Annotated in this window: 88 protein-coding genes and 2 riboswitches; of the genes, 36 read left to right on the top strand and 52 right to left on the bottom strand. The window is 43.0% G+C overall.

The annotated features are described in order from the left end of the window. Window positions 1-117, top strand: a 117-nt coding sequence (locus tag GQA99_RS15220) for an IS3 family transposase (protein WP_133306622.1), incomplete at its 5' end; no start/stop codon positions are given. On the opposite strand, the gene GQA99_RS15215 is transcribed toward GQA99_RS15220, so the two are convergent. The 6 genes from GQA99_RS15215 to GQA99_RS15190 all read right to left on the bottom strand — a co-directional run bounded on the left by GQA99_RS15215 (window position 90) and on the right by GQA99_RS15190 (window position 5,531). Next, window positions 90-722 (bottom strand): hypothetical protein, encoded by a 633-nt coding sequence (locus tag GQA99_RS15215; protein ID WP_160055161.1) that lies wholly within the window; start codon window positions 720-722, stop codon window positions 90-92. The two genes, GQA99_RS15220 and GQA99_RS15215, sit on opposite strands and share 28 nt — an antisense overlap. Before the next feature lie 223 nt (window positions 723-945). Beyond that, entirely contained in the window at window positions 946-1,449 is a 504-nt protein-coding gene (locus tag GQA99_RS15210; protein WP_160055158.1) for a hypothetical protein, read from the bottom strand. Window positions 1,450-1,670: 221 nt separating this feature from the next. Further along, on the bottom strand, window positions 1,671-2,108 hold the full coding sequence (locus GQA99_RS15205) for a hypothetical protein (RefSeq protein ID WP_124729713.1): 438 nt from the start codon (window positions 2,106-2,108) through the stop codon (window positions 1,671-1,673). Window positions 2,109-2,262: 154 nt separating this feature from the next. Further along, entirely contained in the window at window positions 2,263-3,582 is a 1,320-nt protein-coding gene (locus tag GQA99_RS15200; protein ID WP_160055155.1) for a hypothetical protein, read from the bottom strand. A 53-nt stretch (window positions 3,583-3,635) separates the two neighbouring features. Further along, window positions 3,636-4,811 (bottom strand): hypothetical protein, encoded by a 1,176-nt coding sequence (locus GQA99_RS15195; RefSeq protein ID WP_160055152.1) that lies wholly within the window; start codon window positions 4,809-4,811, stop codon window positions 3,636-3,638. 39 nt (window positions 4,812-4,850) lie between these two features. Continuing rightward, entirely contained in the window at window positions 4,851-5,531 is a 681-nt protein-coding gene (locus tag GQA99_RS15190; RefSeq protein WP_160055149.1) for a hypothetical protein, read from the bottom strand. Window positions 5,532-5,813: 282 nt separating this feature from the next. On the opposite strand from GQA99_RS15190, the gene GQA99_RS15185 reads away from it, so the two are divergent. Further along, entirely contained in the window at window positions 5,814-7,253 is a 1,440-nt protein-coding gene (locus GQA99_RS15185; RefSeq protein ID WP_160055146.1) for an OmpA family protein, read from the top strand. Window positions 7,254-7,396: 143 nt separating this feature from the next. On the opposite strand, the gene GQA99_RS15180 is transcribed toward GQA99_RS15185, so the two are convergent. Then, on the bottom strand, window positions 7,397-7,852 hold the full coding sequence (locus tag GQA99_RS15180) for a DUF2057 family protein (protein ID WP_160055143.1): 456 nt from the start codon (window positions 7,850-7,852) through the stop codon (window positions 7,397-7,399). A 488-nt stretch (window positions 7,853-8,340) separates the two neighbouring features. Here GQA99_RS15180 and GQA99_RS15175 point away from each other — a divergent pair, with 488 nt between their 5' ends. Continuing rightward, the gene (locus GQA99_RS15175) at window positions 8,341-11,745 is read left to right on the top strand and encodes a PAS domain S-box protein (RefSeq protein WP_160055140.1); all 3,405 of its coding nucleotides are present in this window, start codon (window positions 8,341-8,343) and stop codon (window positions 11,743-11,745) included. Between the two features lie 79 nt (window positions 11,746-11,824). Here GQA99_RS15175 and pyrC read toward each other — a convergent pair whose 3' ends face one another. Then, window positions 11,825-12,862, bottom strand: coding sequence for a dihydroorotase (pyrC, locus tag GQA99_RS15170; protein WP_160055137.1), 1,038 nt, complete (start codon window positions 12,860-12,862; stop codon window positions 11,825-11,827). Between the two features lie 284 nt (window positions 12,863-13,146). On the opposite strand from pyrC, the gene GQA99_RS15165 reads away from it, so the two are divergent. The 3 genes from GQA99_RS15165 to GQA99_RS15150 all read left to right on the top strand — a co-directional run bounded on the left by GQA99_RS15165 (window position 13,147) and on the right by GQA99_RS15150 (window position 15,970). Then, window positions 13,147-13,449: a DUF134 domain-containing protein gene (locus GQA99_RS15165; RefSeq protein WP_338091742.1), complete on the top strand. Its 303-nt coding sequence runs from the start codon at window positions 13,147-13,149 to the stop codon at window positions 13,447-13,449. Window positions 13,450-13,844: 395 nt separating this feature from the next. Continuing rightward, window positions 13,845-14,192, top strand: a complete 348-nt coding sequence (locus tag GQA99_RS15155; protein WP_160055132.1) for a Fur family transcriptional regulator — start codon at window positions 13,845-13,847, stop codon at window positions 14,190-14,192. A gap of 68 nt (window positions 14,193-14,260) precedes the next feature. Then, window positions 14,261-15,970: an FAD-dependent oxidoreductase gene (locus GQA99_RS15150; RefSeq protein ID WP_160055130.1), complete on the top strand. Its 1,710-nt coding sequence runs from the start codon at window positions 14,261-14,263 to the stop codon at window positions 15,968-15,970. A 92-nt stretch (window positions 15,971-16,062) separates the two neighbouring features. Here the strand turns inward: GQA99_RS15150 and lysS are convergent, their stop codons facing one another. The 6 genes from lysS to ohrR all read right to left on the bottom strand — a co-directional run bounded on the left by lysS (window position 16,063) and on the right by ohrR (window position 23,556). Beyond that, the gene (gene lysS, locus GQA99_RS15145; RefSeq protein WP_160055127.1) at window positions 16,063-17,565 is read right to left on the bottom strand and encodes a lysine--tRNA ligase; all 1,503 of its coding nucleotides are present in this window, start codon (window positions 17,563-17,565) and stop codon (window positions 16,063-16,065) included. 63 nt (window positions 17,566-17,628) lie between these two features. After that, a protein-coding gene (gene prfB / locus GQA99_RS15140; protein ID WP_170293551.1) for a peptide chain release factor 2 occupies window positions 17,629-18,727 on the bottom strand; the annotation gives its coding sequence in 2 pieces (ribosomal slippage) (window positions 17,629-18,651 and window positions 18,653-18,727; 1,098 coding nt in all). Between the two features lie 214 nt (window positions 18,728-18,941). Then, window positions 18,942-20,606, bottom strand: a complete 1,665-nt coding sequence (locus tag GQA99_RS15135; RefSeq protein ID WP_160055121.1) for a methyl-accepting chemotaxis protein — start codon at window positions 20,604-20,606, stop codon at window positions 18,942-18,944. Window positions 20,607-20,724: 118 nt separating this feature from the next. Next, window positions 20,725-21,876 carry a chromate efflux transporter gene (gene chrA, locus GQA99_RS15130; protein ID WP_160055118.1) on the bottom strand — a complete coding sequence of 384 codons (1,152 nt, stop codon included), beginning with the start codon at window positions 21,874-21,876 and terminating at the stop codon, window positions 20,725-20,727. 77 nt (window positions 21,877-21,953) lie between these two features. Further along, window positions 21,954-23,087, bottom strand: a complete 1,134-nt coding sequence (rlmC, locus tag GQA99_RS15125; RefSeq protein WP_160055115.1) for a 23S rRNA (uracil(747)-C(5))-methyltransferase RlmC — start codon at window positions 23,085-23,087, stop codon at window positions 21,954-21,956. Further along, window positions 23,077-23,556, bottom strand: a complete 480-nt coding sequence (gene ohrR, locus GQA99_RS15120) for a transcriptional regulator OhrR (RefSeq protein WP_160055112.1) — start codon at window positions 23,554-23,556, stop codon at window positions 23,077-23,079. The genes rlmC and ohrR overlap by 11 nt, the downstream gene beginning before the upstream one ends. 205 nt (window positions 23,557-23,761) lie before the next feature. Here ohrR and GQA99_RS15115 point away from each other — a divergent pair, with 205 nt between their 5' ends. After that, window positions 23,762-23,953 carry a cytoplasmic protein gene (locus tag GQA99_RS15115; protein ID WP_160055110.1) on the top strand — a complete coding sequence of 64 codons (192 nt, stop codon included), beginning with the start codon at window positions 23,762-23,764 and terminating at the stop codon, window positions 23,951-23,953. 64 nt (window positions 23,954-24,017) lie between these two features. On the opposite strand, the gene GQA99_RS15110 is transcribed toward GQA99_RS15115, so the two are convergent. The 3 genes from GQA99_RS15110 to GQA99_RS15100 form a co-directional block, all read right to left on the bottom strand. After that, the gene (locus tag GQA99_RS15110) at window positions 24,018-24,398 is read right to left on the bottom strand and encodes a SpoIIAA family protein (protein ID WP_160055108.1); all 381 of its coding nucleotides are present in this window, start codon (window positions 24,396-24,398) and stop codon (window positions 24,018-24,020) included. A gap of 161 nt (window positions 24,399-24,559) precedes the next feature. Then, a complete protein-coding gene (mdtD, locus tag GQA99_RS15105; protein WP_206194582.1) occupies window positions 24,560-25,969 on the bottom strand; it encodes a multidrug transporter subunit MdtD in 1,410 nt (469 codons plus the stop codon). Window positions 25,970-26,065: 96 nt separating this feature from the next. After that, the gene (locus GQA99_RS15100; protein ID WP_160055106.1) at window positions 26,066-26,620 is read right to left on the bottom strand and encodes a TMEM165/GDT1 family protein; all 555 of its coding nucleotides are present in this window, start codon (window positions 26,618-26,620) and stop codon (window positions 26,066-26,068) included. 82 nt (window positions 26,621-26,702) lie between these two features. Further along, a riboswitch (yybP-ykoY riboswitch) is annotated at window positions 26,703-26,829 on the bottom strand. A 258-nt stretch (window positions 26,830-27,087) separates the two neighbouring features. Here GQA99_RS15100 and GQA99_RS15095 point away from each other — a divergent pair. After that, entirely contained in the window at window positions 27,088-28,290 is a 1,203-nt protein-coding gene (locus tag GQA99_RS15095; protein ID WP_160055103.1) for an aromatic amino acid transport family protein, read from the top strand. Window positions 28,291-28,422: 132 nt separating this feature from the next. After that, window positions 28,423-30,579, top strand: a complete 2,157-nt coding sequence (locus tag GQA99_RS15090) for a S46 family peptidase (protein WP_160055100.1) — start codon at window positions 28,423-28,425, stop codon at window positions 30,577-30,579. 8 nt (window positions 30,580-30,587) lie between these two features. On the opposite strand, the gene GQA99_RS15085 is transcribed toward GQA99_RS15090, so the two are convergent. The 3 genes from GQA99_RS15085 to GQA99_RS15075 form a co-directional block, all read right to left on the bottom strand. After that, window positions 30,588-31,319 carry a 23S rRNA pseudouridine(2604) synthase RluF gene (locus GQA99_RS15085; RefSeq protein ID WP_160055097.1) on the bottom strand — a complete coding sequence of 244 codons (732 nt, stop codon included), beginning with the start codon at window positions 31,317-31,319 and terminating at the stop codon, window positions 30,588-30,590. 27 nt (window positions 31,320-31,346) lie between these two features. Then, window positions 31,347-32,039, bottom strand: a complete 693-nt coding sequence (locus GQA99_RS15080; RefSeq protein WP_160055094.1) for a DUF998 domain-containing protein — start codon at window positions 32,037-32,039, stop codon at window positions 31,347-31,349. Window positions 32,040-32,176: 137 nt separating this feature from the next. Continuing rightward, a complete protein-coding gene (locus GQA99_RS15075; RefSeq protein WP_160055091.1) occupies window positions 32,177-33,520 on the bottom strand; it encodes a Na+/H+ antiporter NhaC family protein in 1,344 nt (447 codons plus the stop codon). A 367-nt stretch (window positions 33,521-33,887) separates the two neighbouring features. Between GQA99_RS15075 and GQA99_RS15070 the strand changes: the two genes are divergently transcribed. Further along, complete coding sequence (locus tag GQA99_RS15070; protein WP_160055088.1) at window positions 33,888-34,172, top strand: hypothetical protein; 285 nt, start codon at window positions 33,888-33,890, stop codon at window positions 34,170-34,172. 55 nt (window positions 34,173-34,227) lie between these two features. On the opposite strand, the gene putA is transcribed toward GQA99_RS15070, so the two are convergent. The 4 genes from putA to GQA99_RS15050 all read right to left on the bottom strand — a co-directional run bounded on the left by putA (window position 34,228) and on the right by GQA99_RS15050 (window position 40,499). Further along, window positions 34,228-37,422, bottom strand: a complete 3,195-nt coding sequence (putA, locus tag GQA99_RS15065; protein WP_189386232.1) for a bifunctional proline dehydrogenase/L-glutamate gamma-semialdehyde dehydrogenase PutA — start codon at window positions 37,420-37,422, stop codon at window positions 34,228-34,230. A 380-nt stretch (window positions 37,423-37,802) separates the two neighbouring features. Continuing rightward, window positions 37,803-38,384, bottom strand: coding sequence for a TIGR04211 family SH3 domain-containing protein (locus GQA99_RS15060; RefSeq protein ID WP_160055082.1), 582 nt, complete (start codon window positions 38,382-38,384; stop codon window positions 37,803-37,805). Between the two features lie 141 nt (window positions 38,385-38,525). Then, window positions 38,526-39,794, bottom strand: a complete 1,269-nt coding sequence (locus GQA99_RS15055; RefSeq protein WP_160055079.1) for an inorganic phosphate transporter — start codon at window positions 39,792-39,794, stop codon at window positions 38,526-38,528. Window positions 39,795-39,818: 24 nt separating this feature from the next. After that, window positions 39,819-40,499, bottom strand: coding sequence for a TIGR00153 family protein (locus tag GQA99_RS15050; protein WP_160055076.1), 681 nt, complete (start codon window positions 40,497-40,499; stop codon window positions 39,819-39,821). Between the two features lie 238 nt (window positions 40,500-40,737). On the opposite strand from GQA99_RS15050, the gene GQA99_RS15045 reads away from it, so the two are divergent. Next, window positions 40,738-41,715 (top strand): CYTH domain-containing protein, encoded by a 978-nt coding sequence (locus tag GQA99_RS15045; protein ID WP_160055073.1) that lies wholly within the window; start codon window positions 40,738-40,740, stop codon window positions 41,713-41,715. A 94-nt stretch (window positions 41,716-41,809) separates the two neighbouring features. On the opposite strand, the gene katB is transcribed toward GQA99_RS15045, so the two are convergent. From katB to GQA99_RS15020, 5 genes are all read right to left on the bottom strand, one after another. Beyond that, the gene (gene katB / locus GQA99_RS15040; RefSeq protein ID WP_160055070.1) at window positions 41,810-43,270 is read right to left on the bottom strand and encodes a catalase KatB; all 1,461 of its coding nucleotides are present in this window, start codon (window positions 43,268-43,270) and stop codon (window positions 41,810-41,812) included. Window positions 43,271-43,538: 268 nt separating this feature from the next. After that, window positions 43,539-43,781 carry a YgjV family protein gene (locus GQA99_RS15035; protein ID WP_160055067.1) on the bottom strand — a complete coding sequence of 81 codons (243 nt, stop codon included), beginning with the start codon at window positions 43,779-43,781 and terminating at the stop codon, window positions 43,539-43,541. A 186-nt stretch (window positions 43,782-43,967) separates the two neighbouring features. Beyond that, on the bottom strand, window positions 43,968-44,405 hold the full coding sequence (locus tag GQA99_RS15030) for a PaaI family thioesterase (RefSeq protein ID WP_160055064.1): 438 nt from the start codon (window positions 44,403-44,405) through the stop codon (window positions 43,968-43,970). A 186-nt stretch (window positions 44,406-44,591) separates the two neighbouring features. Continuing rightward, window positions 44,592-45,260, bottom strand: coding sequence for a helix-turn-helix transcriptional regulator (locus GQA99_RS15025; RefSeq protein WP_160055062.1), 669 nt, complete (start codon window positions 45,258-45,260; stop codon window positions 44,592-44,594). A gap of 408 nt (window positions 45,261-45,668) precedes the next feature. Further along, the gene (locus GQA99_RS15020; RefSeq protein WP_160055059.1) at window positions 45,669-46,274 is read right to left on the bottom strand and encodes a DUF2238 domain-containing protein; all 606 of its coding nucleotides are present in this window, start codon (window positions 46,272-46,274) and stop codon (window positions 45,669-45,671) included. Window positions 46,275-46,475: 201 nt separating this feature from the next. Between GQA99_RS15020 and serA the strand changes: the two genes are divergently transcribed. From serA to GQA99_RS14975, 9 genes are all read left to right on the top strand, one after another. Beyond that, complete coding sequence (serA, locus tag GQA99_RS15015) at window positions 46,476-47,705, top strand: phosphoglycerate dehydrogenase (protein WP_160055056.1); 1,230 nt, start codon at window positions 46,476-46,478, stop codon at window positions 47,703-47,705. Window positions 47,706-47,866: 161 nt separating this feature from the next. Further along, complete coding sequence (gene ygfZ / locus GQA99_RS15010) at window positions 47,867-48,829, top strand: tRNA-modifying protein YgfZ (RefSeq protein WP_160055053.1); 963 nt, start codon at window positions 47,867-47,869, stop codon at window positions 48,827-48,829. 169 nt (window positions 48,830-48,998) lie between these two features. Beyond that, window positions 48,999-49,703 (top strand): ABC transporter ATP-binding protein, encoded by a 705-nt coding sequence (locus GQA99_RS15005; protein WP_160055050.1) that lies wholly within the window; start codon window positions 48,999-49,001, stop codon window positions 49,701-49,703. A 4-nt stretch (window positions 49,704-49,707) separates the two neighbouring features. Beyond that, complete coding sequence (locus tag GQA99_RS15000; protein ID WP_160055047.1) at window positions 49,708-52,260, top strand: ABC transporter permease; 2,553 nt, start codon at window positions 49,708-49,710, stop codon at window positions 52,258-52,260. Continuing rightward, complete coding sequence (locus GQA99_RS14995; protein ID WP_160055044.1) at window positions 52,257-53,396, top strand: lipocalin-like domain-containing protein; 1,140 nt, start codon at window positions 52,257-52,259, stop codon at window positions 53,394-53,396. The genes GQA99_RS15000 and GQA99_RS14995 overlap by 4 nt, the downstream gene beginning before the upstream one ends. A 338-nt stretch (window positions 53,397-53,734) precedes the next feature. Then, on the top strand, window positions 53,735-56,218 hold the full coding sequence (gene napA, locus GQA99_RS14990; RefSeq protein WP_160055041.1) for a nitrate reductase catalytic subunit NapA: 2,484 nt from the start codon (window positions 53,735-53,737) through the stop codon (window positions 56,216-56,218). 34 nt (window positions 56,219-56,252) lie between these two features. Then, window positions 56,253-56,987, top strand: a complete 735-nt coding sequence (gene napG / locus GQA99_RS14985; RefSeq protein ID WP_160055038.1) for a ferredoxin-type protein NapG — start codon at window positions 56,253-56,255, stop codon at window positions 56,985-56,987. Continuing rightward, the gene (gene napH, locus GQA99_RS14980; RefSeq protein WP_160055035.1) at window positions 56,984-57,898 is read left to right on the top strand and encodes a quinol dehydrogenase ferredoxin subunit NapH; all 915 of its coding nucleotides are present in this window, start codon (window positions 56,984-56,986) and stop codon (window positions 57,896-57,898) included. Before napG ends, napH begins: the two co-directional genes overlap by 4 nt. Further along, window positions 57,895-58,320, top strand: a complete 426-nt coding sequence (locus tag GQA99_RS14975; RefSeq protein WP_160055032.1) for a nitrate reductase cytochrome c-type subunit — start codon at window positions 57,895-57,897, stop codon at window positions 58,318-58,320. Before napH ends, GQA99_RS14975 begins: the two co-directional genes overlap by 4 nt. A 102-nt stretch (window positions 58,321-58,422) precedes the next feature. Here GQA99_RS14975 and GQA99_RS20600 read toward each other — a convergent pair whose 3' ends face one another. Next, window positions 58,423-58,575 carry a hypothetical protein gene (locus GQA99_RS20600; RefSeq protein ID WP_170293550.1) on the bottom strand — a complete coding sequence of 51 codons (153 nt, stop codon included), beginning with the start codon at window positions 58,573-58,575 and terminating at the stop codon, window positions 58,423-58,425. Between the two features lie 94 nt (window positions 58,576-58,669). Between GQA99_RS20600 and GQA99_RS14970 the strand changes: the two genes are divergently transcribed. Continuing rightward, window positions 58,670-59,575, top strand: a complete 906-nt coding sequence (locus tag GQA99_RS14970) for a LysR family transcriptional regulator (RefSeq protein WP_160055030.1) — start codon at window positions 58,670-58,672, stop codon at window positions 59,573-59,575. A 68-nt stretch (window positions 59,576-59,643) separates the two neighbouring features. On the opposite strand, the gene fusA is transcribed toward GQA99_RS14970, so the two are convergent. The 3 genes from fusA to GQA99_RS14955 form a co-directional block, all read right to left on the bottom strand. Then, on the bottom strand, window positions 59,644-61,737 hold the full coding sequence (gene fusA / locus GQA99_RS14965; protein ID WP_160055027.1) for an elongation factor G: 2,094 nt from the start codon (window positions 61,735-61,737) through the stop codon (window positions 59,644-59,646). Window positions 61,738-62,258: 521 nt separating this feature from the next. After that, entirely contained in the window at window positions 62,259-63,638 is a 1,380-nt protein-coding gene (locus tag GQA99_RS14960; protein WP_229785915.1) for a diguanylate cyclase, read from the bottom strand. Window positions 63,639-63,837: 199 nt separating this feature from the next. Then, window positions 63,838-68,391: an ATP-binding protein gene (locus GQA99_RS14955; protein ID WP_160055024.1), complete on the bottom strand. Its 4,554-nt coding sequence runs from the start codon at window positions 68,389-68,391 to the stop codon at window positions 63,838-63,840. Between the two features lie 128 nt (window positions 68,392-68,519). Here GQA99_RS14955 and GQA99_RS14950 point away from each other — a divergent pair, with 128 nt between their 5' ends. After that, window positions 68,520-69,431 (top strand): LysR family transcriptional regulator, encoded by a 912-nt coding sequence (locus GQA99_RS14950; RefSeq protein WP_160055021.1) that lies wholly within the window; start codon window positions 68,520-68,522, stop codon window positions 69,429-69,431. Window positions 69,432-69,502: 71 nt separating this feature from the next. Here GQA99_RS14950 and GQA99_RS14945 read toward each other — a convergent pair whose 3' ends face one another. The 6 genes from GQA99_RS14945 to GQA99_RS14920 form a co-directional block, all read right to left on the bottom strand. Continuing rightward, a complete protein-coding gene (locus tag GQA99_RS14945; protein WP_206194581.1) occupies window positions 69,503-70,822 on the bottom strand; it encodes a transporter in 1,320 nt (439 codons plus the stop codon). A 29-nt stretch (window positions 70,823-70,851) separates the two neighbouring features. Then, window positions 70,852-71,565, bottom strand: coding sequence for a hypothetical protein (locus tag GQA99_RS14940; RefSeq protein ID WP_160055018.1), 714 nt, complete (start codon window positions 71,563-71,565; stop codon window positions 70,852-70,854). A 10-nt stretch (window positions 71,566-71,575) separates the two neighbouring features. Next, on the bottom strand, window positions 71,576-72,280 hold the full coding sequence (locus GQA99_RS14935) for a C39 family peptidase (protein ID WP_229785916.1): 705 nt from the start codon (window positions 72,278-72,280) through the stop codon (window positions 71,576-71,578). Window positions 72,281-72,334: 54 nt separating this feature from the next. Then, window positions 72,335-73,405, bottom strand: coding sequence for a FapB/FapC family functional amyloid domain-containing protein (locus GQA99_RS14930; protein WP_160055015.1), 1,071 nt, complete (start codon window positions 73,403-73,405; stop codon window positions 72,335-72,337). A 25-nt stretch (window positions 73,406-73,430) separates the two neighbouring features. Further along, the gene (locus GQA99_RS14925; RefSeq protein WP_160055013.1) at window positions 73,431-74,048 is read right to left on the bottom strand and encodes a FapB/FapC family functional amyloid domain-containing protein; all 618 of its coding nucleotides are present in this window, start codon (window positions 74,046-74,048) and stop codon (window positions 73,431-73,433) included. A 221-nt stretch (window positions 74,049-74,269) separates the two neighbouring features. Further along, window positions 74,270-75,595, bottom strand: coding sequence for a sigma-54 dependent transcriptional regulator (locus GQA99_RS14920; RefSeq protein ID WP_160055010.1), 1,326 nt, complete (start codon window positions 75,593-75,595; stop codon window positions 74,270-74,272). Between the two features lie 521 nt (window positions 75,596-76,116). Between GQA99_RS14920 and GQA99_RS14915 the strand changes: the two genes are divergently transcribed. The 10 genes from GQA99_RS14915 (at window position 76,117) to GQA99_RS14870 (ending at window position 86,620) form a co-directional block, all read left to right on the top strand. After that, on the top strand, window positions 76,117-77,301 hold the full coding sequence (locus tag GQA99_RS14915) for a PA0049 C-terminal domain-containing protein (RefSeq protein ID WP_160055007.1): 1,185 nt from the start codon (window positions 76,117-76,119) through the stop codon (window positions 77,299-77,301). A gap of 161 nt (window positions 77,302-77,462) precedes the next feature. Then, complete coding sequence (locus GQA99_RS14910; RefSeq protein ID WP_229785918.1) at window positions 77,463-77,987, top strand: SprT family zinc-dependent metalloprotease; 525 nt, start codon at window positions 77,463-77,465, stop codon at window positions 77,985-77,987. A 166-nt stretch (window positions 77,988-78,153) separates the two neighbouring features. Next, on the top strand, window positions 78,154-78,852 hold the full coding sequence (locus tag GQA99_RS14905; protein WP_189386233.1) for an endonuclease: 699 nt from the start codon (window positions 78,154-78,156) through the stop codon (window positions 78,850-78,852). Between the two features lie 50 nt (window positions 78,853-78,902). Next, entirely contained in the window at window positions 78,903-79,643 is a 741-nt protein-coding gene (gene rsmE, locus GQA99_RS14900; protein WP_160054998.1) for a 16S rRNA (uracil(1498)-N(3))-methyltransferase, read from the top strand. A gap of 42 nt (window positions 79,644-79,685) precedes the next feature. Further along, entirely contained in the window at window positions 79,686-80,633 is a 948-nt protein-coding gene (gene gshB, locus GQA99_RS14895; RefSeq protein WP_160054995.1) for a glutathione synthase, read from the top strand. Window positions 80,634-80,739: 106 nt separating this feature from the next. Continuing rightward, window positions 80,740-82,020 carry an alkaline phosphatase gene (locus GQA99_RS14890; RefSeq protein ID WP_229785919.1) on the top strand — a complete coding sequence of 427 codons (1,281 nt, stop codon included), beginning with the start codon at window positions 80,740-80,742 and terminating at the stop codon, window positions 82,018-82,020. Window positions 82,021-82,092: 72 nt separating this feature from the next. Then, window positions 82,093-83,130, top strand: a complete 1,038-nt coding sequence (locus GQA99_RS14885; RefSeq protein WP_160054989.1) for a methyltransferase — start codon at window positions 82,093-82,095, stop codon at window positions 83,128-83,130. A 145-nt stretch (window positions 83,131-83,275) separates the two neighbouring features. Beyond that, window positions 83,276-84,943 carry a flagellar assembly protein A gene (locus GQA99_RS14880; RefSeq protein WP_160054986.1) on the top strand — a complete coding sequence of 556 codons (1,668 nt, stop codon included), beginning with the start codon at window positions 83,276-83,278 and terminating at the stop codon, window positions 84,941-84,943. 34 nt (window positions 84,944-84,977) lie between these two features. Continuing rightward, window positions 84,978-85,352, top strand: coding sequence for a DUF4144 family protein (locus GQA99_RS14875; RefSeq protein ID WP_160054983.1), 375 nt, complete (start codon window positions 84,978-84,980; stop codon window positions 85,350-85,352). Window positions 85,353-85,441: 89 nt separating this feature from the next. Further along, complete coding sequence (locus GQA99_RS14870; protein ID WP_160054980.1) at window positions 85,442-86,620, top strand: site-2 protease family protein; 1,179 nt, start codon at window positions 85,442-85,444, stop codon at window positions 86,618-86,620. Between the two features lie 77 nt (window positions 86,621-86,697). Here GQA99_RS14870 and GQA99_RS14865 read toward each other — a convergent pair whose 3' ends face one another. From GQA99_RS14865 to GQA99_RS14855, 3 genes are all read right to left on the bottom strand, one after another. Beyond that, complete coding sequence (locus GQA99_RS14865; protein WP_373291443.1) at window positions 86,698-87,807, bottom strand: succinylglutamate desuccinylase/aspartoacylase family protein; 1,110 nt, start codon at window positions 87,805-87,807, stop codon at window positions 86,698-86,700. Window positions 87,808-87,810: 3 nt separating this feature from the next. Beyond that, a complete protein-coding gene (gene lysC, locus GQA99_RS14860; RefSeq protein ID WP_160054974.1) occupies window positions 87,811-89,190 on the bottom strand; it encodes a lysine-sensitive aspartokinase 3 in 1,380 nt (459 codons plus the stop codon). A 134-nt stretch (window positions 89,191-89,324) separates the two neighbouring features. Continuing rightward, window positions 89,325-89,500: riboswitch (Lysine riboswitch) on the bottom strand. A 296-nt stretch (window positions 89,501-89,796) separates the two neighbouring features. Next, complete coding sequence (locus GQA99_RS14855; protein ID WP_160054971.1) at window positions 89,797-90,237, bottom strand: DUF3293 domain-containing protein; 441 nt, start codon at window positions 90,235-90,237, stop codon at window positions 89,797-89,799. 682 nt (window positions 90,238-90,919) lie between these two features. On the opposite strand from GQA99_RS14855, the gene arcA reads away from it, so the two are divergent. Further along, window positions 90,920-91,636: a two-component system response regulator ArcA gene (gene arcA / locus GQA99_RS14850; protein ID WP_160054968.1), complete on the top strand. Its 717-nt coding sequence runs from the start codon at window positions 90,920-90,922 to the stop codon at window positions 91,634-91,636. Window positions 91,637-91,712: 76 nt separating this feature from the next. Here arcA and GQA99_RS14845 read toward each other — a convergent pair whose 3' ends face one another. Beyond that, a complete protein-coding gene (locus GQA99_RS14845; RefSeq protein WP_170293549.1) occupies window positions 91,713-94,007 on the bottom strand; it encodes a S9 family peptidase in 2,295 nt (764 codons plus the stop codon). A gap of 171 nt (window positions 94,008-94,178) precedes the next feature. On the opposite strand from GQA99_RS14845, the gene GQA99_RS14840 reads away from it, so the two are divergent. Both GQA99_RS14840 and GQA99_RS14835 read left to right on the top strand, forming a co-directional pair. Beyond that, window positions 94,179-95,171, top strand: coding sequence for a class 1 fructose-bisphosphatase (locus tag GQA99_RS14840; RefSeq protein ID WP_160054965.1), 993 nt, complete (start codon window positions 94,179-94,181; stop codon window positions 95,169-95,171). A 294-nt stretch (window positions 95,172-95,465) separates the two neighbouring features. Further along, window positions 95,466-96,653, top strand: a complete 1,188-nt coding sequence (locus GQA99_RS14835) for a tetratricopeptide repeat protein (RefSeq protein WP_160054962.1) — start codon at window positions 95,466-95,468, stop codon at window positions 96,651-96,653. Window positions 96,654-96,985: 332 nt separating this feature from the next. Here the strand turns inward: GQA99_RS14835 and GQA99_RS14830 are convergent, their stop codons facing one another. The 9 genes from GQA99_RS14830 to GQA99_RS14790 all read right to left on the bottom strand — a co-directional run bounded on the left by GQA99_RS14830 (window position 96,986) and on the right by GQA99_RS14790 (window position 110,561). Beyond that, window positions 96,986-98,245, bottom strand: a complete 1,260-nt coding sequence (locus GQA99_RS14830; protein ID WP_160054959.1) for a dicarboxylate/amino acid:cation symporter — start codon at window positions 98,243-98,245, stop codon at window positions 96,986-96,988. A gap of 364 nt (window positions 98,246-98,609) precedes the next feature. Then, the gene (locus GQA99_RS14825; protein WP_160054956.1) at window positions 98,610-99,566 is read right to left on the bottom strand and encodes a DUF7281 domain-containing protein; all 957 of its coding nucleotides are present in this window, start codon (window positions 99,564-99,566) and stop codon (window positions 98,610-98,612) included. Beyond that, entirely contained in the window at window positions 99,554-100,774 is a 1,221-nt protein-coding gene (locus tag GQA99_RS14820; protein WP_160054953.1) for a phosphoenolpyruvate carboxylase, read from the bottom strand. The genes GQA99_RS14825 and GQA99_RS14820 overlap by 13 nt, the downstream gene beginning before the upstream one ends. After that, the gene (locus tag GQA99_RS14815; RefSeq protein ID WP_160054951.1) at window positions 100,771-101,424 is read right to left on the bottom strand and encodes a condensin complex protein MksE; all 654 of its coding nucleotides are present in this window, start codon (window positions 101,422-101,424) and stop codon (window positions 100,771-100,773) included. Before GQA99_RS14815 ends, GQA99_RS14820 begins: the two co-directional genes overlap by 4 nt. Further along, entirely contained in the window at window positions 101,424-105,107 is a 3,684-nt protein-coding gene (locus tag GQA99_RS14810; RefSeq protein ID WP_160054949.1) for an ATP-binding protein, read from the bottom strand. Before GQA99_RS14810 ends, GQA99_RS14815 begins: the two co-directional genes overlap by 1 nt. Window positions 105,108-105,387: 280 nt before the next feature. Then, window positions 105,388-106,947 carry a methyl-accepting chemotaxis protein gene (locus GQA99_RS14805; RefSeq protein WP_229785920.1) on the bottom strand — a complete coding sequence of 520 codons (1,560 nt, stop codon included), beginning with the start codon at window positions 106,945-106,947 and terminating at the stop codon, window positions 105,388-105,390. Between the two features lie 414 nt (window positions 106,948-107,361). Then, window positions 107,362-108,927, bottom strand: coding sequence for an alkyl hydroperoxide reductase subunit F (gene ahpF, locus GQA99_RS14800; protein WP_160054944.1), 1,566 nt, complete (start codon window positions 108,925-108,927; stop codon window positions 107,362-107,364). Window positions 108,928-109,037: 110 nt separating this feature from the next. Further along, window positions 109,038-109,607: an alkyl hydroperoxide reductase subunit C gene (gene ahpC, locus GQA99_RS14795; protein ID WP_160054942.1), complete on the bottom strand. Its 570-nt coding sequence runs from the start codon at window positions 109,605-109,607 to the stop codon at window positions 109,038-109,040. A 210-nt stretch (window positions 109,608-109,817) separates the two neighbouring features. Next, entirely contained in the window at window positions 109,818-110,561 is a 744-nt protein-coding gene (locus GQA99_RS14790) for a spermidine synthase (RefSeq protein WP_160054940.1), read from the bottom strand. A gap of 148 nt (window positions 110,562-110,709) precedes the next feature. Between GQA99_RS14790 and GQA99_RS14785 the strand changes: the two genes are divergently transcribed. Then, window positions 110,710-111,249, top strand: coding sequence for a mechanosensitive ion channel domain-containing protein (locus tag GQA99_RS14785; protein WP_160054937.1), 540 nt, complete (start codon window positions 110,710-110,712; stop codon window positions 111,247-111,249). Window positions 111,250-111,409: the final 160 nt, after the last annotated feature.

Genomic DNA, 111,409 nt, shown 5'->3' with positions numbered 1-111,409 from the left:
CAAGATGTGACTGCTTACATGAAATATTACAACTTGGAGCGACTTCATTCAGCTAATGGTGATCTGTCACCGGTAGAGTTTGAAAATTCTCAACTAAAAGTGTCCAGTTTGGCTTGACCAGTACAAGCGTCACCTTTTAAATTTATTTCAGCAATAGCAACATAATAAGTACCTGGTGAAGTAAATATAATTGATGAAATGGCTCCAACTTGTCCGAGCGGCTCAGAATTATTTTTAATTTCAAAAATAGCAATACCATTTTCATCCAAAATACTCATGGTAGAGGTAAAGCTAAGATTGTCCATCAAGAGTAAAAATGTAATAGGAATATTTGCTGCTACTATCTCTTTAGTTACTTGAAACTTATATACATCACCGTCACCATTCTCTTCAATTACACCTTTAACTTTAAAAGGAATATTAGATGAAATTACGGTGGCTACACTAGGATTATCGTTAAAAGAGCTTTCGATAGTAGTAGAGTAACTTGATCGACTCGCGTCAAATGGATAGTCATCTTGTTCATCGACAACCCCATCGCCGTCTTCATCCTTGTTTTCCCAGGTGCCTACAAACTCGACAGGATCGGTTGGATCAACAGGATCAACCGGTGTGGGCACTACAACACCAACGCCTTCACCTTCCTCTAATTCACTATTACAACCACTCATTCCTACGCTAGCAGCTAGTAATATTGCTAACCAAAGTGCATTATATTTCATCGCATATATCCCTATTTAAATCCATTTTTCAATTTTTAATGATGCTATTCCATCCGCATCTTTACGTTAATAACTCTCTATTAGGTGCTTACGTCAGCATTGTCCTTTTTTTAACCTTGGTAAAACTACTTTCTCCAGTGATTTACTACCGTTGACAACAGGGTATTACAAACGAGCGATTCTGGCATAAAATACTAAGCAGAGGCATTGCCCAGTCAAACACTTAAGTCATCATAATTTGTGAGGTAAGCAACACTATATATAACAGAAACATCCCACCTAAAAATGTCAGTGGCATTGGATAACGATAACTGATTTTGGGAGAGTAACGCTGCTGTATGTATTCGACAATTTCAGGTAATGAGACGAGGTTTACCCGAGACAAATTAACAACTTCGCCATTGTTTAACACTAGATGTGCATGGGTATATATCTCGCCTCTTGCTGGCGAGTTAAAAATAGCGCCGGGTTTAACATAGCGATAAATATGATAAAAACGTTGGATACGAATTTCTTTAACCCGACTAAATGACACGTATCCCGTCGAATGCTGGCTAATCGGTAATTCTATGGCATCTTTTGTTAAGGTCGCTTTAAAACCTGTTTTAAAATGGATAATAAAATGGCTAACGAGAATGACGGCTAATGCAGTAAACGTCGCCTCCAACACATATTGATAATAATCCAATGCAAATAACCCCAATGGGATGCCCACTAAGCAAATCACAAATAGCGCCCAAGTGTAGTTAGATAAGGGCCACACAATTCTATTTAATGTTACAACGACCTTATGCTGTTCTGTTAATTTGTCTGATAAAGAGGAAGTATTGTTAAATTTTCGGAGCTTCTTTGCTAACCAAGGCATATAAAAATCGCTGTAATTTTGTATTTAAAAATATAAAAACGACTAACAAATGTTAGTCGTTTTAGTTTTTTATTACCTAAAGTCTAAATTGCGTTTAACATAAACCACTCATTTGACTCTTTTTCTAGACCAAATATACATTCATAGCTTACGGGTCGATCCTCTTTAGAAAACTTAACATGAGTTAGAATTGAGCGTTGCTCAACAATATTAAATCCCGCATGCTTGCTGTCGCTAGCTGGATTAGGTAGCTCGTTAGTGTCGACGACAGACACGCTATCAACAGCCCCTTTTTCTGCAATTCTTCTAGCGTGTTTGACTTGCCTTTTTTTATGAAAATCAACAAATTTAGGATTACTTCTGGTTTTAGGGTAATAATATTGCAATAACGAGTCTAGCTCCCCTGCTAACTTGTAGTTTACAATGTTAACGCACCTTTTCTGTAAATCTTCATCAAACTTAGCCTCTGCAACGCTGCTATTAAGTAATAAACATACCACTATAAAAAATAATTTATTCAACGTAATGTCCTTTTCATGTTAATCAATTACTGCTTGTATAATATTGCCAAATACTTGCTCGCTTGGCTTAATTTCTGATTGTGCATAACCTAATAACAATAATGCTCCTCATTTTTATCATCTCTAACGACAACTCGGGAAAGGTTGTGTTAATTTAGAATGCCTTAATAGTAACCTTATCCAGTTTCCAGCTGTTATTTTCGTAAACCCACTCAAGTTGTTGGCCACTGTCAACATCTTTTAACGTTAAGCGTTTTCCGTTAACTTCAGCTTTTCCTTTAAACTCATCTAACAACATGTTGTAAGCGGCAACATCTTTGTCGCTGCTTTTTATAGGTGAATAACGTATTGCTTTACTGTACTTTTTTATTGTAGCAGCAAGTATTTTTTGCTTTGAGTCGTCACGATTCAAAATATCTGTCATCACATCAGCCCTGAACTGAGCTGAAAACATGGCTAATTGCTCAGGCGTGCCAGACTCAATGGTGTGCAACAACCTAAACCAATTGGCGATCAACCTTGCGGTATCGTCAGGCTTAGGGTTGTTAATCTCGCCTTTTGATATTACTACGCGGTTTACCTGTTCAGATAACGATAATGCTTGAGTTAATGACTCATTAATCATGTTGATGAGTTTTTTGATATCGGCATCGGTGGTTGACAAAAACGGGGCGATTAGTGACTGTACTTCCCCTGTAAATAGCGTTTTATCCTTAAACCCTTTGGTGACATTTGTCAGTTGCTCGAAAAACGTCGGGTTAGTCTGTGAAATCTTACTTGTCATTGCCTCATTGTCAGCAAACGCGCCTTGTTGACGGGTTTTCTCCCCTAGAATATTTTTAAAACTTTTTTGCGGTGCCAATATTGCCAGCCATTGTTCAAGCACATCGCGGGTATGAGGTGGGTCTTGCTTAATAGCACCAATATTGGGAGGCGCTGTATATCCACCCTCAATAGCAGCCTTAACAATCGCCTTTGATCTTTCACCAAAAACAGCTCTAACATCGGCATAGCGAAGATAATCAAGATAGTCAGCCTGTTGCACAACCAGAGCGTTCAGCTCTTTATCCATCCCTTGCTGTTGGATTTGTTTCGCGACATAACGGTATTGCGGCAAGTCGCAGCCAGCGCAACTTCTAAACGTTAATGTATTGCTATTACTGAAAATAATACTGGATTGATTAGGGAACAAATGACTTTCAAATACGATATAACTGATACCCTCTTTAGTATAAGTAATCGTCATGTCGGCTTTATGCTTTTGAGGGCAGTCAGGCAGTTCAATATTGGTTTTGGTAAACGCGGCTAGATTGTTTAAATCCATCGTTTTACGTGAATGCAGAGTATTGTAGTAAGTCAATTGGTACTGCAATGAAGGCTCGAGTTCACCTTGTACTTCAAAATCAATATTACAACTTGCATATACATTGGCAGTGCTTAAGCCGCACAATGCCAGTAATCCTATCATTTTCATTTTTAGCTCATCCTTAAGTCATGTATTAAACATTCAAATATGTCGTTGGATAATTAAATAACCCGATAAAGTAGATAAAAACCCACTATCAGTGAAACGGTGCCGAGCACTAACAATGGCCACCAAATATAACGCCGCCACTTAAATGGCATTTCGTCGATTTGGGTCATGGTGACGTTATACTCAAACGCATACAAAGACTGCATTAAACGATTACTATCAAATGACACGGCACCAATACTAAATTGCTCGCCGTTATCTAACCCGATCTCGAAGGTAAAAATATGTGGCCGTTGTTTATGACCAGCATCGTTATAACCCGAACGTAATACCAACCAATTCCAACGAGCCTCAAAATGGTTGATGTGTTGTTTAGTAAATGTTTTTGCTTGCCTGTCTGCAAATAATGCCGCGGGAAAACGTACATATTCGTCATTAATCTCAACATCATAAAATGCCTGCCCTGGCACATGAAAATACTGCGTCGCCATCACCATATGAGTTATTACCGCTCCCGCTAGACCTATCGCTAAAACAGCCATCACAGCAGCCCAGGCTTGAGTAGATACGGCAATCAACACAGCGAAAGCGATACCGATATAAAGCGGTAATCTAACCTTGTGGGTAAACTGACTCGGTAATTGCAGCATCCATTTAGCCACTGAGAATGATTTTATTGCCGCAGAAGGAGAAAACAACCCATTGAGTGGTTCGCCAAATGTTGCAACCGAATCACTATCAAGCGCAATCTCCTTATTTTTACTCATCACTTTTTCGTCAATACCATTAAACTCACCTCTGGTATTAAGCCCTTGCTTGATAAAGTCGAGTCGTAACGTGTTGAGCTTTTTACCAAGATTGTTAACCCTAAGGTTAATCTGCATCTTGCTACCATCGCCGCGTCCGGGTTTAGGTACAACCTCAACCGTTTGCTTATTAAAAATGGTCTGAAATTTGATGGCTTCAATAGCATCATAACTAAGGGTTGCATCATCAAGCGTTAACAGTTTTAACCCAAATAACTGTAAACCATGGTAATAACCCACTTGCCGCTGATTTTTATCAAATAACAAACGGTGTTGGTAGGCAAAGGCAATGATAAAAATAATCACATTGGGGATAAGCTCAATAATGGCGTCAAGACTGTCTATTATTGTTATAATAAAGTGCAAAACGACCAAGCCTATAATCGGCCATTTTGCAGCTTCACTTTTTGAGGCTAAGTGCACAACTCTTACTCCTTGAGTTTAATCTTAAAGATAATAAGACTATAAAAAATAGTACTCGAACAGCATTCCTGTAACAACGACATTAGCTAAGACAGGAAATGATATTGCTATAATATTCGGTAAAAAAGCCCATGACCAATTACTGTGCTTCGTTGTAATTGGATAGTCGAAAAAACACAGCATGTAAACAATGTGTTTAAGCGGAAAATACATGGCATTAAGGGTAATGACTTCACCGCTTTTTAGCTTAATATCACACGCGGTAATATGATTGCGCACATGTAAACGATGCAATTGTGATTTATATTTTACCGTGATGCACTCAATGTCAGCGCGTTGTAACTTCAACGTTCCCACCGGTTTATTGATTATCGCATTCGCAGGAATGGCAATACGCTGCTGGCTCACATAGCAACGTAATGTTCCGGTAATACCGTAACGTCGCCTAACCAGCCAATAACGTCCTATTAAGTAGACAGGTAATAATCCAATGTTGATTAATACTAATGCACGAGCAAGCTCAGTATTAGGGAAATTAAGAGGTAAAACAGCTAAACCGACCATCAAAATAAGCAGTAACAGTGATATACCAAGCGATAATGGGTACCATAAATTTGCAACATATAAACTTACATCACTCTGCGCGCTAAAGTTGCGCATACCTTTTATGTGTAGGTTATAAAACCAAGATTTATCATCTAATGCTATTGTTTTGGCCATAATGATTATTAGTGAACAATATCCTTATTAATGTACGTAAATGTTACCACCATCAACAGGCTGCTCACCAATAAACACGTTATCTTCCCCGAATAAAATATTACTCACCTGCCAAACACATACTTATGGATGTACCTATAAAGAGGAAAGGCATCAAAAGTAATAAGCCCATGTTCATTCTATGAGTAATTGATTTACACCCAGATGATGTTTGAATATCTTATGAGCACTTAATGTTATTTTTTAATCGTACTGGATACTTTATTACAACAGGGAGTTGAAATGTTAAAACCTGCGCTAATGTCATTGACAATCATCATGACGATGATGCCAGCAATGAATGCTTTTTCTGCGACAACACAAGAATTATTTTCTGAGCCCAAAGAGGTAAAAGATACAAAGAATGAACTTAGACACTTCACGCCGGTGCAATTGATCACGGCAATTGATGGCAAAAATATTCTGTCAAAAGAAATGAAAGGTAAACTGATTAGAACCAACTATGAGCTGCCGCCGTCTTATACGCCGGCTCATTTACTCAATAACTATAAAAAACAGCTTAACGCGCTCAATGCTGAGATTATTTTTGAATGTGAGCAAGCCACTTGTGGTAATGAACGTAAGCTATCCTCATTTATATCGCCTTTGACAAATATTTCCAGTAGTTCGCCATCACTAATAACAGCACATATTACCCTGCCTAAAAAGCAGGTTTACGTATCGATATATGCGACTGGCTGGCAGAATGCGACCAATGTAGAATTGGATATTATAGAAATCATCGATGAACCATTAGATTTGGTGACGACAAATCAAGATTATTTATCTCAGGCTGTGAGTGAAATAACGGTTAAAGACAATAGCGATAAAGATACTAAAAGCTCAGTTGATCACCCGATGCTAAGCAGAGTCCCAGGAGCTTACATACAGGAATATATCACTCATGGCTTTAACCAAACCTTAGTACTTGCTGGAGATAACTTCAAAACGTTGGAACTGGAAGGGAAAGTTACCGATATTGTATACATATTGCCACGTACTTACTCAGAATTTGAGATTGATGCAAACTACCATAACGCATTAACCAAACTTGGTTTTACTGAAGTTTATACCTGTTTAGGGAAAGCATGCGGAGACGAAGATACATTAGAAACTAAGATAGAATTACATTCAGCAATTGGTCGCGAAGAAAACCAATTTTATCGACTCTATAAGCTAGAAAGAGCTGAAGGTGACGTTTACGCTATGGTATACGTCATTGGGTTTTCAGGGCGGTTATCTGCTGAAATCAGAATCATTGAAGAAACCACATTAAATAATAATCGAGTCGGAATTGATTTGCAGGGCTTAACCGACGAAATAGCCAAAAGCGGCCATGTGGCACTAGACGGTTTGCTGTTTAAGTATGATAGCGATGAACTACTGCCTGAGGCTTATCCGATTGTAGAAGTCGTCGCTCAATACCTTCAAACGCACCCTAAACAGCTTTTTTATGTGGTAGGACATTCAGACGACCAAGGTTCGCAAGCTTATAACCAAACCTTGTCAGAAAAACGTGCGACTGCAATTAAAACCCGTTTGATAAAACAGTTCTCCATTGCTGCACAGCAAGTGGAAGCCAAAGGGGTTGGTGAGTACTCGCCTATTGCCAATAACCTTGATGAAGCGGGCCAAAAGCTAAACCGCCGGGTTGAACTGGTCATTCGTTCAGACAGTAAATAAGCCTGTACGGCATAACACTGACTAAATAACCTGTCACAACATTCAAAATAGAAAGGTAGCCTAGGCTACCTTTCTATTTTTATGCTTACCTTTTTACTAACGAGCAACCGCTCATAAGCCTAATGCTGGATTAATCTTACCCGCTACTTAAGCATCAGTTGAGTCAATAACTGTGCTTGAGAGAGTAGCTCAACGTCATCATGATGCTGCCCGTTTACCGTTAATTTAACTTGTGGATTATCTAAGAATGCACGTGCATCTTCGGCGCTGTAAATTGTCGGGGTGATGATTTCATAGCGCTGGTTTTTAGCCACATTTAACGTGAGATAAAGTGGCTTTGAGCGAACCCAATAACCTGAGTCATCCGCATTGTCTTGAAACAAATCACGGTAATTTATCTCTACCAACTGTTGGCCGCGCTTAAGGCCGATGGTGCTGTCAAAGCTTACATTTTCGCCGTTAACGGTTTCGACAATGAGCGAATCTGGCACGGTTAAACTTGATGCCTGTACCTGAAATCCAAATAATAAACTCAAGCTGATAATAGCGGGGGTGATGATAGACTTAACTGCGTTCGTCTTGGTTGATAATAATTTCATGGGGTTGTCCTTTTAATGTATTGCTTGGCCACCAAGCAAGTTGTATTGATTTAAAAGACCCCAGCGTTGGCGATTTTCTTACAGATTTTATCACTGCCTTTGATTGTTGATTGTGAGTATTACGTTTATCTCACTGTATTAATTATTTAAACCTCCATAAAAAATAATATCAAAATAAAATCCCGATGCGTTATTTCACATTAATCAAAACAATATTCCCAATGTTTAGCCATCTATAAGCGTGCTAGCGTGTAGGTTAACGACAAAGCATGCTGCCTTTATAACGATAAATTTAATGTCTAATTTCATGTTAAAAATCAATTTACGACTAAACTGAATACATAAAGCTAGAGGCATAAATAGCGATGTCGTCAATATGATGATAAAGGGCAACATATTGATACGATAACGATAACCCTGTTTGACAGCCCAAGCATTAGCGATGTAAAGCGTAATGGATGACACTCCCTTTTACTTATGGGGTACAAATGGATAGTTTTTTTAGCTTATTGAATAACGCGGTCTTATTGCTAGCACTCGTCGTGATCTTCGACGCGGTTAGATTACAAAACATTGCTTCCATCCGCTACAAGTCAATATTAAGCGGTATTTTTATTGGCATCATCGCCATTAGCGTTATGAGTAATCCTTGGGAGCTGCGCCCAGGGGTATTTTTTGATGCACGCTGGATACTACTCAGTTTAAGCGGTTTATTTTTTGGTTTTGTTCCTACATTTGTCGCAGTATTACTCGCCATAAGCTTCAGGCTTTACCTGGGTGGTGATGGCGTTTACATAGGCAGTTTGATCATTGTAACAAGCGCCTTAGTTGGCTTAATCTGGCGCTATTGGTTAGCAACATCTACCAATAAACTTAATTGGAAAAACATGCTCGCAATGAGCTTAATAGTCGAGTTGGTAGTGATTGGCTGTCTACTCTTGATGCCCATTGACGACAGATACAACATCATTTCAACCATTAGCCCAACATTGCTTTCGGTATTTACCGCGATGTCATTTTTATTGGGGCTATTACTTAAACATCGCATTGACAGCCAAAAGCTCGCACAAGAATTGGCACGTCATCAACAGTTACTCGAAACCGAAAAAAACCTCCTGCAAAATATTATTGATGGCATACCCGACCTGATTTTTTATAAATCGACTGACGGTAAATATTTAGGATGTAATAAAGCCTTTGCCAACGAAATGACCCTGACATTAGATCAAATCAAGGGGCGCACCGACCATGATTTATTTAGTGCAAAACAAGCCAGTAAGTTTGTCAAAGATGACACCCTGGTGTTAGCGCAAAACGCAACCCTGATTTTCGAGGAAAAGGTCACATCCTCCGTGGGTGTCGAACATATTTATCGCACTCAAAAAACGCCATTTACTAATATTTATGGTGATACTTTAGGGACTGTCGGGGTAAGCCACGATGTCGCAGAAAAACGCCATATCCAGGAGCAGTTGCAGCGCAGTGAATCCACTTACCACAATATTATTAGTACCGCCCAGGATGGCTTTGTTATGGCATCACTAGATGGCAATATTATTGAGGTTAATCAAAGTTTTGCCAATATGACCGGGTATACCACAGATGAGTTAATTAGCCTGTCAGTTAATCAAATTGAAACCGATGATAAGCGCCAGTTTTCTGCCCGTAACCTTGACCGGGCAAAACGCGAAAAGCGTTTTAATTACACGTCGTTACACAAACATAAGCAAGGTCATCTTTATCATGTTGAAGTGACGGTCAGTTATTGGGACGGTGATAATGGTATGTTTTTCTGCTTTGTTAAAGATATTTCAGAACGGATAGAAGCAGAAAAAAAACTCCTGCTTAGTGAATCTAAATTTAGACATATTTTTGAGCGGATCCCAGCGATTTCGGTGCAAGGATACGACAAAAATCGTTCGGTAATTTTTTGGAATAAAGCCAGTGAAAATCTTTATGGTTACACCAAAGAACAAGCTCTAGGAAGCAAACTGGAAGATTTAATTATTCCGGCGCCTTATCGTCAGCAAGTCATTGATAACGTAACCGCCTGGATAGAAAAAGATACTCCGATCCCTGCTGAAGAATTACTACTACAGCGTGCAGATGGCAGCCATGTCCCCGTTTACTCTTCACACACTTTGATAACAAACACCGACAACGAAACTGAGATGTACTGTATCGACATCGATTTAAGCGCCCAGAAAAAAGCAGAAGAGCAAGCACTTACCCTGTCGCAAGCCATTGAGCAAAGCCCCATATCTATGGTGTTAACAGATACAGACAGTAAAATTGAATACGTTAACAGTGCATTTGAAAACACCACAGGCTACAGCACGGATGAAGTCATCGGCCAATCCGCCAGTATGCTCAAGTCAGGCTTAACCCCTAAATCCTTGTATTCCGAATTATGGCAAGCCATTGCTGCTGGAAAGGCGTGGCAAGGGGAACTGCAAAATAAAAAGAAAAATGGCGATATATTTTGGGAACATGCCCACATCGCTCCTATTTTTGATAATGCTGGAGTCACTAAACATTATTTAGCGCTTAAGCAAGATGTTACCCAATACAAACAACAAGAAGAAAAGATTCTTCATCAAGCTCATTACGACAGTTTAACCGGCTTACCTAACCGCTTACTGTCATTGGACCGGCTAACTCAAATGCTGACACAGGCAAAACGCGCCAACAGCCAGGTGGCAGTATTATTTTTAGATTTAGACGACTTTAAAAAGGTTAACGATACCTTAGGACACTCGGTGGGTGATGAATTATTAATACAGGCGGCAACCCGGTTGCAAAACACTATTCGCACCGATGATGTTGTCGGGCGCCTAGGCGGTGATGAATTTATTATTTTATTTAACGACATTCACCAACAAGCAGATGTTGAAATTGCCGCCAATAAATTACTGCAGCAATTCTACTTACCTTTCCAACTTGAAAGCCGAGAGTTGGTATCAACAATCAGCATTGGCATTGCGCTTTACCCAAACGACAGTGTTGATGCAAAAGAGCTGCTAAGACAAGCTGATGCGGCCATGTACCACTCTAAAGAGCAAGGCCGGAATACTTATACCTTTTTCACTCATAAAATGAACAACGATATTCATCGGCGCTTGCAAGTAGAAGAACAACTGCGCAATGCACTAAAAACTAATGAGTTAGAAGTGTATTTTCAACCGCTGGTTGATATCCGAAATCGTAACATTATCGGTGCAGAAGCCTTATTACGCTGGCATAACCTTGAGCTGGGTAATGTCACACCTGACGAATTTATTCCAATCGCAGAACAAACTGGCTTAATCATTTCTATCGGACAATTTGTGTTACAAAGTGCTTTTATTGCCGCTCATCATTGGCAAACCCACTTTAACAACCAGTTTAAAATTGCAATTAATGTGTCACCAAAACAATTTAGAGAAAACAAATTTGTCGATATGCTTGAAGCATTGTTAACTCAATATCGCATTCAGCCTAATAGTGTAGAGCTAGAGATCACTGAAGGAGTATTACTCAGCGGCGATCAAATTATTAATAACAACTTATCTGCCATAAACGATATTGGTGTCAGCATCTCTATGGACGACTTTGGTACTGGCTATTCATCCTTAAGTTATCTGCGCAGCTATCCCTTTGACACCTTAAAAGTGGATAAAAGCTTTATTAATGACATTACCGTCGACCCAGGCGATTTAGAATTGGTGGGTGCGGCCATTGCTATGGGCCATGGTTTAAACTTAAAGGTAGTTGCTGAAGGGATTGAAACAGAAGAGCAATATCAATTACTTAATGCATTAAAATGTGATTACGGCCAGGGTTATTTGTTTAGTAAACCTCTGCCTAAAGCTGAATTTGAAGCGCTGTTATACGCACAACACCAACCTAAATAATACTGCCTACCCTTTCGACATATCGTAACGGCTAACCTGAGTTAGCCGTTGCGATAATGCCAGCAAAAGCTGACAGCCATTAAGCGCCTTGCACTTTCCAGCTAACGGTTTCGCCAGCAAAAAACGGCACTATAGGGTTACCGTTTGGCAAAATAATTTGCTCTGGTACTGTCCATTCTTGTTTCACTAAGGTCACAGTGCCGCTATTGCGCGGTAAGCCATAAAAGTCAGCCCCATGGAAGCTCGCAAAGCCTTCAAGCTTATCTAGCGCGCCTAAGTTATCAAACACCTGGGCATATAATTCTAACGCACTCCAGGCGCTGTAACAGCCGGCACAACCACATGCTGACTCTTTACGGTGTTTTTCATGTGGAGCAGAATCGGTACCTAAAAAGAACTTGCTTGAGCCAGTTGCTACCGCAGCTTGCAACGCCTGCTGATGTATATTGCGTTTTAATACCGGTAAACAAAAGTTATGTGGGCGTACACCACCGACTAACAAATCATTGCGGTTTAACAGTAAGTGTTGCGGAGTAATCGTGGCGGCCACATTGGCTGATGCCCCCGCGACAAACTCGGCAGCTTCTTTAGTCGTAATGTGCTCAAACACCACTTTAAGCTGAGGAATAGCTTCAACAATGCGCGATAAATAGCGATCAATAAACAGCTTTTCGCGATCAAAAATATCAATATGCGACTCAGTCACTTCACCATGCACTAACAACAACATGCCCTGCTGAGCCATGACTTCAAATATGGGAAATAATGCATCCAATGCTTTTACTGCTGCATCGGAGTTGGTTGTCGCGCCTGCAGGGTATAACTTAGCCGCCACCACACCCGCCGCTTTAGCGTCGATAATATCTTGGGCGCTGGTGTTGTTGGTTAAAAACAGGGTCATTAATGGTTCAAAGTCACTGCCTTGAGGGCGCGCAGCTAAAATACGTTCACGATAGGCCACAATCATGTCGGCATTGGTCACAGGTGGCACTAGGTTTGGCATTACAATCGCACGTTTAAATAATCTTGCTGTAGCGGGTACGGTTTCACGCAGCATGTCGCCATCACGAAAATGAAGGTGCCAATCGTCTGGCGTCGTTAGGGTTATTTGCGTCATGTGGGTTCCTTTGGGCTACAGCATTAAATGCGGCTATTGTGCCTTAAACCAACTATTTTTAATAGGTTAACTAGAGTGTGATTCACCGAATAGTGAATCTGAAATCGCTAACAAAACACCATTACTCCCCAATACCTAAACTCAATTTAAACACCTGCCGTTGGCACGTTATTACGACTGTTATTGCCCCACAAATAGAGAGTGACGTCAAAGTTCTACTTAACATAGTAAGCAAAACAATTGTAACGCTTGTAAGTCAGCTTTAAACTGAGTATAAATAGCATATGCTAAAAATGAGGTGTCAAATGGCAAGACCCAAAATACCCCGAAACATATGCGGCCAACCCGCCAACATTTGCTTTAAACCTAATGGTATTCCAATGACGCAATTGGAACAGGTGCCTCTAGCTGAGGACGAAATGGAAGCATTACGCTTAGTTGACTTGCTCGGTATGCAGCAGCAAGAGGCGGCTAAATCAATGGCAGTCTCTCGCCAAACACTGGCCAATTTAGTGAAAGCAGCAAGGTTCAAGGTGGTTGATAGTTTAATTAATGGTAAAGCATTGATGACAAAAAACATCAACTAAATCAGCAGCAAAGTAAACACGGTTCGGCGTGAATAGGTAGGGCTAATGCAAGCAGTATTAAAAGACTCAGGCCTCAAAGTAACCAGCCAAAGATGTAAACTACTCGAATTTATCAACCAGGTTGATGAGCAGCATTCATACCATTCCGCATTAATAAGTGACCGCTCAGAATGCATCCAGCGGTTTTTGATTAAGGCGTCGCTATGTAGTAATGGTTGTTCCCTTTCAAATAGCGAGAACGCAAAGCAAAAGGGGCTGGGGCATTCCTTTCAGGCGAGTTTTAAAAGGGCTTACACTGCGTTGCATGACTTCGAAAGAGAACAACTATTCATTCAGTCATTCGCCTTGTTTAAGCCCTTTTAAATTCTTGCTGAGAGATCATTTACTAACGCGGTATGGTATTAACCGTAGAGAACATCTTTCAAGGCATTAATGCACAAGGCGAGAGCATTGGACTCACCAGTGTTTATCGGATGATGTCTGATTTTGAGCAAGCAGGTCTTGTGACCCGTCGTTTGCTTGAATCTGAGAAAACGATTTACGAGCTCAGCAATAAACCACGCCATGATCATTTAATTTGCCTCACTTGCGGCAAGGTCATTGATTTTGTCGACCCGTTAATTGAACTGCGTTTAAGCTTAGCGGCTGAGCATCATGGTATGAGCATTCATCACCACAGTCTCAATATGTATGGCCAGTGTTTTGAATGTCAAAAAGCACATTTAAACGAATCGATTACCTAAAACCTATTCCGTAAACCTATTGCACATCTACAAATAGGTTTAATGACTTAACTTTAATGGAGATAAGCATGACTAAGATTGTCATCATTGGTGGTGTTGCCGGCGGCGCATCGGCAGCCGCAAGAGCAAGACGAGTATCTGAAACTGCTGAAATCATTATGTTAGAGCGTGGCGAGTTTGTGTCGTTTGCCAATTGCGGCCTGCCTTACCATATTAGTGGCGAGATAGAATCAAGAGATGCGCTATTATTGCAAACGCCCGAAAGCTTTAAATCGCGTTTTAATGTTGATGTGCGGGTATTAAACGAAGTGATCGCGATTGATCGCCAGGCTAAACAACTGACAATACGCAATCTTGCAACCAATGAAACCTACCTAGAATCTTATGATAAATTATTACTAAGCCCTGGCGCTTCACCGATTAAACCGCCACTACCAGGCATTGATAGCCACTTTGTGCATAGCCTGCGTAATATTCCCGATATGGATAAAATCCTATCCACCTTAATGCTGCATAAGCCCAAACATGCCACGGTTGTGGGTGGCGGTTTTATTGGTTTAGAAATGGTCGAGGCACTACGTCATGTCGGTTTAAAAGTCAGTTTATTGGAGCTTGCCGACCAGGTTATGGGCCCAGTTGACCTTGAAATGGCCAATATGCTGCACCAAAAGTTAGTCGATAACGATGTTGATTTACGTTTAAAAACCGGACTTGCCGCCATCACAGAATGCCCTATTCAATTGAGTGAATCTGACAACACGGATGATTACGATAAACCCGCATCGCCGCATTTTCATCTGCAACTAGCCCTAAGTGATAACACAACACTCGCGACCGACTTAGTGATTTTAGCCATTGGTGTGAAACCAGAAACCAGCCTGGCGTCGGCATGCGGCCTTGAGTTAGGTAAGCTCGGTGGTATTAGAGTTGATGATGAAATGCGCACCTCAGACGCTGACATTTATGCCGTGGGCGATGCCATAGAAACCGCTGATTTTGTCACGGGTAACCCAACGTTAATCCCGCTTGCGGGGCCTGCTAACCGACAAGGGCGTTTAGCGGCCGATAACATGTTAGGTGCAAATATAAAGTATCGCGCCACTCAGGGTACTGCCATTTGTAAGCTATTTGACATGGCTATAGCGTCTACCGGACTCAATGAAAAGACCTTACTCAAAAAAGCCATTCCATTTGAAAAAATTTATGTGCATACCGCCAGCCACGCCAGTTATTACCCTGGTGCGCACCCTATTACGCTAAAACTGTTGTTTAGCCCAGATAATGGCTCAATTTTAGGCGCTCAAGCGGCGGGACTTGATGGAGTAGACAAGCGAATTGACGTGCTAGCCGTGGCACAACGTGCTGGTATGACAGTATATGATTTAGCCGACCTTGAGCTCACCTATGCACCGCCATTTGGCTCGGCGCGCGACGTAGTAAACCAAGCAGGTATGGTGGCCGCTAACGTATTATTAGGTGATGAGCAGATTTGCCACTCGCACGATATAAGCGCAGTTAACGCCGAGCAAGTCATTGTCGATGTGCGCAACCCAGGCGAGCTTACCACTGCGGGCGCCATTGACGGCGCGATTAATATGCCACTGCCACAGCTGCGTGACCGACTTAATGAGCTCCCAAAAGACAAAGAGTTACTGGTATTGTGTCAGGTTGGTTTACGTGGACATGTTGCTTATCGCATGCTCACTCAACATGGCTTTAAGGTGCGTAACCTCACTGGCGGTTACAAAACCTTCCAAATGGTCAACGCCCGTTTTTAATTAAAGGGTTAGAGAGATTCACTAAAACAAAAACCAGCCCGCAGGCTGGTTTTTTATTATTCCTCAATATTGGCCCAAGCCAACATGGGCGATTACGCTTGTGGGCGCATCGCTGGGAATAAAATCACGTCACGAATAGTATGGGTGTTAGTGAATAACATCACTAAACGGTCGATACCAATACCTTGACCTGCTGTTGGCGGTAAGCCGTGCTCAAGTGCAGTAATGTAATCTGCATCGTAGAACATCGCTTCGTCATCGCCCGCATCTTTCGCATCAACCTGCGCTTTAAAGCGGTTGTCTTGATCTTCTGCATCGTTAAGCTCGCTAAAGCCGTTAGCCACTTCACGACCACCGATAAAGAACTCAAAACGGTCGGTAATGAAATCGTTGTTGTCGTTACGACGTGCAAGAGGTGAAATGTCTGCTGGGTAGCCAGTAATGAACGTAGGTTGCATTAACTTAGGTTCTGCAGTTTCACCAAAGATTTCTTCTAGTAGCTGACCACAAGTCCAGAATTTTTCAAGCTTAATACCTAGGCTCGATGCTAAATCACGCATAAACTCAACGTCTTTCACTTGCTCGTAGGTCATTGCTTGAATGGTAGCGTTATCTGGGTTGTACTTTTGAATCGCTTCTAACATGCTTAAACGTGCATAAGGACCGCCAAAGTCAACGGTGTGCTCGCCGTATGGCATTTGTGCACTGCCTAATAATTCAATGGCGATTGAACTGAGCATTTCTTCAGTTAGATCCATTAAATCTTTGTAATCAGCGTACGCCATATAGAATTCCATCATGGTGAATTCTGGGTTATGACGTGGCGACAAACCTTCGTTACGGAAGTTACGGTTAATTTCGAACACACGCTCAAAACCACCCACAACTAAACGCTTAAGGTATAGCTCTGGCGCGATACGTAAGTACATTGCCATGTCTAATGCGTTGTGATGCGTAACAAATGGACGTGCTGATGCACCACCAGGAATAACGTGCATCATTGGCGTTTCAACTTCCATGAACTCTTTTTTGATCATGAAATTACGAATCGCTGAAACCACTTTAGAGCGCATAATAAAGGCATTGCGCGAGTCTTCGTTTACGATCAAATCGACATAACGTTGACGGTAACGGGTTTCCTGGTCGGTTAAACCGTGGAATTTTTCTGGCAATGGACGCAGCGCTTTAGTCAGTAACTGGTACTCTTCCATGTTGACGTATAAGTCGCCTTTGCCTGATAAATGCAGCTGACCTTTTACACCAATAATGTCGCCGATATCTAGACCTTGATAACGCTCTTTTAAGTCACCTTGTACTGGCTTGCCAGCATAGGCTTGAATGCGACCAGACACGTCTTGAATCACTAAAAACGGACCACGCTTAGCCATAATACGACCGGCAATACTGGTTTGAAAACCTAACTCTTCTAGGGCTTCTTTAGTTTGCTCGCCATATTGCGCTTGTAGTTCAGCGGCTTTATGGCTACGTTGCCATGTATTAGGGTGAGCATTTGCAGGGCAGCTAGTACGGATGTGTTCTAGTTTAGCGCGACGCTCTGCAATCAGTTTGTTTTCATCTTGTACGTGTTCGGTCATGTTATATTCTCGCGTTTACTCGCCACACTGTGATGCATGACGAAAAAAGTTAATTTGATTAAACTAAAGTCCTGATTTTAGGCTGGCTTCAATAAACTTATCTAAATCACCATCCAACACAGATTGAGTATTGCGGTTCTCAACCCCTGTACGTAAATCTTTAATGCGTGCATCGTCTAATACGTATGAACGAATTTGACTGCCCCAACCGATGTCAGATTTAGCATCTTCAGCGGCTTGTTTGTCGGCATTTTGTTTATGCATTTCTAACTCGTACAACTTCGCTTTTAATTGCTTATAAGCTGAGTCACGGTTTTTATGTTGCGAACGGTCGTTTTGACATTGCACAACGGTGTTAGTTGGCAAGTGAGTGATACGTACCGCAGAATCCGTTTTGTTAACGTGCTGACCACCCGCTCCCGAGGCGCGGTAGGTATCAATACGTAAATCAGATGGATTGATCTCGATTTCAATGTCGTCGTCAATTTCTGGGTAAACAAATACCGAGCAAAAAGACGTATGACGTTTGCCCGATGAGTCAAACGGCGACTTACGTACTAGGCGATGTACACCCGTTTCGGTGCGCATCCAACCAAAAGCATATTCGCCGTTAAATTTAATGGTTGCGCCTTTAATACCCGCAACATCACCGTCGGTGACTTCCATTAACTCAGGGCTGTAGCCATGAGCTTCGCCCCAACGCAAATACATGCGTAATACCATGTTGGCCCAATCTTGCGCTTCAGTACCGCCAGAACCTGATTGAATATCCAAGTAACAATTTGAGGCGTCACTTTTACCCGAAAACATCCGACGGAACTCTAAATCAGCCAAACGAGCATCTAATGTTTTGAGTTCAGCAGCGGCATCGTTAAAGGTTTCTTCGTCATCTTCTTCGATGGCTAACTCAAGCAATCCTTCGATATCTTCAAGGCCTGCATCCATATCATCAATGGTTTTAACAACGGCTTCTAGTGCGGCACGTTCTTTACCCAGTGCTTGAGCACGTTCAGGCACGTTCCACACTTCAGAACTTTCCAGCTCTCGACTGACTTCTTCTAAACGCTCACTTTTAGCAGCGTAGTCAAAGATACCCCCGAAGTAACTCAGTACGTTCAGCGAGCTCTTTGATTTTGAATTTTACCGGATTAACTTCAAACATGAATATTCAACTTAAATTAGCAGTTAACAAAAGGTGCAACGGCGCATTTTACCCCATGACACGCGCTAAACCTAGACCGAAAGGGCGATTATTAACAAACTTATGCCGAATAAATTTCAGGACAACAGCCGTACGCTCCATAACCATTTAAGCATAAAAAATGAACCCACCTGGGGTTCATTTTTACACACTCTTCGCTAAGTAAAGCGGCGAGTTACACCTTAAACTGACCGACTAACTTAGCAAGTGTTTGGCCCTCATTGGCCACATCTTTGCTCAAACCAGACGCGTCCTGGCTGGCAGCTAATAACGAGTTAACAATTTCTTGTACTGAGTTAACGTTGCGATGGATCTCTTCAGTCACAGAGCTTTGCTCAGTCGCCGCGGTCGCAATTTGGGTGCTCATATCACTAATGCTGGTGACAGATGATGTTACCGCACCTAGGCTTTCTGAGATTGCCCGCGATGACTCTACCGAGCTTAAGCAACTCGTTTGGCTTTCTTGCATAGTCTGCACCGCTTTAGTCACTAACTTATGCAATTGCGATAACATGTCGTTAATTTCTACTGTGCTACTTTGGGTGCGGCTGGCGAGATTTCTGACTTCATCGGCCACAACCGCAAACCCACGCCCTTGCTCACCGGCACGCGCCGCTTCAATGGCTGCGTTTAACGCCAGTAAGTTAGTTTGCTCTGCAATACCACCAATCACGCTCAATACTGAGTTAATTTTTTGCGATTGCTCACTTAACGATTTTACATCTGCTGCTGCGTTATCGATTTGCTTCATTAAATTAGACACTTCTGTTAATGAAGTATCGACACACTCTTGCGCTTTCGTCACGTTGCCAGATGCAGTATGCGTGGCGTCTGCAACCATGCTGGTATTATGCGCCACATCATTTGCCGTTGCAGACATCTCTGTAATGGCGGTCACGATTTGGTCAATTTCATTATTATGACTATAGAGCTGCTCGGTCATTGAAACAGTTTGACCACTAATGCTTTGCGCACCATGTTTAACTCTGTCTGTCGCACTCGCTACATCACCAATAATCGTTTGCAGCTTATCGACAAATAAATTAAACGCACTGCCTAATTGGCCTATTTCATCTTCGCTCGTCACATCTAATCGTTTGGTTAAGTCGCCTTCACCTTTGGCAATATCGTTTAGTGAGTTGGCCATATTCTGGATAGGCACAACCAGTTTATGAGCCATCCACACCACCACAAATGCCGTTATACCGGTTAGTCCAAGCGCCATTAATAAAAACATGACCGTTTTATTATTCATTCGCTCAGTTTTTTCATCACGAAATTTGGCGATGGACTCTTCAATATCATCAATATATGCACCAGTACCTAACATCCAGTTGGTATTTGGCACCATCACGGCGTAGCCGATTTTATCAATTAATTGTTCCGTGCCCGGTTTTTTATAAAAGTAAGAAAATATACCATCTCCAGACTTAGCGGCATTTAATAACCCAACGATAACTTTAGTACCATTAGGATCTGTCATATCAATTTTGTTTTGCCCTTCTAACTCAGGCATGGTTGCATGGAAAATGTTTACACCCGCAGTGTCATAGATGTAAAAGTATCCTGCACTACCAAAGCGTAAATCACGTAAGGCCTGTTTTACATCACCGCTGCTGCCCAGCGATAACTGATATTCAACAACACCTCGTGCAATTTCAGTAGCTTCTGCAAGTTGATTTTTTCTCTCTGAAACTAGCTCACCCCGAAACTGAGCAATATCGTGCTCTAACGATGTGCCTTCGTTAACATAAAACAGACTCAATAAAACGGCTAAAATTAATGATAATGGAATTAGAGATAATCCCAAAAGCTTATTGCGGAGGGAGGATTTCAGCATAGTTGACAGCCTTTTGTTGTAATAATCTATTCAGTATAGATGTTTACAGCTTGTAACCAAACTTTGCACCTGAATAAAGTGAAACATGTCGCAAAAATAAGCAAGATGAAAGTTGAATTTAGATCAGCGTTAATAATGCGCCTATTGCGGCAAAGCCCACGACCAACCATACAATGCCCGGCTTAAATACTTTTAAAATACTAAATCCAATGATGACGAGTGCCATATCAAGCGGCATGATGACAGCGCTGGTAAATACCGGCTGATAAAGCGCCGCTAGCAGTAAACCGACAACAGCAGCATTAACGCCTGCTAATGCGCCGGCAATATTGGGGCGCTGACTAATGGTATGCCAACTTTTTAAGCCGACTAACATCAGTAAAAAACCCGGTAAAAATATCGCTAAGGTGGCGACTACGGCGCCTAAAATCGGAGATTCTAGCCATAAATCGGCCCCTAAAAAGGTGGCAAGGGTAAACATTGGCCCAGGTATGGCTTGCGCAAGTGCATAACCGGTTAAAAAGCGGTCGGGAGTGATGTAGTCACCCACACTGGCTTCAAGTAATGGCAGCACCACATGACCGCCACCAAACACTAAACTCCCGACTTGAAAAAACTGGGCAAAAATTTGCCCTACACTGTCATCCTTCCCCATAAAATAAAGTGAACTGACTAAACACAAAATAAACAACGCCAGCCAACGATAATCAAGTTCGATAGGGGGATTTTCGGGAGTAATATTTTCACCACGGGTCAGTAATACCACGCCAATGATTGCAGCAATCACTAGCACTGCAATTTGCATTAGCATTGACGGCATTAAGATAATGGCCACCGCAGTGGCAGCCATTAGCACCTTGGCGGTTTTACGCTGACAAAATTGGCTAAACATGGACAATGTCGCATCGGCAACCACCACGACAGCTAACAGTTTTAACCCGTGGATCATGCCCTGTACTGCGGTGATTTCTAGCCACTGCGCACTGGTTACTGCAAACAAAAACAATAATAGAAATGACGGTAACGTAAAGCCTAAAAATGCCGCGAGACCACCTAACAAACCACCTTTGTGGTAACCAATGGCAAAACCAACCTGGCTTGAGCCCGGACCTGGCATAAATTGACTTAAGGCAACAAAACTGGCGTATTGCTTGCCATCAAGCCATTGTAAATCATCAACAAATGCTTTTCTAAAATAACCAATATGGGCCGCAGGACCGCCAAAACTGATTAAGCCTAATGCTAAAAAACGACTGAAGATTTGCCACATCGCCCGAGATCCTTTTTATGTTTAATCATCATTTTATGACATAAAAATGACAATTTCATGACCACACTACGGTTAACTTACTGTTTTTCTAACATGACTAACACTTCAAAATGATCAGTATGCGGAAACATATCAAACAACTGTACTTTAGTAATATGGTAACCCTCAATATTGGCTAAATCTTTAACTAATGTGTGAGGATTACAGCTCGAATACACTATCGCTTTAGGCGCAAACAGAGTTAATGAACGGCACAACGCTTCGCCTAAACCACGTCTTGGAGGATTGACGATAATTAAATCGGGCTTGTCTTGGGTAGCCTGCCCTTGAGCAAACTGAGTGGAATCTAACGCACTGAAATCAACATGGGTTAGCCCAAGCTTTTCAGCTGATAGTTTGGCGCATTCAATCGCTTCAGCTTCAATTTCAATACCCGTTAAACGAATGTGTTTGTCGGCACAATGCAGGCCAAAGCCACCCACTCCACAAAACAAATCCCAAATGTAGCTAGGGTTAAATTCAGCCACCCACTCGCGGGCAGTTTGATATAACTTGGCCGCCACCTCTGGGTTGGTTTGAAAAAAGCTTTTAGGACGAATAAACAGCGGCACATGATTAAATTGCTCTTCTAAACGAGTGGCCTCAGTTAAAAAGATTTCTTGCTCACCTTCTAATATCGCCATGTGCACAGGTTGAATATTCACCGACACTAATGCTATCGCTGGAAACTCGTGTAATAGTTGCGGTAATTCTCGCTCAATCCGAGCAATGGCTTGTTCACTACGCAGCACAAAGCGCAACATAAATTGGCCGTGCTTTTGGCTACGTGTCAGTAAAATGTATTTCAGTTCACCTTTGGCTTTATCCACTCGATAAGGCGGTAACCCAGCTTGCTGTACAAAACGCTGTAAACGATGCAGAAGAATTTGCATATCATGCGGGTACAAGCTGCAATCACATAAACTAACAGCCTCACCCTGTGGATTAACCAAACCTAAAATGGGTTGATGCGCAGCGCCTAACACCACCATTTTTGCCTTATTACGAAAACCAGACTCGGCACTTACTACCGGAGGCAGCCATTTTGCTACGCTTAGCTCGCTAAATAATTCAAGGAGTTGCTGTTGCTTAGTGTCAATTTGCTGTGTCATCGGCTGCAAAATATTGCGACATGATAAACAATCACCGCGCTGAAAATATTCACATTTCACAGCTTGTTGCCTCGCCCGAATTCAGCATGGCAAATGCCTGATCACACAATTGTTTAAGTTGAGCTAAATCTTCTAGCGTTCCGCCCACTTTGCAGCGCATTTGCTCTGGAACCGTTAACGCTTGTTGATGCAACTCACGTCCCGCTTCGGTAACGTGCAACACCCGCACTCGTTCATCTAATTCACTGCGGCCACGGCTAACTAACTCTTTAGCCTCAAGGCGCTTAAGTAGCGGCGTTAATGTACCTGAATCAAGATGGAGCTTTTCACCCAAGGTTTTTACACTAATGCCAGGTTCTTTCCAAAGCACCATCATGACAAGGTATTGCGGATAGGTTAGCGACAACTCGTCGAGTAAAGGTCTATACGCACGGATCATCGCATTGGTGGCACTGTATAATGAGAAACACACTTGGTTTTCAAGTGCTAAAGGATTAACCGCTTGCTCGGGGGCATTTTTAATAGACATAGGCTTTACTCTGCTCACAAATAATATTCGATTTACCTTGGTATATCCGTGCAAATCCGACTGGAGATCTTACTAATTTTCGATTATATCACACATTAATTGCGCGCAATGTATTAACTCATCACCATTAATAAAATGATTTATCGCTCAAGTTTAGCCCTGCTATGCCGATATACTTTTACCCACTTAAAACTGAGGATAAAGCATGTCAATCAGTGTGAATGCACCATCATCAATGCCAACAACGATTGATTCTGGTAACAGTTTAAAAGTCGCTGTAATGGCGAAAGACCAGCAAGAAGCAGAAGGCCAAATGGCACTGCAGTTGATTGAAGCCGCCGCGCCAGTCGCGCCGCCACAGGGCAATAGCGGTCATAATATTAACACTACGGCATAGAAACATGATGCATAAAAAAACCTAGCAATTCACGCTAGGTTTTTATTTTTAAGGCCACTCATATTTAATAGCGTAACCATTTAAGTGCGTCATGTTGGTCTTCAAAATACTTCATTTCACCTGAAATAAACCAACTACCCATTTTAGCCGCCCATTCTTGCCAGGCTTTATTACCCCAAATAGCAACGCGCTCAAATTCAGACCCATGCTTTAATCCCAGCTTTAAATCATCCCAGGCGGCACGTAAATCCCAGCCCTCAAGTTCAGTAGCATCCAATAACAAACTAATTTTAGGTTGGTCCACCTGACTTAGTGCACCTTCAAGCATTGGCGTAATCACCAGATAGTCTTCATGGGTTAAGGTTCCCACCGCTTTAAGTGTCACAAAGAAAACATTCTCAATACGATTAATACCAATCGATAAACCGTGTTTTTTAATACTCATACCCCACTCCTTAGTGATATAAAAAACCGAGACTGATGTTTATATTTTAACCAACCAAGCCAACTGGAGTGTGCCTTAGTGCACAAATTTGAGTTAAGTATCCTATTTTCTGGATGGGTTATACTATTGCGCGTTAGTAAGTGATCTCTCAGCGAGAATTATTAATGCGCAATGGTATTACCAACCTCTTTAGGCAGCAGTGAAAAAATCGCCGCTGCAAACATCGTCATGATGCCTACGGTAACGAAGGTTAATTGAAATGCACTTAACACCTCTGCCTGACTGCCGCTACTGACACCCGCACTAAAACCACCCAACAATGCACCCGCACAGGCCACGCCTAGACTTAATGCTAACTGAGCAACCACAGACAATAGACTGTTACCGCTACTGGCACTTTCATCATCTAAATCTATCAGTGTCACGGTATTCATGGCCGTAAATTGCAATGAATTAATTGCCCCCAGAACCGCCAACATGCACAACATAAACCAGTAAGGTGTTTGTTCGTTGACTAATCCCATACTGGCCAACATCAATCCCAGGGCCAAAGTATTCACGGTTAATACAATACGAAAACCAAAACGTTCGATGATTGGACGAGCCAACCACTTAGCGAGCATTGCTGCTGCGGCCAACGGTAACATGCTCATACCCGCTTGAGAGGGAGAATAGCCTAATGCGATTTGTAATAATAACGGCACTAAAAATGGCAAAGCACCGCTCCCCAAACGGGCAAAAAGGTTCCCAAAAATACCAATGGAAAAAGTGTTAGTTTTGAATAATGAGGGTGAAAATAGTGGCTTTGCAATGCGGCCAGCTCGTAACCAATACGCTATCAAGCATGCCATGCCTGCAAATAACAGCAACATGACTCGTAAGTGGGGTAAATGCAGTTCGCCCAATCCTTCCATCGCAATGGTAATCAACAACATTGCACTACCAAACAACAAAAAACCTACACTATCAAAGCGTGTTTTTTGTTTTCCACGTAAGTCGGGAATAAACTTGAGCGCGGCATAACAACCAATGAGCCCTACCGGCAGGTTAATTAAAAATATCCAATGCCAGGTTAAGTATTGCACCATCCAGCCGCCCATTGCTGGGCCTATTAATGGGCCGAGTAATCCTGGGATAGTAATAAACCCCATAATCCGCACCAACTCTGATCGCGGATAAGCCCTCAGTATCACCAATCGCCCGACAGGAAACATCAATGCGCCGCCGAGCCCTTGCACCACCCGCGCACCTATCAACATATCAAGTGAATTTGATAATGCGCACAGTAACGATCCAAAACTAAATAATACAATCGCGCTGAAAAAAATCTTTTTGGTGCCAAAACGATCGGCTATCCAGCCTGATGCTGGGATCAATAACGCAACGGTAAGCATGTAGGCAATAATAACGCCTTGCATGCGCAGAGGATCTTCGTTTAAGTCGTTGGCCATTCTAGGCAAAGCGGTATTTAAAATGGTGCCATCTAACGATTGCATAAAAAATGCAATCGCCACCACCCAAGGCAAGGATCGGGCAGTCTTGTTATCAAGAATTTGGCTTTTGATCATCATCCCTCTTTATACCATTTCGCGTTAGTAAGTGATCTCTTAGCGAGAATTTAAAAGGGCTTAAACAAGGCGAATGACTGAATGAATAGTTATTCTCTATTACCACATGAGTGTGGCCACACCAAGCAGTGCAAAAATCAGCGCACAACCTCGGTGAATGAGTGCCATAGGTAACTTGTTCGCACTAAAGTGCCCCGCTAACACCACTGGCACATTGGCAATGAGCATGCCTAACGTAGTGCCAATAACCACCCAGGTCAGCGATTGATACTTTGCCGCGAGCACCACGGTAGCAATTTGTGTTTTATCACCTATTTCGGCAATAAAGAACAAAATAAACGTCGCGCCAAAAGCCCCGAGTTTATAAAAACGATTATCATCATCGTCGATTTTATCTGGAATTAATACCCATAATGCAATGGCAAAAAAGCTCGCGGCAATAAGGTAACGTGACCATTGAGGATCAAGCCAGCCTATCGCCCATTGCCCTAAATACGCAGCTATAAAATGATTAATTAAGGTGGCGAATAAAATGGCACTGATGATGGCCGTTTTATTGCTAAAACGAATCGCTAATAACAACGCCAATAATTGAGTTTTATCGCCGATTTCAGCAATTGCAACAGAAAAGGTTGAAGTGAGGAACGCGTCCAATGTGATTATCCTAGGGGTAAATGACAACTAAGCACAAGCCGCCGCATACCCCTTGATGCAGTGATTGTGCTTAGGTCTCGCTGAGTAAACATCACCGATTTACAGTGTGTTACTGTCTGCACCATGGCATGAGGCCAATTATGTTGATACAGACACCTTGCATGCAGCTATGCGCAATACAAGATTAGCTACTCCCCTAAAACTAGGCGCATTATAACGACTTAGGTATTTTATTCAATCACCTGTTTTTACATTGTAAATGCTACTAAAAAAACATAGCAGAGCAACAGTAATACCGTAATGCTACGCTATTGCAAAAATGACGTGTAAAACAGTTTGGCGTAATGTTATGTAATTGTTTATAAACACAGCTGTTGGCCTTTAACTGCCGAAGATCCTTGCCTGCTCAGTCACCCTTCTGCTAATGTCCGACACAAATAAAATAATAATTAGACAGGACGTTTGCTGTGAATTTGAAAACCTTAGGTTCTATTTCTATTGTTGCCGGAACCGCGATTGGTGGCGGTATGCTCGCCTTGCCATTGGCAACCGCTGCATTAGGCATTATCCCTGCATTAATCTTATTAGTCGTCATCTGGGCTATTTCAGCTTATACCTCTTTACTAATGCTAGAAATCAATCTGCGCAGCGGTGTTGGCGATAATGTTCACGCCATCACAGGTAAAACCCTCGGTAAAGTCGGACAACTGCTCCAGGGAGGCTCCTTTCTCAGTTTATTATTTGCACTTACCATGGTGTATTTAATGGGCGGTTCATCGTTGCTTGAGACACGTCTAGCCCCCGTTGGCATTAACATGAGCAACCAGGTTGCCGTGATTTTATTTACCCTATTTTTTGGTGGTTTGATTGCTATTGGTGTTAAATGGATTGATAAAATATCGCGTATCTTATTTAGTGCCATGGTGCTGTTATTAGTTGTCGTTGTGAGCTTTTTGCTGCCAGACGTTAGCCTAATGAACGCATTAAATAACTATTCAACAACAGTTGCCTCGGGCGATGCCCTGCAACAACTTTGGTTAGCCGCGATCCCTGTGGTGTTTACCTCTTTTGGCTTCCATGTCTGTATTGCAACTATCGTGCGCTACCTAGATGGTGATGCGGTGTCATTAAGGAAAGTGCTTCTTATTGGCTCAACTATTCCTTTAATTTGTTACATTTTGTGGTTACTGGTAACTCTTGGATCGTTAGGTGGTCAAGCCGTGCATAGTTTTGGTGGCTCATTGCCTAAACTGGTGGCAGCGTTACAAGGTCTTGTGCAATCAAGCATCATTAGCCAGGCCATTGATCTCTTTGCTAACCTTGCGTTAATCACCTCGTTTTTAGGGGTTACCATGAGCTTATTTGATTATGTTGCTGAACTGACGCGCGCTAGAGATGATATAAAAGGACGCGCTAAAACCTGGTTAATCACGTTTGTACCACCCTTACTATGTGCACTGTATTACCCAGATGGTTTTTTCCAGGTTCTTGGTTTTGCCGCAATACCATTGGTGGTGATGATCATCTTTTTACCCATCGCCATGGCATTAAAGCAGCGCGCTCAACTGTTGGGTGGCTATCAAGTTGCCGGTGGTACTTTTGCATTATTACTAGCAGGGTTGATCGGCATACTCATTGTGTTTGCTCAGCTCATGGTTGCACTGGGCTAATTCAGACCTGTTAATCATTTGTAAGCGAGTTTTTCAGACGCTATCATGCGCGTTAGTCTTTTGTTAAAGTCAGGCCTAGCCTGACTTTTTTGTTTTTTGGGCAACTAATAAAACCTAAATGGAATAATGATAATGAAAAAATGGTTATTAACCGCCGCCATCGCCGCCAGTTTTGGCGCTGCAGCAGATGAAGGGATGTGGCAGCCACATCAATTGCCTGCAATGGCTGACGAACTTAAAGCAAAAGGCTTAGAGATAAGCGCCGAGTCAATTTCAAAATTAACTGAGTTCCCAATGAACGCAGTTATCAGCCTAGGTGGTTGTACCGCATCATTTGTATCGCCAAAAGGCCTAGTTGTCACCAACCATCACTGCGCTTATGGTTCTATTCAGTACAACTCAACCCCAGAAAAGAACCTGCTTAAAGATGGCTTTTTAGCCAAAACGTATGCCGAAGAGTTACCAGCTACACCTGGCTCACGCATTTTTGTTACCGAAGAGGTCACCAATGTGACAGATAAAGTGACTGCGGGACAAATGGATAAAATTGGCAATGAGTTCTATAAAGGCATTGAGCTTCAACAAAAAACCTTAGTGGCTGAGTGTGAGCAACAAGACGGTTATCGCTGTCAGGTGTATAGCTTTCACGGCGGTTTAGAATATTATCTTGTTAAGCAATTAGAGATCCGCGATGTGCGCTTAACCTATAACCCAGCTGCCAGCGTGGGTAAATACGGCGGCGATATCGACAACTGGATGTGGCCTCGTCATACCGGTGACTTCTCATTTTACCGTGCGTATGTATCAAAAGATGGCAAGCCTGCTGATTTTAGCAAAGACAACGTCCCATATGAGCCAAAAAGCTTTTTGAAAGTCTCAGCTAAAGGCGTGAGCGATGGCGATTTTGTGATGGTTGCCGGTTACCCAGGACGCACTAACCGTTACCGCACCGCAGATGAAGTCAGTAATCAATTTGGCTGGGCTTATCCTGAAGGGAAAGTCTTGCAAGAGCGCATGATTGATATCATTAAAGAAACGGCTCCAGAGGGCAGCGACGAGCGCATCAAATACGAAAGCTTAATTGCAGGTCTTGCTAACTACGCTAAAAACTTTACCTCGATGATTGAGTTTTATGGCAAATCGACCATGTTGGCGGAACGTGAAAAAGTAGAAACCGATTTAGCAAACTGGATTAGTAAAGATAAAAAACGTCAGCAACAGTATGGCGAAACGTTAGCAAATCTAGAAAAGCTGGTTGCTAAAAGCCAACAAAACCAAGAGCGTGATATTTTACTGGGCTATATCGGTTACACCACTATGGTGACTACTGCACGCAGCTTATACCGTTTAGCCAATGAGAAAACCTTAGCGGATATGGCGCGTGAGCCAGGTTATCAAGACCGCGACATGACCAACTTTACTTCAAGCATGGAGCGAATCGACCGCCGTTATGCTGCAAGTGTTGATAAAGCGTTACTCGCTGACTTACTGACACGCTATGCCGCATTGCCTGCTGAGCAACGCATTGTCTCATTAGATAAAGCCTTTGGTATTAGCAATAAGTTTGACGCTAACGCCTTAGCGAAAACCCTCGACAAAATGTACGCCAACACCAAGTTAGACGATCAAGACACCCGCTTAGCCTGGATGAATAAATCGGTGGCCGACTTTAAAGCGTCAAACGATCCATTTATCCAATTTGCAGTACAAACCTATGACGCTGATATGGCACTCGAAAAAGCCAAGAAGCAGTTAGAAGGTGACCTCATGAAAGTGCGTCCACAGTACATGGATGCCATCATTGCTTACAACCGTGAGTTAGGTAAACCCGTATACGCTGATGCAAACTCAAGTTTACGAGTGACCGTCGGTAACGTAAAAGGTTACTCGCCACAAGATGGCTTAATGGCCGAACCCTTTACTCGCCTAGAAGGACTTTTAGCCAAAGATACTGGAGTTGACCCATTTGATGCACCAGCTAAACAGCTTGAACTGATTAAGCAAAAGCAATATGGCGATTACTACGTTAAAGCGATTGATTCAGTACCAGTTAACTTCTTATCGACCTTAGACACCACCGGCGGCAACTCAGGTTCACCGACGTTAAATGGTCGTGCTGAATTAGTTGGTTTATTGTTTGATGGCGTATACGAAAGCATTATTGGCGATTGGGGCTACGATGCTCAAAGCAATCGCTCTATTCAAGTTGATAGCCGCTATATGCTATGGGTGATGAAGTATTTAGACAATGCTGACAACCTATTAGCGGAAATGGATATCGCTAAATAGCCCCTGCTTTAACTCAGTGACGGTAACTCATTGAGTTGCTGTAAACTTAATAACTCTGCGGCCGATACTGGCCGCATTGTTTTTTCTGGCAAATCATCTAAACACACCTCCATGAGTTTTGTTCTCAATAAATCTACCACCTTAAACCCCAGCGCCAGACACATACGGCGAATTTGGCGATTTAAGCCTTGGGTTAACACAATCTCAAACTTGTCACACTCACCACAATTACCTAATGAGCGTATGCGACATGGACGAGTTTGCACATCTTTATAACTCACACCTTGTGCCATTTGCTTTAAAAATGCTGGCGTTATTGGTTTATCGACCTGCACAACATAGGTTTTTGTGTGGTAAAAATCAGGATGCATTAACGCGTGTGTTAACTCGCCATCGTTGGTAAGTAACAACAAGCCGCGAGAGTCTTTATCTAAACGACCCGCTGGATATAATCTTGGGGTTTGCGGCAACAAATGGATCAAACTGCTTGGGTCGCTTATCAATAAGCGGCAATCGATGCCAATAGGTTTATGGTACAGCCAATATTGCTTATCTTGCGGGGGTAATACAGCAACACCATCAACACAAATATTGAGCATTTGCTGGCTATCAACCCGCTCGGTATGGGTGGCTAATTGTTGGTTAATCGTGACCCTTCCGCTGTCAATTAATCGCGATGCCTGACGACGTGACGCAACACCACAGAGGGCTAAATAATGACTAATACGAACCAAAGACATGCTCTGTCGCTACCCTTAACTTAAAAACTAATAGTTTTCTAGCCACTTATACGCCACTTTTTGCTGTACTTTAATGGTTTTCATCATGCTAAAACTCAAGCAGACACACCATAAAATATTGGCTTGAGTTAATGACCACATTGCTAACGACACTACACAAAATTGCGGTAAATAGTTTGAGCAGGGAGGGAAATCCAATTGATGCCAGTCCAGCAACACTATTAATATTGTGCCACTGATTAAAGCGATAATCGTCAGTAATAACATGCGTTTATTCATGGTGCTACCGGGTTTAAAATAATCTAATACACACACGCAATGCAGCACAATTGAACTGACTAAATACAGGGTAGACACGTTACGGTGAGTGTCTAAAAAGTTTATCGGAAATACCCCCATCAAAATAATACTGATGCCAACAACGCAACCCACCATAGCCAGGTATCGACTCAGTCCATCTTGATAGGTATTAAACACGGCCACCATGGCTAACAAGAAGCATGAACCGCCGGCTAATAAAGACAGGTTGAACACCACAGCTAATGGCGAGTTCATATAGTCGCCTAAGGTATCAGGGCGAATTAACAGCATATCGAGACTGACACCACCGGCTTCTGCCAATAATGCACTGCCAACACCGAATGAACAGATCATCGCTGTGGCCAAAGACATAAACACAATCACTAGGTGTAAATCATAATTTCGAGTTTTAGATATCACCAGTGAATCTTTATGCTAAAAAAGGGGAGGCAAATATTAACCTGTTAGCGGCTAAATTTAAAGCAAATAACAACATGCCCAGCGGTTTAAGGCTGGGCATGTTGGTCATAATAGTACAATGGGTGTTCTTTGGCTTATTAAGCTCGCTTACGCAAAATAACAATAGCGACTGCCGTTACTGCTAACACCATGCAGTACCAGGCGTTTGATACAGCTGTTAATGGGCTGATGGTAAACACTGATGCGATAAGTAATGCTTGCGCGCCATGAGGGATTAACCCCTGAATAATACAGGCAAAAATATCGAGAATACTGGCCGCACGCTTAGGGCTAACACCGTGTTTTTGGGCTAATTCTTTGGCAATATCACCAGTAACCACAATCGATACCGTATTGTTGGCCACACAGGTATTGGTTGCAGCAACAATAGCCGCCATGCCTAGCTCTGAAGCGCGGGTTGATGCCTCACCATTGGCTTTTGAGAATCGACCAATCAATCGTTCAATTAACTGGCTAACAAAAGTCAATCCGCCTTGCTGTTGCATTAACGCGGCTAAACCACCCACTAACATCGACAGGATAAAAATTTCCTGCATGTTGGTAAATCCAGTGTAAATATCATTACCCATTTGAATCACGGTATATTCCGAAGTAAACACCCCAGTTGCCCCCGCAAATACAATGCCTAAAGATAACACCACGAATACGTTAAGCCCTGCCACAGCCAACACCAGGATGGTCAAGTATGGGAGAACTTTCAAAATATCGATATCTTGTGCAGCAATGTCTGCTTGTCCCTGGCCGGCTAGGGCAAATAATACCAACGTGATAATTGACGCTGGGATAGAAAATACTAAATTCTCACGAAACTTATCTTTCATTTCACACCCTTGAGTACGGGTTGCCGCAATGGTGGTGTCTGAAATAATTGATAAGTTGTCGCCAAATAATGCGCCAGACATCACTGCGCCCGCCATTAATGCGTAATCAATTTGTGCCTGGTCAGCAACGCCTAACGCCACTGGCGCTACAGCGGCAATGGTGCCCATTGAGGTGCCCATTGACGTGGCAATAAACGCCGCAATCACAAAGAAGCCTGGCAACAGTAAATTAGACGGGATAAACGATAACCCTAAAGCGACGGTAGCATCTACACCGCCTGTCGCTTTAGCAACGGCAGCAAAGGCACCTGCAAGCAAATAAATTAAACACATGGCGATAATATTGCTGTGACCAATGCCTTCGATGAAGGTTTCAATGGCCTGGTTAATTTTCTGTTTAGATAACATAACTGCCAAGACTATGGCGGGTAAAATCGCAATCACACTCGGTAATTGATAAAACGCATAATCAACACCTTGGCTTTGAAAATACAAGCCAGCGCCAATAAATAAACCCAAAAACACAAATAGGGGCAGTAAGGCCACAAACGACGCTGGACTATTGAGTGCTGTCGTTGGTGATGAAGTTGGTTTGGTCAAAGTAGTCTCTCTTTATCTTTACGATTAGGGGTTGTCGGATGAGAAAAGCGAGTACGACACAATCTCGGTCATCGGTGATTATCTAGTATGCATAACACAACACTAAATACTGCAGTCGCATCTTAACAAGTTGAGCCAAGAATAAGAGAACTAAACAACCATGTCAATCTGGACGTCTAGACTTCTTTGCTTCCGTAGTAAAATTTGTGTAAAAAACTGATAACTGCTACAAATATTTTACATAAACATAATCAATTTATCGATTTAGTGCTATTTTTCTACCAAAAAATTGATTTATGTTACGACTAACCTAATGCCGATTTGCTAACCTGACAAGAGTTCATCACCATGTTAACAAGGTGACATTATGGAACGTAAACCAGACAGAATGACAGCGATGAGGCAGATCATCACTCAAGTAAAAATCACCTTCCCATTAGATCAGGCTGACATTTTTAACTGTGGGCCAACCAATACTTGTGTCGGTTGCCCTAAAAAACTATTGGATCTAGTCGACGCTGAAATCAATTATTGGGAAGCCGCCATGGCCCAAGGGGTTACCCCTTCACTCGGTGATATCAGCCGCTTTGCGAAAATGTGCACTAACGTTAGCCGTGGTTTAAAACGAAATAATGTTCCCACTCAGCATTAGCGGGCATAAAAAAGCCCACTTTAGCGTGGGCTAATCAGCATAATGACTTTATGAGTTACTCGTCAGCATCGCCTAACGACAATAGCGTAGCATTGCCACCAATAGCAGTAATGTTATTGGTGCGGGTCTTTTCGGTCACAAAACGGGTTAAGTAGTGTGGTCCACCAGCTTTAGGGCCTGTGCCAGACAAACCTTGACCGCCAAAGGGTTGCACGCCAACCACAGCGCCAATTTGGTTACGGTTAATGTACACGTTACCTACATTGACTTTATCTGCTAAAGACAGCGCATGGCCTTCGTTACGACTGTGGATCCCTAACGTTAAACCAAAACCTGTACTGTTGATTTCATCAATCACTTTAGCAAGATCAGCAGCCTTGTAACGAATGACATGCAAAATGGGTCCAAAGTGTTCTTTTTCAAGTAACTTAATTGAGTTAATTTCAACTGCGGTAGGTGCCACAAAGTGACCGTTTTCTGTCCCAGCTGGTAACTCAAGTTTATTGATCAACTTGCCGACCTGGCTAATATGATCAATGTGGGCATTCAAGTTCGCTTTAGCAGTAGCATCAATCACAGGGCCCACATCTGTTTTAACGAAGCTTGGATTACCAATCACTAACTGTTCCATGGCGCCCTTCATCACTTCAATGACGCGGTCGGCAATATCTTCTTGTAAAAACAATACACGTAACGCCGAACAACGCTGGCCAGCACTGGTAAATGATGATGAAACCACGTCATTAACCACTTGCTCAGGCTGTGAAGTTGAGTCGACCACCATGGCATTTTGGCCGCCGGTTTCAGCAATTAACGGAATAATCGCACCATCTCGGTTTGCCAATGTACGGTTAATTAATTTGGCAGTACCGGTAGAACCTGTAAAACACACACCACCAATACGTTCATCAGCAGTAATTGCCGAACCCACCACAGCCCCTGTACCCGGTAGGAACTGCAATACATCTGTTGGGATACCCGCTTGATGTGCTAACTGAACCGCACGGAAACCCACTAAACAGGTTTGTTCTGCAGGTTTAGCAATAACCGTATTACCCGCAGCAAGCGCTGCAGAGACTTGGCCTAAGAAAATCGCTAACGGGAAGTTCCATGGACTAATACACACAAAAATGCCGCGGCCCTGTAGAAACAGTTCGTTTAACTCGCCTGTTGGGCCAGGAAGTAATTCAGGCTTAGCCATCATCTTCTTCGCTTGCACGGCATAGTAACGACAAAAATCGACGGCTTCACGGACTTCATCAATACCGTCTTGAATGCTCTTACCGGCTTCGCGGGTACACAGAGCTATCAATTCTTCGCGGTTTTCTTCTAATAGGTCAGCTAACTTTTGTAAAGCGTTAGCACGTGTTTCAACTGGCGTACGCGCCCAACCTGCAAAGGCTGCATCAGCACCCGCAACGGCTTGTTCAATGGCATTGGCATCAGCAAAGGCCACTGTCCCCACAGTTAATGAAGTATCATATGGACTAACAACGGTTTGAACTTCACCCGCTAAGGTTTTACCGTTTACCAATGGACCCGCAGTCCATTGTGTATCGCGGTATTTATCCAGTGCAGCAAAAAATGGCTCTGACTCAGAAATAATATTCATGTTTAATCCTTTAGAGTTTTTACGTTCTGCCCCGAAAATATCAGCTGGTTGAACAATTTTATGGTTAGCGAGCGACTTATAGCTCAATAGTGTCACCAATGGGTGAACCACTAGGCTGTCGATTGGCGTATTTGGGTCAACTAATTTATGTACAAATGAGGTGTTGGCACCGTTTTCAAGCAGACGACGCACCAGGTACGGCAGCAAATCTTTATGAGCGCCAATGGGCGCATAAATACGCACCGATTTAGCACCGCTTTCTGCCAGCATGGTGTCGTAAAGCTCTTGACCCATACCGTGTAAACGTTGAAATTCGTATAAACGATCACCCGCCATAGCATCAATACTGGCTACGGTTTGCGCATTGTGAGTCGCAAACTGTGGGTAAATAGCACCACGAGTCGCGTCTGACAACAAATAACGTGCGCAGGCTAAATACGATACGTCAGTGCCAGCTTTGCGGGTATAAAGTGGGTAGCCAGACTCGCCCGCTTGTTGTGCCCATTTAAGCTCACTGTCCCAATACGCCCCTTTCACTAAACGCAGCGGAATTTCATCGCCTTGATCTTTGGCTAGACGCGTTAACCAGCATAATGTTGGTAAACAGCGCTTTGAATAAGCCTGCACCACAATGCCTAATAAGCCCCAACCCTTGGCGGCTTCAGACTGATATAGCTGCTTAAATAATGTTAACGATAATTCAAGGCGATCGACTTCTTCGGCATCAATAGAGATACCAATGTTAAGTTCACGCGCCTGGACGATGAGCTTAATGACGGTGTCGTATAATTCGCTTAATACGCGGTCTTCATTCGCAACTTCATAGCGCGGATGTAACGCTGACAATTTGATAGAAATAGTCGGTCTTGGCGACTCAGACTCGTTATATTGCTGAGCGCCTAAATCACGGATCGCATTACTGTAATCGGTAAAATATTTTTGTGCATCGTTGGCAGTGAGCGCTGCCTCACCGAGCATGTCGTAGCTGTGTGTGTAGCCTAATTTGCGTTTAGCTTCGCTGTTTTTAAGTGCTTCTTTAACATCACGGCCTAATACAAATTGCTTACCCATGATTTTCATCGCGGCAAGCATGGCTTGGCGGATCATTGGCTCACCAACACGGTTTACGAGGCGTTTTAACAAATTACTTGGCGAGCCATCAATGTTACGGTCTAATTTTACAATGCGACCTGTCAACATTAAGCCCCACGTTGATGCGTTAACCAGCACAGAGCCACTTTTATTTAAATGTTCATCCCATTTTGCACCAGACAATTTATCTTCAATTAATGCATCAGCCGTTGCCGCATCTGGAATGCGCAATAAAGCTTCTGCTAAACACATTAAAATAATGCCTTCTTGCGTTTCTAAGCTGTATTGCTGCAAAAAGGCATCAATACCGACCATTAGGCCTTTTTTCTCAAACTGGCGTACTTTGCTCACAAGTTCATGGGCACGACGAGTGACTTGTTCAATGTCCTGTTCAGACGACGGTACAAGTTTAATTAATTCAGACAGGTATTGCTCTTCATCGACAATGTAATTATTGGTCACTGCGGTAAACAGCTCATCAAGGGTGGCATTGTCGTAGCGGCCGTCTAGTACTTCACTCGCTTTGAACATAGTATTCGCTTCCATCTGGTCGGGTTAAGGATGGTTATTGTGATTGTTGAATGGACACTGTATTCACGAATATTTTATTTTGTATACAATGTACGATCTCATTTTCGGCGATTATACCTTCAAAATGTGAACTTGGACACAATAGTTGAAAGCTTGTTATTGAATGTTTGATTAATGCCATTGAATGAATAACAAAAATAACGATGAACGAGATTTTTTCACGAAGAAGATTGAATTAAGCGCATGATTAATAATAACTAATAAGGATGATACCACTATGGAGATAGGTGAATTAATTTCATCAAAAAAATGAAAAATAAAAGGCCAACGTTTTAATTGTTGGCCTTTATAGTCGACGTTATCGCGATTAACGGTTTACTCACCGTTATTTGAATTTACATCCAGCGGTTTTTCTTACGGCGCTGTGGGCGAGGTAAATAAACCAAAATAATACCGATTAACGCCCCTAAGCCACCAATTAATCCACCTTGCTGCCATAATTCATAGCGCTGGTCATCAGCCACTTGAGCAATTTTAGATTGAGCTTCATCACGCTGTTTAATCGCCAGCGCTAATGAGGTCGTTAATTCAGCGATTTTTTCATTCGCCAAATTCAAGTATTCTTCGGTATTGTCTGTGCTTAACGACTCTTTATTGAGTTGTTCATTAGCCAGCCTTAGTTGCGCTTCCATCTCAGGAAAACGTACACGGTAGCTAGGCTTATCGGTAACTAAACTGGCTAATACCCAACCTTCACGACCTTTATGATCGATAATTTGGGTAAAGTCACCTTCGGTATTATCTAATAACGTGACAGGTTGACCGGCTTCTACACTGCCAATAATTTTGAACTCTGTTCCTGGCCCACCATGAAGATAGGTAAATACATCATCAGAGATATAATCGGGTTCAGCAGGCGCAGCAAACACACCACTTGGCGCAAGCACTAAAATAAAGATTGAAAGCAGTCTTAACACGGGTAATTATCCAAACGTTGTAAACTTGTTGTCATGCTATTTATTAAATGCCCTGAATGCAAGAAGGAAGTCATATGACTTCCTTCTTAAATGCATTTAACCATTCATATTTTTACGAATGTGTGCGGTTCGGTAGCTATATTAACTAAAGATACCTTGGATAATGTAAAAGAACACTATCGATAATGCCGCGCCAGCAGGTAAGGTAACTACCCATGACACCACAATATTACGTACCACACCGATGTTAATCGCCGCAATACCACGAGCCATACCCACACCTAATACCGCACCCACTAAGGTTTGAGTCGTTGAAATAGGTAGACCAGTGCCAGAAGCCAATACCACGGTTGATGCCGCTGCAAGTTCAGCTGCAAAACCACGACTCGGCGTTAAATGAGTAATGTTTTTACCGATCGTTTGCATTACGCGCTGACCAAAAATAGCCAAACCTAATACAATACCCACAGCGCCTAATGGTAAAATCCACCAGTTTAAGACAGCTTTAGAGCCAATCACACCACCACTTTCAACAATAGATACTACAGCAGCTAAGGGGCCAATCGCGTTAGCAACATCGTTTGAACCGTGGGCGAATGCCATACAACATGCTGTAACTACCATCAAAATAGCAAACACTTTTTCTACGTTGCCATACTGAGTTTTCAAATCAGCTTTTTCGTTCATTTTTAAACGGCCAATAGCGACTTTACCAATCAGTCCGACAATTGCTGCAACCACTATCGCTAGCACATAGGCTTCTGCTGTAGAGAAATGCAAACCCACATGTTTTAAGCCTTTAGTAATCGTCACAAGTGACATCACAAAGCCAGCCAGCGCCATGTAAAAAGGCACGTATCGTTTAGCACTGCTTAAAGGATCGTCAGTATTGAAAATCAGCTTTTGTACGCTTTGGAAAATCATAAACGCAATAAAGCCTGAAATTGCAGGTGTTACCACCCATGAACCAACGATTCCGCCTACCGCACCCCATGCAACTGAATCAATGCTCACACCTACGGCAGCAAAACCAACAATTGCACCAATAATAGAATGCGTTGTTGATACAGGCCAGCCTAATGCTGAGGCCACGACTAACCAGATACCTGCTGCAAGTAATGACCCAATCATACCGTACACTAACAGCTCAGGTGATTCGGTAAAGAAGCTTGCGTCAATAATACCTTTACGGATAGTACTGGTCACTTCTCCGCCCGCTAAGAACGCACCAGCGAATTCAAAGATCATTGCAATAATGATGGCTTGTTTAATAGTAATGGCATTAGAACCTACAGAGGTTCCCATAGCATTGGCTACGTCGTTTGCGCCAATACCCCATGCCATCAAAAATCCAAATGTTGCCGCAAGCATAATAAGCATTGGGCCATTGGTGACTAATACATCAACCATGTTGTTTCCTTGATAACCTTGTGATTAATTACGAGCTAACATTAGCTCTAGGCGGGAACCGACACGCTCAGCAAGATCTGCTAAACCTCCAACCCATTCGATAATTTTATACATGAACATCACATCAATAGGATTCAAACCATCTTCTAATGCGTATAACTGGCGACGCACTTGAATTTGTAAATCATCAGAATCTTCTTCGATAATATCGAGTTCATTGATCATTTTGGCAACCAACTCAACTTCACGACCACGGAAACCGGTTTCGAGTAAATCGTCGAGCTCGTTAATAGCTTGCTTAGCTAAAGACACGGCATCTAAACAACGTTTAAGATAGGCACCGAAAGCAGCTTGTACAGGCTGAGGAAGGACTAATTGACGGCCGATAACACGACCAGAGATATCTTTTGCCGTGTTCGCAATCTTGTCTTGTTGAGTTAATAACTCAAGTAAGTCAGTTCGCTCAACTGGCATGAACAGTCCACCTGGTAACGTCAGGCGGATTTCGCGCTTAAGTGAATCAGCATCTTTTTCCAACAAACTAATCTGTTTGCGGATCTTTATCGCTTCATCCCAGTCACCTGAAATGGTTGCGTCAAAGAAAGGAACAAGAAGCGATGCACACTCATTTACTTTGTCGATATGCAGTTCTAAAGGCTTAAGAGGTGATTTTGCAAACACACCTAAAATAGAGTTTACTGGCATTGCCGTTTACCTATTTAATTAATTCCAGTTTGGAAAAAGCGGGCGCATGTTAACCTAAGCGTCCGCATAATGAAACTGTGTTTTTTAATTTTGTAACACACAGGTTCTCAGTTATCGTTGCTCATTATATATGATGCGAGCATGGCTATCCTAAGATATTTTTATTACAGCAATATGACATTATGAACATATTATGACGCATTAATGAACATTTGATTACAGATAGGGCAAAAAGTAAATGGGCACAGAAATAGAGCTGAAACTCTTCATTCAACAACAAGATCATGATTTATTAAAAAAAATATTGAATGAACTCCCTCATTCATCCCCAAAAGTTGCAAAAAATCTGTCTAATGGCTATTTCGATACTGCCGATTTACAACTGCGTCGTTGGGATGTGGGCTTGCGTGTAAGAGGCTTTGATGAACTGCTCGAACAGACCATAAAAACAGCAGGTAGTGTTGTTGGGGGCATCCATTCTCGCCCAGAATTTAATGTCAGTATTAATCAAAAAGTGCCAGACCTGTCACTTTTTCCGTCTAAAATTTGGCCAGACGGGCAAAACGTTAATGCGCTCACAGAATCTCTTGAATGTATTTTTGAAACCAATTTTAAACGACAAACGTGGCACATTGAACATCAAGGCTCTGTCGTCGAAGTCGCCTTAGATCTGGGTGAGATTATTGCAGGTGATCTCAGAGAACCGATTTGCGAACTTGAATTAGAATTACTCTCAGGCCAAGCCTCATCGATACTTCCTTTAGCCATCGAGGTGGCTAAATCAGTTCCGGTGCGCCTCGGTAAAGCCAGTAAAGCCCAACGTGGTTATCAATTAGCTGGAAAATCGCCTAAAGTTGCAACATCACCTTTAGACAAGATGCCAGCAGTAAGCATTAACCTAAACCAGGAGGCGTTAACTCAAACGCTTGCCGATGCTTTAGAATGCTGGCAACTGGTTGAGCAGCGCTTATCAGTGGCTTCGCTTGTGCAACAAACACCACTATGGGCACAACTCATTGAGTGTATGGAATTAATTGAAAATTCGTTAACACGACTTAACCACAGAAACAACCAACTCGATGCACTTGTTAATCCGGTTTTAGCCGCTGTAAAAACGGCGGCTGAGGCGACATCAAGTTCCTCATTAGCAGCGTTATGGCGTCAACCACAATATGGACAATTACAATTAGCGCTAGTCGCTATGCTAATGAGTTAAAGGCTGGCTGTTCTTTACTGGTTAGTTTTGAGAGACAAAAAAACAGCAAGGCGAGCCTTGCTGTTTTTATTGGGTTACATCTAGCCTAATTGCACTATTTAGCTAATGCTTGTTTTACCCGTAGTCCATAATCAGCATCGGCTTTAGTAAAATGATCGACCATCGTTTGTTGTACCGCTAGCGTTGTCTGACTTAAAGTGCCGGCAATAGTATCAACTAAACGCACTTTCTCTTCTTCACTGAATAGTCGGTATAAGTTACCCGCTTGAGTAAAGTCGTCTTGGTTATAGCGACTGTATCGTGCGGCCTCACCGTCTAAACGTAATGGTGGCTCTGCAAAATCAACATTTTCAGTTAATGGAGCCTGAGTATTAGGGCCATAATTGACACTTGCGTCACCACCGGTTTGGCTACCTTGGTATGGGCATGCCGTTCCTGCCATAGCACCAGCACGTTGATGATGATTCGCTTTGGCGGCATGTGGACAGTTAACCGGTAGCTGATTGTAATTGGTACCAATACGGTAACGTTGAGCATCAGCATAAGAAAACAATCTCGCCTGCAACATTTTGTCTGGTGATGCACCTACTCCTGGCACTAAGTTACTTGGCGCTAATGCCACTTGCTCCACTTCAGCAAAGTAGTTTTGCGGTAAACGGTTTAGCTCAAGTACACCCACTTCAATCAGTGGATAATCACTGTGAGGCCACACTTTAGTTAAATCAAACGGGTTGATGGCATAGGTGTTTGCATCAGCCTCAGGCATAATTTGCACATTGACTGTCCAACGCGGGAAGTTTGCATCCTTAATGGCCACCATCATGTCACGCTGTGACGAATCTGGATCAATCCCTTTTAAGATATCGGCTTGCTCGCCTGTTAAGTTTGCTACACCTTGCTGCGACTTAAAGTGGAACTTAACCCAAAAACGCTCACCTTTGGCATTCCAAAACGAGAAAGTGTGTGAACCATAGCCGTGCATTTGACGATAGTTGGCCGGAATACCACGGTCAGACATCAAAATAGTCACTTGATGCATCGCCTCTGGGTTTAGCGCCCAAAAGTCCCACATGGCTTGTGGATCTTTTAAATTAGTTTGTGGATGACGTTTTTGGGTGTGGATAAAGTCTGGAAACTTAATACCATCACGAATAAAAAACGTTGGCGTATTATTACCTACAATATCGTGATTACCACGTGCAGTGTAAAAACGAAGACCAAATCCACGTGGGTCGCGCTCAGCATCAGCAGACCCCATTTCGCCGCCCACTGTCGAGAAACGCACAAATGTTTCTGTTTGCTTACCTACACCATTAAAATGGTCGGCAATAGTATATTCGCTTAAATCTTTGGTTAAGGTAAATGTGCCGTATACACCGGTACCTTTTGCATGCACGACACGCTCAGGAATACGTTCGCGGTTAAAGTGGGCAAGCTTTTCAATTAAATGCCAATCTTGTAAAAGTAGCGGTCCACGCTCACCTGCCGATAAAGAGTTTTGATCGTCTGCTACTGGAGCGCCATTTTGACTTGTTAAATAGTTACCTTGATTCATGTTTTGCTCCTATGCCTGGTCTGTTAACCACTGCTCAATTATGTCGTAAACTGTTGCCATGATGATTTTCCTTACTCAGCTCATCATTTGATGAAGCGATAATAGAGGGTCCTGACAATTAATTAAAACGATTAAAACAGATAGCCGCAAACTAAAAAATAGATTTAAGATTGCGGTTTGCATTGAAAAAACAGATTGGAAGTCGTAGGAGTAAATTATCGGCAATAAAAAAGCCAACATCTGTATGTTGGCTTATATACCCAATAGATTATTGATTATCGGGTGTGGGTGCTCGGTATAACTTAACCAGATAATAAAGATCGATCAGTACAATGAAAAAGTTAACCAGAGCCACCGGAAACGCGTCAATCGCTAAACCATAAGCGACAAACAAAACTGCACCAATTAAATTCCACCAACGTAACTTTTTGATGTCAGACATCATCAACGAAATAGCGACCACAACCGAAGCCAAATATCCAACCCATTCCCAGATATTAATACTGTCCATGGATTCTCCTTATAATGAGGTGATTATCACGCTATCGCGCCATTAACCCCAGTTAATAGCGCTACATTCGCGACGACTAATCAAGTAAAGCATCTTGTAGGGATATTATAAAACCTATAAGGCTAAAACTTTGATCTACAGTTGATTTAGCTCAAGTATAGTGACGATATTAACGGCTTGTGACGTTTATCGCTCAACAACGGCTGCGGTCATACGTGAGATACAACATAACTCGCCAGCACTGTTACGAATTAAGATTTCCCAAACTGAGCTGCGTTTACCCAGATGCACGGGTTTAGCGGTAGCGGTTAGCTCACCATTGCGTGAAGCTTTTAAATGGTTAGCATTAATCTCCTGGCCCACACAATAATAACGCGTAAAGTCGACGACAAAGTTTGCCGCATAACTGGCAACCGTTTCAGCTAATGCGACATTCGCACCACCATGTACAATCCCTAACGGATTATGCACCGAAGGGCTAGCAGGCATGGTTGCGACCATATAGTCATCACCAATCTCAGTGATTTTAATGCCTAATGTTTGCATTAATGTGCCTTTACCTTGCATACCAGCATCTAAACGAGCGCAATCTTCAAGGGTAACGTTGCTAAACCAAATACTCATAATTACAGTCCATTTTTATTGTTATCGATTCAGTCGACTTCAAGAGTCTACTTTTTCATTTTACTTTTAACTATTTACTTTTCTCTATTTATTCTGACACTTACAGATAAACATTTCAAAATAAAACCAACAAAATACAAAAAAGGAGCCGAAGCTCCTCAATGTCAGTCAATGTGATAATTTCATCTAGCTGACTAATTCACAATGGCTTTGATAGGTTTGTGCCCATCGTAGTAATTCGACTCGATTTCGCGACTCTGTCTTTCTAAAAATAGAAGACACATGTGCCTTTACCGTATGCTCACTTATGCATAAGCGCTGAGCGATTTCTTTATTACGGGCACCACTCGACACCAGCTGAATAATCGTTCGTTCACGATTAGTGAGTCGTTGCATCATGGCTTCGGTTTCTTCTGGTAATTCAGTATTGGTGTCGAGCTGTTGCACTAGGCGCCTAAAAATTTTACTAATGAGCGGTCTGTCGTACCACAGCTCATCTGACACCATTTTTCTTAGGCCAGTTAACATTAAGTCCATACGCTGATCACTATACAGTAAGCCGCGTACACCGAGCAGTAATGCAGACTCTTGGTCTAATGAACCACGTTCGACTTGGTATAATGCAACAGGAACATGATTAACTAAACGTGACACCAACAAAGGAATACCCTTTGCATCTAATGCGGCGCCCTTTTGTGAAATGAGATAAAAGTTGTTGGCATTTTTATCAAGTTCAAGTTCGGCTGCATGCTTGACAATACGGGTCTTTAAGCCGATTGATTCTGCTAAAATAGCTAAATGGCATGGTGCAGCGATTTGATGTAAAAACACCAATTCATCGATATTAGAACTCATCACTCTTCTCCCTGAAAAGCTTATTTTGCTCATTGATACATGAGCACATCCTAAGCGCCATTCTATACGTAAAAGAAACCCGTTGACTAGCATTAAGGCTTAGGTATACAAAAATCGGTTTTACATTTAACACTTTAGAGTAATAGCACTAAACCAATCATCTCGACCATTTAATTGCTCTGACATACACATACGGCGGAAAGTTGAGATAACAAGCTTGGGTTCAGTCGCTAAATACACTGGTGATATAAGCTAATAATAGCCAATTTTTGCTAGTACAGAGGACTAATATGTCAATCTAAAGTATTAATAGCTCATTAGACTGACATTTATAGCTTTTTTACACTACGAAAGACTAGGGGCTGTTGTGGCAATAACATCAACCGCCCTTGCAGAATAACGAGTTGATTAGTTTACCAGCATGTGTTTTATTTGCTTATTGTGCAGTGGCGTCAACACTAACAACGCAACAATGCCCCCAATTAAGGCTAAAAACATATCAGACTGTGTGTCCCACACATAACCTTGAGTGCCTAAAAACGCCTCGGCATTTTCACCTGTCGCCGCAGCAACCCACCACTCAATCAGTTCATAAAAAGCCGAAAACGCCAATACAAAACACACCGCTAAAAATTGGCACCAGGCACCAATTTGCATCACCTGCTTACGAATAAATATCTCTCGCGCTAAAATCACCGGAATAAAGCCTTGGGCAAAATGTCCTACTTTATCGTAGTTGTTACGTTCGCTACCCATTACCTGCGCTAACCAGTCAAACCAGGGAACTTCGGCATAAGTGAATCTTGCGCCAACCATTAACACACAACAATGTACCAAAATAAGCCAATAAGCCAGTGATGTCAGCGGGAAGCTTTTACGACTAAAAAATAGAATAGGTAAGGCAATTAATGCAGGGATGGCTTCTAGCCACCAGGTGAACATATCTTTAGGATCACTTACCGACCATAACAATACCAACAGGTAAATCGCTATCCATATTACGCGCATTTTCATCCTAAATTCCTCATCTGCGATATTGTTCTAAATTTAAAATATTACTTTAGCCATCTAGCCCTCCACAAGCCATAAAAAAAGTGCTACTTTGGCATTGCGTCGGAAGTCCGCATTTATATCACAACTATAAGTACATGCATTAACACTAATAGTCTATGTATTAGCATAAGCACCATTTAATGATGAGAGGGTACCCATATCATGGCGAAACACTCGCTTGACAAGGATAAAATTAAAATCCTGCTGTTGGAGGGCGTCCACCAAACTGCGGTTGATGTACTAGAACGTGCAGGTTATACCAATATTGAATATCACAAAGCCTCACTTGGCGAAGAGGCGTTACTCGCCTCCATTAAAGATGCTCATTTTGTTGGATTACGTTCCCGTACTCAGCTTACTGAAGAAGTATTACACCACGCTGAAAAACTCGTCGCGATTGGTTGTTTTTGTATTGGCACTAACCAGGTTGATTTATCAACCGCTGAAAAGTTGGGTATCCCAGTTTTCAACGCACCGTTTTCTAACACGCGTAGTGTTGCTGAATTAGTCATTGGCGAAATTATTATGCTAATGCGCGGCATTCCACAACGTAATGCGATTTCACATCGTGGTGGTTGGTTAAAGAGTGCTAACGGCAGCGTCGAAGTGCGCGGTAAAACCTTAGGTGTGATTGGTTATGGCCATATTGGAACTCAGCTGGGTATTTTGGCTGAAACCTTAGGCATGAGAGTGATTTTCTTTGATATCGAAGACAAATTACCGCTGGGTAACGCATCACAAATTCATTCAATGGACGAATTACTCGCCCAGGCTGATGTTGTGAGTTTACACGTACCTGAAACGGCTCAAACAAAGAACATGTTTGCTAAAGCTGAATTTGCCAAAATGCGTCAGGGCAGCTTCTTTATCAACGCTTCTCGCGGCACTGTGGTAGAAATTGACGATCTCGCGCAAGCGTTAACATCTGAGCATTTAGCCGGTGCCGCAATTGACGTTTTCCCTGTTGAGCCAAAATCAAATGACGATGAATTTGTGTCGCCATTACGTGGTTTAGACAATGTGTTACTGACACCGCATATTGGTGGTAGTACCGCTGAAGCACAAGAAAACATTGGTATTGAAGTCGCAGGTAAATTAGTTAAATACTCAGATAATGGTTCAACCTTGTCTGCGGTTAACTTCCCTGAAGTGTCTCTTGCACAGCATCGTGGCACCTCGCGCTTATTGCATATTCACCAGAACCGTCCGGGTGTATTGATTAAAATCAACCAGGCGTTTTCTGAAAAAGGCATCAACATTGCAGCTCAGTACTTACAAACCACTGCTGAAATCGGTTACGTGGTAATGGAAGTTGATTCTGATCAAGCTGAAGAAGCCTTAGTTGAACTTAAATCAATTGAAGGCACTATTCGTGCTCGCGTATTGTTTTAATCTAGCAACTCATTAGCTGGGGTTAATTAAGTTGTTCAAAAAGCTACCTTGTCCACAAGGTAGCTTTTTTTATTGGCTTTAAACCACAGCCCTCTGTTGAGTATGATATTAATCCGTTACACTTCAGCACATATCGTCTTATTCTTTCGTTAGGGATCGTTATGACAATTTCAGCAAGCCAACCAGATTGGGACTTCATTACCACCTCTCCAGCATTAATGTTATCGAGTTTGTCTCACATGGGATTAATCGAAGTCACCGGAGAGCAAGGTCGCAGCTTTATACATGGTCAGGTGACCACAGACATTACCTCCTTAGCCGCTGACCAATGGAAATGGGGCGCTCACTGCGATCCTAAAGGTAAAATGTTAGCCAGTTTTCGTACGTTTGCCATTGCAGACAGCCTGTTTATGTTAATGCCGACATCGACTCTTGAACTTGATTTACCGCAACTCAAAAAATACGCGGTATTCAGTAAAGCTGAGCTTAGCGATGTCAGCAGCCAATACCAAATTATTGGTGTGGCGGGCAGCGAAGCACAGGCGTTTATGACTCAACAATTTGGCGATGTATCAGCAGCGTTAACCTTGGTTGATGGTGGTGCGGTATTGCGTGATGGTGAGCGTTTTATTGTCATTTTTGCTAATGATAAAGCCTCGGCATTAATCAGTGCATCACAACAAACATTAGTTGATGCTAGCGCGTGGCAGGCATTAGAAATCAAAGCAGGTTACCCTAATATTGATGCAAGCCATTCAGGCCAATACGTCGCACAAATGTGTAACTTACAAGCCATTGATGGCATCAGCTTCAATAAAGGCTGCTATATGGGCCAAGAAACCATCGCCAGAATGAAATATCGCGGTGGCAACAAACGCGCTCTGTATATTTTGTCGGGCACCACCAGCACAACCATTAACACCGACACCCAATTAGAAATCGCCTTAGAAGATGGTTTCCGTCGTGGGGGCAATATTATTGAGTGTGTTCAACAAGGCGATAAAGTCCTTCTTACTGCCGTATTGCCCAACGATACCGAAAATAATGCGCAACTGCGTATCGCTGACGATGAAAGCTCGCAATTGACCATTATTGAATTACCTTATTCATTAGTCGATGCTTAATTAAATCAGAGAGTTAATTATTAAAGCGAACCCTAGGTTCGCTTTTTTATTTTTGAACACTCACGCAATATTTGACGTATATTGTTGTTATTATGATTACGTTAACAAGCTGTCACTACGGCGATGTTAATGTGACAGTTTGATTTAACTCATTCGTTATGGAGCGACTATGACCAGCATTGTCACCTTAGACAACATCAGCAAAGGATTTCGTGATGGTGAGTCATTCCATTGTGTGTTGCAACAGGTCAGTTTAACCCTAAAGCAAGGGCAAACCATTGCGTTAACGGGTCCTAGTGGCAGCGGCAAAAGCACCTTACTGAACATTATTGGTGGCTTTGAAACTATCGACAGTGGCGACATGTTAATACGTCAAGGTGACACACTGCATTCGGTGACTCAGTGGCAAGATAAGCACTGGAGCCAATACCGCCGTCATTCTCTTGGAGTGATATTTCAGCAATTTAATTTACTCACGCCCCTTAATGTTCGCGACAATATTCAATTTTCATTGGCACTCAATCAATTAAGCTGGAGCCCCTGGTGTGATGAATTATGCCATCAACTGGGACTCACACCACTATTAGATCGCAGCGTAGAAAACCTCTCAGGTGGGCAACAACAACGAGTCGCTATTGCACGCGCTTTAGCCCATAAACCGCAACTAATCTTAGCAGACGAACCCACAGGTAATCTTGACCAACACGCGGGCATGCAGGTTATGCAATTACTGACCGATCTCGCACAACAAGCTAATTGCTGTATTTTGATGGTGACTCACAGTGAAGAATGCGCGCAGTTTATGCAGCATCGCTGGCATGTTGAAAACCAACAAATTGTCGTCAATCCTATCGATAATAAGCAGCAGGGGTAAGCCCATGACGTCCCAGTCGTCTGCCACCAGCCGTTTAATGCTATGCCTACGTTTGTTTGCAAGCCATTATCGCCATGCGCCATTACAAGCCAGCGCGATTTTACTCGGCATTATGTTAGCTGTGACGTTACTGATTGGGGTGTACGCCACCAACGAAAATGCCAAACAAAGTTATGGCAATGTGTCAGAACTGCTTAGCAAACAAGCACGCTTATCTATTAGCCACCTCACTGAAGATAGCATTAATGAATCGATTTATTTTACGCTAGCCAATGCAGGCTTTGACACGATTGCCAGTATCGAAGGCATTGCAACAGATGAGCAAGGCAGATTATGGCGAGTCAATGGCAGCGATATAATTGCCGCGATAAGCACAGGGTTAGCCCAGGATGAGCAAGCAAACTCATCAGTGGCCTCAGTTAATATACCCCTTGCCGAATTATTGTCAGGCCAACCTAAAGTATTAATGTCTGCCAGCCAGCGCGATCGCATCAGCAAGGTGACCAATCAATCGCAAAGCATTACGCTAAATAATATGCCTTTAGACATCATTACGATTGATGATCAGTGGGGATTAGGCTCTGCCCTACTCGCCGACATATCACTCGCACAGCCATTGCTCAAGATGCAAGGTAAGTTGAGCTATATTGCCGTATTTAGCGCCGATAAAACCGAAACTGATAACCAGCTTATTGTCCGCCTCAATCAAACACTGACTCAAGCAGGATTCGACACCAGTACCCTGCATTTTTCAACCAAAACTAGCGAAGGTGAATCACTCAATGCCTTAACCGCAAGTTTTCATTTAAATCTTGATGCCATGAGCATGCTCGCGTTTGTTGTCGGCTTATTTATTGCCTATAACGGCGTGCGTTACAGCTTAATGAAACGTCAAAAATTGTTAGTGCAAATTATGCAACAAGGCCTCGATCGCCGCAGCGTGATGCTAGCCTTAAGTATTGAAATTATTACCCTGGTTTTTATTGGCTGTGTATTAGGCTTTATTGTCGGTTTGCAACTGTCTCAATGGTTACAGCCTATGGTCGCGCTCACGCTAGAGCAGTTGTACGGAGCAAAATTATTACCCGGAAATTGGCAATGGCAATGGTTTGCCCAGGCACTCATTCTGACGTTATCAGCTGCGTTTGCCGCTTGCATTCCAATGCTCATCAGCTTGATAAATACACCGCTCGCACAAGGGGCGCAAAAACAACCGCAAAATAAACAATTTAATATTATCCACCACCGCCAGTTTGTCATCGCAGTGCTGTTACTATTACTGTGCACCGTCGCTTTCGCCTTTACTGAACAATATCGCCTTAGTCTGGTGTTATTAGGTATATTGGTAGTGGCCATTCCATTGCTGCTGCCGCAATGTCTTCATTGGGTCGTTAAGTTACTCACGCCAGCCATGCCCAAAGGCTTATGGCAATATGTGATTGCCGAAACCAAAGAGATTATCGCCCCGCTTGCCCTCGCAATGATGGCCATTTTACTGGCGTTGTGTGCCAATATCGCCATGAATACTTTAGTTGGCAGTTTTGAAATCACCTTAAAAAAATGGCTCGATGCACGCCTGCATGCTGATTTGTATATTCGCCCGAACCCGAATCAAATCGATGCATTGATTTTACTATTGGCTAAGGACCCAAAAGTTGATGCGGTATATGAACAATGGACCGTTGACAGCAATTTAAATCGTGCTGAAACACCACAAACACTTATTCCAATCCACCTTGTCAGTCGTGACCATATATCGTTAACGGACACCACGGTATTTAAGACAACCGCCGATGATTTTTGGCAGACGTTTACTGCAGGCCATAGCATTATGATCAGTGAACCCTTGTCGATAAAATATCGTCTCGACATTGGCGATAAGGTTCAACTATCACAACTGCAACAGCATACATTAACCATAGGCGCGATTTATTACGATTATGGAAACCCTAAAGGTGAGGTCATTATTAGCCAACCATTATGGCAACAGTCCACTTTACCCGCTAAGCCCATCAGTTTGGCTGTCACCTACCAGGGCGAACTCAGCACATTACAAAATAGCATTAGCCAAAAACTTAACTTGTCGTCGGCTTATATGTACAGCCAGCAACGGATTAAAACCGAAGCCATCACCATATTTAATAAAACCTTCTCGATTACCGTCGTGCTCAATAGCTTAACGTTACTAGTTGCCGCGATTGGCTTATTCAGTGCCTGTGTGATGCTCACCCAGGCTAGACAAGCGCCACTAGCACGCTTATATGCACTCGGTGTTAGTCGTAATCAGTTGCGGATGATGGTAATAGTACAAATGCTATTCATCGTATTATTAACCTGTTTAGTGGCCTTGCCAACGGGCGCATTATTGGGTTATCTACTGATCCATAAAGTGACTTTACAAGCTTTTGGCTGGAGTATCGCAATGGTTTGGGACTGGGCAGCTTATGGTCAGGTTGTTGTTATCGCGATCATCAGTTGCTTACTGGCGGTAAGCCTGCCTTTATATTGGCAAACCCGAAAACCCTTAATATCCAGTTTACAGCAGGAAGCTCTATGACCTCTGTTACAGACAAAAAAGTGTTCATTACCAGCGTAGCCACAATGGCCTTCGCCACATTGTTATCTGCCTGCTCTCCTGCGCCAGAGACTCATGAACACGCAACGACCATCAGTAATATGTCAGCACAATCATCAGTTGGCTACAGTGAGGTTGTACAAGGTAAGGTTTTACAGTTTCCACGCGATCATTTAGCCCACAATGATTACAAAATTGAATGGTGGTATCTAACCGCAAACTTAACCACCAGCAAAGGCGAAGATGTTGGCGTACAGTGGACTCAATTTAGGATCGGCATGACACCGCCAACCGAGAAAATGACAACCACTGGAAACGACTGGAGCAGCAATCAACTTTACATGGCCCATGCTGCTGTCACGTCAAAAGATGAGCACCTTACGGCTGAAAAATGGTCGCGGGCACACCCCAAACTCGCCAGTGTCAGCCCTTCTCCCTTTACTGTTCACCTGCAAAACTGGCAATGGCAAAGTCAGTCTAATGATCTGTTTCCGGCAACATTAACAGTCAACAACCCAAGGTTTAATTATCAACTGCAACTGAGCAGTCAACAACCTATGCAATTGCAAGGCAATAAGGGTTACAGCAGTAAAAGTGCCGGCCAGGCTGTCGCATCTTATTACTACAGCCAACCTTTTATTGAAGTGACCGGTGAGATAACTCGCCATGGCGTCACCGAAAAAGTCAGCGGTAAAGCCTGGCTAGACAGAGAGTGGAGTTCGCAATTTCTCACTAAAGCGCAACAAGGGTGGGACTGGTTTTCTTTGCGACTCAATGACGACTCAACCTTAATGGCATTTAGGTTACGCGGCGAAACAGAGCAAGATCATTTCTTTAGCGCCAGACGCATGTATGCCGACGGTAGCGGCCGTAATATCAACAGTCGCGACAACCCAAATGATATAGATATGCAACCAACACAGTGGCAACAAACGGCCCTGGGTAACCATCCAATAGCCTGGCGTATTCGAATTAACAGTGAAGCAATAGATGTAACCACTCATGCCGTTAATCCTAATAGCGACATGCTGGTATCAACCTCATATTGGGAAGGGCCCATTAATATTCAAGGAAGCCATCAAGGTCAAGGCTACATGGAGCTCACAGGGTATCGCTAATACCAACAAGCCTACCTATAAAGAGCTCTACATTTGTCCTTCCACAATACTTAAATGCCCACAAAATCTGCACACATAAGATAACCGGCATTTCAATCAAAGCTAGAACCTGCATCTCAGATAGCACAAGCTTTACAAGCGATTGCTAAAACAGCATCAGCCTAATTGTTAAAATGAGATTTACATCACGCGAAAAAATGTGACCTTGAACAACTATTAACCACTATACCCATTCAGAGGTATACCTATACTAATAGTAAGGTCTAGACTTATTTTCATCACGTCACCTCCAATGACTATCACGCACCAAGAACAACATTCTAAGAGTGAGGAACACCATGAGCATAAGCCGTCGCGAGTTTTTAAAAGCCAACGCCGCTGCCGCAGCAGCGTCGGCTGTGGGTATCGCTATTCCAATTAATATGGTTCACGCCGCAGAAGGCAAAACGGACATTACATGGGACAAAGCCCCATGTCGTTTTTGTGGAGTCGGCTGTAGCGTATTGGTCGGAACCAAAAATGGCAAAGTGGTCGCCACTAAAGGCGATCCAGAAAGCCCTGTAAATAAAGGCCTAAATTGTATTAAAGGCTACTTTTTATCAAAAATCATGTACGGCAAAGACCGCCTTACCTCGCCATTACTCAGAATGAAAGATGGCAAATACGATAAAGAAGGCGACTTTACCCCTGTTAGCTGGGATGTCGCATTCGACACCATGGCTGAAAAATGGAAAGCCAGTATTGCTAAAAAGGGCCCAACCTCTGTCGGGATGTTCGGTTCTGGTCAATGGACAATTTGGGAAGGTTACGCTGCATCTAAACTTCATAAAGCAGGTTTCTTAACTAACAATATCGACCCTAATGCGCGTCACTGCATGGCCTCTGCTGTTGGTGGCTTTATGCGTACCTTCGGTATCGATGAGCCTATGGGCTGTTATGACGACATTGAAGCTGGCGACAACTTTGTGCTTTGGGGCGCTAACATGGCAGAAATGCACCCTATTTTATGGGCTCGCTTAACTGACCGTCGCTTAAGCCACAAAGACGCCAAAGTACATGTGTTATCAACATACGAAAACCGCAGCTTCGACCTTGCTGATAACCCAATGATTTTTAAACCACAAACTGACCTTGTGATTTTAAACTTTATTGCTAATTACATTATTCAAAACAATGCAGTGAACAAAGACTTTGTCAGTAAACACACTAACTTTGCTCTTGGTGTCACCGACATTGGTTATGGTTTACGCCCAGAACACCCATTAGAAAAGAAAGCGAAAAACCCTGGTGATGGTGGTGCTAAACCCATTAGTTTTGAAGAATACGCTAAATTTGTCAGTACTTACACTGTTGAATACGCCTCAGAAATGAGCGGTGTTGCGGTTGAAAACCTCATTACGTTAGCCAAAGTTTATGCCGACCCTAAGCAAAAAGTTATGAGCTTATGGACCATGGGCATTAACCAACATACTCGTGGCGTATGGGCTAATAATATGCTCTACAACATCCACTTATTAACCGGCAAAATTGCCACTCCTGGTAACAGTCCATTCTCGCTTACAGGCCAACCATCAGCTTGTGGCACCGCACGTGAAGTGGGCACATTCGCTCACCGCTTACCTGCAGACATGGTAGTGAATAACGATAAACACCGTGAGATTACTGAAAAGTTATGGAAAGTACCAGCAGGCACCATTCCAGCAACACCTGGGTATCACGCAGTATTGCAAAGCCGAATGTTAAAAGATGGCAAATTAAATTGCTACTGGACCATGTGTACCAACAACATGCAAGCCGGTCCTAATATCAACGATGAGATTTACCCAGGTTTCCGTAACCCAGAAAACTTTATTGTTGTGTCTGACCCATACCCAACCGTTACCGCAATGGCGGCTGATTTAATTTTACCTACCGCGATGTGGGTTGAGAAAGAAGGCGCATATGGTAATGCTGAACGACGCACCCATTTTTGGCATCAACAAGTTAAGCCACCAGAAGGCGCGACTTCAGATTTATGGCAGTTAGTTGAATTCTCAAAACGCTTTAAAGTGTCAGAAGTATGGCCAGCAGAGTTAATAGCCAAGCAACCAGATGTTGCCGATAAAACCTTATTCGACATACTGTTTGCTAACGGTGAAATCAACAAATTCCCGAAAGATCAATGCAAAGGTGCCTACAACGATGAAAGTGAGCACTTTGGCTTCTATCTACAAAAAGGTATTTTCGAAGAATATGCCCAGTTTGGTCGCGGCCATGCCCACGATTTAGACGCCTTTGACAACTACCATGAAAACCGTGGTAAGCGCTGGCCAGTCATTGATGGTAAAGAAACCTTACGTCGCTTTGTTGAAGGTAGCGATCCTTATGTTAAAGCTGGCGAAGGCTTCAACTTTTACGGTAAGCCAGACGGACGAGCGGTTATTTTTGCTCTGCCTTATGAGCCAGCAGCTGAAGAGCCAAACAAAGAGTATGACCTATGGATGTCAACGGGTCGAGTGCTTGAACATTGGCACACAGGTTCAATGACAGCCCGCGTACCAGAGCTACAACGCGCTTATTCTGATGCTCAAATCTTTATGCACCCAGAAGACGCTAAAGTACGTGGTTTGCAACGCGGTGACGAAGTTGTCGTGGCCTCGCCTCGCGGCGAAGTCAAAACGCGTGTTGAAACCAAAGGTCGTAACAAACCACCTAGAGGGGTCGTCTTTATGCCGTTCTTTGATGCGCGCCAATTAGTGAACAAGCTATTACTCGATGCAACCGATCCGCTGTCAAAAGAGACAGATTTCAAGAAGTGTCCAGTAAAAGTCATGAAAGCTTAATCGATACTCTAGTGCATAAACGGAAAGTGATGTTATGAGCAAAGCCAATAGCAAATCAGCAAGTGTTAACGGTGTAAACCGTAGGCAGTTTCTGGCCACAACAGCAAAAGCCAGTTGTGTAATGGGTATGGTCGGATTGGGGCTAACAACAGTTGCTACCCAATCTCGCCAACTGGACCCATTTGCTATTCGCCCGCCTGGAGCATTGGCAGAAGACGACTTTCTCTCAGCGTGTGTTCGCTGCGGCCTGTGTGTAGAGGCTTGCCCCTACGACACCCTCAAACTGGCTCGCTGGTTTGACGGCGCTGCAACGGGTACACCATTCTTTACTGCGCGAGGCATTGCCTGCGAAATGTGTGATGATATTCCATGTGTTCAAGCCTGCCCAAGTGGGTCGCTTGATCACAAACTGGACAATATCGACGACGCAAAAATGGGCATAGCAGTACTGATAGACGAGAAAAACTGTCTTAACTATAGAGGTTTACGCTGTGATGTTTGTTACCGGGTTTGCCCGCTAATCGATAAAGCCATCACATTAGAGCTGCAACGTAATGAGAAAAGCGGTCACCATGCAATGTTTTTACCCACTATCAACCCAGATGTATGTACGGGATGTGGCAAATGTGAACATGCCTGCGTGACAGAACAAGCAGTGATAAAAGTATTACCAAGCCACATAGCACTGGGTAAGTCGGCAGCTCATGACACCTATCAACACACCGAAGAAACCACACTTGAGATGTTAAATAAAGGGTTGTCACTATGAGCAGCAAACATAGCTCAACCTCTAAATCAGCTACACGCTTTGCGAGTGACGCGGTCGAAGAATTAGGGTGGTGGCGAGCACACCGCTTGCTTATTCTTCGCAGATTGTCACAGTTAAGCGTATTAAGCTTATTTGCCATTGGCCCTTTTTTAGGGCTGTGGCTTTTTAAAGGAAACCTCTCAAGCAGTTTATTTCTGGACACTGTCCCACTAAGTGATCCCTTAGCCATATTGCAAGTGCTTATGAGTGGCCATTGGCCTGAGTTAAGCTTATTACTGGGAGCCATCATCGTTGTTGGCATCTACGCTCTATTAGGCGGAAGAGTATTTTGCAGTTGGGTATGTCCAGTGAATATCATCACCGATTTGGCAAGTTGGGTTAGGCGAACATTATCATTGCCTCGCACCAGCGAAATACCGCAAAACCTGCGCTATTACATGCTAACACTTGTGTTGATATTACCCATTTTCACAGGTTTTACTGTGTGGGAATGGTTAAACCCAGTACCTGTGGTCTACCGCGCGCTATTGTTTGGCGCAAGCAGTGGGTTATGGGTATTGGTCGTGATTTTTTTGCTCGACACCTTTGTGGTTGAACGAGCTTGGTGTAGCCACTTATGTCCAACAGGGGCGTTATTTTCACTAATTGGTAAAGTGAGTCCAGTCAAAATAGCCGCTGTGCGTGCTGATGCATGTAATAACTGCATGGACTGTTTTACCGTTTGCCCTGAGCGCCAGGTATTAAAACCTGTCCTCAAAAAAGGCAGTACTCAGCCATTTATATTAAACAGTGACTGTACCTTGTGTGGCCGTTGTATTGATGTTTGTGCACCGCGCGTATTCCAATATAAAAACCGATTTAATTCAAAATATTCGAACAGAATTCCTCTTAAGGTGGAGAGCAAGTTATGAAAAAATTAATCACTTTAGCAGCCGTAATGCTAGCGATTAGCGCTTACTCAGGTCAACAAGCCCAGGCTAATCCTGAGCCTGTAAAATTGTCATCATTAGCTGGTGAGTCACAAGTGACCGATGTACGCCCTGCTGATGAAATGCCCGTTTATCCAAATCGTGGTAAATCAGTCGAGCGAACTTTTGTACATCAACCACCGATTATTCCGCATAAAGCGACCTACTCAATCAGCACGGATAAAAATGGTTGTTTAAGCTGCCACAGCTGGGATAAAGCTAAGCGTATGAAAGCAACACCAGTCGATACATCACATGTGATGGACGACAAAGGCACCGTAAAAGGCATGTACTATTTTTGCGATCAGTGTCATGTACCACAAGCTGAAAATAAACAGCAACTGGTAGAAAACACCTTTAACTAGTCAACTTCCCTCCCCCCGATGATGACGTGTGCCGCTTGTATTGCAAGCGGCTTTTTTGGGGCTAATACTTATTGCGATGTGATCTCCAATAAAAAACCCAGCTTATGCTGGGTTAATGGTTTGTGGTACTTGTTGTGTAGCTTGTGAATTGGGCTCTGCTGCCGTTTGTGATGCATTTGAAGACTGCACTTCATGCACTTCTGGCATCGCAGCTTGCCACAATGCGCCAACCCATAAACTTGAAATTGATTTCATGATGATTACTCCGTTTCTGTTAACGAGTTCAAAGTAATCGTTTACGGTTTATCAGTAAAATGAATAATTAACTCTTACTGGATTCCAAAATCGCATGAATATACCAATCAAGAGCTTACGCTGTTTTCTGACCATTGTTGAGACAGAAAACTTCACCAGAGCCGCACAAAAGTGCTTTATGACTCAACCTACATTGAGCAAAATTATTCAGCGTATAGAAGACAATATTGGCGAACAATTGCTGATCCGCAATAATCAAAGTGTCGAACTGACTCAAGCCGGTCGTATTTTTGCCCAAAGTGCGCAGGAGATATTAGGTCACTGGCATCGTCTTCAAGAAGATATGAGCAATTTACGCGGCCTAAAATCAGGACAACTGCGGCTTGGGGTTTGCCCTATGATGAGCAGTCTAATTATTGGATTATTGACCCGTTATCGTCAGCAATACCCAGGAATAGAATTACAGATGTACGAGTATGGCGGTTTTGGCTGTGAGCAAGCCTTAATCAACAATAGCCTTGATATCGCGTTCACAGCACTGCCTACAACCCACAAAACTGAGTTGTCGAGCCAACTACTCACTAAGTACCCTTTACTTGCCTGCCTTCCAGAAGGACACCCGTTAGCCAGCCAAGCTGAAATTAACTGGCACGACTTTGAATCATATCCATTTATTTTATACAACGAAGACTTTTCGTTAGCCAAATTGATTAATAGACTTAGCCGCAAAGCCGGGGTTCAGCTTAATATTGCTTTTCGAAGCGGACAATGGGACTTTATCGCCGCGATGGTTGAGGCCAATATGGGCGTAGCCATATTACCAGAGCCGATTTGCCAACGTTTAACCACAAGTAAACTGGTGTTCAAACCAATGCAGCCCGCCATGACATGGGATCTTGCGTTAATATGGCGTCAAAACCTACCTCTCACGCCACCAGCACAAGCGTTACTATCGCTCAGTACACCAAATGCAGCTAACCCTGAAAATCCTTTGCTATGAAGCGCTAAATCGCAGGCATAAAAAAACCGCTGCCTAGGCAACGGTTTTTATCAGCGGGAAGTTAAGAATTACTTCTTAGCTTCAGCAGCCTTACGCTCTTTAACTTGAGCAACTACTTTTTCAGATACGCTGTTAGGACATGGGCTGTAGTGAGCAAATTCCATAGAGAATTGGCCACGACCAGAAGTCATAGTACGTAGTGAACCGATATAACCGAACATTTCTGATAACGGTACGTCAGCTTTAATACGAACACCAGTAACACCAGCGTTTTGATCTTTGATCATACCGCGACGACGGTTAAGGTCACCAATTACGTCACCAACGTTGTCATCTGGGCTGAACACGTCAACTTTCATGATAGGCTCAAGAAGCTGTGGTTTAGCTTTAGCGATAGATTGACGGAACGCGCCTTTAGCAGCGATTTCGAACGCGATAGCTGACGAGTCAACCGCGTGGAAAGCACCATCGGTTAGTTCAAATTCAACGTCTAACACTGGGAAGCCAGCGATAGTACCGGTGTTCATCATGCTACCAAAACCTTTCTGAACCGCAGGCCAGAATTCTTTAGGTACGTTACCACCAACAACTGATGATTTGAACACGAAACCAGTGTTTGCTTCACCTGGACGGATTTTATAGTCGATCTTACCGAACTGACCAGAACCACCAGACTGTTTCTTGTGCGTGTAGCTATCTTCTACTTCTGCAGTGATAGTTTCACGGTAAGCAACTTGCGGCTCACCTACGATTAGTTCAACACCGTAAGTACGCTTAAGGATGTCTACTTTAATGTCTAAGTGAAGCTCACCCATACCTTTAAGGATGGTTTCGCCTGAGTCTTCGTCAGTTTCTACGCGGAAAGATGGATCTTCTGCAATCATTTTACCGATAGCGATACCCATTTTCTCAGAACCGCCTTTATCTTTTGGCGCTACTGCGATAGAGATAACTGGCTCTGGGAACACCATGGCTTCTAGCGTACATGGATGCTTAGGATCACATAGCGTGTGACCAGTTTGCACGTTCTTCATGCCAACGATAGCGATAATATCACCAGCTTGCGCTGATTCTAACTCGTTACGTTCGTTAGCTTGCATCTCAACCATACGGCCAACACGCTCAGTTTTGCCAGTAGCAGAGTTAAGGATGGTGTCACCCTTCTTCAAACGGCCTGAGTAGATACGTACGAATGTTAATGCACCAAAACGGTCATCCATAATCTTGAATGCTAACGCTTTTAATGGAGCATCTGCATCAACGATTGCGAATTCGCCAGTCTCGTTACCTTCTTCGTCAGTCAGTGGTTGTGGATCAACCTCAACTGGATCTGGAAGATAATCAACAACTGCGTCTAATAATAGTTGCATACCTTTGTTCTTAAATGCAGAACCACAGTATGTAGGGAAGAATGCCATTGTACGAGTACCAGCACGGATACAACGCTTAATGTCTTCCATAGATGGCTCAACACCTTCCATGTAAGCTTCCATAACGTCATCGTCTTGCTCAACAGCAGTTTCGATTAACATTTCACGGTATTCTTCAACCATGTCAACCATATCAGCTGGTACGTCTTGAATTACGAAGTTTTCTGGTAAACCAGAATCATCCCAAATGTGCGCTTTACGAGTTAATAGATCAACAACACCAGTGAACTGGTCTTCGATACCGATTGGTAGAACCATAACAAGTGGGTTAGCCGCTAAAACGTCTTTAGTTTGCTTAACAACACGTAAGAAGTCAGCACCCATACGGTCTAACTTGTTTACGAAGATGATACGCGAAACTTCAGAATCGTTGGCATAACGCCAGTTGGTTTCAGACTGTGGCTCAACGCCGCCTGAACCACAGAATACACCGATACCACCATCAAGCACTTTAAGAGAACGGTAAACTTCAACGGTGAAGTCAACGTGGCCTGGGGTGTCGATAACGTTGAAACGGTGGTCTTTCCAGAAACAGCTTACTGCTGCTGACTGAATGGTAATACCGCGCTCAGCTTCCTGTTCCATGAAGTCTGTGGTTGATTCACCATCATGTACTTCACCGATCTTATGGATCTTACCGGTTAGCTTAAGGATACGCTCGGTGGTCGTGGTTTTACCCGCGTCAACGTGAGCGAAGATACCAATGTTTCTGTATTTGGATAATTCGGTCATGATTCAACTTTAATGATTAGTTTAAGAAGTAGACGGAGCATGCGAAAAAGAACCGACACACCGCACATCAGGTTATTAAGGCGCATATTGTAAATTGGAACCTTGCTGGGCGCAAATGGCTGGTGCAATATTTATTTGTTTTTAGCAAAAAAAACATCAAAAAACACTAGTTATTTTCTATAAAACAATAGATTAAAAAATAATAGATTATTTTTTAATCTATTGGAGTTTTGGGCTAAAAAAGCCAAAATAAACCATTCCTACTAAAAAATGACTTCGATAAGCTCATTTTACATAAATTCTCTGTCGATGAAGACCAACTAAAACACCTATCTGCCTCACGAGTTCATTAAATAACTATTTGCTGATATAACAAAAATTTACCTTTATCGAGCTTTATTATAAAAATCAAAGGCGGATTGCACTATTGTGTGAGTGTTGATGATTAATAAACCTGGCGAATACCTTTCATGGTTTTTTTACCGTGAATTGAAACGACTACCACACAAAACACTTTGGTTTTACGCGCAGCAGTATTGGTTACGCCCAGATTGCTTAGCTTTGTACAGGGCCATATCGGCACGTTCGAAACAGGCTTGAATCGCCTCATGTTCATTTAATTGCGCCACACCAAAACTACAGGTCACTTTGATTTTTTGATGGAATGAAAATTCACTTAACTCTTTGGTTATCCGTTGACAAAGTTCTGCTGCACCTTGCAAATCCATATGCTTGCATACAATCACAAACTCTTCGCCTCCCCATCGCGCAACCACATCACCGTCGCGTACCGATACTTGCAACACTTGAGCAACCTGTACTAATACCTTATCGCCCATTGCATGGCCATGCATGTCATTAATCGCTTTAAAAAAATCGATATCAATTATAATAAGACTCACACCATCATTGCCATATTCACGATCATCATTCAAAAAGGTTTGGTTGAAATAATGACGGTTGTACAATTTAGTTAATGGATCGTGTTGCGCTAAAAAATCTAAATCGCTGTTTTTTCTTTCTAATTCATGCTGTAGCTTTTGTAACTCGTTGTTGTTTGCTGTGAGATGCAAGTTGTACTTAGTGACGCAAATAGTGCGATAAAGTAAAAAGAGGATAAACAGCCCCAAGACGCCCAACACTTGAAAAACCAAGCTGTAGTCGATGTCTTCCACCACGGTAATGTTATGCCATTTCTTATAAATTGAAATGTGGTCAGCATGAGTAATCTTGGCTAAGCCTGTGTTGATTTTATCAAGTAAAGCACGTTTAGAATGAATCACGCCTAAACGCAATTCATCTTCTGGGCCGCCCCAACCGGCTATTTTTAATGAGGTCAGACCCTGCTGCTGAATATAGGCATTAACTGAAAACATCGAGCCAACAAACACATCCACTTCACCTTGAGCCACTTTCTCTAAGCCTTCACGTTCATTGCTGGTTAACACAGTATTAATATTGGGGTAAAACTGCTGAATGTATTCAACAAGGCGATAATCTTTTGGAATGGCGAGAGTGCGTTGACCGATATGTTCAAAGCCTTGCAGAAATGGCTGAGTTTTGAGTGACACAAGTACATTAGGGGATTTAAAGAATATATCGCTAAATAACAGGTATTGGTCGCGTTTGGGAGTTTGATTCAACATAGGGGTGAGTTCACATTGCCCTTGCTGAAGTAACTCCAAGCTCTGTCGCCATGATGATGTTGGCACTAGCACAAAACTGAGCTCGGTATAGTCCGTTAATAATTTAAGGTAATCGGATGATATTCCGGTATGACGTCCATCGATAATGGCCTCGTAAGGCAACCAATCCGGGTCAACACAATAACGAACCACATAGTCATCTGTCGCGGTAGCCGAGTTATCCGCTTCTGCAAACGCAAAAACGGATGGCGTCACGCCAAGACCAATGCACATACATACGAATATGCAAAGTGTGCTGAGTAATATCATTCTCTTACGATTAAACAATGCTTACACCCAATTGTATTTGGACGAAAAGTGTACCTCGTAAAAAGTGTAGTATATACCAACAAAAGTATGACAAAAAAATACCCGCCTTGCGGCGGGTATGTTATTCAACGTTCAAACGTTTGATTTATGCCTCTACAGGCGAAATCACAAACAGTAAGTCACCTTGCGAGACTTGTTGACCGTTGCTATTGAGAATACGCTCAATACGATATTTTTGGTCTTCAGGATACAGTACACCTGTTTGACGGTTAAAGCCGGCTAACGTGACCTGAGAAAACATCTTCATCGCTTCCATTAGCGCTAAATTTTGCTCTACCGTTACGATATCACCTTCTTTTACAAAGTCAGCTTCACCTGGCGCTGGAGAGGTATAGAAAATACCTGCACCTTGTGCCAAGACTTTAAGCTCATTACTTTCGCCAACACGTAAAGATTCAGTATCAACTGGCATAGCTTCAGCAGCGGCTTCCATTTCAGCAATCAATGCTGGAATGTCTAACTCAGCCATTAAACGTGGCAAGTAGTTAGTGTCATATACGCCTTCGTTGAAAGTAGGATCTTTAAGGATCAACTTCAACAACGGTATGTTAGTCGCAATACCTTTAATCACTACGCTGTCTAAGTATGCATACATTTTAGCCACGACATCGGCACGATCTTTACCACGAATAATGATTTGCGCGATTAAGCTGTCGTAATATGGCGATACTTCTTTACCGGCTTCAGCAATCGAGATAATTTCTACATCGTCACGTTGTGGAATAACGCACTCGGTGATTTTACCTGGGTTAGGGATCAACTGCAGAATACCTTGGCTATCTAGCGCCGCTTTTTCTGCAGTGACACGCACTTCCATCGCATAACCTTGCTCAACAGGCTCTAGCTTCTCAATTGAACGGCCAGCGGCAATATCAAACTGCGCGCTCACAATATCAATACCAGAGGTGGCTTCGGTTACTGGATGCTCTACTTGCAGACGTGTGTTCATTTCCATGAAGTACACTTCATTTGCGTCAAGATTATAAATAAACTCAACAGTACCCGCGCCCATGTAATCAGTCGCATCACCTAACGCACGAGTGTATTCCATCACGCGTTGTTTCAGCTCTTCAGGCAACATTGTAGAACCAGACTCTTCAATCACTTTCTGGTTGTTACGCTGCACTGAACAATCACGAATACCTAGCACTTTGGTATTACCAAACTTATCACGCAATAACTGCACTTCAATGTGGCGTAATGAGGTAACGTATTTCTCTAAATACAAGTCACCATTACCAAAAGCTGCTGCTGCTTCGGTTGCGGTTTTTTGGAATAAACCAATCATGTCTTCAGAGCGCTTAACAACCTGAATACCTTTACCGCCACCACCTTGTACCGCTTTAAGCAGCACAGGGTAACCAATTTCAGACGCCACGTTTACCGCTTGCTCTGCATTGCTTAAAATACCGTGACTACCAGGAACAACCGGTACATTGTGTGCTTGCGATGTATGAATAGCATTAGACTTGTTACCCATTGTCGTCATTGAATGCACGCTAGGACCAACAAAGTTAACGCCGTTATTCACACATAAAGCAGCAAACTGAGGGCTCTCAGATAAGAAACCAATACCTGGGTGCAATGCGTCTACATCTTCATACTCAGCGACTTTTAATACTGAATAAGCATTAAGGTAACTTTCATCTGATGTATTACCACCAATACAAACCAGTTTATCGTTTTCTTTCAGCATATCTGCTGGTACTGAAGTCATGTCAGGATCTGACGCAACTAACACCACATTGATATTGTTATCGTGTGCTTTACGGATAAGTTTCACCGCTGTACAACCACGCGCATGCACTAATACTTTAGCGATTGGCTTCATCAAGGCACGCGGATCGTCTTGCACAATCTCTTCTTCTACTTCAGCCACTTCTGGCACAAGTGAAGATAAGGCTTTACTGATCACATCTTCAATTTTAGCCGTTGGCAAAGGCATTAACGGATCAATACCAGATAATTGTGCATCTAATGTTTCGCAGAATGGGTTATGCACCAATCCAGTCATCGCACCCGGTACTTTAGACAAGTAGTTAGATAGCGTTGCTGTTGACGGTAAATAAGCCGGCACAACCATTTGACCAGCAAACGGCATGTTAGTACCAGACAAGTAATAGGTTTGCACTAATGGGTGAGTCACAAAACTCGCCTGTGCGCCACCGGTACAGTCGCCAAAACCAAACATTAATACTGGCAACTCATTATCACGAATAAAACGCGTAATACGGTCGTTAACCACAGCCATTGAGAATAGCGCCGCTGCACCTTCTTTAGTCTGCATACCGCCAGAACTGATAAAACAAATTACCGGTAATTTACGCTTAGCACATTCGATTAATAGCGCGCTAAACTTCTCAGCACTGGCCATATCAAATGCACCCGCTTGGAATGCCGTATTTGATACAGCAACACCCACACGTAATTTAGTGCCGTTGTTATTAAAGTCAGCTAAACCAGTAATCAGACCGCAAGGGCGGATCTTTTTGTCAATGGCATCTTCAATCGATAAACGGAAACCGGGGAAGTTAAGCAAGTTAGCAGACATTTTGTCGGCATCAACTTCATCAAACTTAGTAAAGAACTGCTTGATGACATTTTCCCAGCCCATCTTGCCTTGCTTTTTCTCTTCGCGAAGCACTTTCTGGATCAGTAAGTCTTGGTAACCCATGGTTAAGCGGTTCCAGAAATCCTTACGACGACCAATACGCACAGGGTTAATTGTGCCGGTGTATTTGTCGTGATCTTCTTCACTGTCGAAATACTCAGGCAATAAGCGTTCGAAAAAGTAAGTCAAAATAACGAATAATGAATCGTTTAACTGCGGGAAACCCACGCTCTTCCATTGCTCTACCCGCGTTAATAACTCAGCACGGTTAGATTGATCCATAAAGTATTTAAGCCACTTATAGAACTTATTCTTGTCATTGGCTTTGTCGTTAGTTGATAGCGCATTGTCGATAGACTTATGTAGTAACTTATCAACAGATTCGCGTGACAAACTTTTAGACATCATCGCTTCTTTCGAAATCGACGCTAAACTGCCCACAACGTTGTCGTATAACGCGTTAAAAATAAGCACGTTATGACACTGCCAAATAAAGTCTTCACGCAGCTCATCATTAACCACGATATCCAGTACCGTCAGTTGATTTAGCTCAGGCCATGGGGCTTGAGTAGCCGACTTTGGTAACGACTCTAAATGTTTAATTAAGCCGTTGAAGTTGTTAGCAGCGTTACTTTTCCAGCGGTGATACAAAGACCAACCGATGTTGAATAACAAAGCTTTACGTGCTTTCTTATAGTTCTCTTTTGGTTCACCCAAAATAAAGCGCGTAATCATGTTTCGTTCAGTTGAAATCTCACCACGTTTGGTACTAAAAGTAGACCAAAGCTTATTAAGCTCTTCGTCGTAAACCAGTTTATCTGGGTTTGTTAACCATGCCTGGAATACGCGCTCTTGCTCTTGCTTAATACGCGCTAACAAGTCGCCTTCTGGCACACTCACTTTCGATAAACGACCATACTGCTCTTGAGAAATCGATTGAATACGACTGCGCAGCGTTAGGTAACGCAAATAACGGTATGCACTACCAAAAATGTTGTGATACATGGTCGGGTCGCTGGCGACCGACAACCCGGTATTATTTTCTAAAGTGACAAGGTTTTTAGACGGCGTCAAGAAACGCTGTAAACTGCGGTCGTAATGCTCTTTTAAATCGCTCGAGTCGCGCACAAAATTCATTGCTGCACGTTCAACCGCTTCAATTGAGCTGATAATCGCACGGCGTAAATTATGCTGACGCTCGTCTTTATCAGACGGAGAAAAGTCAACAATGCCGTCAATACAACCAGAGGTATATAACTCTTCTGGCGATACACCCACAGACTTAGCACACTCTTGCCACGACAAGTTGTACTTACGTGCAATGCTTTGTAAACCTTGCGGCTGAATTGTGTTGAAAATACCATCGCGAACCGACAATAAGATGTTAGCGGCAGCTAATGGAATCGCACCACCAGAATAACCCGCACCTATCACAATACCGACTGTTGGCACATCAACATTGGCACTTTCGGCAATCGCTTTAGAAATCGAATGCGCCTGGTTTTGGCTGTTAGCAATTTCACCAGCATCTGCGCCCGGTGTATCAATTAAGTACACAATAGGCATCGACAGTTGAGCAAAATGACGAATCGCTTTACATGCGGCCAGGTGATGCTCTGGCATCCACGCGCCATTGGCAGTGGTTCGCTCTTGAGCGATAAAACCGATTCGGCGGGTACGCGTACCAAAATTAAGTTCCACCTCTGCACGGTAAAACGGACCCGCATGACTTTCAGCAATAATTTTGCCTTTTAAGTCCGCGATCATCCGCTTCGCCCCAGGGCGGTTTTTATCCAAAGTGGGTTGGATTACTTTTGTCACGTAACCGTCAACATCTAAAGACGCTAAACTTTTTAAATTAGCTTGAATCGCGTCTTCATTTAATAGTCCTTTCACTTCTTCAGATAAACTCTGCTTGTTATGAGCAGGAAATAATGAAAAATCTTTAGCCAAGTGTTCAGCTTGTAAGAAAAGTGGGTCAGCCGATAGTGCTTGAGTCTTGTTAGCGGGCTGCTTTTTGCTGGTCATCCTTAGATCCTCTGCTTATATAGCCTCTGAAATTTTTTATAGCTCGTAAATATAACTTTGTTAGTAGGTAAATTACCATATAAACTACCTTGGACGCTTTGTTCCATAAATGAGACAGTGAGACTAAAATGCCCGATTTGAACGGTATGATGCTGTTTGCAGCGGTGGTAAGAGCCAAAGGTTTCTCCCAAGCAGCACGAGACATCGGACAACCTAAATCAACAATAAGTCGTAAAGTTGCCCAATTAGAGGAGCAACTTGGGGTGCGTTTATTACAACGCGACACCCGAAATTTGAGCCTGACTCAAGTTGGCGCACTGTTTTTTCAGCATTGTGATTCCATTAGTCACGAGATTGAAGCTGCCAAAGCGATTATTGAGAATACTCATAATGATATTTCAGGATCATTACGCATTGCTATTCCTGTGTCATTTTCACAAGATGTGATTGGGCATTTATGCTCAAGCTTTATGCGACTTTACCCCAACATTGAACTCGACATTCAGTTTACCGATAATGATGTCGGTTTAGTGGGTGAAGGTTATGACATTGCGATTAAATATGGCCCATTGCAGTCGTCCGATTTAGTTGCCAGATTATTGTTTGAACGCCAACCCATTCTTGTGGCCAGCCCTGGCTACATTAAAAAACATAACAGCCCAGCAACGCCACAAGAACTTGCCCAACATAATGGCATATTACTTGGCACAACATTATCGGCTCCCATTTGGCCATTGGGTAAAGGCAATCGAAAAATGATGGCCACGTTTAAACGTAAAGTGCGGGTGAACAGTGCCAGTATGGTAAAACGATTAGCACTTGATGATTTTGGCATTGCGATGTTATCCAACACCAGCTGTAAACAAGAGCTGGCCTCTGGCAGCCTGGTGCCTATTTTACAAGAATGGCCAATGGAGTCGTTTAAAGTCTACGGGGTGTATTCAAGTCGGCGACAACTCGCCAGTAACATTAGTGCCTTTTTAGACTTTTTCACGAAACGTTATACCAGCCAAGAATCGTTGCACTCGATGATGGGATAAGTAAGACATCAATAATCTATACCTTCATGCAGCTTGAATCATAACGATATCAAACTGCATCAGGGTATAAACTAGAAACGGTAAGGAAAGCGTAAACTAATTTGATAATCGGGTGAGTCTTCCGTTAACCCTGCACCGATAGATGTCACCATTGACAAATTAGGCGATAACGCTAAGGTTGCTCCAATGCCTAAACTGGCCGTGTTAGTGTCAGTTCTCGGTATTTTCTCCCATTCACCACCTTCAGGTCTTTGCTTGGTTTTACTGTAAAAACGTTGATTAAAGCTCATGCTTAAACTCATTCTTTCAGATACAGCAAATGCTAACCCTAAGCTGTAATCAAGGTAATTGCCTAAATCAATTTCCCCAGGACTTTTGCCAGCAGCGCCAGATAAATCATCAAACTCTTCTTTGAAACTTGCGCCATAATTTAAATTAAAAAATACAATAGCAGGGTCAAAGGTTTTAGCTAGACTAAATCCTGTCGACACGCTCCAGACTCCAGAACCTGAAGCCATTTCTGTAGGATAAGTTAAATTACCAGAATCCGAGGTTTCCAACGCTATACCAAATGGATCTTTTCCTGTCGGAGCGCGTACTCGAAAGTTCCACACCCAATCTGGCCAATCATAAGACTCAGTATTAAGACGATAATAAACGGCAGCACTAACATCACCAATTTGGCCGCCACTAATTTTAGCCGTTTCATAACGTTGACTAGAATTCCCCTCACCCACAGAGTCATATTGACTCCAGCGATAAAGGTACGGCAATCCTATCTCAAACTGCCAGGCATCATTTAATGTATAACGTGTTGTGAGATCAAGTTGAGTAGTGTTGGTGCGAATGCGGTCCAAATTTAAATTACCTAAAAATATCGCATCTAAGGCTAAAAAGCCCCTGAGGATAAGATCTTTTCGGCTGTAATAACTGTAAGTAAATGAAGGTTCGACAGTAAACTTGCGGGTAAATACGTTATGCGCCTCTTGTAGTACGTCATCTGTACTTCTTGCCCGATCAGGTGCTTTTTTTCTTTCAGATACATGACTTGAGGCCACGGTTTGCTGCGAAGATTCTGTTCGCGGTCTTTGTGTGGCTTGCGGCTCCGCTGGCGAAACGGTCTGCGGAGTTGCAGATGCGACCTCTGTTGTGGTGGTTTGCCTTATTAATGCCTCTTGTTTGAGTACCTGCTGTGCCATCTGATTAATCGTTTGTTGCTGCAACTTAATTTGTTGGTTTAATTGAATCAACTTCTGCTTAAGTTCAGCAATGTCTTGCTCAGATAAAGTCGATAAAGAGGCGGGTTGAGAATGAGTGTCTGCAGCATACGCAGGCATTACCAGCAAACTTGGCAATACGACTGCGGCAGCTGAGGTCCATTTCTTATTCATAAACACATCCTTGGCTCGTACAGAATGAATTAAAAACCTAATGAGGTTAAATCACTGATTTGCCTACCAAGTATATTTGACTGTATTGGTCCAACAGGCATACCGTCATACCTTATTGTAGACTGGTTTATCACTCCTTGATTGAGTCCATCAATAAAAATACTCTGTACTAACTGACCATTGCCATCTTGATAGTTAATCCCTTGACTCACATTGCTACTGGCCAGTGCAATTTGGTAACCCACAGTATTCGCATTAGCCGAAAAAGTAGTGTCACCACTTTGGCTAACCAAGGTCGTACCGACAGCTATATTAATACCTTGCAATAACGGCACTAATCGCCCCTGAGCCATATCGAGCTCATTTACAGCCAGGTTTTCACTTCCCGCTATTTGAATCCGTTGCTGTAAACCAGCAGATTGTCCTAACGAATCTAACTGGAATCCATTTTGACTATCAACGGCGTTGGGGTCGCTAATCGTAATATTTATCGAAGGTTGATTATCGACTTGGCTGAGTTCTATTTGCATTCCCACTTGTTGCTGAACGCCATTATCTTGAATAAATTGTGTTTGCATTTGCAGGCCAAAATAATAATCTTGACCATTATTGGTGTACTTACCTTTCATTGAATCTAGTTCAAAGTCTGTTAACACTTGGCTGTGTGTAAATACTGACAGCGAAGGTGGGCTCGCTATTACGGGAGTTGTAATAGCCAATAAAAGCATCATGCCTAATTTCATACCTTCCTCCTTAAAGCATGTCTGAATATGAAAAACCAAATTCGAGCAATTCGGCATCTGTCATCGGCGATAATGGATCAAGTGTATTAAGCGTTAATTTAGCCCTTGGATGTAATAAAGGGTTATCGCGCTGATAATCTTGACCTATCACCACAAACACTACGCCATTCCATTTTTGATTAAACTCATCCATGCTCATAATTCTATTACCGAGCGCGGGATCGCCTAAATACACTTCACCTTCGTCATGACGACGAAAAACCACAAAGTGACTATAGCCACCATCATTAAGCAGGACGATAGCTGGAATTTTTAATAACGACATCTCCGCTTCACCTACCTTATAACCTCGACCTCTTAACCCTTGAGATTGCAGGTAACGCTTCATATTTAACAATGAAAAGCCTTGCTCTTTAACCAAACCTAAGTCGGCGTGTTCTAACATGCCAATAAGCACTTTTTGCTCATTAATCTCATGGCGGTCATAGGCAAACTTTAACAAGCTGGCTAAACTCGCTGCACCACAAGAAAAGTCAGTTTTTTGCTCGATAACATGCTCAAACTTGCGTTCTCGAATACTTTGTATCGGTTTAGAATAGGTTCCCATTCCAGGCACAACCCCTGTAAGAGGTATATTGGCTGCAAGGCTGCTAGAAGGGATAATAAAATTGACCACGACCGATAAGATAATCATTGTTGAAGTTATGTTACTCATAATATGAATCAGGGGGTTGCCCCCCTGCCTTATTCATAACGTTTGATTAATAAGCTATTCACCTGAAACAATATCTGTGGCAGTAGTGATACTCACCAACGAAAGGTTATTTGACTGCAAATTACCCGTACCACTTGCCAAGTTAACGCCAATGTTACCCGACGCCCCCTGGAAAGCAGTGCCAGCTAACATAGAAGAGTTGTTGGTTTTTTGAGTCACGGTTTGCACAAAGTATGGTAAAACACCACTCACAGTACCATTCAGATCTAAATCACCTTCTTCATTAAAGGTCATGACTTCAGCACCAGATGGATTCTCAGTATCAAAGTCGATATGACCTCGAACCACACCATCGCCACTATTATGCTCGCCATCCCCCTCTAGGATAACCTCGGGATAATAAGCTTCAGCCAAATATGACTCACCGTCATATGTACCTTCAGCATTTAAAGCAAAGTTGACCTGGGCATATTCTATTGAATCTTGCACCACACTAATATTATCTGAATAGTTATGCCCGGTTTGCTGAACATTCGACACACTCGCTTCACCTAATGCGCCACTGTAAGTCGATGCAGCCATATTGTTTGCTTGCAGATTATTATTACCCGCAGCCACGTTAACGCCAATATTACCTGTCGCATTCATAAATGAAGCGCCGTCGATGGTCGATGTATTGGTTGAAGCATCATTCCATACAGTATTAAATCCTCCCACTTGTGTGCTGAAAATTTCAGCATCACCAGAACCAAATGCAAAACCGGCATCAATTGCTGCTAATGCTGCTGAGTTTGATTGCGCATTAAACTCACCGGCAGCCTGGTTAACACCAATATTACCGCTTGAATTTTCAAACGCGTTACCCGTAATCTGAGCCTCATTATCATGGTAAGAATTCACAACCATGTTGGCACTGGACTCTTGAACATTTTCAACGACAGCCATACCAAGCCCGTTGGCAAAAATGTTTCCTTCTATGGTCACGGCACCTTCGTAACTTAATTTTTTGGTCACTTTTACTTTTTTATCTAATTCAACACTACTGTCTGTCTCTGTCATTCCATTTGCATATGCAGAACCACTCATTATTGCTGCAATACTTAGCACTAGAGTTAGTTTTTTCATCTTCCTTTCCTCCGATCGATGATAATTAATTCCCGTTTGGTAACTGCAACGAGAACTGGTTAATGGCAATATTTTTATCGCCAGAAATCTGATTAACTTGCATCACACCTTGGGCATCCAGAAAACTGTCTGGAGCAATTTCGGCTTGATAATGTGATAGTTGATAAGTTGAAGGGGCAAATTGGCTCGACACCTGGGTTAATGCTGAGTCACTTAATCCCTGGCCCATGATGGTTTCGAGTGTTGAATCCATCGCAATACTGCCGATATTGGCTTGCATGTTGAGCTCACCACTCACTTGATTAACACTGACTAACCCCTGAAATAGCGCAAAGGCTTGGCTATCTATTACCGTTGTAAATTGTTTATTCACATCAGATACCGATTCTGATTGCGGCAATATATGATAATTAATCGTTTTAATAGCAGTGCTGTATCCCACTGCATGGCTATTAGACTGAATATTAAAGTCGCCTGCGGCCTGATTAATACTCGCACGTCCTGCACCTTGCAATACATGTGAACCAATAACACTCGAATCATCAGCTTGAGATTGTGCAGCCAGCAATAACATGCTTAATTGCATCCCTCGCTTTAATGACAGTTGCAAATGCTTGCAATGTACTTTGCTAATGATATCCATAAGATGTTCCTTCCATACTTGATACAAGGATATAGCAACCCTTGTGCCAATATAAAAAAGGCATATATTTCAATTTGATAGGTTTTCAACGTTCAAAGGGAAGTCTTAACAATGAGATGATATAAATCTAGGCTATTGAATTAATTGTAGAATTTATTTTAAGCCTATTTCTCAACAATAAGACTCAAAAAGTAAAATAAGACATAAGCAGCAAAATAGGCTTAAGTAAGCTGTAACCCGTGTTTATCCATTAATCGATAGAAAGTAGCTCGAGAAATATCTAAATAGCTTGCAGCTAACTCAACTTGGCCATCAGCAATCAAGATAGCCTGCTGCAATGCTTGCTTTTCAGCAGTGTCTTTTAAGGTTTTAAGTGACAAGGCAATATGTCGTTTTTTATCTATACTGGCTAATTCTAGGTTTTGCGCGCTTATTTGCTGCGTGTCGCTCAATACTACCGCTCGGCGCACACGATTAATTAATTCACGGACATTCCCAGGCCATGGATAATTTAATAACGCATGGCTAGCTGATTGCGATAATGGCTTTGTTGCCAGGCCATATTCGTTTGAATACACACGGATAAAACGGTTTGCCAGTCCAATAATATCATCGCGTCGATCTTTTAATCTTGGCGTTTCGATAGTAATCCCATTTAAACGATAATAAAGGTCTAACCTAAACTGCCCCTGATCAATGGCATTTTCTAAATTGACGTGGGTTGCCGCTAAAATACGCACATCGCTAGACTGAGGAGTACCGCCACCAACAGTGTCGAAAAGTCCTTCTTGTAAAAAACGCAGTAAATTAACTTGCAGCTCGGCAGGTAAATCGCCAATCTCATCAAGAAACAACGTGCCTCCATCAGCAAGCGCAATTTTACCTTTTCGGCTACTCGTTGCGCCTGTAAACGCACCTTTCTCATGCCCAAATAATTCCGATTGAACTAACCCTGCAGCCATAGCACCACAATTGACTGTAATAAATGGTCCGTCTTTTCGCGTTGATTGTTGATGTAATGTCGTTGCAACCAATTCTTTACCGGTGCCAGACTCACCACGGATCAGTACCGGGATATCGGTAGGCGCTACACGCTCAACCTGTCTAAATAATTGCTGCATTACAGCAGATTGAATAATTGGTTGTTCAGGATCATTACAAGGAAAATCGGGCTCAGTAGACTGATGTTGTTGCTTCAATTTAGCCAACCCCATTCCATGTCCCAAACACTTTGCTAATCTTTCTGGATCAATCGGGCTGGTGCAAAAGTCCCACGCAAATTGGGCTATAAAGGTGGTGATTTCGGCGTTATCAAGCTGAGGTTTATTAATGAGTACAATGATGTGAACCCTCGGGTCGAGTTCCCTCACCAAGTAGTTAACTTCATTGATGATACTGCCTTTACGAAGATCGATTAAACAAAGCGCGCAGTCAGTAGGTATTTGTTGTTTGTCGTATGAATTAATGTAGTGAAGCTTAAAATGCAGTCGAGAAAGTACGTCATTTAGCTCATTACACTGAAATCCTGCCAATAGTAATGGTTCCATGTTGATATCCTTTCGATACAGTGAGCACATCAATAACTAATCGGAGATTAGTTTGTGCATCTTATCTATAGATATAACCAACTATGTGACGTCCTATATGCAGAAAAGCGACGCTACATATCTATGCAAAGCGCCCCCAAAAGAATACCTTTTCAATTGAGTATCATGACACATTTGCGACTCTGTCATTAAGCTTGGCTTTCTCCCCAGAGCAACCAAACAATGAATATACGACTAAGATTTATTTCAGCTATATCTTGTTATTGCCTTAGTATGGTTCACTTACGCAATTTTTGTCGTAAATATCAGCCTTAAGAATAAAGTGTTTGTAAAATTTAACGGCCAAAAAACTTATTCAATTTAAGTCAGCAACTTAAAAGGTTCACATAATCAGCGTTTGTCTCTTGTGCACTATTAAATCAACACTATATCTGTGTTATAACTGTCAATTAGACCTCGTTTTGACCTTATATCGTTAAACACAACCCAAATAAGGGCATGCTCGTCCTTAAGGAACCGTGATGATTAATCGCAACGCTTTGCTCATGTTAAGTTCAGCGGCATTTCTCACCTTATCTCATACCGCCATTGCTGGCCAACTGCCAAAAAACATTGAAGAGATGCGGGTATCTAAAGCGGGTCAAACTATGCCGCAAGTGGTCAACCGCTACCAAGCCATTAACGAGACCCTTGAGGTCAAATTACAGCAGGCAAACGACGAGCTATCTGTCACAGAAATGGCCGCTCAACAAGGTCATCGATTATGGCAGCAAGCCGTGCGTGATGTGCAATCAGGCCATGATGACGATCGCTCTCTATACTGGAGCCGCCTGGGTATGCGCAACACGCTTAAGCAAGACAGAGCGGGGTTTAACATTGCAGATTGGCAGCGCGAAATATTAGTCAGCGCGGTTGAAAAGTCATCGCGTGGATTCAGTGATATAGAATTCGATCCTAACACTCACATTAATATTTTGGTTACAGGGTTCGATCCATTTTTTCTAGACCGCAATATTGGTCAAAGTAATCCATCAGGATTAGCGGCACTGGCCTTAGACGGTTATCGTTTTAACGTTAATGGCAAAATGGCACAAATTGAAACGGTAATGATCCCCGTTAGATTTGGCGATTTTGACAACGGGATTATTGAATCATTACTGACCCCGTTTTACCGTAACAATAGTTTAGATATGTTATTTACCATTAGTATGGGCCGCGACAATTTTGACATTGAACGTTTTCCTGGGCGTAACCGTAGTGCTGATGCCCCCGATAATCTAAACGTGCTAACTGGCGCCACTCATCGTAACCCTAAAGCACCACTTTTTAATGGCGGCACTTCAAACGATGGTAAATTAAATGGCCCAGAATTTGTGCAATTTTCATTGCCGGTTGAACTAATGCAGGCAGTTAAAGGCCGCTGGACGGTTAACGATAATCACCAAATTAGAACGATGTCTCGAGGTCAATTTTCAGCAAAATCATTAACAGAATTACAAAATGAAGTTTCGGTAGAAGGTTCTGGCGGTGGATATTTGTCAAATGAAATCTCGTACCGCAGTATTTTATTGCGCGATCAATTTAACTTGAACTTGCCTGTGGGTCATATTCATACTCCACGAGTTAAGGGCTATGATGCTCAAGTTGAAGCAGACATTGTTGAGCAAATCAAAGCCATGATCGCTGCTGCGGCAACGTCTTTATAACAATAACCGCTAATGGCTAATGGCTAATGAATGACAGCTTGGCAGCTGCAATCAAAAAACAGCTCAAGCTTAGAAATGAGAACATGCTTAAAAATATATTTAACCTTGCTTTACGAGCTCGAACTACTCTAGATAAAGCAAGTGCACCTGCGAGCGCCAATATGGCCTCAAATCAACGCAGCGCAGACTTAACAGCAAACCATGCTAAGTCTGCTTTACAGTTGCAGATACTCGCCAAGGTTGAAAGTGATTATCAACATGCTGAACATCACTTTAAGCGAGTGTTTCCACGCCCTATCGTGCAATTTACCTTACGCGGAAAAAGCGCAGGAACCGCTCACTTACAAACAAACCGATTACGTTTTAACCCAGTGTTATTGGCAGAAAACCCACAGGTGTTTTTAAGCGAAGTCGTGCCACACGAAATAAGCCACTTATTGTGTTACCAACTTTTTGGCCGTGTAAAACCCCATGGAAAAGAATGGCAAAGCATTATGGTATCCACTTTTAAGGTGGCGCCAAAAACCACCCATCAATTGAATGTCCAATCGGTGAATGGGCAACAGTTTGACTATTTTTGCGGTTGTGGCAACACCACATTATCCATAAGACGCCATAATCGAGTGATCCGTGGTCAAACACAGTATCGCTGTCGTCGCTGCAAGCAAACCCTTCAACCTATCTGACACAACTAAGCGTCATAACCCCATAAAATATTATCAATTGCGTCATGGCAGCCTATGCCTTACCATCTGCGCAAAATGACGGATTAACTCCGCAAACATTGTATTTTTAGTTTACTTTTTAGGGTTTATTTTGCGCTTATCTTATTATCACTCTTGGTTTTTCGGGGTGTCGCTTTTATGCGGCATTTTTTCAACCACTGTCAATGCCGCTGAACATCCAAGTAGCTTTAGACAAGCTAAAACCATTGCAAAAAAAATCTATCAACAATTGCCTCTCAGTACCTTTTATTGCGGCTGCGACATCGCCATTAGCGGCAAACTATGGCAAGCCGAACATGCTAGCTGTGGCTATCAAGTCCGCAAACAAATCATCCGCGCAAACCGAATTGAATGGGAGCACGTTGTCCCAGCATGGGAATTTGGCCACCAGCTACAATGCTGGCAAGACGGCGGCCGTAAAAATTGCGGTAAGAACAGTGAGCAATTTAAAAAAATGGAGGCCGATTTACACAATCTTGTGCCAGCCATCGGTGAAGTAAACGGAGACCGCAGTAATTATCGTTTCAGTGATTGGAACGGAAAACCTGATCAATATGGCCAATGTGCCATGATTGTCGATTTTAAAGGTCGTAAAGTACAACCACCAGTACAAGCACGTGGCCCAATTGCACGCACTTACCTTTACATGCAGCAAACCTATGGTTTGCAAATCAGTAGCAGTCAGAAAAAACTGTTTAATGCATGGGACAAAATGCAGCCGGTTTCGGCAAGAGAATGCCAACGTGATAGCTTAATCGCGGATCACCAAGGTAATCATAATGATTTTGTATTCAAACAATGCCAAAATAACGGCTTAATCCGTTAATTGAATACCCAGCTATTATTTGAGCCACTAATTATATAAGGTCGCCACTGATGAGAGTTCCACGCATTTACCAATCCATAGACAATCTGCAGCAAGGGCAAACCGTTCAATTAGATGATGACGGTGTCGCTCATATTGGTCGTGTATTACGCATGGGAAATGGTGATAACATCAGTTTATTTAACGGCGACGGCAATGACTATTTAGCTGAAATTACTGATGTCAGTAAGAAATCGATTACTGTTACGGTCTTAAGTTGTGAGGCAAATAATAGTGAGTCACCACTTGATTTACATTTAGGCCAAGTGATTTCTCGTGGCGATCGCATGGAATTTACCGTACAAAAGTCGGTAGAGCTTGGTGTAACCACAATTACACCGCTATTTTCAGATCGCTGTGGGGTCAAACTCAGCGGTGAGCGTTTAGATAAAAAGCTGCAACAGTGGCAAAAAATTGTCATCAGTGCCTGTGAACAGTCTGGCCGAAGCGTGGTGCCTATTGTGCGCCCGGCGATGACATTAGCTCAATGGTGTGAAGAACAAACCTGTGCGGTAAAGCTCAATTTACATCCGCGTGCCTCTCACGGTATAAATGGCTTGCAATTAAATGCTGACAATCACAAAGTCAGACTGTTAATTGGCCCTGAAGGTGGATTGTCAGATGAAGAAATCGCCATGACAGAAACTCATCATTTTACTGATATTTTGCTTGGCCCAAGAGTGCTTCGCACCGAAACGGCATCGTTAACAGCAATTACCGCACTACAAGTTAAATTTGGCGATATTGGCTAGTACTCAGTCGATATTATCTCCCCATATAGTAAGGAAATATCCATGATTAAGCTCGGCATTGTAATGGACCCAATCAGCGACATTAACATCAAAAAAGACTCAAGTTTTGCGATGTTGTTAGCCGCACAGTCACGTGGTTATCAATTGTTTTATATGGAAATGCACGATTTGGCGATGGTCAATGGCAAAGCCATGGCAAACATGCGTCCATTATCGGTTAAGCAAGATGCAAATGACTGGTTTACATTAGGTGACGCAGTAGATACGCCATTAGCTGACCTTGATGTGGTATTAATGCGTAAAGATCCACCGTTTGATACCGAATTTATCTACGCCACTTATATGCTAGAGCGCGCAGAAGAAGAAGGCGTATTAATCGTTAACAAGCCACAAAGTTTACGCGACGCAAACGAAAAACTGTTCACGGCATGGTTTTCTGAATTTACCCCAGAAACCATCGTCACCCGTGACGCTAAACGTATCCGTGCGTTTCATCAGCTCAAGCAAGACATTATTCTTAAGCCATTAGACGGCATGGGTGGCACCTCTATTTTCCGCGTGAAAAAAGACGATCCTAACGTTGGGGTGATCATTGAAACCTTAACCAGTTATGGTCAGCAATACGCCATGGCCCAAGCCTTTATTCCAGAAATCACTCAAGGCGACAAACGCATTTTAGTGGTTGACGGTGAACCAGTACCTTACGCGTTAGCCCGCATTCCGATGAAAGGCGAAACCCGTGGTAACTTAGCGGCTGGCGGCAGCGGTGTTGCCCAAGCGCTATCAGAAAGCGACTGGAAAATTGCCCGTGCGATTGGGCCTGAACTGAAAAAACGCGGCCTAATTTTTGTTGGTTTAGACGTCATTGGCGATAAACTCACCGAAATTAACGTCACCAGCCCAACATGCATTAAAGAAATTGAAGCCGCCTTTGATGTTGATATTACTGGCATGTTAATGGATGCCATTGAAGCGCGTATTAACGCTTAACATATTAGGACGAATCATGGATTTTTTAGCGACGTGTAAACGCTCAATAAGCTGCTTATTGTTAATACCTTGCCTTTGTGCGCCAAGCGTAATGGCCAATGATGAAATGATAAGTCCTGCTGCAGTAACCGGATCAGCAAATAGTAACGTGCCAACAGCAGGGCCTGCTCGACCCAAAAATATCATCATCATGATTGGTGATGGTATGGGCCCTGCGTACACAACGGCTTACCGTTATTATAACGATAATCCCGAAACAGAAGAGATCGAACAAACTGTGTTTGATCGCCTACTGGTTGGTATGTCGAGCACCTACCCTGCCTCTGTCAGTGGCTATGTGACCGACTCTGCAGCTTCAGCTACAGCACTGGCGACCGGTTTTAAAAGCTACAATGGTGCCATTAGCGTCGATGTTGAAAAGCGTCCACTTACGACATTAATGGAAAAAGCCAAAGCACTAGGTTTAGCCACTGGTGTCGCGGTCACGTCACAAGTTAACCACGCGACACCGGCAGCATTTTTGGCCCATAACGAAAGTCGCAGCAACTACATCGACATAGCACAAGCCTACCTGGACACAGATGCTGACGTGATTTTAGGCGGTGGCCAGCAGTATTTCCCCCCTTCATTATTGGCACAATTCACTGGCAAAGGTTACCAACATTTGAGCGAGTTTTCGAAACTCGACGCAGTAACATCACCCAAAGTGTTAGGGTTATTTGCAGATGTGCAATTACCTTGGGCGATTAACGACAAACAGGGCCATAAACTCAGTAAAATGACCCAAAAAGCCATCGACCTTTTATCACAAAACCAGCAAGGGTTTGTATTATTAGTCGAAGGCAGCTTAATCGATTGGGCAGGCCACAGTAACGACATTGCAACCGCAATGGGGGAAATGGACGAGTTTGCCGCGGCTGTTGAAGTGGTTGAGCAGTTTGTGCGTCAAAGTAAAGATACATTAGTGGTGATCACAGCCGACCACAATACCGGTGGACTCTCTGTCGGAGCGAATGACAAGTACGAATGGAATCCAGCTGTACTTCATAACGTTCAAGCCAGCCCAGATGAAATTGCCACGCGTGCTATCGCAGAGCCACAATGGCAAACTGTTATTGCCACCTTGATTGGTTTTAAGCCTTCTGAAGCTGAGTACGCCACACTTGAAAATGCACGCATGCAAGGCAACGAACCTCTGACAGTCGCATTGCGTAAATTAATCGATGAGCGCTCAAACACAGGCTGGACAAGCGGTGGACATACCGCGGTTGACGTACAAGTGTTTTCATCGGGCCCTGGCGCAAGACTCTTTGGTGGTCACCAGGATAATATCGACATTGCCAATAAAGTGTTTAGCTTATTACCCGAATCGACCGCTAAACCATAACGGTTCGAAACAGCCTTTTGTTCCACAAACAAAGGGCTGTTAATTTTTTATTCTTTACCATGAGTAATTCAAGTGCTAACAAATCCATCTCAAGCATTAATCCGCAACAGTGAACTATTCCAGCAACATAGGGTATTAATACTCAATTATGAAGCTGATACCTTTGCAAACCAATGCCTAGAGTCTGCGAGCCATATCACCGCATTAGCATTCGATTTTAATCACCACCAAACATTGTCACCTTACGCTAACAGCAATCTGCAGTGCTATTTTGGTCATAAACTCCCCGATGGCTTAGCAACAGAAAAGTACGACAGTGTGATTACCTACTTTCCTAAAGCAAAACCCTTAATGGGTTACTTACTGCAATTAGCGGCTCAGCACTTAGCCATAGACGGTTTATTAGTGATTGTGGGCGAAAACAAAGGGGGCATTAAGTCTATCGCTAAATTAACCCCTGACTACTTTTCAACACCAATAAAGCAAGATAATGCCCGTCATTGTTTACTTTATACCTGCTATTTAACTCAGGCAGCGCCGCCACTTTCATTAACTGATTGGGTAAGCCAATACGCTCTAGACACACCGCAAGGGCAACTACAAATTTGCAATCTTGTTGGCGTATTTAGTGAAAAACGCCTCGATCAAGGTACCGAACTGTTACTGTCGCACTTACCCGATAACTTGCAGGGAAGAGTGTTAGACTTTGGCTGTGGCGCGGGGGTGATAAGCGCGGCATTACTCAAGGCAAACCCACAGCTAACCATTGAATGTATTGATATTAATGCCATGGCGTTAGCGTCTTGCCAGCTCACCCTTGCAGCAAACAATATGCAGGCGAATGTGTATCCGTCTGATGGGTTTAATCAAGTTAATGGCCAATTTAACGGCATCATCTCAAACCCACCGTTTCATGATGGGTTAACAAGCACGACCGACATTGCAACCCAATTTGTGAAACATAGCGCCAGCAGCTTAGCGCCTAAAGGCGTTTGGCAAATTGTGGCGAATCGTCACTTACCCTATGCAGATACTATCGCCACCTATTTTGGCAATGCGAATGTATTAGCAGAAAATAATAAGTACAAACTGTATTTTCATCAGCGTTAATGCGGGTTTACTGCTGGAAATGGACTTCAATATCAGCTAAATTGACTCAAAGGCAAAATGGCGCACACTTTTAGGTCATTTTCATTGTTAATCTATTGCCTTCGTTTTAAACCATAATAAAAATAAAAACAAAACAAAGGATGTTATGTTAGAGCCCTCAGTCATAGCGCTAAGCGCAGATAAATCAAAAGCAGAACTCCGTGTAGTTCCTAATACTCATGGCCCGGTGTCAGCTGAAGACATTCATGCTTTACTCACTCAGCCCAGTTTTGCCATGTTGTTTCCCGTTGCACCAGCAATCACTAAAGCCGTAACCGAAATTAACGCATTATGCGGTCAAAAACCTGGCGACCATGAATTATTTTTTGCGATTGCCGAGCGTAAAGACGGCAGCGTAGGCATCACCGTGAGTGACGATAAAATGCATGCCAGCATGAAAATCACTTCGGCATGGGGTGGTAAAGACATGACCCTGCCAGACATCCTCAATATGCTCAAAAGCAAAAAAATCAAAATGGGCTTAAGCAAGCCAAAAATCATGGCATTAATGCAGCGCTTATCGATTTTGCCTCCAGGCGAAAGTTGTGAGGGTGTCATCGCTTGTGGAAAACCCGCTATCAATGGTGAAAATGCGGTCATTACCAGGAAGGTGGCGTTAGCGCGTGAGCGCTTATTACAGCCACAGGAGCGTGAAGACGGCTCAGTCGATATGCGCAATTTAGGGGCATTAATTACCGTAAAACCCAATGACCTATTAATGGTAAAAGTTCCCGCAACACTTGGCACACCCGGTTTTAATGTTCATGGTGATGTACTGCAACAAGTCCCCGGAAAAGATAAACCCATGGAGCCAGGCCCTGGTACCAGTTTGCACCCAAAAGACCCTAACAAGCTGATTGCAACCTTGTCAGGTCAACCCGTTGAAAACCGTAAAGGCATGCAAGTAGACGATATGCTGCAAATAAAAGATGTTGATGTGCGCTATGGCCACGTCAATTTTAAAGGCAGTATTCTCATTACCGGTGACGTACACGAAGGTATGGAAGTGAAAGCCAGTGGCGATGTAACCGTAATGGGCTTTGTCGAGTCTGCCAGCATTGAAGCGCAAGGCGATGTCATTGTCAGTAAAGGCGTTATTGGCCGATTAATTAAAGAGCAACAACTCAGCACCCACATTAAAGCTAGCGGACAAATTTGTGCTCAATTTGTGCAATATTCCAACCTAGAAGCGCAAGGTAATATTTTAGTCACCAAGCAATTGCTGCACAGTCATACAACCTCTGGCGATAGCATAACGGTCAGCGATGCTCAATCAAGACGAGGCGACCTAGTGGGCGGTATCGCCACCGCAGCCAAAGGCATAAGAGCGATTGCTTTTGGCGCAACCGCAGGCACTAAAACTGAGCTGTTTTGCGCTATGCATCAAGGTGAATTAAAGCAACAGCTTAAGGATCTCGATGACAGTATTAAAAGCATGGTTGTTGCTGGGTTAGAACTTGAAGCTCGCTTACGAAAATTGCCACCTAAAACAGAATGGCAAAATGATGCCGGCATGATTGAGCAAGTCAAAATGATGCTCGACCAAAAGAATCAAATGGCGGCTGAGCGTAATAAAGAAGAAATGGAGTTCACTCAACATCAAAACGAAGTTGAAGGTTATTTTGATAATTACTTTATCAAAGCTGAAAAACACATTTTTACCAATGTCGAAATCCATATCGGTAATGCATTTAATCGCACGCAACGCGAACATGGCCCGTGTGTTGTCAAAAACGTTAATCAAGAAGTATCGTACGATTACAGTAACCGCTAACCTAAACAGCACTCAATAATGAAACAGGCACATTATGCAGCAAATACATTGGCCAGCAATTTTAAAGTTTGATCAAGATGATGAGCTAATGTATCTGGCCAACCATCAAGATTGGTTAAGCTTTATTTGTGCCAATCAATATACTGTTTGCGTACAAGACACATTGATTGACAGTAGCGGCGACATTTATCTTATCGCAAAGCCGCAACCTGAACACACCTCAATCGACACGAGCGTGGCACAACTGCCACACCTCGTAAAACAACCGCAACCAATAAACGTGTTACAAATGTTGCCTTTAGTACGCCAATACGGCCAATTTCAGGGGCATTGTTGCAGCGCAAAAATCGTTTTCACCACAATAGAGCAAGGCATTGCCACTGTTGCTGAATTAGAACAGCTTTATTAAACAATAAAATTCCATTGCCCATTGAGCATCAAACAACGCTCTGGCAAAATGCCCGCATACTCACCGTCTTTAAGCTCTGAGAATCCTTAATGGAATTACTTAATATTGAATGTCTTGGTAAACGCTTACGCCTAGAAGGCTCTATTGCAGGTTGGCAGCAACTTTATTGGGACAACCAACTGGTATCGCAAAAGTCAGCCAGTGCGAGCGATCAAGCTTTTCATATTCACTCGTTTGAACTCACTCAACAATTTGCTCAACAGGTTAATCCCCTTGATGCACAAAATGACCCTCTCAATGAGAATAGTACCAATGAGAATGGTGCCGATGTGACTAATACCGCGCACACTAAAGCGATCCCTGTGCGCCTAGAAATAGACGTTAACTGGCAGCCTTTTCAGCTCGACTATTGCTTACTGGTCGATGACGAACAGGTCACTCAAGGGAAGCGCAGCGTCAGTGACATTGAAAAACAAACACCTGAAGTACCAGTCGCTAAAACGCAAAAAATCAGTATTGTCGGCTTAGCCTCATTGGGGTTTAAGCTTCTTAAAAGTGCAAAAGTGATTAAAGTGCTGTTTGCAGGCGCCAGTGTGGCCGCATATTCCTGGTTATTCTCACTAGAATTTGCCTTAGCACTGATTGGCTGTTTAGTGTTTCATGAATACGGCCATATTCGTGCCATGAAACACTTTGGCATGAAAACCAAAGGCATTTATCTTATTCCCTTTGTCGGCGGATTGGCCTTAAGCGATGAGCGTATTAACACTCGTTGGCAAGATGTTTATATCTCGATTATGGGGCCGACATTTGGACTGATTTTATCTGTCATTAGCTTAGGTCTGTACTGGATCACCGGTAATATCTTTTTTGCCGGACTTGCTAGCTTTAACGCGCTACTCAACCTGTTTAATTTATTGCCGATTTTACCACTCGATGGTGGCCATATTTTAAAGAGTATCAGCTTTTCAATGAACAGTATGGTCGGCCTAATCGCCTGTGTTTTAGGTGCCGCTGCAGGTGTATTTATCAGCTACAGCCTAGGCCTTGCTCTATTAGGCTTTTTACTGCTGATTGGTAGTGTAGAAATTGTTTTTGAATGGCGCAGCCGTCATCAAAGTCACTTATTGCCGCTTGATCGATACGGACAGATTTTCTCAACCATGTGGTATTTGTTAACGGTAGCGGGCTTAGTGGGGATTATTTGGTACTTTGCAAGTACAGGTGATGACATGTTAGCAATCCCACTGCAAATCCTTGGCAGTTAAGCTCAAGGCCTCTCTCGCATCGTCATTCAGTCAAAACCAAAACGCCTGCAAAATGCAGGCGTTTTGGTTATTTTTGTTTAAAGCCTAAACACATTGGTCATCACTTTATAGAGCTCAGTGCCTTGATGTACCGACGCTGACGCAAAGTGTAAAATGGGCACACAATCCATTGGCAAGCTAATCGCTTGATGCGCGTCATCGGTGCCATATAAGTCCATACGCAATATATTCACTAATGGCTGTCCGGCATTAAGTGGTTGGCCGACCACAGCGCAATATTCAATTAATCCCGCTTTAGGTGCATGAAACTTTTTATAGTCTTTTAAATAGCAACCAAAGCGCGCCATTTGAGCTGGCTCTACTTTTTCGCGGATCACCCCTCGATGACTTAAATACGCTAAAATACCTTTTGCATCTTCCAGTCCATCAGCTAAATCAATCCGCTCCTGACTCGCCAGCTCTAGGGTAAATGCCGACACAGGCACAGTGAATTCACGCCCATGTTGTGCGGCAAAATCTGTGAGTTGCCACCAGGGACAAAATGCCGCTTCATCCATTGCGCCACCAAAGCTATTAGGTATAACCAAGGTGTAAGGAATAGAGAAAAAACGCGCAGCTTCAATGTCATACTCAGGGCAATACAAATGCTTGCATGACTTAGGCCCGGTATGTAAATCCAGTACTATATCTGCCTGGTGTGCCATTGCTTGCAGGTTTACCGCCAACCTATGGCCTGTTGTGATACCAAAAGGCTGATTGAGTCTTGCATGACACGACTCAACTAACCTATCTCGGTAGGCATCGAATAACGCAGCATTACTCAAGTGTTGATGCTCAGCATACCAGGTCGTTAAATCAATATTGTGGTCAAAGTATTCACGGTTCCAATTGACGCCAGTGATAGGGTCAAACCGCCCTAAGGTAAACTCGCCACTTTTTTGATTAATGCCCAACGGATTTGCCAAAGGAGCCAGCTTGATATCACCAAGTACATCGTAGCCTTCGAGCAAGGTCATCAGTTGATAAATTACTGCATTACCTTGCACTTCAGCACCATGAACATTGGCCTGAATATACACGCTTGGTGCCGCGTTATCAGAGCCTTGAATATCATAAAGCGGTATGCTGAGGGCTTGCCCTGTGGCAAGCTCTCCCACTTGTATATTCGACCTTATCATCTTACTCATCAATTACGACTCAAACAGATTTTGATGCAAAGCATTAACCACCTGCGCAGCTTCTGACTCAGACACCAACACGCACAAATTATGCGGACTCGCACCTTGACAAATCATGCGTACATTGTGGTTTTCGAGCACTTTGAACACACGGCTACAAATACCGGCCGTAGACGCAATGCGATTACCAATAATCGCAATTAGCGCTAAATTATCTTCAACACGTACACGGCAGTGCTGTGATAGTTCTTGCAGCAATGACTCGCTCAGTAGCCCCTGGCCACTTGAGTCTGAACCGGTTTTATCTAGGGTCAGCGATACGTTAACTTCAGAGGTTGTGATTAAATCTACCGAAATTTTATGGCGAGCCAGTGTGGCAAACGTTTCCGCTAAAAAGCCCTGAGCATGGAGCATTTGTAAACTATGTAGGTTTAATAATGTTTGATCACGACGAAGGGCAACCGCACGATAAACAGGTGTATCTTCAACTTGATGACGGATCCATGTCCCGCCCATTTCAGGGGCTTTACTGGAACCCACAAACACCTGAATTTTTTGTCTTACCGCAGGTAAAATGGTTGCAGGATGCAACACTTTAGCGCCAAAAGTTGCCATTTCTGCCGCTTCGTTAAAGCTGATTTCGGCAATTGGGCGCGCATTAGGCGCCAGTCTTGGATCTGTGGTATAAATCCCGGCAACGTCAGTCCAAATCTCTACCGCTGTGGCACTTAATGCTTCGGCAAGTAGCGCTGCAGAATAATCACTACCACCACGGCCAAGCGTTGTCGTACGGCCATCTTGGTCTGCACCGATAAACCCTTGAGTCACAATGACATATTTTGCGAGCAACGGCTTTAACAAGTCACCAGACAAAGAGGCAATGGCTTCAATATGCGGCTCTGCACGACCAAAATGGCTGTCAGTGCGAAGCACCTGACGCACATCAAAATGATCCGATGCTGTACCCTTTTCACGGATAACAGCAGAAAATAGAATCGATGAACATTGCTCTCCAGTAGAAAGCAGCTCATCCATAATCGCCTTGCTACGATCAAGTTCTAATGACTCACTTAATACCGACATACGGCTTAGAATTTTATCAATGCTCGCTGCCACATCTTGCGGACGACCTAACTCATCTAAAATGGCATATTGGATTTGCGCAATTTGCTTTAACAAGGCTAAACGACGCTCATCGTTTACATTAGCTTGCGTTAACTCGACCAGCAAATTGGTCACGCCACTTGACGCGCTAACCACCACTAAACGAGTTACAGGGTTTGCTAATACTATATCAGCACAACGGCTCATTGATGCATAATCGGCAACCGAAGTACCACCAAATTTGGCGACCACTAACTCAGGGCGATTTTCTTGAGACACTAGGCTCATAGCGATGCCTCCGCGATTGGCGAAAGACAATAAAAAAAGATGTGATTTACTAACATGATATACACTCCGAACACACTACGTTCGAAGAGCCTGGTGCTAAGATAACGCACCCTTAAAGAAGGGAAACAGCAATCATCACCAGAAGCTCTCCACCAATAAAAACAGGTGACAATCGTTAGGATTCAGCCTATACGACCGGTACCAATGTGTGCCACACAATTTGATACCTCGGCGCTAATCTCCCTCGTAAGTTGTCATCGGACTGGCATCCTCAAACTTACTACCTAGTTAACGCTCCTCTTCTGTGCCTCCCTAAGGAGGGACTTGAAAAATAGCAACAAACCTACTGACAAGTCAATCAACAATCGTTGTAAAAATACGCTAATTTAATTTTATTCATCTTCGCGGCGAATAGCACTGCCAGCAACACGACACTCAAAAGTATTAAAACTATCATTTGATGAATGTTCATTATGATGAAAAGTTGTCATTTCTTTGGTTTAAAAACACCAAAACAACAAAATAACGAGACAATAAAACTTAATTGCCTCAAATTAAGGCGCAATATTGCGTCGTAGACCACTTAATATGCATAATCGCCTAATGTTAACTGTGCGCACCAATGTCGGGTAATTCGCTCACTAGGCGTAAACGCTGATTAAAGGCTCCCATATCAACGTCTGGCATTAACGAATCAACGCACGCAACCAGAGACAAAATCCCTTGACTTACATAATAAATGGCATGTTGATTAAACTCTCGACCCAACTCAAGCGCCTGTTCTTTATCAATAAAAACAGCCCAGCTTTTTTCCATATGCGACAAATCAGGTGCCGCACCGACGAGTGCTCGATATGGGCTATTGTACTGTTGAATTTTGAACTGAAGCTGGCGGTCAAGTAAACGATTTTGGCTTGGAGAAAGTAATAAGCCACTGGGATTATGGGCGGTAATAATAGCAAATGGGAAGTCATGTGAAAGGCGTTGTGTGAACAAAAAGTGTGTGCGTTGATACTCATGCCACAATTTATCTATAACATTTTCCATAATATTAATTCGTCAATTAAGCCAAAATCAGTTTAGCAGAGCCTTATGGATTCTTAAAGGTTTGTGATATCAGTCACAAGTATAATATTAATTTCCTCTTTAATATTATAGCGTTAATCACATTAATCTTTCATATGCTTGACGGTTATATTAATTTTTTAACATTTAATTTGTTAACAAATGCCTAAAACGAGTACAATAATCGTCACCTACTATTAAAGCACTGTAGTGAAACCAATAACATCGCTTAGTTAATGTATCAAGCGCTGGTGTTTAAAACGCATTTATTGGTAATAAATCACAATTTTGTGTGCTTAGTTTACACCTGAACGTTTTATGTTCTACATTTGATAAAGCTAAAGGATAAACTGTAATACGTATAAATAAGTTTGCAACATATGGAACTATCTCGATAAATCGTATTCATAGTAGTAAGCCATTTGGCAAAATTTTACTCATTATGCAAAGGCATATCGCATTGCTTGATGGGAGTTAATATACGCGAGACAACTCAGTAACCACACATAGCGTTACAACATACGAGTTAATAAGAGTGTTTTATTCAGGGCAGACATAGATAAACACCATAAAAATACTGGAGTATCAGCGTTCATTAATACGCGATAACAACTTACTAGCAGCGAAACGCTAGAGTCGAATTTTATAAAATTAGGTAAATATCATGCAAAACCCGCACATTCTGATTGTTGAAGACGAAGCAGTAACCCGTAATACATTACGCAGTATTTTTGAAGCCGAAGGCTATGTCGTGACAGAAGCTAACGACGGCGCAGAAATGCACAAAGCCATGCAAGATAATAAAATTAACCTAGTGGTTATGGATATTAACTTGCCAGGCAAAAACGGGTTATTACTTGCTCGCGAATTACGTGAAATAAATAACATTGGTCTTATTTTCTTAACCGGCCGTGATAACGAAGTAGATAAAATTCTTGGTCTTGAAATCGGCGCAGATGACTACATCACCAAGCCTTTCAACCCACATGAATTAACGATTCGTGCTCGTAACCTATTAACTCGCGTTAATAGTGCAGCTGCAGAAACTGAAGAAAAAGGTTCTGTTGAATACTACCGTTTCAACGGCTGGAGCTTAGAAATTAACAGCCGTTCTTTAGTGAACCCACAAGGTGAGTCTTATAAGCTACCACGCAGCGAATTCCGTGCGATGCTTCACTTTGTTGAAAACCCAGGTAAGATTTTAACTCGTGCTGATTTACTATTAAAAATGACAGGCCGTGAGTTAAAGCCGCATGACCGTACTGTTGACGTGACAATCCGTCGCATTCGTAAGCATTTTGAAAGCTTAGCTGATACGCCAGAAATCATCGCGACTATCCACGGTGAAGGCTATCGTTTTTGTGGTGACTTAGAAGACTAATCTTGTAGGTTATCCAATAAAAAACCAGGTGATTAACCTGGTTTTTTTATGTCCGCTTATAGCGATTAGTTTATGATTATTTCAATTGTTGGTCTAAAAATGCAGCCAACGATTTGTATAAGTGATTACGCACTTTCTCGCCGCGCATTGAATGCTTAGACCCTGGGTAATCCATCATCTGGAATAATTTACCTTCATCTTGCAATGCTTTATAAACGCGCGTGCTGTTTTCAAACAACACATTATCATCCGCCATACCGTGGTACATCAACAGGCCAGACTGGTAATTGCTAACATAAGGCAAAATACTGCTGGCATCATAACCTTGTTTATTGGTTTCAGGATCCCCCATATAACGCTCGGTATAATGGGTATCGTATAAACGCCAATCGGTTACAGGAGCCCCTGAAATAGCCGCTTTAAAATAATCTGGCGCCTTAAATTGGCTCATTAATGCCATATAGCCGCCGTAACTGTGACCATAAATTGCCACGTTGTCGCCATCAATAAATGGCAGGCTGCGTAAGTAATCCACACCCACTTTTTGATCGTTTACCTCGGCATCTCCCATATTTTGATAAATCACATACTCAAACTCAGTACCACGATGAGCCGAGCCACGGTTATCTAATTGGAATACGGCATAACCTTGCTGCAATAAGTACTGAGTAAAATAATCCGCCTCGCTCCAGCTGTTCACCACTAGTTGGGCGTGTGGGCCGCCATAAACACGCACCACCACAGGATATTTTTTATTAGCATCAAACGGCACAGGTTTAAATAAACGGTACATTAATGGCTGACCATCTTCCGCTTTTAATTGGCCAAACTCAGGCATTTGCCATAGCCCAGCCACATCATATAACGGGTGTTTGCTATTGATTTCGTTTTGTTCAACCCAGGCTAAACGGTTGCCACTGTCATTGTGTAAGCTGATCTGTGGCGGCTGCTGTAGGCTACTAAAATAATCTAAATACACTGGGCTTTTATCAGCAAAAACCGCAGCATGCATTCCTGCACGTTGGCTAATTCGCTCGATTGAGTCGGCACCTTTGTTTAAATTAACCCGATATAAATGACGTTCAACCACACTGTCTTTACGGCCACTAAAATACACCCAGCCGCTGGCTTCATCGACAAATTCAAGCGCATCAACCGTCCACTCACCCTGGGTTAATTGTTTGAGCTGCTTTCCTTGTAAATCAAACAAATACAAGTGATTAAACCCGTCACGCTCAGAGCCCCAAATAAAGGCAGACTGCTGCTTTAAAAAATGCAGGTCATTATTGAGGTTTATCCAGGCTTGGCTGCGCTCTTCAATCACAGTGTTAGCTTGCTCTGGTTGGCTTACAGCTGCAATGCGTAGGTCTAATGCTTGTTGATCACGACTTTGCCACTGAAAAGACACATGCTTGCTGTCGGGTAGCCATTCAACACGCGGTAAATACATGTCTTTTTGCTTGCCCAAATCAATCCAGTTGACACTCTTATCTTGCAAACTCACGACACCAAGGGCGATTTCAACATTGGCTTTACCGGCATAAGGATAACGTTGCTCGGTTAATTTAATGCCTTCTGCATAAATCTCATTTCGTGTCACCAGCTCAACACCTGATTCATCAATGCGAGTAAAAGCAATAGCTGACTCATCCGGCGCCCACCAATAGCCCGTCATGCGATCCATTTCTTCCTGGGCGACAAACTCAGCCATGGCATTTTTGATCGGCCCTTTACCGTCGGTTGTCAACGCGATTACTTGTTGTGACGCTAACGACAACACATAAAGGTTTTGATCGCGCACAAACGACACATAGCGGCCTTTAGGCGACAAACGCGCGTCCGTTGCAAAGCCTTCACCCGTGTTAAGCTCAGTGACTTTATTGCTAGCCACATCATATAAATACAATTGTCCTGCGGCAGGAATTAAAATACTTTGGCTGTTTTCGGACCAAAAGTATTCCATGATCCCTTCACCGTAAATTCGCTGGCGTTCACGGCGGGCTTTTTCTTCGTCAGACAACTCACCACTGGCAAGCAGATCTGCATTAATCAATACACTGCGCTCCCCCGTGGCGATGTTCATTTGCCACAAATCATAAAAATGTTGGTTATCGGCGCGGCTCGATAAATAGGTCACCCGTTTGCCGTCTGGTGATAATGCCAGCCCGCGCGGGCTTGAGCCTGCTAATGCGGGAGAGGCATGAATACGCTCAATAGTGAGTGGCGTTTTATTGCCATTTATTGCACTTAACGGTGCGGTAGTAAGTGAGGTCATGGCACTGCCTTGGTCTGCTGCAAAAATCTGGCTAGTAAAGAGAAACGGTACGGCAGTCATTGCCGCTAAAGCATGCTGCTTCCATGTTGTTGTCATTATTATTAATCCTAGGGCAATCAATCAGTCAACATTTTGCCTGAAATTACTGTAAAACCAAAACCTCAGATAACAATCGCTGAAATTAGCCTCATTGTGGGGTATGATTTGCTCATAAGAATTAAATTTAAAACATAGACCTTAACCTCGCAAAATCTCATAGGAAAAATAATGCAGACTTTGGCCCAAACCCTCAGCGCTCAAGCGGTAAATGCATCTTTAACGCAATTGCTATTTACCTTAGCGGAAACCTCAATCGCCATTAGCGGTGCCGTTCGTCACGGCGCATTAGCGGGTGTATTAGGCGCAACAGAGCAAGAAAACGTTCAAGGTGAAACCCAGAAAAAACTGGATGTCATCACTAACGACATGCTTAAAGACGCTTTAAAGGCTGACGCAACAGTGCGTGGCATCGCCTCTGAAGAAGAAGATTATGTTGTAGAGGCCAATGCACAGGGTGAATACCTAGTGAGTTTTGATCCTTTAGATGGCTCATCTAATATCGACATTAACTCGTTAGTGGGTACGATCTTTTCTGTATTACCTGCACCTGCTGGCGAATTTAACGAGCAAAGCTTTTTACAAGCTGGGCGTAAACAAGTTGCTGCAGGTTACGTGCTTTATGGCCCATCAACTATGATGGCATTAACCACAGGCAAAGGTACACAGTTTTATACCCTAGACCCAGACAGCCAAACCTTTTTACTGACCAACGACAATGTGCAAATCACCCCAGACACGGCTGAATTTGCCATTAACATGTCTAACCAGCGCTTTTGGGAAGCGCCAATGCAAACCTACATTGCCGACTTGCTACTGGGTAAAATTGGCCCGCGTGAGCAGTCTTTTAACATGCGTTGGATTGCCGCTATGGTGGGTGATGTGCATCGTGTTTTGTGTCGCGGCGGTATTTTTACCTACCCAACAGACAATAAAAACCCGGCTAAACCTTTTAAATTGCGCCTAATGTATGAAGCCAATCCAATGGCATTGCTTGTCGAGCAAGCTGGCGGTAAAGCCTCAACAGGTTACGAGACTATTTTGGATATTCAACCGACTGAAATCCACCAGCGCGTAGCCGTGATTTTAGGTAGCGCGAATGAAGTTGATACCTGCTTAAGCTATCACGATATTGATTATAGCGAAGAGCCATCGATTGACTAAACTTAATCAGTTCTCTAAAAACCGCCTTTTGGCGGTTTTTTATTTTTACGCTGGACTTAATACCATTCCGCATTAATGAATACGTCCAGCGTTTTTTGATTAAGGCGTCGCTATATAGAATAATGGTTGTTCCCTTTCAAATAGCGAGAACGCAGAGCAAAAGCGGCTGGGTCATTCCCTTCAACACAAATACTCCTAAGCCATAGCAACACAAAAGATAAAAACAGGTTTTCTTTACAATAACTTAATTAACCACTAAGTTAATTCATTCGATATTGATAAAGGACTATCGCAATGCCACAGGCACCGACCTCACATACATATAAATACCTTACAGGCGTTATTATTTTGCTGCTGATTGGTATTGGTGCGTATGTTTACTTGTCCAATATAAAACCCAAACCTCTGGCATCTGGCGCGGTATTGGTTCTTCCGGTCAAAATTGTCACTCCAAAATCAACCACAGATGTCGAGACTCAATGGAACGCCTATGCCGCCATGGATGTGCTTATTCACCAGCTAACACTGGGTGTAAGCTACCCTTTATTGCAAACTGAGGATGTTATTAATATCACTTCGCGGCTCGCTCAAACCGATACCGTTACCCCTTCAGACATTAACAAAATCATGGCGATATCGGGTGCGGTATTAGTCATAGAGTCCAGTGTGAGTTTTATCAACAACCAGTATCAGCTCAGTTATACGTTACACAGCCAAAGTCAAAATGACAGCACCAGTATTAGCGCTGACAGCATCAATCAAGCATTGGCGTCAGCAGCGAAAGCCATCACTCAGCAGCTAAATCCGGAAAGCAAATCGTCAGTTAACCACTATCACTCTCGGTTACATTCGGCTCAGTTAGTGCAGGCCATAACATTGAGTCGGCAAGGTGATTTACTCGGCGCCGAACGACTTTTAAATGAGGTTATCCAAACCGCACCTAATAACCTGCTTGCTAGCCGCTTATTAGGTAATATTCAATTACAACAGCAACAATTTGAGCAGCTTAATAAGACATTAACAACAGCGATTGATATCGCAGAGCGCCAGGGTGAACAACGAGAATTAGCTCAGTTAAGATTATTGTTAGCCCAAAGCTATACCGAAACTAACAAAATTGAACAAGCTTTAGGTGTACTCAATATCGCAAAAGGCAATGCAGCCAAAGTAAAAGATTGGCTAACATTAGGTTATATTTCTCAACTGGCAGGCGTTATCAATCAACGGATAGGGCGCAATAACGACGCTAGAGAGCAGTTCAAAAAAGCCATTGAGTATCATCAAATGATGGGGTACCCCATTGGTCAAAATCAGGCGTTAAACGATTTAGCCGAACTTGAGGTCGTCGAATTTAACTACCCGCTGGCTTACCGATTAATTAATCGATCATATGAATTAGTCGCCCATCGTGGTCTAGACGACTTGGAAAATACCACATTCAAAATTATGTCTAATATCGAAAACAAAATGCAGCACAGATAATGCTTCTAATCGTCATAACAAAAACGACCTGCAATGCAGGTCGTTTATACCCAAACAACCTGAAGATACTCGATTTCAGCAAGAATTTACACGCGTTTAGGCAAGGCATTGATTGCGGGTAATGGTTATTCCCTTTCCAAAATCAATAACGCAGCATAAACGCGTGTAAAACTTGCCCTTTGGGAGTTTCACCGAGCTTCCAATACGTTGTTACGTTAACTTATAAGGTACCTACATTACCGCATTAACGCGCCTAGTATTGAAAACACGGTGAAGCTCTGAAACACGGATCTTCAAGTTGATTGGGTATAAGTGTCACTCACTCGCTAAACTTATTCTTTCGCTGCCACTAAGCTATCTTGACTCACTTGATGCTTCTTTTCTGTCTGGTCAACAATAGTCAGTACCGCGGTGTCACCCACGACGTTACAAGATGTCAGCACCATATCAATAATCCGGTCAAGTGCTGCCACAATCACAAACGCTTCTACCGGTAAGCCCATTTGATAAATCAATACCCCAATCATTACCATGCCACCACCCGGTACACCACCCGCGCCAACTGAAAGCAAAAACACGCTAAATAATAGCGACGGGATTTGGTCATTGCTAATTGGCATACCAAACGCATTGGCGACGAAGAAAATGGCGATAGTAATATAAATTGATACCCCGCCCATGTTCATGGTTGCCCCTAACGGTACACCAAATCCCGCCACGGCCTGACTTACGCCAAGTTTGTCGGTTAAGGTGCGCATCGTTACCGGAATGGTGGCATTAGAGCTGGCAGTTGAAAGCGAAAACAGGATTTGCTCCTGGGTTTTATCGCGGAAGGTTTTCGCCGACACTGGCGTAAACACGCTAACAGCAATAGGGTATACAATGAAAATCCAGATCAGTAATAGCGCTAAAATCAGTACTAGGTATTCAACCACACTGACAAAAATTTCAGGTTCTAAGGTAGCGCCTAGTTTAAACATCAAGGCGAATACACCGTATGGCGCAAGGCTCATTACCAATCCAATTAAGCGCATCATTATTTTATTGGCAGTTTGAAAGCCTTTTACTGCGCCTTCTACCGATGTGCCCATTGATTTAATGACGCCGCCCATCAATAGTGCCATAAAAATCACTTGCAACATGTTGCCAGACGTAAACGCTGAAAACGGATTGTTAGGCACAATGCTTACAATAAGTGACATTAAATCAGGCAGTTCTGTGGCAGTAATATCGACCGAGCCAGAGCTCGACATATCAACGCCCTTGCCAGGCTCAAATATCATTGCCACTGTAAATGCCGCAAGAATGGCGACAACGGTATTAATAATGTAAAAGCCAAAGGTTTTGCCACCTAAGCGACCAAAGCTTTTTAAATCTTGTAACTCACACACGCCGCAGACAATACTCACAAACACTAAAGGTACAACTAACATCATGATCATATTAACGAACATGGTGCCGATACCACTTGCCAATGTAACAAGTGTCCCGCCAAAAAAGGCGTTGTCGGCGAGTGCAAATTGCACAATACTGCCGAGTAGCACGCCAAAAAATAGACCAATAAAGATCCGTGCTGAAAGTGATTTTGTCATGTACTAATTTCCCATTCGAAATGGCAACATCTGTTGCTGATTATTGTTATACCAATCCTGGTGCTTATTCTTTTCGAGCGCTGAAATACTGAGACATCGCGCAATATATTTCAATCACCTTATCAATAAAAGTGACCACTTAATGAGCGCTTAACTACTTTTAAATATAAAAGACAACAATAACAATCAATTACATAATAAATAATGAGTTGCTAATGGTATAACCAGTGAAGGTACAAGAAAGAAAACCGTATCGAATCATCATTGTGAACATATTTCGTACAATGCCAATAAGCACCGGTACAAAATCATTGAGCATTTTTATCGATAGGAGATTAAGACATTAGATACTAGACATTAGATATTATGAATGGATTTTTAGTAAGCTCAGCGGCAATGACTTTGCCAACATATGCTGTTGTTTTATGCTGACATGGTTACGGCTCAACCACTGGATTAATGATACCCATTGAGGTGTGAATACCACTGAAGCAACAGTAGCTTGCGACAAAATATTGTTTAAATAAGCCGATTGTTTATGCTGCTTATCAAAATCACTGGCGGAGTTAATTTGGCTGATAGCGAGCAGTTTATCGGGCGCCTCAAGCACCCATTGCGGCACTATCATGCTGTGACAATGTTCAAGCGTATTGGCAATCATCAACCCTGCGGGATCAAGGTCGGTAAAGGCGGACACATCTAAGTTAAGTGCGGCGATCAAATGTAAAAAATGCTTACGCCCTGCAGGGGAATAATCGTGGCTGCCACGATACAACACCATGCAATTGTCGATGATTGGCTGTAGCTCGGGCGTGAATGAATAAGCAAATAGATTATCAAAACTGTCGAGATTTTCGACCACAATGAGCTGGGTAATCTTAAGTTGCTGACACAGTGCAACTGCGGCGTCGACCTTTAAGCGCAATGAGCTACCTAATACAGTCAACATCTCGACGACAGAGTCTACTGCGGATGTAGAGAACAGAGATTGCACGATTTTAGGCGCAAGTTTTATTAACACATAATCGGTATCTGGACTGATATTAGCGTATTTTTCATTAGCACTGAGCTGCGACATTTGCTGTCGCGGCACGTCAAAATCGAGTGCGAGAATATCTAAGCCCGAGTCAACCAGCGCCATTTTGCGCAGTAAAGCATAATCTTTATGGGTTAAATACAGGTATTTTTCGGCACCATCGGGCTCGCCGATTAGCCATAGCTGATAAAGTTTTTTCCAGCTTGCATTTAAAGGTACGCGCGGCAAAAGTTGCTTTGCCGCACGAGCCATTAACTGTAATTGACTCTGGCCTAGGCTAGCCATAACTCAACATCATGAATGATAAAATTACCGTTATACACAGGATCGGGTTTACCAATCGGTTCTAATTCAAAGTAATTTTTATGCTCATCGGCCAAACCTTCATAACCCCCAATCACTTGGTAAAGCCAACTTTCAGCATCCCAGGTTAATTGCTTTTCGGTTAAATAACTCAATGCCGATTGGCGTAACCCTGAATCGATCACCTCGCAGAAATATTCATCCACGGCAATTTTGAGTGGATTTTCTGGGATATCAAAGTCTTCACTGTCGCCCATTTCAAAGGTGACATTTTGCTCGCGTGCAATGTGCGGTAATGCATCACGGCTAATGGCTTTCACTTGCGCGACTAAACTCATTAACTCCAGCTCATGATGTGGATTACTTACATCGACACTGGCTGGTGCTAATAGAGCTTGGGCACAGTTAAATAAATTCGGAATCGCTTTATGGCCAACATGGTTATCGACTTGATAATCTGGGTGCATGTCGGTGTGCAGCAACCAGCCTTTGAGCAACCGAGTACGCCCTTGGATTTGTCTAAAACGACCGAGTAATTCATACAATCTGCCCTGAACAATACTCAACTCTTGAGTACACTGGCTTAGGGTTTCTTGCAAACTGGTCATTAATAAACGGCGCAGCTCGCGGATGTCACCGGCAATTTCACCCAGTTCACTAAACTGGAACATCTCAAGACCATTGAGCAAGTCTGACACCTGGCTTTGCGCCAGTTCGTTTTCACGAATTTTGGCACTAATCGTCCCGACATAACCAAACTCGTTATTAATCCGCCCCCACAACACCCTAATTGAATAACGTAAGCTGTCGGTAAAGCTGTAAACGTGTTCGTTTAAGTCGGCTAAATAGGCTTCGGCAGCGCTGTAATCAACATTATGACGCGCTTCTTTGTAATGATCAGCCAGGGTTTTAATGGTGGCTAAAGACGAGCCGACATTTGAGTCAATTTGGCGGTTACGCTCATCGCTTAAGGCTTCTTCAAGCAATGCCCGCACCGAACGCTTTAAACGCAGTTCTTGATCAGGTTCTGGGCGCCACAAAATGCCGCTTTTTTTGAGTTTTTCAATCACGCCAGCATCATGGGCTGTGTCGTTTATCGATCCCGCTAAATATGCATCCATGATCACATCGGCATGCCGCCCGAGTTGTTTGAGCAGCTTTACCCCGGCCTGGTGTAAGTTGCTGCTCATATTAACTCCCTTTGAGTCGCGGTTTCAGCTTGCGCCTCAAGGCTTAGGCCTTCGGTTTCGTCAATAAAGCGGATCACTTCGTACAAGTAATCAAGCTTGCCGGTGGCAATGTAAATCTGTTTCTCGCTGTTGGGTTTAGTTAAATAACCCAGTTCGACCAAGCGCTTAAACACCAACTTAATTTGGCCGTCGACATTGCTGCTGCTTGAGCCAAATAAGCGATACTGGCTAAGTTTGGTTAGCTGCTCTCTAAAGGCAGGCGTGTCTTCTATGCGTGCTTGTAAGTCAGTTAAGCGTATCGGTGCTCCTTCGCTTAATGGCGCATCTTGGCCGCTAGCCTCTTGCACTAACACCAACCATTCCACCAGCGGGATCAACGCTGAACAAATGTCTTTAAACTGCGATGAAATCACTTTGCGCTCTGCATCGCCGAGCTGTAAATAACCACAAAAGAACACTTCACCTTCGCCAGCGCTGGCCAGGGTACGGTTAATTTGATTTAAGTACGTTTCTATCCGCTCGCGGGTGCTGTTGTTTTTTAGCGCACGCCAGCCATCTTCGTTAGTCACTCGGCAAATAAACTCGCCACGCAATAACTGTTCAATTAACGCACTGGTTCCCACTAAGGTTGTTTCATTTGAGTCAGACATTAACTGTGCTCCTTAGCAGTTTCAGTATTTCGTTGTGATAATCGCTCTGCTAGCGGGTTAGTTTTAGGTTTAACCACCTGCAGTTTTTTGGTTTGTTTGTTAATAATGTAGCGGTTAGCAAATAAGTTAAGCACTTCAGATTCTGGATTTGGGAACGCCCCTAACACGCTAATGTTATTGTTTTCACAAGCGTCAAATATCTTCTTCACGTTGGTGTGATGTAAGGTGCCAAGCTCATCAATAGGCCAATGAATGGTCACATGGGCTTTACCGCGCAATAAACGGGTAAATGCCAACAAGAACTTACATAAAATCAGGTATGCCATACCGTGGCTAGACGATTCGTTTAACTGGCGGTCGGTGCGGATAATCAAATCACTATTGCCCTCTTTCAAGCGCAATTCAATTTCCAATAATTTGGCAATGCCACCAGTTAATGCGGCGCGGCCAATAATGTCTAACGCGCGGCGCATTGAGTTAGTGTAGTGCTCGTCTGGAAGCTGACTAAAGCCGTCGGCTTTCCAGGCTTTAAAGGCTTTTACAAACACTTCAAGCTCAGGCCAAAACTCGAGTTCACTGATACGTGAGCGAATCCGTACTGCCGATTCAGAAACGCCATCGAGGAACAACTCTTCATCCACTTCACGAGTAATGCGGGCACTTTGGCTGGCAATGCGGCGGTCAATATCAGTTAATACGTCGTAAAATGCGGTTAAGTCGATACCAAAAATACGCCCTTGTTCTCGAATCGCCATTAACGATTGCGGCACCATTACATTAAGTAACTGCTCAAGCTGTGGCACTAATTTACGGTAGTCGAGTAGGCGAATGCCCTTGTCATTAACAAAACTAGACTCGTCACGCGCGCGCTCCCAGAACTCGGCCAAACTTGAGCCCGATTTGCTGGCAATCACAGAGTCGAAGTGTTCAACATATTGCTTCACCGAACCCATTAAATAGTCACGCTTTAGCAATAAGTCTTCGCCCTGGCGCAGGCGCTCGCCAATGCTGCCGATGGCTTCATCGCTATTGGGCGGTAATTTAAGTTCGGCCAATTTACGCATCACCGCACGCAGTTTAGTCAGGTTTTCAGACGCTTCAACTTGAGCTGCATCACAGGCTTTACGTTCGGTTTCTAAGCTGGTGCGGCGTTGTTTAATTTCCGCGGTTTTAGCCGTTAATTGTTGCTCAAGCTCGAGCGCGGCACGTTTCACATCAGCGAGCTGTGCTTGCAGCTTTGGCTTACGCACTAACCAGGTATGTTGGTACCAATCGTCATAACGTAACACGTCGCTACGGCGTTGTTCTGCCTGACTTATTTGCGCTTCAAGCTCACGAATTTGCTTTTTAAGCGCTAAAATAGTGCCTTCATCGACACCGCGAGATTTCAGCTCATTTTTGTACCAGGTTTCACAGGCTTTTTGCTCTGTTTTGGCATTAGTGCGGCGCTGCTCAATATTGGCTTTAATTTGCCCTAACTGATTGTCGATAGCACCCACGACTTCTTGCCAGTAAGCATTTTTGTCCATACGTGCTTCAAGCGCCTGATCTTTTTGCTCGGCTAGCCATTCAAGATGTTGGTTATGCAACTGCTTTAACTCATTATCAAGTTGTACCAAACGCTTGCCCGATTCGGTTTTGCGATCGGCGACGGCTTGATTGATCTTTTGTTGCTCGCTACGCTTTTCATCAAACAAGCGGCGTAAATCTTCACGGCTATTTTTATAGGCAGTGCGGGCGAAGGTTAATTCACGGGTAATGGCATCCAGTGCGCTGTTCATCACCACCAGCTGATCTTCTGCTTCGGCATGCATTTCTTGCGCGCTTTGCAGTGCTTCTTCAGCTTTAGCAAAACGGATACGCAAATCTTGCTCTGTTGCGGCGTATTCAGGCACATCAATGGCATTAAGATCTAAATGGACACCAAATAAACTGTCGCTACTGTCTTTGGTTAAGCTTGGGTGTAAATCACTGCGATGCAGCAGCTCTGGGGCGATCACTTTACCAAATGATTGCTCCCAACCTTGGGCTTCTTTGCGCAAAAACTCCAACAGCGTATGCGACTGTGGGAACAGCATATGATGCAATTCTTCTTTGGCATTTTCGCGCTCGCTCACCCTAATGCTGGCAATGCGCAGCGCTTCGTTGGCCTGATCACGTTTGGCTCGCTGCTTACGCTCCTCGGTAGTTAAACGCTCAACCTTGGCATTACAGGTTTCTTGCTCTTCGTCGGCGAGGCTGATGCGTTCATCAAATATAGCCAAACGCATTTTTTCATCTTCGGTGTACGTCACGCCATCCACTTGATGCTTAAGCTCAGCGGCTTGCAATTTAAGTTGATACTCGTGCTCACTAAATTTGGCTTTACCGGCGTCAGTTTGCTCACGCCATTGTTGCTCAAGTTTGCCTAAATCGTCATTGGCCAGCTCACGCTGTTTATCACGCGCTTCACGTTGAGTGTCTTGTTCGGTGTGTAACGACTCAAGCTCACGGTGAAGTTGCTCGGCAATTTTACTACGGCGCGCATTAAAAGCCGCTTCAATGTCTTGGTGTTTTTCCGTTTGCAGTTTGTGACGCTCATTAAGATTTTCAACGTCGCTACGCCAATTAGGCAGATTGTCTAAATCGGCTTTAGCCTGCTCAATATCGGCATCTAAAAAAGCGGCATGCTGATCTTCAATCGCATCTAGCTCATATTCAAATTTGCCGACATCGCCTTTTGCAGCCGACAACTCCTGATTGAGCTCATCGCGGACATCTTTCCACTCATCGTCGAGTAAACGCAGTTTAAGATTGAGCTCTTTGCCTAAGGTTTGATTGCGGTCTTGACGCTCGGCTTCAAGCGTTTCATCGTCACGGTAGCCGCGCGATAAACTGGCTAAACGTAATTCGGCACTTAATAGTTGATTAAACTCTTGTTCAAGCTTGTCGTATTCGGGGCGAATTTGCTCAAAACCTTGTACGAGCTGGCTTTCACGGATCCAGGTTTCCACCCGCTGTGGATTAAGGCGTGAAGTGGGCGGGTTTACCCCATCTTCTTCTAATATGGCGGCGATCATTGATTTGACCGTTTCCATTTTGCCTTCTTTTGAATGCACGGCTTTGGCTAGCTTTTCAATATGACGCAAGCTGTGTTCGCCATCGCATAGGGAGAATTGACGCGCATAAGTGCGTAACTCGTTTCGGTTACTGCCCGTATTGAGTAAACTGCGATCGTTTTGAATAATAGCGCGAAACTCGCGAGTATTGAGTAAGTTAGTGTGCGCGATGCCTTCGCGTTTAACTTCACGGCCAAGCTCGGCCATAGAATGGCAAATGATGGTATCGCCATTGCGAGATTTTATGTAATCCTCAAGCTCAAAACCACGTGCAATAAAGCGGTAATTCACCCCTTTACCGTCGCCAGCTGACGCTAATACTGCTTGATACAGTAAGCCGTCATCTTTTTGGTATTCATAAATAATGTAGCTAGAATCGTGCGGCAAGTACCAACGCTCAAAACTGTCACGAGTTGACGGCACTACGCGACTTGGGTATTCACCATAAAACACTGGCACCAGGCGCTGTAAGGTTGTTTTACCTGAGGCATTGGTACCACAAATATTAGTATGGCCCTTTAATAACAATTCGACCACACCTGGCAGGTGAGTATTAATTAATACGATTCTAATCAAGCTTGGCATGATAATCCTTTTCCAAACAGCTCACATTACAGTGAAAATAAGCAGAATAACGCTGAATAACTAGCATCAATTTTTTGAATCTGATTAAAGTAAATCAAACATCGTCTTGAGGCAATTTTTGCCGTGATAATACGCTATTTAAGGAAAAAGTGACGCTTAGATTAGCGCAATTACACGCAATTGCTGTGATAGTGCTCAATTAGAGACTTGCATAACACAAATAAAAACGCAGAGCGTTAGCTCTGCGTTTTTATTGCTGATGATTAATTGAAAACTGAATTTATAACTTAAACTGAGAAGTCGCGTTATTAAGCTCGTTAGCAAAACCGTCTAAGCCTAGAGAAATCCCCTGTACTTCCGCCAAGATCCCTAAGGTTTGCTCGAATGAAGCATTCATTTCGACCACATTGTTTGCCACTTGCGCGGCCACAAGGGACTGCTGCTCTGTTGCTGAGGCTATGTGGGTGTTCATACTATTGATACTAACAATTTTCGATTGAATAGAGCTCAGAGCCTCGCCTGTGTCTTTAGCAAAACGTTCGTTTTCAGATGACTTAGCAATAGCACCACCCATAGTGCTTACAGAAGACTCAGCCGCAACTTTGAGTTTGTCTAACACGCTGCGAATTTCTTTGGTTGCATCAGCCGTCTTAGATGCCAGCGCGCGCACCTCATCAGCAACAACCGCAAAACCTCTTCCCTGCTCGCCTGCACGAGCTGCCTCAATGGCAGCATTTAACGCTAGTAAGTTAGTTTGCTCAGCAATTGAGGTAATCACATTTAAAATTGAACCGACACTCTCGGTATCTTTGGCTAACTCATTGATGGATTTAGAAGCCAGTTCAATTCCAGAGTTGAGCTCTTGAGAAATTCTCACGGTGCGTTGTACAACGGCCAAACCTTCTGTTGCCTCTTGTTCTGCAACTTGAGCGGCTTCTGCTGCTTGCTGCGCGCTGTGGGAAATATCATTGACTGAATGGCGCATTTCTTCCATCGACATATGAACCGTTTTAGCATCTTGGCTTTGTTTTTTAGTCGCCTTCGTCGCGACGGTCATGCGCTCTTTTAGCGATGAGGCACTGTCTAACAGTGGGCTGGTGACATTAACAACACGTTCAATAGACTCGGCAAGTAAACGTAAAAAACGGTTAAAATTACTCGACACTTGACCCAGTTCATCGGTACCCGCAACGGTTAATTGATGGCGTAAATTACCTTTACCGTCGGCGAGTTCACCTAATGATTTAGCCACATCACCTGCTGAGCCGCTGATGGCTTTTGCAATTGAAATCGTCGCTATGGCCATGAGCACCAGCAAAGCCAGACCAATACTTAAGGTAAGGTATAAACTGTGCTCTGAGCGATCGCTAGCTTCTTTAATGGTCAAACTAAACTCATCGACTTTATCAGCTTTATAGGCCGTGATGCCCTTGGTTAAGCCTTCAAACACTTTGGCTTTTTTCTGGCTAATTTGGCCCACATCGGACATATCGATAGTGCCATCGAGCATGCCTTTGGCTAAAGACAGGGTCATATTGTTGTATTCATTTAACTGCTGAGATAACTGCCCTAACATGACTGACTCTTGCGGATCGGTAGCGGACAAATTAGTCAGGTTGCCTTTAAGTGATGTAAAGGTTTTGTTGGCGTTTTCGAGTAGGTCTTCATCCGCAAAAGATACCGCCTGCGTGTATAGCTCATCTAAACGTTGTACATAGATTACGTTTTGATTTGCTAGTTCTACTCGCTGTGCGACTTTGGTTTCCATAAACGATAAGGTGTCGCGGTTTTTGTTAATCGCAACAATACTGATTGCTAGGTTGACAGCAAAAATAATCACTGACAAAACAAATATCAGCCCTACCTTTTTAAAAATTGATATGTTACTAAACCAACCCATATTCCGCCCCCAAAGCGTTTTTCATATATGAAAATTAGACTAAATGTTGCCGATAAATAACGCCTATAGCGCTATTGCGAAGAGTGTCACCGGGTTCAATCCCTGAAAAATATCGTGCACATTGGACAATATGCAACGGTGATGCAATTAATTACCACTTCAAAATCAGACTTGTAACTCAATATCGGCCTCGTTTGAATATACTTGAAGTTTATCTAATGTTGTTAGTCTTTTTGCTTGTTTTTTATCCTAAGCATCGATTGGGTATAATACCTATAAGACAGTTACCTATGATACAAACAAAAAAAAGCCAGCTAAGCTGACTCTTTTTATGCAGTAAAGGTAATGTATTGATTATGCAGCTTTTACATCAGTTTCTTCTGAGTGTCTGATTAAGTAATCAAACGCCCCTAGAGATGCGGTTGCGCCGCTGCCCATGGCAATAATAATTTGCTTGTATGGTGTGTGGGTCACATCACCGGCAGCAAACACGCCAGGAATAGATGTTTGACCGCGCTCATCGACAATGATCTCGCCGCGAGGTGTCATATCAACTACACCTTTTAACCACTCAGTGTTTGGTACTAAACCAATTTGCACAAAGATACCGGCTAAGATGACTTCTTTACTTTCGCCGCTAGCACGGTCGGTATAAACCAGGCTGCTAACACGAGTACCGTCGCCTTTTACTTCTGTGGTTTGCGCTTGAGTAATAATCGTAATATTACCCATTGATTTAGCTTTACGTTGCAGTACTTCATCTGCACGTAACTTGCTGTCAAACTCAAGCACGGTAACATGCTCAACAATATTAGCTAGGTCAATTGCGGCTTCAATACCTGAGTTACCACCACCAATAACAGCAACACGTTTACCTTTAAATAACGGGCCGTCACAATGTGGACAATATGCCACGCCTTTACCACGATATTCTTTTTCACCAGGCACGTTCATTTCTCTCCAACGTGCACCAGTGGCCAATAATACGGTTTTACTGCTTAAGGTTGCGCCGCTTTCTAGCGTCACATCAAATAGGCCGTTTTTAGCGAGGCTTAATGCGCGTTGGTTAGCCATAATATCGACTTCATAATCTTTAACGTGTGCTTCTAAGTTAGCAACCAGTTTTGGGCCTTCTGTTTTAGACACAGAGATAAAGTTTTCAATCCCGACGGTTTCAGCCACCTGGCCGCCAAATTTATCGGCAACAATACCTGTGTTTAAGCCCTTACGAGCAGAGTAAATTGCTGCTGCTGCACCTGCTGGGCCACCACCGACAACCAACATATCAAATGCTGATTTTTTATTTAATTGCTCGGCTTGTCTGCCGGCGGCATTTTTGTCTAACTTATTCAGTACTTCAACAACGCTAATAGCACCCACAGAGAAGGCTTCGCCGTTTAAAAATACTGAAGGCACTGACATGATATTACGCTCGGTCACTTCTTCTTGGAAAAGCGCACCGTCGATCATCACGTTAGTAATATTTGGGTTAATTGCTGCCATCATGTTTAATGCTTGAATTACTTCAGGGCAGGTTTGGCAGCTTAATGACACATAGGTTTCAAAATGAAACTCACCCGGTAATTGGCGGATTTGTTCAATGATTTGCGCATCCAATTTAATTGGGTGTCCGCCGCTGTGTAAAAGTGCAAGTACCAGAGAGGTGAACTCGTGCCCCATTGGTAAACCAGCAAACGTAATGTTGGTGCCATTTTGTGGGTTAATGACACTCATGCTTGGTGTACGTTTACCGTCTTGATATGTCACTGAGACTAGCTCAGATGAATCGACAATATCTTGCGCTAAACTGGTTAATTCTTTTGCTTTGCTTGAGTCATCTGCTGATACGACAAGTTCAACTGGGCGCTTGAGGTTTTGCAGATAGGTTTTCAGTTGATTTTTTACATTCGCATCTAACATAACAACTCCTAAAAATGGGAAAATTCGAAAAAAGTGGAGAGTGTTAGTCGGCGCCGGGGGAGCACCGACCAACTGGAGATGATATTTCTAACCTAAGGGTGAGCTCAGTGTTAGATTTTGCCTACTAGGTCAATTGAAGGTGCAAGTGTTGCTTCACCTGGTTGCCATTTAGCTGGACATACTTCACCGTCGTGTGATGCAACATATTGTGCTGCTTGGATTTTACGAACAAGTTCTGATGCGCTACGGCCAATACCTAGGTCGTGAATTTCAGCTACTTTAACTTGGCCTTCTGGATTGATAACAAAAGTACCACGTAGTGCTAGGCCGTCTTCTTCAATCATTACACCGAAGTTACGAGTGATTGCGCCAGTTGGGTCACCAATCATTGGGTAAGTAATTTTACCGATGGTGTCTGAACTTGCATGCCAAGCTTTGTGAGTGAAGTGAGTGTCAGTTGATACTGAGTAAACTTCTACGCCCATTGCTTGTAGCTTTTCGTAATTGTCAGCCATGTCACCTAGTTCAGTAGGACATACAAAAGTGAAGTCAGCTGGGTAGAAAAACACAACAGACCATTTGCCTAACAAGTCTTGTTCGGTAACTTCTACAAATGCACCGTTGTGAAATGCTGTTGCTTTGAATGGCTTGATAGTGCTGTTGATGATAGATTGTGTCATGTCATGCTCCATTAGATTAAGATTTACGTTAACCCGACAACCTTATGGTGTCGGAGATGATGAGCAAGCTGCTCGTCATCTGATGTGAATCATAATAGCGATGGATGGCAATTAAGTATAACGGATAAAAACTATCACCTTAATCGGTTTTTTATATTGAACTTTTTATTAATCGATAACTCCGCATACTGCGTTTTCTGCCATGTCAGACTACTCCCATACCCCAAAGCGAGTTAATACCCGGCTAATATTGGTATCAAGCTTTTGCGATAAGTTTTGTAATGCTTGTTTATTGTTAGCCTGGCCAAAAGTGTTGCTGCCATTAGTAGCGTACACGACCCAGTTACCGCCGCCAGTTAAGCAGGCATAAACATGAGTAAAGTGGCTATAAAGCGTATCGCGTAATTGAAGATCTCGGCTGTGCTCTTTCCAGCAATTAAGCACTAAAAAGCCATCAGCTTTTAATAGTTGCTTAGTTTTACCAATAAATACATCGGTTAACTGCTGCTTATCTACACCTTTATTACTGTAAATATCGGCAAAAATCACATCGACTTTTTTATGTTCGCCTTGCGCTAAAAAGAGATTAGCGTCTTGATGAATTAACGTGAGCTTTTTACTCAGTGGTAACTGAAAAAAGCGTTTCGCCACATCAATGACTCTTTCACGTAACTCGACAGCGGTTATTTTAATGGCGGCATCAACATGGCGGAGCGAATGCACTAAAGCACCGCCACCTAAACCTAAAATAATCACACTTTTTGGCTGAGTAAATAATAATACCGACAACATTGCTTGAACATAAGTGTGCTGTGGAACATGAGGCTGCGCTTTGTCGAGTTTACTTTGCTCGTCATTGTCGCCAAACGACAGCACTCGATAATCACCATCATCAAGCACACAAAAATCACCAACACTATCACTGTCGACATGCAATACTTTATACTCAGACATTCTTCACTCTGCGGGGGGAGGCTTTATATGCAGCCAACAACAAAACCGTATTGTACCCCAACTATGAGGACTAAGTCCGAGACCATTGCGGTTTTTAATGCCTAACGGCATGATTTAGATTGTTAGATTAATCAAACAGGAAACCACCATGTTTAACCAGTTGTTGATGTGTATTGTATATCTGGCAGTATTCTTTTTTGCCCAACGCCAGGTAAGCAAGTGGATCAGGCTACAAGCCGATAAAAAACAAGTCAATGAAGTACGAAGTCGTTTAGTGACTCGGCTGATTTCTTATTTTATGTTTTTCGTCACGGTGTCATTTATGACGGTATCGCTAGGATTAGGGTATCAAGACGTGTCGTTGTTTGTATCATCGGCTTTTGCGGTATTAGGTGTGGCACTTTTTGCACAATGGTCGATCCTGAGCAATATTACTGCCGGTGTATTGATATTTTTTGTCTTTCCGTACCGTATTGGCGATCGCATTCGAATTGTTGAAAAAGATGAAGACATGTCTGGGGTGATTGTTGAAATATCACTGTTTCACATTCTGATTAAACGCGAGTCGGGTGATGTGATGACTTACCCAAATAGTTTGTTACTGCAAAAAGGTGTGGTAAAACTCGCGAATGAATCATCTGTGAAAAAAGCACCTCCGGTAAGACGGGTAATCCCAAAGCGTAAATAGCCATCGCAGTAAATGAAAAACGGCGCTAATGCGCCTCAGATTAATGACAAACCCCCACTTTTTTTTAAAGTGGGGGTTTTCTTTTATAGGTTTATTCGCATTTCAGGACTTTTATTTAAAAACACATCTTGAGCCACATTGTTGATTATCGACGTCCAAC

This window comes from Shewanella litoralis (genome assembly GCF_009828585.1).
Taxonomy (GTDB): domain Bacteria; phylum Pseudomonadota; class Gammaproteobacteria; order Enterobacterales; family Shewanellaceae; genus Shewanella; species Shewanella litoralis.
This window is presented reverse-complemented; position numbering and strand designations above follow the sequence as displayed.

Bases quoted from the DNA above. Each gene is read 5' to 3' on its own strand.
- GQA99_RS15215 (WP_160055161.1), bottom strand. From the start codon at position 722: ATGAAATATAATGCACTTTGGTTAGCAATATTACTAGCTGCTAGCGTA.
- GQA99_RS15200 (WP_160055155.1), bottom strand. From the start codon at position 3,582: ATGAAAATGATAGGATTACTGGCATTGTGCGGCTTAAGCACTGCCAAT.
- GQA99_RS15190 (WP_160055149.1), bottom strand. From the start codon at position 5,531: ATGGCCAAAACAATAGCATTAGATGATAAATCTTGGTTTTATAACCTA.
- GQA99_RS15185 (WP_160055146.1), top strand. From the start codon at position 5,814: ATGTTAAAACCTGCGCTAATGTCATTGACAATCATCATGACGATGATG.
- GQA99_RS15180 (WP_160055143.1), bottom strand. From the start codon at position 7,852: ATGAAATTATTATCAACCAAGACGAACGCAGTTAAGTCTATCATCACC.
- GQA99_RS15175 (WP_160055140.1), top strand. From the start codon at position 8,341: ATGGATAGTTTTTTTAGCTTATTGAATAACGCGGTCTTATTGCTAGCA.
- pyrC (WP_160055137.1), bottom strand. From the start codon at position 12,862: ATGACGCAAATAACCCTAACGACGCCAGACGATTGGCACCTTCATTTT.
- GQA99_RS15165 (WP_338091742.1), top strand. From the start codon at position 13,147: ATGCTAAAAATGAGGTGTCAAATGGCAAGACCCAAAATACCCCGAAAC.
- GQA99_RS15155 (WP_160055132.1), top strand. From the start codon at position 13,845: ATGGTATTAACCGTAGAGAACATCTTTCAAGGCATTAATGCACAAGGC.
- GQA99_RS15150 (WP_160055130.1), top strand. From the start codon at position 14,261: ATGACTAAGATTGTCATCATTGGTGGTGTTGCCGGCGGCGCATCGGCA.
- lysS (WP_160055127.1), bottom strand. From the start codon at position 17,565: ATGACCGAACACGTACAAGATGAAAACAAACTGATTGCAGAGCGTCGC.
- GQA99_RS15135 (WP_160055121.1), bottom strand. From the start codon at position 20,606: ATGCTGAAATCCTCCCTCCGCAATAAGCTTTTGGGATTATCTCTAATT.
- chrA (WP_160055118.1), bottom strand. From the start codon at position 21,876: ATGTGGCAAATCTTCAGTCGTTTTTTAGCATTAGGCTTAATCAGTTTT.
- ohrR (WP_160055112.1), bottom strand. From the start codon at position 23,556: ATGTCTATTAAAAATGCCCCCGAGCAAGCGGTTAATCCTTTAGCACTT.
- GQA99_RS15115 (WP_160055110.1), top strand. From the start codon at position 23,762: ATGTCAATCAGTGTGAATGCACCATCATCAATGCCAACAACGATTGAT.
- GQA99_RS15110 (WP_160055108.1), bottom strand. From the start codon at position 24,398: ATGAGTATTAAAAAACACGGTTTATCGATTGGTATTAATCGTATTGAG.
- mdtD (WP_206194582.1), bottom strand. From the start codon at position 25,969: ATGATGATCAAAAGCCAAATTCTTGATAACAAGACTGCCCGATCCTTG.
- GQA99_RS15090 (WP_160055100.1), top strand. From the start codon at position 28,423: ATGAAAAAATGGTTATTAACCGCCGCCATCGCCGCCAGTTTTGGCGCT.
- GQA99_RS15085 (WP_160055097.1), bottom strand. From the start codon at position 31,319: ATGTCTTTGGTTCGTATTAGTCATTATTTAGCCCTCTGTGGTGTTGCG.
- GQA99_RS15070 (WP_160055088.1), top strand. From the start codon at position 33,888: ATGGAACGTAAACCAGACAGAATGACAGCGATGAGGCAGATCATCACT.
- putA (WP_189386232.1), bottom strand. From the start codon at position 37,422: ATGGAAGCGAATACTATGTTCAAAGCGAGTGAAGTACTAGACGGCCGC.
- GQA99_RS15055 (WP_160055079.1), bottom strand. From the start codon at position 39,794: ATGGTTGATGTATTAGTCACCAATGGCCCAATGCTTATTATGCTTGCG.
- GQA99_RS15050 (WP_160055076.1), bottom strand. From the start codon at position 40,499: ATGCCAGTAAACTCTATTTTAGGTGTGTTTGCAAAATCACCTCTTAAG.
- GQA99_RS15045 (WP_160055073.1), top strand. From the start codon at position 40,738: ATGGGCACAGAAATAGAGCTGAAACTCTTCATTCAACAACAAGATCAT.
- katB (WP_160055070.1), bottom strand. From the start codon at position 43,270: ATGAATCAAGGTAACTATTTAACAAGTCAAAATGGCGCTCCAGTAGCA.
- GQA99_RS15035 (WP_160055067.1), bottom strand. From the start codon at position 43,781: ATGGACAGTATTAATATCTGGGAATGGGTTGGATATTTGGCTTCGGTT.
- GQA99_RS15030 (WP_160055064.1), bottom strand. From the start codon at position 44,405: ATGAGTATTTGGTTTAGCAACGTTACCCTTGAAGATTGCGCTCGTTTA.
- GQA99_RS15025 (WP_160055062.1), bottom strand. From the start codon at position 45,260: ATGAGTTCTAATATCGATGAATTGGTGTTTTTACATCAAATCGCTGCA.
- GQA99_RS15020 (WP_160055059.1), bottom strand. From the start codon at position 46,274: ATGAAAATGCGCGTAATATGGATAGCGATTTACCTGTTGGTATTGTTA.
- serA (WP_160055056.1), top strand. From the start codon at position 46,476: ATGGCGAAACACTCGCTTGACAAGGATAAAATTAAAATCCTGCTGTTG.
- ygfZ (WP_160055053.1), top strand. From the start codon at position 47,867: ATGACAATTTCAGCAAGCCAACCAGATTGGGACTTCATTACCACCTCT.
- GQA99_RS15005 (WP_160055050.1), top strand. From the start codon at position 48,999: ATGACCAGCATTGTCACCTTAGACAACATCAGCAAAGGATTTCGTGAT.
- GQA99_RS15000 (WP_160055047.1), top strand. From the start codon at position 49,708: ATGACGTCCCAGTCGTCTGCCACCAGCCGTTTAATGCTATGCCTACGT.
- GQA99_RS14995 (WP_160055044.1), top strand. From the start codon at position 52,257: ATGACCTCTGTTACAGACAAAAAAGTGTTCATTACCAGCGTAGCCACA.
- napA (WP_160055041.1), top strand. From the start codon at position 53,735: ATGAGCATAAGCCGTCGCGAGTTTTTAAAAGCCAACGCCGCTGCCGCA.
- napG (WP_160055038.1), top strand. From the start codon at position 56,253: ATGAGCAAAGCCAATAGCAAATCAGCAAGTGTTAACGGTGTAAACCGT.
- napH (WP_160055035.1), top strand. From the start codon at position 56,984: ATGAGCAGCAAACATAGCTCAACCTCTAAATCAGCTACACGCTTTGCG.
- GQA99_RS14975 (WP_160055032.1), top strand. From the start codon at position 57,895: ATGAAAAAATTAATCACTTTAGCAGCCGTAATGCTAGCGATTAGCGCT.
- GQA99_RS20600 (WP_170293550.1), bottom strand. From the start codon at position 58,575: ATGAAATCAATTTCAAGTTTATGGGTTGGCGCATTGTGGCAAGCTGCG.
- GQA99_RS14970 (WP_160055030.1), top strand. From the start codon at position 58,670: ATGAATATACCAATCAAGAGCTTACGCTGTTTTCTGACCATTGTTGAG.
- fusA (WP_160055027.1), bottom strand. From the start codon at position 61,737: ATGACCGAATTATCCAAATACAGAAACATTGGTATCTTCGCTCACGTT.
- GQA99_RS14955 (WP_160055024.1), bottom strand. From the start codon at position 68,391: ATGACCAGCAAAAAGCAGCCCGCTAACAAGACTCAAGCACTATCGGCT.
- GQA99_RS14950 (WP_160055021.1), top strand. From the start codon at position 68,520: ATGCCCGATTTGAACGGTATGATGCTGTTTGCAGCGGTGGTAAGAGCC.
- GQA99_RS14945 (WP_206194581.1), bottom strand. From the start codon at position 70,822: ATGAATAAGAAATGGACCTCAGCTGCCGCAGTCGTATTGCCAAGTTTG.
- GQA99_RS14940 (WP_160055018.1), bottom strand. From the start codon at position 71,565: ATGAAATTAGGCATGATGCTTTTATTGGCTATTACAACTCCCGTAATA.
- GQA99_RS14935 (WP_229785916.1), bottom strand. From the start codon at position 72,280: ATGAGTAACATAACTTCAACAATGATTATCTTATCGGTCGTGGTCAAT.
- GQA99_RS14930 (WP_160055015.1), bottom strand. From the start codon at position 73,405: ATGAAAAAACTAACTCTAGTGCTAAGTATTGCAGCAATAATGAGTGGT.
- GQA99_RS14925 (WP_160055013.1), bottom strand. From the start codon at position 74,048: ATGGATATCATTAGCAAAGTACATTGCAAGCATTTGCAACTGTCATTA.
- GQA99_RS14920 (WP_160055010.1), bottom strand. From the start codon at position 75,595: ATGGAACCATTACTATTGGCAGGATTTCAGTGTAATGAGCTAAATGAC.
- GQA99_RS14915 (WP_160055007.1), top strand. From the start codon at position 76,117: ATGATTAATCGCAACGCTTTGCTCATGTTAAGTTCAGCGGCATTTCTC.
- GQA99_RS14910 (WP_229785918.1), top strand. From the start codon at position 77,463: ATGGCCTCAAATCAACGCAGCGCAGACTTAACAGCAAACCATGCTAAG.
- rsmE (WP_160054998.1), top strand. From the start codon at position 78,903: ATGAGAGTTCCACGCATTTACCAATCCATAGACAATCTGCAGCAAGGG.
- gshB (WP_160054995.1), top strand. From the start codon at position 79,686: ATGATTAAGCTCGGCATTGTAATGGACCCAATCAGCGACATTAACATC.
- GQA99_RS14890 (WP_229785919.1), top strand. From the start codon at position 80,740: ATGATAAGTCCTGCTGCAGTAACCGGATCAGCAAATAGTAACGTGCCA.
- GQA99_RS14880 (WP_160054986.1), top strand. From the start codon at position 83,276: ATGTTAGAGCCCTCAGTCATAGCGCTAAGCGCAGATAAATCAAAAGCA.
- GQA99_RS14875 (WP_160054983.1), top strand. From the start codon at position 84,978: ATGCAGCAAATACATTGGCCAGCAATTTTAAAGTTTGATCAAGATGAT.
- GQA99_RS14870 (WP_160054980.1), top strand. From the start codon at position 85,442: ATGGAATTACTTAATATTGAATGTCTTGGTAAACGCTTACGCCTAGAA.
- GQA99_RS14865 (WP_373291443.1), bottom strand. From the start codon at position 87,807: ATGAGTAAGATGATAAGGTCGAATATACAAGTGGGAGAGCTTGCCACA.
- lysC (WP_160054974.1), bottom strand. From the start codon at position 89,190: ATGAGCCTAGTGTCTCAAGAAAATCGCCCTGAGTTAGTGGTCGCCAAA.
- GQA99_RS14855 (WP_160054971.1), bottom strand. From the start codon at position 90,237: ATGGAAAATGTTATAGATAAATTGTGGCATGAGTATCAACGCACACAC.
- arcA (WP_160054968.1), top strand. From the start codon at position 90,920: ATGCAAAACCCGCACATTCTGATTGTTGAAGACGAAGCAGTAACCCGT.
- GQA99_RS14845 (WP_170293549.1), bottom strand. From the start codon at position 94,007: ATGACAACAACATGGAAGCAGCATGCTTTAGCGGCAATGACTGCCGTA.
- GQA99_RS14840 (WP_160054965.1), top strand. From the start codon at position 94,179: ATGCAGACTTTGGCCCAAACCCTCAGCGCTCAAGCGGTAAATGCATCT.
- GQA99_RS14835 (WP_160054962.1), top strand. From the start codon at position 95,466: ATGCCACAGGCACCGACCTCACATACATATAAATACCTTACAGGCGTT.
- GQA99_RS14830 (WP_160054959.1), bottom strand. From the start codon at position 98,245: ATGACAAAATCACTTTCAGCACGGATCTTTATTGGTCTATTTTTTGGC.
- GQA99_RS14825 (WP_160054956.1), bottom strand. From the start codon at position 99,566: ATGGCTAGCCTAGGCCAGAGTCAATTACAGTTAATGGCTCGTGCGGCA.
- GQA99_RS14820 (WP_160054953.1), bottom strand. From the start codon at position 100,774: ATGAGCAGCAACTTACACCAGGCCGGGGTAAAGCTGCTCAAACAACTC.
- GQA99_RS14815 (WP_160054951.1), bottom strand. From the start codon at position 101,424: ATGTCTGACTCAAATGAAACAACCTTAGTGGGAACCAGTGCGTTAATT.
- GQA99_RS14810 (WP_160054949.1), bottom strand. From the start codon at position 105,107: ATGCCAAGCTTGATTAGAATCGTATTAATTAATACTCACCTGCCAGGT.
- ahpF (WP_160054944.1), bottom strand. From the start codon at position 108,927: ATGTTAGATGCGAATGTAAAAAATCAACTGAAAACCTATCTGCAAAAC.
- ahpC (WP_160054942.1), bottom strand. From the start codon at position 109,607: ATGACACAATCTATCATCAACAGCACTATCAAGCCATTCAAAGCAACA.
- GQA99_RS14790 (WP_160054940.1), bottom strand. From the start codon at position 110,561: ATGTCTGAGTATAAAGTATTGCATGTCGACAGTGATAGTGTTGGTGAT.
- GQA99_RS14785 (WP_160054937.1), top strand. From the start codon at position 110,710: ATGTTTAACCAGTTGTTGATGTGTATTGTATATCTGGCAGTATTCTTT.